This is a genomic window from Sellimonas caecigallum, from assembly GCF_019754295.1.
GTDB lineage: Bacteria > Bacillota > Clostridia > Lachnospirales > Lachnospiraceae > Sellimonas > Sellimonas caecigallum.
This window is the reverse complement of sequence record NZ_VIRV01000001.1, coordinates 115344-230686: the sequence shown is the minus strand read 5'-3', so window position 1 is coordinate 230686 and position 115343 is coordinate 115344. Positions and strand designations below refer to the sequence as shown.

The 115343-nt window shown below is 45.2% G+C and carries 113 protein-coding genes, 3 tRNA genes and 1 other annotated feature (2 of these 117 cut by a window edge); of the genes, 88 read left to right on the top strand and 28 right to left on the bottom strand.

The genetic code is table 11. From position 1 onward, the window contains the following. The 5 genes from FLB61_RS01135 to FLB61_RS01115 form a co-directional block, all read left to right on the top strand. Positions 1–186 carry the 3' portion of a helix-turn-helix transcriptional regulator gene (locus tag FLB61_RS01135; protein ID WP_221919189.1) on the top strand. Its footprint begins 726 nt before the window's first position, so 186 of the gene's 912 nt are visible here — the last part of the coding sequence; its start codon lies off the left edge, out of view; the stop codon is at positions 184–186. Positions 187–228: 42 nt separating this feature from the next. After that, positions 229–573 (top strand): TfoX/Sxy family protein, encoded by a 345-nt coding sequence (locus tag FLB61_RS01130; RefSeq protein WP_221919188.1) that lies wholly within the window; start codon positions 229–231, stop codon positions 571–573. After that, on the top strand, positions 563–1195 hold the full coding sequence (locus FLB61_RS01125) for a GyrI-like domain-containing protein (RefSeq protein WP_221919187.1): 633 nt from the start codon (positions 563–565) through the stop codon (positions 1193–1195). Before FLB61_RS01130 ends, FLB61_RS01125 begins: the two co-directional genes overlap by 11 nt. A gap of 130 nt (positions 1196–1325) precedes the next feature. Next, on the top strand, positions 1326–2045 hold the full coding sequence (gene azlC, locus FLB61_RS01120; RefSeq protein WP_246599052.1) for an azaleucine resistance protein AzlC: 720 nt from the start codon (positions 1326–1328) through the stop codon (positions 2043–2045). Next, positions 2042–2368 carry a branched-chain amino acid transporter permease gene (locus tag FLB61_RS01115; protein ID WP_221919185.1) on the top strand — a complete coding sequence of 109 codons (327 nt, stop codon included), beginning with the start codon at positions 2042–2044 and terminating at the stop codon, positions 2366–2368. The genes azlC and FLB61_RS01115 overlap by 4 nt, the downstream gene beginning before the upstream one ends. A gap of 84 nt (positions 2369–2452) precedes the next feature. Here the strand turns inward: FLB61_RS01115 and FLB61_RS01110 are convergent, their stop codons facing one another. Further along, positions 2453–3349, bottom strand: coding sequence for a LysR family transcriptional regulator (locus FLB61_RS01110; RefSeq protein ID WP_221919184.1), 897 nt, complete (start codon positions 3347–3349; stop codon positions 2453–2455). A gap of 333 nt (positions 3350–3682) precedes the next feature. Here FLB61_RS01110 and FLB61_RS01105 point away from each other — a divergent pair, with 333 nt between their 5' ends. After that, a complete protein-coding gene (locus FLB61_RS01105) occupies positions 3683–4429 on the top strand; it encodes an alpha/beta fold hydrolase (protein WP_221919183.1) in 747 nt (248 codons plus the stop codon). Positions 4430–4480: 51 nt separating this feature from the next. Further along, positions 4481–6169, top strand: a complete 1689-nt coding sequence (locus FLB61_RS01100; protein WP_221919182.1) for a M3 family oligoendopeptidase — start codon at positions 4481–4483, stop codon at positions 6167–6169. Between the two features lie 110 nt (positions 6170–6279). Here FLB61_RS01100 and FLB61_RS01095 read toward each other — a convergent pair whose 3' ends face one another. After that, the gene (locus FLB61_RS01095; RefSeq protein ID WP_221919181.1) at positions 6280–6615 is read right to left on the bottom strand and encodes a winged helix-turn-helix transcriptional regulator; all 336 of its coding nucleotides are present in this window, start codon (positions 6613–6615) and stop codon (positions 6280–6282) included. 243 nt (positions 6616–6858) lie between these two features. Here FLB61_RS01095 and FLB61_RS01090 point away from each other — a divergent pair, with 243 nt between their 5' ends. The 20 genes from FLB61_RS01090 to FLB61_RS00995 all read left to right on the top strand — a co-directional run bounded on the left by FLB61_RS01090 (position 6859) and on the right by FLB61_RS00995 (position 22715). Next, entirely contained in the window at positions 6859–7638 is a 780-nt protein-coding gene (locus FLB61_RS01090; protein ID WP_221919180.1) for a protein-ADP-ribose hydrolase, read from the top strand. Then, positions 7583–8467 (top strand): SIR2 family NAD-dependent protein deacylase, encoded by an 885-nt coding sequence (locus FLB61_RS01085; RefSeq protein ID WP_221919179.1) that lies wholly within the window; start codon positions 7583–7585, stop codon positions 8465–8467. Before FLB61_RS01090 ends, FLB61_RS01085 begins: the two co-directional genes overlap by 56 nt. A 17-nt stretch (positions 8468–8484) precedes the next feature. Further along, entirely contained in the window at positions 8485–9375 is an 891-nt protein-coding gene (locus FLB61_RS01080) for an ABC transporter substrate-binding protein (protein ID WP_087199369.1), read from the top strand. A gap of 6 nt (positions 9376–9381) precedes the next feature. Beyond that, positions 9382–10125: an amino acid ABC transporter permease gene (locus FLB61_RS01075; protein ID WP_221919178.1), complete on the top strand. Its 744-nt coding sequence runs from the start codon at positions 9382–9384 to the stop codon at positions 10123–10125. Further along, positions 10115–10831 (top strand): amino acid ABC transporter ATP-binding protein, encoded by a 717-nt coding sequence (locus FLB61_RS01070; protein WP_221919177.1) that lies wholly within the window; start codon positions 10115–10117, stop codon positions 10829–10831. Before FLB61_RS01075 ends, FLB61_RS01070 begins: the two co-directional genes overlap by 11 nt. Next, a complete protein-coding gene (locus FLB61_RS01065) occupies positions 10828–11499 on the top strand; it encodes a 4Fe-4S binding protein (protein WP_221919176.1) in 672 nt (223 codons plus the stop codon). The genes FLB61_RS01070 and FLB61_RS01065 overlap by 4 nt, the downstream gene beginning before the upstream one ends. 264 nt (positions 11500–11763) lie before the next feature. Beyond that, positions 11764–11979, top strand: a complete 216-nt coding sequence (locus tag FLB61_RS12950) for a hypothetical protein (RefSeq protein ID WP_246599051.1) — start codon at positions 11764–11766, stop codon at positions 11977–11979. A gap of 310 nt (positions 11980–12289) precedes the next feature. After that, a complete protein-coding gene (locus FLB61_RS01055; RefSeq protein WP_221919175.1) occupies positions 12290–12718 on the top strand; it encodes an N-acetyltransferase in 429 nt (142 codons plus the stop codon). 221 nt (positions 12719–12939) lie between these two features. Continuing rightward, on the top strand, positions 12940–13938 hold the full coding sequence (locus FLB61_RS01050) for an aldo/keto reductase (protein WP_221919174.1): 999 nt from the start codon (positions 12940–12942) through the stop codon (positions 13936–13938). 35 nt (positions 13939–13973) lie between these two features. Further along, on the top strand, positions 13974–14885 hold the full coding sequence (locus FLB61_RS01045; RefSeq protein ID WP_330625469.1) for an alpha/beta hydrolase: 912 nt from the start codon (positions 13974–13976) through the stop codon (positions 14883–14885). Between the two features lie 248 nt (positions 14886–15133). Further along, complete coding sequence (locus tag FLB61_RS01040; protein ID WP_221919173.1) at positions 15134–15430, top strand: hypothetical protein; 297 nt, start codon at positions 15134–15136, stop codon at positions 15428–15430. A 297-nt stretch (positions 15431–15727) separates the two neighbouring features. Next, entirely contained in the window at positions 15728–16627 is a 900-nt protein-coding gene (locus tag FLB61_RS01035) for a LysR family transcriptional regulator (RefSeq protein WP_330620544.1), read from the top strand. Between the two features lie 31 nt (positions 16628–16658). Next, positions 16659–17525, top strand: coding sequence for an aminoglycoside phosphotransferase family protein (locus tag FLB61_RS01030; protein ID WP_221919172.1), 867 nt, complete (start codon positions 16659–16661; stop codon positions 17523–17525). A 118-nt stretch (positions 17526–17643) separates the two neighbouring features. Beyond that, the gene (locus FLB61_RS01025; RefSeq protein WP_221919171.1) at positions 17644–18813 is read left to right on the top strand and encodes an iron-containing alcohol dehydrogenase; all 1170 of its coding nucleotides are present in this window, start codon (positions 17644–17646) and stop codon (positions 18811–18813) included. 27 nt (positions 18814–18840) lie between these two features. Then, on the top strand, positions 18841–19686 hold the full coding sequence (locus FLB61_RS01020; protein WP_221919170.1) for an aldo/keto reductase: 846 nt from the start codon (positions 18841–18843) through the stop codon (positions 19684–19686). 23 nt (positions 19687–19709) lie between these two features. Next, positions 19710–20576, top strand: coding sequence for a prolyl oligopeptidase family serine peptidase (locus FLB61_RS01015; RefSeq protein WP_221919169.1), 867 nt, complete (start codon positions 19710–19712; stop codon positions 20574–20576). Between the two features lie 53 nt (positions 20577–20629). Further along, a complete protein-coding gene (locus tag FLB61_RS01010; protein ID WP_221919168.1) occupies positions 20630–21298 on the top strand; it encodes a flavodoxin in 669 nt (222 codons plus the stop codon). 19 nt (positions 21299–21317) lie between these two features. Beyond that, the gene (locus tag FLB61_RS01005) at positions 21318–21407 is read left to right on the top strand and encodes an LPXTG cell wall anchor domain-containing protein (protein WP_221919167.1); all 90 of its coding nucleotides are present in this window, start codon (positions 21318–21320) and stop codon (positions 21405–21407) included. A gap of 18 nt (positions 21408–21425) precedes the next feature. After that, complete coding sequence (locus FLB61_RS01000) at positions 21426–21647, top strand: hypothetical protein (protein ID WP_221919166.1); 222 nt, start codon at positions 21426–21428, stop codon at positions 21645–21647. Positions 21648–21848: 201 nt separating this feature from the next. Next, positions 21849–22715 (top strand): EamA family transporter, encoded by an 867-nt coding sequence (locus FLB61_RS00995; RefSeq protein ID WP_221919165.1) that lies wholly within the window; start codon positions 21849–21851, stop codon positions 22713–22715. Between the two features lie 70 nt (positions 22716–22785). Here FLB61_RS00995 and FLB61_RS00990 read toward each other — a convergent pair whose 3' ends face one another. Next, complete coding sequence (locus FLB61_RS00990) at positions 22786–23271, bottom strand: QueT transporter family protein (RefSeq protein ID WP_087213228.1); 486 nt, start codon at positions 23269–23271, stop codon at positions 22786–22788. A 248-nt stretch (positions 23272–23519) separates the two neighbouring features. On the opposite strand from FLB61_RS00990, the gene FLB61_RS00985 reads away from it, so the two are divergent. Further along, on the top strand, positions 23520–24863 hold the full coding sequence (locus tag FLB61_RS00985) for an MATE family efflux transporter (RefSeq protein WP_221919164.1): 1344 nt from the start codon (positions 23520–23522) through the stop codon (positions 24861–24863). Between the two features lie 81 nt (positions 24864–24944). On the opposite strand, the gene hcp is transcribed toward FLB61_RS00985, so the two are convergent. Then, positions 24945–26579, bottom strand: coding sequence for a hydroxylamine reductase (hcp, locus tag FLB61_RS00980; RefSeq protein WP_221919163.1), 1635 nt, complete (start codon positions 26577–26579; stop codon positions 24945–24947). A 140-nt stretch (positions 26580–26719) separates the two neighbouring features. On the opposite strand from hcp, the gene FLB61_RS00975 reads away from it, so the two are divergent. Genes FLB61_RS00975 through FLB61_RS00965 form a run of 3 tightly spaced genes read left to right on the top strand, consistent with a single transcriptional unit; the run spans position 26720 to position 30147 of the window. Further along, the gene (locus FLB61_RS00975; RefSeq protein WP_221919162.1) at positions 26720–27481 is read left to right on the top strand and encodes a GNAT family N-acetyltransferase; all 762 of its coding nucleotides are present in this window, start codon (positions 26720–26722) and stop codon (positions 27479–27481) included. 24 nt (positions 27482–27505) lie between these two features. After that, positions 27506–29164 (top strand): PucR family transcriptional regulator, encoded by a 1659-nt coding sequence (locus FLB61_RS00970; RefSeq protein ID WP_221919161.1) that lies wholly within the window; start codon positions 27506–27508, stop codon positions 29162–29164. After that, the gene (locus tag FLB61_RS00965) at positions 29161–30147 is read left to right on the top strand and encodes a biotin--[acetyl-CoA-carboxylase] ligase (RefSeq protein ID WP_087213240.1); all 987 of its coding nucleotides are present in this window, start codon (positions 29161–29163) and stop codon (positions 30145–30147) included. Before FLB61_RS00970 ends, FLB61_RS00965 begins: the two co-directional genes overlap by 4 nt. Here the strand turns inward: FLB61_RS00965 and FLB61_RS00960 are convergent. Beyond that, on the bottom strand, positions 30122–31024 hold the full coding sequence (locus FLB61_RS00960; RefSeq protein ID WP_087213243.1) for a helix-turn-helix transcriptional regulator: 903 nt from the start codon (positions 31022–31024) through the stop codon (positions 30122–30124). The genes FLB61_RS00965 and FLB61_RS00960 overlap by 26 nt on opposite strands. Before the next feature lie 131 nt (positions 31025–31155). On the opposite strand from FLB61_RS00960, the gene FLB61_RS00955 reads away from it, so the two are divergent. Both FLB61_RS00955 and galT read left to right on the top strand, forming a co-directional pair. After that, complete coding sequence (locus FLB61_RS00955) at positions 31156–32322, top strand: galactokinase (RefSeq protein ID WP_221919160.1); 1167 nt, start codon at positions 31156–31158, stop codon at positions 32320–32322. Between the two features lie 15 nt (positions 32323–32337). Continuing rightward, positions 32338–33828, top strand: a complete 1491-nt coding sequence (galT, locus tag FLB61_RS00950; RefSeq protein WP_221919159.1) for a UDP-glucose--hexose-1-phosphate uridylyltransferase — start codon at positions 32338–32340, stop codon at positions 33826–33828. A 67-nt stretch (positions 33829–33895) separates the two neighbouring features. On the opposite strand, the gene FLB61_RS00945 is transcribed toward galT, so the two are convergent. Further along, positions 33896–35638, bottom strand: a complete 1743-nt coding sequence (locus tag FLB61_RS00945) for an Rqc2 family fibronectin-binding protein (RefSeq protein ID WP_221919158.1) — start codon at positions 35636–35638, stop codon at positions 33896–33898. 125 nt (positions 35639–35763) lie between these two features. Between FLB61_RS00945 and FLB61_RS00940 the strand changes: the two genes are divergently transcribed. From FLB61_RS00940 to FLB61_RS00890, 11 genes are all read left to right on the top strand, one after another. Then, a complete protein-coding gene (locus FLB61_RS00940) occupies positions 35764–36642 on the top strand; it encodes a YicC/YloC family endoribonuclease (protein ID WP_087212734.1) in 879 nt (292 codons plus the stop codon). A gap of 22 nt (positions 36643–36664) precedes the next feature. After that, positions 36665–37285: a guanylate kinase gene (gene gmk, locus FLB61_RS00935; protein ID WP_087212737.1), complete on the top strand. Its 621-nt coding sequence runs from the start codon at positions 36665–36667 to the stop codon at positions 37283–37285. A gap of 24 nt (positions 37286–37309) precedes the next feature. Further along, positions 37310–37555: a DNA-directed RNA polymerase subunit omega gene (gene rpoZ / locus FLB61_RS00930; RefSeq protein WP_087199404.1), complete on the top strand. Its 246-nt coding sequence runs from the start codon at positions 37310–37312 to the stop codon at positions 37553–37555. A gap of 71 nt (positions 37556–37626) precedes the next feature. Beyond that, positions 37627–38949: a 30S ribosomal protein S12 methylthiotransferase RimO gene (gene rimO / locus FLB61_RS00925; protein ID WP_221919157.1), complete on the top strand. Its 1323-nt coding sequence runs from the start codon at positions 37627–37629 to the stop codon at positions 38947–38949. Between the two features lies 1 nt (position 38950). Next, entirely contained in the window at positions 38951–39496 is a 546-nt protein-coding gene (gene pgsA / locus FLB61_RS00920; RefSeq protein WP_087212742.1) for a CDP-diacylglycerol--glycerol-3-phosphate 3-phosphatidyltransferase, read from the top strand. 1 nt (position 39497) lies between these two features. Beyond that, a complete protein-coding gene (locus FLB61_RS00915) occupies positions 39498–40760 on the top strand; it encodes a competence/damage-inducible protein A (protein ID WP_087199410.1) in 1263 nt (420 codons plus the stop codon). A 140-nt stretch (positions 40761–40900) separates the two neighbouring features. After that, positions 40901–41593: an iron-sulfur cluster assembly scaffold protein gene (locus FLB61_RS00910; protein ID WP_048622003.1), complete on the top strand. Its 693-nt coding sequence runs from the start codon at positions 40901–40903 to the stop codon at positions 41591–41593. 20 nt (positions 41594–41613) lie between these two features. Further along, positions 41614–42624 carry a GGGtGRT protein gene (locus tag FLB61_RS00905; RefSeq protein WP_087199413.1) on the top strand — a complete coding sequence of 337 codons (1011 nt, stop codon included), beginning with the start codon at positions 41614–41616 and terminating at the stop codon, positions 42622–42624. A gap of 273 nt (positions 42625–42897) precedes the next feature. Next, positions 42898–43086 carry a type II toxin-antitoxin system HicA family toxin gene (locus FLB61_RS00900; protein WP_221919156.1) on the top strand — a complete coding sequence of 63 codons (189 nt, stop codon included), beginning with the start codon at positions 42898–42900 and terminating at the stop codon, positions 43084–43086. Positions 43087–43122: 36 nt separating this feature from the next. Further along, the gene (locus tag FLB61_RS00895; RefSeq protein WP_087212750.1) at positions 43123–43521 is read left to right on the top strand and encodes a type II toxin-antitoxin system HicB family antitoxin; all 399 of its coding nucleotides are present in this window, start codon (positions 43123–43125) and stop codon (positions 43519–43521) included. 134 nt (positions 43522–43655) lie between these two features. Next, entirely contained in the window at positions 43656–44930 is a 1275-nt protein-coding gene (locus tag FLB61_RS00890) for a CapA family protein (RefSeq protein WP_221919155.1), read from the top strand. Between the two features lie 64 nt (positions 44931–44994). Here FLB61_RS00890 and FLB61_RS00885 read toward each other — a convergent pair whose 3' ends face one another. Continuing rightward, positions 44995–45600, bottom strand: coding sequence for a TetR/AcrR family transcriptional regulator (locus tag FLB61_RS00885; RefSeq protein ID WP_221919154.1), 606 nt, complete (start codon positions 45598–45600; stop codon positions 44995–44997). A 231-nt stretch (positions 45601–45831) separates the two neighbouring features. Between FLB61_RS00885 and dnaK the strand changes: the two genes are divergently transcribed. The 9 genes from dnaK to FLB61_RS00840 all read left to right on the top strand — a co-directional run bounded on the left by dnaK (position 45832) and on the right by FLB61_RS00840 (position 57579). After that, on the top strand, positions 45832–47595 hold the full coding sequence (gene dnaK, locus FLB61_RS00880) for a molecular chaperone DnaK (protein WP_221919153.1): 1764 nt from the start codon (positions 45832–45834) through the stop codon (positions 47593–47595). 15 nt (positions 47596–47610) lie between these two features. Continuing rightward, the gene (locus tag FLB61_RS00875) at positions 47611–51186 is read left to right on the top strand and encodes an ABC transporter ATP-binding protein/permease (protein ID WP_221919152.1); all 3576 of its coding nucleotides are present in this window, start codon (positions 47611–47613) and stop codon (positions 51184–51186) included. Between the two features lie 108 nt (positions 51187–51294). Then, the gene (locus FLB61_RS00870) at positions 51295–52239 is read left to right on the top strand and encodes an AAA family ATPase (RefSeq protein ID WP_221919151.1); all 945 of its coding nucleotides are present in this window, start codon (positions 51295–51297) and stop codon (positions 52237–52239) included. A 12-nt stretch (positions 52240–52251) separates the two neighbouring features. Then, entirely contained in the window at positions 52252–53304 is a 1053-nt protein-coding gene (locus FLB61_RS00865; protein ID WP_221919150.1) for a DUF58 domain-containing protein, read from the top strand. A gap of 13 nt (positions 53305–53317) precedes the next feature. Continuing rightward, positions 53318–54739 carry a hypothetical protein gene (locus FLB61_RS00860; RefSeq protein WP_087212766.1) on the top strand — a complete coding sequence of 474 codons (1422 nt, stop codon included), beginning with the start codon at positions 53318–53320 and terminating at the stop codon, positions 54737–54739. Continuing rightward, positions 54663–55085: a transglutaminase-like domain-containing protein gene (locus tag FLB61_RS00855; protein ID WP_221919149.1), complete on the top strand. Its 423-nt coding sequence runs from the start codon at positions 54663–54665 to the stop codon at positions 55083–55085. Before FLB61_RS00860 ends, FLB61_RS00855 begins: the two co-directional genes overlap by 77 nt. Before the next feature lie 58 nt (positions 55086–55143). Further along, positions 55144–55677, top strand: coding sequence for a nitroreductase family protein (locus tag FLB61_RS00850; protein WP_087212813.1), 534 nt, complete (start codon positions 55144–55146; stop codon positions 55675–55677). 380 nt (positions 55678–56057) lie between these two features. Beyond that, on the top strand, positions 56058–56261 hold the full coding sequence (locus FLB61_RS00845) for a hypothetical protein (RefSeq protein WP_087199446.1): 204 nt from the start codon (positions 56058–56060) through the stop codon (positions 56259–56261). Between the two features lie 4 nt (positions 56262–56265). Continuing rightward, the gene (locus FLB61_RS00840; RefSeq protein WP_221919148.1) at positions 56266–57579 is read left to right on the top strand and encodes a replication-associated recombination protein A; all 1314 of its coding nucleotides are present in this window, start codon (positions 56266–56268) and stop codon (positions 57577–57579) included. A 28-nt stretch (positions 57580–57607) separates the two neighbouring features. On the opposite strand, the gene FLB61_RS00835 is transcribed toward FLB61_RS00840, so the two are convergent. Next, complete coding sequence (locus tag FLB61_RS00835; protein ID WP_221919147.1) at positions 57608–58612, bottom strand: helix-turn-helix transcriptional regulator; 1005 nt, start codon at positions 58610–58612, stop codon at positions 57608–57610. A gap of 156 nt (positions 58613–58768) precedes the next feature. Here FLB61_RS00835 and FLB61_RS00830 point away from each other — a divergent pair, with 156 nt between their 5' ends. From FLB61_RS00830 to FLB61_RS00815, 4 genes are read left to right on the top strand one after another with little or no spacing between them, the layout of a single operon-like run. Continuing rightward, positions 58769–59719 carry an ABC transporter substrate-binding protein gene (locus tag FLB61_RS00830; RefSeq protein ID WP_330625465.1) on the top strand — a complete coding sequence of 317 codons (951 nt, stop codon included), beginning with the start codon at positions 58769–58771 and terminating at the stop codon, positions 59717–59719. A 3-nt stretch (positions 59720–59722) separates the two neighbouring features. Next, a complete protein-coding gene (locus FLB61_RS00825) occupies positions 59723–60706 on the top strand; it encodes a FecCD family ABC transporter permease (protein WP_087199452.1) in 984 nt (327 codons plus the stop codon). Beyond that, positions 60707–61714, top strand: coding sequence for a FecCD family ABC transporter permease (locus FLB61_RS00820; RefSeq protein ID WP_087212790.1), 1008 nt, complete (start codon positions 60707–60709; stop codon positions 61712–61714). 13 nt (positions 61715–61727) lie between these two features. Then, complete coding sequence (locus FLB61_RS00815) at positions 61728–62531, top strand: ABC transporter ATP-binding protein (RefSeq protein WP_221919146.1); 804 nt, start codon at positions 61728–61730, stop codon at positions 62529–62531. Positions 62532–62557: 26 nt separating this feature from the next. On the opposite strand, the gene FLB61_RS00810 is transcribed toward FLB61_RS00815, so the two are convergent. Then, positions 62558–62628: transfer RNA gene (locus FLB61_RS00810), tRNA-Gly, on the bottom strand. Positions 62629–62814: 186 nt separating this feature from the next. Beyond that, positions 62815–64158, bottom strand: coding sequence for a uracil-xanthine permease family protein (locus FLB61_RS00805; RefSeq protein ID WP_087199459.1), 1344 nt, complete (start codon positions 64156–64158; stop codon positions 62815–62817). 193 nt (positions 64159–64351) lie between these two features. On the opposite strand from FLB61_RS00805, the gene FLB61_RS00800 reads away from it, so the two are divergent. Further along, positions 64352–65215 (top strand): radical SAM protein, encoded by an 864-nt coding sequence (locus tag FLB61_RS00800; RefSeq protein WP_221919145.1) that lies wholly within the window; start codon positions 64352–64354, stop codon positions 65213–65215. Positions 65216–65282: 67 nt separating this feature from the next. Here the strand turns inward: FLB61_RS00800 and FLB61_RS00795 are convergent, their stop codons facing one another. Both FLB61_RS00795 and FLB61_RS00790 read right to left on the bottom strand, forming a co-directional pair. Beyond that, positions 65283–67346: a glycogen debranching protein gene (locus tag FLB61_RS00795; RefSeq protein WP_221919304.1), complete on the bottom strand. Its 2064-nt coding sequence runs from the start codon at positions 67344–67346 to the stop codon at positions 65283–65285. Between the two features lie 120 nt (positions 67347–67466). Beyond that, positions 67467–67763, bottom strand: a complete 297-nt coding sequence (locus tag FLB61_RS00790; protein WP_246599050.1) for a hypothetical protein — start codon at positions 67761–67763, stop codon at positions 67467–67469. Positions 67764–67969: 206 nt separating this feature from the next. Here FLB61_RS00790 and cls point away from each other — a divergent pair, with 206 nt between their 5' ends. Together cls and FLB61_RS00780 are read left to right on the top strand one after the other, a co-directional pair. Then, the gene (gene cls / locus FLB61_RS00785; RefSeq protein ID WP_221919144.1) at positions 67970–69529 is read left to right on the top strand and encodes a cardiolipin synthase; all 1560 of its coding nucleotides are present in this window, start codon (positions 67970–67972) and stop codon (positions 69527–69529) included. A gap of 153 nt (positions 69530–69682) precedes the next feature. Continuing rightward, complete coding sequence (locus FLB61_RS00780) at positions 69683–70957, top strand: adenylosuccinate synthase (protein WP_221919143.1); 1275 nt, start codon at positions 69683–69685, stop codon at positions 70955–70957. Positions 70958–71041: 84 nt separating this feature from the next. Here FLB61_RS00780 and asnA read toward each other — a convergent pair whose 3' ends face one another. Next, positions 71042–72052, bottom strand: coding sequence for an aspartate--ammonia ligase (gene asnA / locus FLB61_RS00775; protein WP_087199470.1), 1011 nt, complete (start codon positions 72050–72052; stop codon positions 71042–71044). Positions 72053–72256: 204 nt separating this feature from the next. Between asnA and FLB61_RS00770 the strand changes: the two genes are divergently transcribed. Next, entirely contained in the window at positions 72257–72403 is a 147-nt protein-coding gene (locus FLB61_RS00770) for a hypothetical protein (protein WP_158095374.1), read from the top strand. On the opposite strand, the gene FLB61_RS00765 is transcribed toward FLB61_RS00770, so the two are convergent. After that, positions 72400–72630: a hypothetical protein gene (locus tag FLB61_RS00765; RefSeq protein ID WP_221919142.1), complete on the bottom strand. Its 231-nt coding sequence runs from the start codon at positions 72628–72630 to the stop codon at positions 72400–72402. The two genes, FLB61_RS00770 and FLB61_RS00765, sit on opposite strands and share 4 nt — an antisense overlap. Positions 72631–72784: 154 nt before the next feature. Between FLB61_RS00765 and FLB61_RS00760 the strand changes: the two genes are divergently transcribed. The 5 genes from FLB61_RS00760 (at position 72785) to FLB61_RS00740 (ending at position 77537) form a co-directional block, all read left to right on the top strand. Further along, positions 72785–73294, top strand: coding sequence for an SEC-C metal-binding domain-containing protein (locus tag FLB61_RS00760; RefSeq protein WP_087199476.1), 510 nt, complete (start codon positions 72785–72787; stop codon positions 73292–73294). After that, on the top strand, positions 73294–74043 hold the full coding sequence (locus tag FLB61_RS00755; RefSeq protein ID WP_246599049.1) for a YdcF family protein: 750 nt from the start codon (positions 73294–73296) through the stop codon (positions 74041–74043). Before FLB61_RS00760 ends, FLB61_RS00755 begins: the two co-directional genes overlap by 1 nt. Before the next feature lie 35 nt (positions 74044–74078). Beyond that, positions 74079–74289, top strand: a binding site (T-box leader). 61 nt (positions 74290–74350) lie between these two features. Then, on the top strand, positions 74351–75208 hold the full coding sequence (locus FLB61_RS00750) for an aldo/keto reductase (RefSeq protein ID WP_221919141.1): 858 nt from the start codon (positions 74351–74353) through the stop codon (positions 75206–75208). A 33-nt stretch (positions 75209–75241) separates the two neighbouring features. Further along, positions 75242–77167, top strand: coding sequence for a threonine--tRNA ligase (gene thrS, locus FLB61_RS00745; protein ID WP_221919140.1), 1926 nt, complete (start codon positions 75242–75244; stop codon positions 77165–77167). A gap of 55 nt (positions 77168–77222) precedes the next feature. Continuing rightward, on the top strand, positions 77223–77537 hold the full coding sequence (locus tag FLB61_RS00740) for a DUF1540 domain-containing protein (RefSeq protein ID WP_087213192.1): 315 nt from the start codon (positions 77223–77225) through the stop codon (positions 77535–77537). Positions 77538–77623: 86 nt separating this feature from the next. Here FLB61_RS00740 and metA read toward each other — a convergent pair whose 3' ends face one another. The 3 genes from metA to aroE form a co-directional block, all read right to left on the bottom strand. Then, positions 77624–78544 carry a homoserine O-acetyltransferase MetA gene (gene metA / locus FLB61_RS00735; RefSeq protein ID WP_087199485.1) on the bottom strand — a complete coding sequence of 307 codons (921 nt, stop codon included), beginning with the start codon at positions 78542–78544 and terminating at the stop codon, positions 77624–77626. Positions 78545–78546: 2 nt separating this feature from the next. Then, positions 78547–79884 carry an AI-2E family transporter gene (locus tag FLB61_RS00730; RefSeq protein WP_221919139.1) on the bottom strand — a complete coding sequence of 446 codons (1338 nt, stop codon included), beginning with the start codon at positions 79882–79884 and terminating at the stop codon, positions 78547–78549. 75 nt (positions 79885–79959) lie between these two features. Then, on the bottom strand, positions 79960–80823 hold the full coding sequence (gene aroE / locus FLB61_RS00725) for a shikimate dehydrogenase (protein WP_221919138.1): 864 nt from the start codon (positions 80821–80823) through the stop codon (positions 79960–79962). Between the two features lie 109 nt (positions 80824–80932). Between aroE and FLB61_RS00720 the strand changes: the two genes are divergently transcribed. The 6 genes from FLB61_RS00720 (at position 80933) to FLB61_RS00695 (ending at position 86646) form a co-directional block, all read left to right on the top strand. Further along, entirely contained in the window at positions 80933–81442 is a 510-nt protein-coding gene (locus FLB61_RS00720) for a shikimate kinase (protein ID WP_330625462.1), read from the top strand. A 533-nt stretch (positions 81443–81975) separates the two neighbouring features. Further along, positions 81976–82989, top strand: a complete 1014-nt coding sequence (locus FLB61_RS00715) for an ABC transporter substrate-binding protein (RefSeq protein WP_221919137.1) — start codon at positions 81976–81978, stop codon at positions 82987–82989. A 19-nt stretch (positions 82990–83008) separates the two neighbouring features. After that, on the top strand, positions 83009–83890 hold the full coding sequence (locus FLB61_RS00710; protein ID WP_087199494.1) for an ABC transporter permease: 882 nt from the start codon (positions 83009–83011) through the stop codon (positions 83888–83890). Then, positions 83883–84656 carry an ABC transporter ATP-binding protein gene (locus tag FLB61_RS00705; protein WP_087199495.1) on the top strand — a complete coding sequence of 258 codons (774 nt, stop codon included), beginning with the start codon at positions 83883–83885 and terminating at the stop codon, positions 84654–84656. The genes FLB61_RS00710 and FLB61_RS00705 overlap by 8 nt, the downstream gene beginning before the upstream one ends. A 180-nt stretch (positions 84657–84836) precedes the next feature. Continuing rightward, on the top strand, positions 84837–85340 hold the full coding sequence (locus FLB61_RS00700) for a dCTP deaminase/dUTPase family protein (protein WP_204244031.1): 504 nt from the start codon (positions 84837–84839) through the stop codon (positions 85338–85340). Between the two features lie 64 nt (positions 85341–85404). Continuing rightward, positions 85405–86646, top strand: a complete 1242-nt coding sequence (locus FLB61_RS00695; protein ID WP_275952189.1) for a serine hydroxymethyltransferase — start codon at positions 85405–85407, stop codon at positions 86644–86646. Positions 86647–86729: 83 nt separating this feature from the next. Here FLB61_RS00695 and FLB61_RS00690 read toward each other — a convergent pair whose 3' ends face one another. The 3 genes from FLB61_RS00690 to FLB61_RS00680 form a co-directional block, all read right to left on the bottom strand. Beyond that, the gene (locus FLB61_RS00690; protein ID WP_087199499.1) at positions 86730–87593 is read right to left on the bottom strand and encodes a DegV family protein; all 864 of its coding nucleotides are present in this window, start codon (positions 87591–87593) and stop codon (positions 86730–86732) included. 113 nt (positions 87594–87706) lie between these two features. Next, positions 87707–89071 (bottom strand): spore germination protein, encoded by a 1365-nt coding sequence (locus FLB61_RS00685; protein WP_087213180.1) that lies wholly within the window; start codon positions 89069–89071, stop codon positions 87707–87709. 100 nt (positions 89072–89171) lie between these two features. Next, a complete protein-coding gene (locus FLB61_RS00680; protein ID WP_087199503.1) occupies positions 89172–90506 on the bottom strand; it encodes a sodium-dependent transporter in 1335 nt (444 codons plus the stop codon). Positions 90507–90898: 392 nt separating this feature from the next. Here FLB61_RS00680 and infC point away from each other — a divergent pair, with 392 nt between their 5' ends. From infC to rplT, 3 genes are read left to right on the top strand one after another with little or no spacing between them, the layout of a single operon-like run. Continuing rightward, positions 90899–91393: a translation initiation factor IF-3 gene (gene infC, locus FLB61_RS00675; RefSeq protein WP_087199504.1), complete on the top strand. Its 495-nt coding sequence runs from the start codon at positions 90899–90901 to the stop codon at positions 91391–91393. Between the two features lie 38 nt (positions 91394–91431). Continuing rightward, positions 91432–91629 carry a 50S ribosomal protein L35 gene (gene rpmI / locus FLB61_RS00670; RefSeq protein WP_087199506.1) on the top strand — a complete coding sequence of 66 codons (198 nt, stop codon included), beginning with the start codon at positions 91432–91434 and terminating at the stop codon, positions 91627–91629. A gap of 30 nt (positions 91630–91659) precedes the next feature. Then, positions 91660–92016, top strand: a complete 357-nt coding sequence (gene rplT / locus FLB61_RS00665; protein ID WP_087199508.1) for a 50S ribosomal protein L20 — start codon at positions 91660–91662, stop codon at positions 92014–92016. Between the two features lie 134 nt (positions 92017–92150). Here the strand turns inward: rplT and FLB61_RS00660 are convergent. Further along, positions 92151–92235: transfer RNA gene (locus FLB61_RS00660), tRNA-Leu, on the bottom strand. A 236-nt stretch (positions 92236–92471) separates the two neighbouring features. After that, positions 92472–92556 (bottom strand) — tRNA-Leu (locus FLB61_RS00655). A 105-nt stretch (positions 92557–92661) separates the two neighbouring features. Here FLB61_RS00655 and pap point away from each other — a divergent pair. From pap to FLB61_RS00625, 6 genes are all read left to right on the top strand, one after another. Next, positions 92662–94140 carry a polyphosphate:AMP phosphotransferase gene (gene pap, locus FLB61_RS00650; RefSeq protein ID WP_221919136.1) on the top strand — a complete coding sequence of 493 codons (1479 nt, stop codon included), beginning with the start codon at positions 92662–92664 and terminating at the stop codon, positions 94138–94140. 124 nt (positions 94141–94264) lie between these two features. Further along, entirely contained in the window at positions 94265–96037 is a 1773-nt protein-coding gene (gene dnaG / locus FLB61_RS00645; RefSeq protein ID WP_221919300.1) for a DNA primase, read from the top strand. A 42-nt stretch (positions 96038–96079) separates the two neighbouring features. Beyond that, a complete protein-coding gene (gene rpoD / locus FLB61_RS00640; protein WP_087211107.1) occupies positions 96080–97198 on the top strand; it encodes an RNA polymerase sigma factor RpoD in 1119 nt (372 codons plus the stop codon). A 9-nt stretch (positions 97199–97207) separates the two neighbouring features. Next, positions 97208–97930 (top strand): tRNA (adenine(22)-N(1))-methyltransferase, encoded by a 723-nt coding sequence (locus FLB61_RS00635; protein ID WP_221919135.1) that lies wholly within the window; start codon positions 97208–97210, stop codon positions 97928–97930. A 14-nt stretch (positions 97931–97944) separates the two neighbouring features. Next, a complete protein-coding gene (locus FLB61_RS00630; protein WP_087199516.1) occupies positions 97945–98727 on the top strand; it encodes a Nif3-like dinuclear metal center hexameric protein in 783 nt (260 codons plus the stop codon). 19 nt (positions 98728–98746) lie between these two features. After that, positions 98747–100414 (top strand): nucleoside kinase, encoded by a 1668-nt coding sequence (locus FLB61_RS00625; protein ID WP_221919134.1) that lies wholly within the window; start codon positions 98747–98749, stop codon positions 100412–100414. Here FLB61_RS00625 and FLB61_RS00620 read toward each other — a convergent pair. The 6 genes from FLB61_RS00620 to aroC form a co-directional block, all read right to left on the bottom strand. Then, positions 100386–101312 (bottom strand): RluA family pseudouridine synthase, encoded by a 927-nt coding sequence (locus FLB61_RS00620; protein WP_221919133.1) that lies wholly within the window; start codon positions 101310–101312, stop codon positions 100386–100388. The two genes, FLB61_RS00625 and FLB61_RS00620, sit on opposite strands and share 29 nt — an antisense overlap. An 18-nt stretch (positions 101313–101330) precedes the next feature. Then, a complete protein-coding gene (locus tag FLB61_RS00615) occupies positions 101331–103211 on the bottom strand; it encodes an extracellular solute-binding protein (protein WP_221919132.1) in 1881 nt (626 codons plus the stop codon). Continuing rightward, complete coding sequence (locus tag FLB61_RS00610; protein ID WP_087199528.1) at positions 103212–104027, bottom strand: ABC transporter permease; 816 nt, start codon at positions 104025–104027, stop codon at positions 103212–103214. Further along, entirely contained in the window at positions 104020–105093 is a 1074-nt protein-coding gene (gene potA, locus FLB61_RS00605) for a spermidine/putrescine ABC transporter ATP-binding protein (protein ID WP_221919131.1), read from the bottom strand. The genes FLB61_RS00610 and potA overlap by 8 nt, the downstream gene beginning before the upstream one ends. A 23-nt stretch (positions 105094–105116) precedes the next feature. After that, on the bottom strand, positions 105117–105656 hold the full coding sequence (locus FLB61_RS00600) for a helix-turn-helix domain-containing protein (RefSeq protein WP_087199532.1): 540 nt from the start codon (positions 105654–105656) through the stop codon (positions 105117–105119). 170 nt (positions 105657–105826) lie between these two features. Further along, positions 105827–106924, bottom strand: a complete 1098-nt coding sequence (gene aroC, locus FLB61_RS00595; protein WP_221919130.1) for a chorismate synthase — start codon at positions 106922–106924, stop codon at positions 105827–105829. Between the two features lie 213 nt (positions 106925–107137). On the opposite strand from aroC, the gene FLB61_RS00590 reads away from it, so the two are divergent. The 7 genes from FLB61_RS00590 to serC all read left to right on the top strand — a co-directional run. Beyond that, positions 107138–108664, top strand: coding sequence for a L,D-transpeptidase family protein (locus FLB61_RS00590; RefSeq protein WP_221919129.1), 1527 nt, complete (start codon positions 107138–107140; stop codon positions 108662–108664). Positions 108665–108688: 24 nt separating this feature from the next. Further along, complete coding sequence (tgt, locus tag FLB61_RS00585; RefSeq protein WP_087199538.1) at positions 108689–109825, top strand: tRNA guanosine(34) transglycosylase Tgt; 1137 nt, start codon at positions 108689–108691, stop codon at positions 109823–109825. A 140-nt stretch (positions 109826–109965) separates the two neighbouring features. After that, entirely contained in the window at positions 109966–110232 is a 267-nt protein-coding gene (gene yajC / locus FLB61_RS00580) for a preprotein translocase subunit YajC (RefSeq protein WP_087199738.1), read from the top strand. Positions 110233–110373: 141 nt separating this feature from the next. Continuing rightward, a complete protein-coding gene (leuB, locus tag FLB61_RS00575; RefSeq protein WP_087199540.1) occupies positions 110374–111459 on the top strand; it encodes a 3-isopropylmalate dehydrogenase in 1086 nt (361 codons plus the stop codon). Positions 111460–111514: 55 nt separating this feature from the next. Next, a complete protein-coding gene (ilvD, locus tag FLB61_RS00570; protein ID WP_221919128.1) occupies positions 111515–113188 on the top strand; it encodes a dihydroxy-acid dehydratase in 1674 nt (557 codons plus the stop codon). A 19-nt stretch (positions 113189–113207) separates the two neighbouring features. After that, positions 113208–114890 carry a biosynthetic-type acetolactate synthase large subunit gene (ilvB, locus tag FLB61_RS00565; RefSeq protein ID WP_221919127.1) on the top strand — a complete coding sequence of 561 codons (1683 nt, stop codon included), beginning with the start codon at positions 113208–113210 and terminating at the stop codon, positions 114888–114890. A gap of 59 nt (positions 114891–114949) precedes the next feature. Then, positions 114950–115343, top strand: the 5' end (the start) of a protein-coding gene (gene serC / locus FLB61_RS00560) for a 3-phosphoserine/phosphohydroxythreonine transaminase (RefSeq protein ID WP_087199546.1). The gene runs 695 nt beyond the window's last position; only the first 394 of its 1089 coding nucleotides appear in the window; it begins with the start codon at positions 114950–114952; its stop codon lies beyond the right edge, outside the window.

Below are 115343 nucleotides of genomic sequence, written 5' to 3'. Positions count from 1 at the left end.
CCTCAGTGCTTTGAAAAGCAGGAGGATGGAAGGCTTCTGTTCCAGATGGATTACACAGATGAAGATACGCTGCTTGGCTGGCTGCTGACCTTTGGTGCAAAGGCAGAGGTATTGGAGCCGAAAACTGTAAAAGAAAAACTCCTGGAAACGGCGGAAAAAGTCATAGCATTCTATAAAAAAGAATGATTAATCCGGGACAAAAAGCAATATGGGGAAGGAGGAAGAGTGATGGCACAAAAAGAACTGGCGCTTTATGTAGCGGAACAGCTTGCTCCTCTGGGAGAAATCCGTTACATTCCCATGATGGGAGGATGGCTGTTTTATTACAGGGACAAATTGATCGGGGGCATTTACGGAGACGGGTTTGCGGTAAAGGATACGGAAAGTGCAAGAAGATTTATGCCTGATTGCCGGGAAGAAGTATGGGAGGATACTCCCGCGGCCCTGCTTCCCTGTACGATTCTGGAGGACAGGGAGGCATTGTGTGAAATGGTAAGAGCAATGTATCCCGAACTTCCGGAACCGAAGAAAAAGAAACCAGGGAAAAGGAGAAAAGCGAAGGATGGCATTTGACTATAAGAAAGAATACAAAGAATTTTACCTGCCAGGCAGGCGGCCTCAGATTGTAGAGATTCCGGAGATGAATTTTATTGCAGTCCGGGGAAAGGGAGATCCAAACGAAGAAGGAGGAGAGTATAAAGCTTCCATCGGCCTCTTATATGGAATTGCCTTTACGATCAAGATGAGCAAGAAAGGCAGACATGAAATCCAGGGATATTTTGATTATGTTGTTCCGCCTCTGGAAGGGTTCTGGTGGCAGGACGGTACGGAAGGGATCGATTACGGGAGAAAGGAAGCATTTCAGTGGATCTCAGTGATCCGTCTGCCTGATTTTGTACAGAAAGCAGATTTTGACTGGGCGATAGCAGAGGCGGAGAAAAAGAAAAAACAGGATTTTTCAAAAGTGGAGTTTCTAACAGTAAAGGAAGGTGTGTGTGTACAGTGTATGCATATCGGAGCCTTTGATGATGAACCGGAAACGATTAAGCTTATGGAGCAGTTTGCCCGGGAAAAAGGATATGTGAGTGATTTTTCAAATGAACGGATGCATCATGAGATTTATCTTTCGGATGCCAGACGTGTCCCTGTGGAAAAGTGGAGGACGGTAATCCGGCATCCGGTAAGAAAGGCATAATGGGGAGTTTTCCCAACTCTTCTTCCATTTGTATCCATTTTAAGTCCAAAAAGGGTGCCGCAGATGTTATAATGATTACAATCGGCAGATATTTTAGACAGAATGGGTAAAAGGAATGGAGGGACTTACTTTGCAGGTAGCTAAAACGAAAACAAAATATTTGCGGGCATTAAAAGCTGCTTTCCCGCATACAATTCCGATCTTTGCCGGGTTTTGGTTTCTTGGACTGACCTATGGTATCTACATGAATGCGTCAGGGTTCAGCTTTTGGTATCCTATGCTGATGAGCTTGACTATCTTTGCTGGCTCTGTGGAGTTTGTAGCAGTAAATATGCTGCTTGGTTCATTTAATCCATTACAGGCTCTTGCCATGACCTTGATGCTTAACGCAAGACATTTGTTTTATGGGATTTCTATGCTGGATAAATATAAAGGAACTGGCTGGAAAAAAATTTATCTTATTTTCGGAATGTGCGATGAGAGTTTTTCAATCAATTACACCGCAAATATTCCAAAAGATGTAGATAACGGATGGTTTATGTTCTTTGTCACTTTATTGAATCATTTTTATTGGTTTTCCGGTGCGACGCTGGGAGGTATCTTCGGTTCTTTCATTCATTTTAATACGGAGGGACTGGATTTTGTAATGACAGCCATGTTCGTGGTAATTTATATGGAACAATGGTTCAAGGATAAAAGGCATGCCAGCGCCCTTTTAGGTCTTGGAATTTCGCTCCTTTGCCTAATTGCTTTTGGAGCAGACAATTTTATTATTCCTGCAATGATCGCGATTCTTGGAGTGCTTACACTGCTAAAGAAGCCGATGGAAAAAGGTGGTGAAACAGAATGACATTCACACAGCAGGTTATTACAATTTTGATGGTTGTTGTCGGAACTATGGCAACTCGTTTCCTTCCCTTTTTATTGTTTCCAGCAGGCAAGTCCACACCGAAGTACATACAGTATCTTGGAAAGGTATTGCCTGCGGCGGTATTTGGTTTGCTTGTCATTTATTGCTTGAAAGATGTGAGTATTTTCAGCGGCAGTCACGGTTTGCCGGAATTGATTGCGATTGTGGTGGTCATTGCATTGCACTGCTGGAAACGGCAAATGATGTTATCCATCGCAGGCGGAGCCGTATGTTATATGCTGTTAGTGCAGCTGCTTTTTTGATTTTCTAAAGAAGTATCTTAATTTTATCAAAAGGGGTCAATCTTCCTTGTGAGGATTGCCCCTTTTTTCTGAGAGAGTATTTGTTCAAATGAGGCCCTCCAGCTCGGCCCGCAGCATATTTAAATATTTTTCAGCGGCTTTGGAGAAAACCTGATATTTCTTCCAGACAATATATACACCAAGTTTCAGGGAAGGGGAAAACGGGCGGAAACAGAGACAGCTATCGCCGCTGGTATTGATGATTTTGTCCAGACAGAGGGCGTAGCCCATTCCTTCTTCTACCATGAGAGAACCGTTATACAGCAGGCTGTAAGTCGCAGCTATATTGAGTTCAGTCAAATCTCGTTTCAGCCATGAAGAAAGCAAGGCGCTGGAGTATGCCTGACGGGATATGATAAGGGGCACATCCCACAGATCTTCCGGTGCAATTACTGCCTTTTCTGCCAGAGGTGCATCTTTACGCATCAGTACGCCCCATGTCTCTTTGACTGGAATTTCGATCATTTCATATTTGGTAATATCCACATGCTGCAGTAAAAGACCAAAATCAATCAGGCCTTTATCAAGGTTTTCCAGCACATCTTTTCCATCTCCGCTGGAAATATGAAAGTGCACATGAGGATACTGGGTCTGAACTTTTTGGGCAACCCGGGTAAGAAGGCGGATCCCGTCTGTTTCTCCGGCACCGATATAGACGTCCCCGGCAATCGACTGATCAGAAAGGGCAATCTCACTGGTGGTTCTGTTTACGAGAGACAGGATTTCTTCTGCGCGTTTTCTCAGAATCATCCCTTCTTCGGTCAGGATCACTTTTCGGGAACCGGGAGTTCCACGTATCAGAAGCTGTTTACCCAACTCTTCTTCCATCGCTTTGATCTGAGTGGAAAGTGTTGGCTGAGATAAGTGCAAAGCCTGGGCGGCTCCGGAAATGCTTTGTTCTCTTGCTACGGCAAGGAAATATTGAAGGACACGTAATTCCATAAAAATTGCCTCCTTTTTTGTTTATCGTCAGTATATCAAATCAAAATATAGTTTTCAATTATGAAAGTCAATCCTTATTAGGCAGAGCCTATTAAGAAGCGAACAGAAAAGAAACGCAGTATGCAGGAACACCGCATGGGTATAGCATACGGTCTAATCATAAGATTTTTCGAAATTGTCTGAAACATTTCCGGTTCTGTGCTATACTAAAACTATCTTAAGATCGGAGGTAACATATATGGGAATCTGGACATTGAAGTAATCAAAGCAGGGCAGAAGAAAATGCCTTGCTGATCTGTTACTGAAAACGGGTAGTGATTAGGAGGCATAAGGATGTCATATTTTACTTATCAGTCAAAAAAGATTTATTATTCTGAAAGAGGAGAAGGAAAACCGGTTGTTTTTCTGCATGGAGATACCGCATCATCTAAAATGTTTGAGCCGCTTCTTCCGTTATATGAGGAACATTTCAAAGTGATCTTGGTGGATTTTCTTGGCAATGGAAAATCGGATCGGGTGGAGAAGTTTCAGGAAGATTTATGGCAGGATGAGGCGAAGCAAACCGTTGCTTTGCTGGAGCATCTGGATCTTGGAAAAGCAAGCATTGTAGGCTGCAGCGGAGGTGCTTGGGCCGCCATAAATGCGGGTCTTCTGAGACGTGACTTAGTGGAAAAGATTGTGGCAGATAGTTTTGACGGAAGGACTTTGGCAGATGATTTTGCCGCGAACCTGCTAAAGGAACGTGCAGATGCCAAGAAGGATGAGCAGGCAGCAGGATTTTATCAATGGTGCCAGGGAGACGACTGGGAACAGGTTGTGGATCAAAATACCGAGGCGCTTGTGCAGTGTGCAAAGAAGAGGATACCGTTGTTCATAAAACCTCTGACAGAATTGCAGCTTCCCCTTTTGTTGATCGGAAGTTTGGGAGATACTATGACAAGAAAGGATCTCAGACAGGAATATGAAGCAGTGGCAGAAGAAACGGGAGCGGAAATCTGTATGTTTTCGGAAGGAAACCATCCGGCCATGTATTCCAATGCGGAGGCTGTGGCTGAAGTGATCCGGGAATTTCTAAAATGATACCGTGCGATGTAAGGTATTCAGATTTAGCATGCTATATGGAGGACAAAAATGAAATTCAGTGAATTTACTTACAAAAGAATCGACTTGGAAGAAGCAAAGAAGAAAATCAGGGAAATCACAGAGACAGTAAAAAATGCCTCATCTGCTGAAGAACAGATAGAGGCAGTCTATAGAATGAATGAGGTGGAGAAAGAACTTTCCACAGCAAGTTCTCTTGTATATATCCGTTATACGGTAAATACGAAAGATGAGTTCTATGCAAAGGAGCGGGAATATAACAATCGTATTTCTCCGATATTGGAAGAAGAAATGCAGAAATACAATGAAGCGCTGCTCCAGTCGCCCTTCCGAACCGAACTGGAAGAAAAATTCGGGAAAGTGCTTTTTCTGAATCTGGAACTGGCTATGAAAGGCTTTTCGCCTGAGATTACAGAACTTCTTCAGGAAGAAAGCGCGCTGCAGACACAGTATCAGTCTTTGCTTGCCGGGGCTCAGATCGAATTTCAAGGAGAGTTGTACAATCTTTCACAGTTGGGATTGCTTATGCAGAGCCAGGATCGGGAGATCCGAAGGGCAGCGTATGAGGCATACGGAAAATTTTTTGACGACAATCAGGAAGAATTGGACGAGATTTTCGATAAACTTGTGAAGAATCGTACCGAACAGGCACACCGACTTGGCATGAAAAATTTTGTTGAGCTTGGATATGTGCGGCGTCAAAGAAACTGTTATGCGCCGGAAGCGATTTCAGATTTCCGTGATCAGGTTGTAAGAGATCTTGTGCCGGTTGTATGCGAAAACAAGAAAACGCAGGCGGAGTGCATTGGCGTGGACAATCTGAAAATCTATGATGATTCTTTCCGCTTTCTGGATGGGAATCCGGTTCCGCAGGGAACATATGAAGAAATCATGGAAGCAGGGCGCAGAATGTATACGGAAATGTCTCCGGAGACAGCAGACTTTATCAACATGATGTTTGAAAGAGAACTGTTTGATGTGGTGGCAAAACCGGGAAAAGCAACAGGCGGTTACTGCTGTGATATACCAGGGTACGGCTGTCCGTTTATTTTTTCAAATTTCAACGGCACGGCAGGAGATGTGGATGTTCTGACACATGAAGCGGGACATGCATTTGCAGATTATATGGCAGAAAAACATATCGATCTGGTTTCCAACCGCCTTCCGTCCATGGAAGCGGCGGAGACCCATTCCATGTCGATGGAGTTTTTCGCAACGCCATGGTATGAGCTGTTCTTCAAGCATCAGACCCGGAAGTATGAAGTCTCTCATCTGGAGGGAACATTGAATTTTATCCCATATGGCTGTCTGGTTGATCATTTCCAGCAGGTTGTGTATGAACATCCGGAGATGACGCCCCAGGAGAGGAATGAAGCGTGGCTGAATCTGGAAAAACGGTATCGTCCGTATCTCGATCTTGAAGGGATTCCGTTTTATGAACGAGGAGCTGGATGGCAGAGACAGAACCATATCTATGCGACACCGTTTTATTATATTGATTACTGCCTTGCACAGACAGTGGCGCTCCAGTTCTGGCTCGAGATAGAAAAAGACTGGGACAAGGCGTGGGAGAAATACAGAGAGTTTGTAAAACGGGGCGGTACCGACACCTTCCTTGGTCTTGTGGAAGGTGCAGGCCTGACATCGCCGATAGAGGATGGATGTATCCGTGAGATCGCAGGTTATGCAAGCGAATGGTTGAAAAATCACAGAATATAAGCTGATAAAATTGGCGGATCCAATCAGAAAAGTAATTTAGCCTGACAAGAAAGAGGCTGCAACAGTAATATGCTTTGTTAAGCATAGATGTTGCAGCCTTTTTGTGTTGCTTATATATTTCTTGCTTTATATTCCTCTCCCCAGTTCCACATGGCATCGAGTATAGGCTTTAAGCTTTGACCCAATTCGGTCAGGGAATATTCTACTCGAGGAGGAACTTCCGGATATACTTTACGATTTACGAGAGCGTTCTTTTCCATATCTCGAAGCTGAGCGGTCAGTACCTTTTGCGAAACGCTTCCGATAGATTTTTTCAGTTCTCCAAAACGTTTTGTGCCAGGGAGCAGATCCCGGAGAATCAGCACTTTCCATTTGTCCCCAATCAGTGTGAGCGTCGTTTCCACCGGACACGCCGGAAGCTCTTTTTTTGCTATTTGCTCTGGCATATGACTTCCTCCTTTAAAGTAATCTTTATAGCTTTCCATAAGAAACCAGACTGCATATATATACCTGGTTTACATTTGGTATGTACAGAAATCTTATAACAGAAGAGGGAAAAAATCAATACAGAAATACTGGGAAAGATTATAAATCATAATAGTTACCAACTGGTAACTATGGCACATTATTGTGCTTACTTTACGATTCTCCATCACGGAGATAAGATAAATTACAGGAGGTGTATCTACATGACACAAACAGAAAAACGACTCTATTTGATCAGGGAATTAATGAAAGAAGATCCCAAGTATGGCGAGATGAAAATTCCTGATGACGAGCAGAGCCAGAAAAATATGCTTCGGGCGCTGTTTAATCTCCGGATGCCAGAAGCCGCTGACAAAGAATTTTTATTGATACAGGATGCATATTTACAGGAAGAAATAAGGCGGAAAGGTATTACGGATTTGGCTGATCTGAAACCAGCACAACAAGATCTTTATCTTTGGAAGGGAGATATTACGACACTTAAATGTGATGCGATTGTGAATGCAGCAAACAGTCAGATGCTTGGCTGCTTTCTCCCCTGCCATGGCTGTATTGATAATGCTATTCATACATACGCAGGGGTACAGCTTCGGCAGGCATGTGCCCGGATCATGGAGCAGCAGGATCAGGAGGAAGAAACGGGTAAAGCGAAAATTACTTCTGCTTTTAACCTTCCAAGTAAATACATTTTGCACACGGTAGGTCCCATCATCCGTGGACGTCTTAGAGAAGAAGACAAAACGCTGCTGGAAAGCTGCTACAGATCCTGTCTGGAGCTGGCCGAAAGCTATCAGCTGAAGAGCATTGCTTTCTGCTGTATTTCAACTGGAGAGTTCCATTTCCCAAACAGTATAGCAGCAGAAATCGCAGTTAGCACGGTAAAAGAGTATAAAGGTAAAACTGGAAGCAAGATGGAGGTGATATTCAATGTTTTTAAAGAAGAAGACTACCGCATTTACGAAAGATTACTCCGAACAGATTGAAAAATTGAAACAGGAAATAGATACGGCAGAAGCAATTGTTGTAGGTGCAGGAGCGGGAATTTCAACCTCAGCAGGAATGGACTACGGTGGAGAGCGTTTTGAAAAATATTTTTCGGATTTTCGTAAGAAATACGGAATTACAGATATGTATTCCGGAGGTTTTTATCCGTACGATACGCTTGAAGAATACTGGGCGTGGTGGAGCCGGCACATTTTGATCAACAGATATGAAGCTAGTATTGGGAAACCTTTCAAAGATTTATTAGAAATTTTGAAGGGGAAAGACTATTTTGTTCTGACTACCAATGTAGACCATCAGTTTCAGCTGGCAGGATTTGACAAAAAACGACTGTTTTACACACAGGGAGATTATGGGCTGTGGCAGTGCTCCAGACCTTGTCATGATAAAACCTATGACAATGAAGCTGCAGTCCGTCAGATGGCAGAAGAACAAAAGGATATGAAGATTCCAATGAAATTAATACCAAAATGTCCTGTATGCGGTACGCCTATGACAATGAATCTTCGCTGTGATATGACTTTTGTGCAGGACGAGGGCTGGTATAAAGCTTCCGACAGATATAAAGAGTTTTTGCAGAGAAATCGAGGACTTTATATTCTGTTCCTTGAGCTGGGGGTGGGAGCCAACACCCCGGGAATCATCAAATACCCGTTCTGGCAGATGACATGGAAGGAGCCTAAGGCAGTATATGCCTGCATCAATTACGGGGAAGCTTTTTGCCCGCAGGAAATTGAAAACAGAGCGGTCTGCATCAATGCAGATATCGGGCAGATTTTAGAGAAAATTGCAGATCAGAAGAATAATTAAATTCAGGAGGAGATCATATGAAAAAGAAATGGAACAGTATGAAGAAAAAAGCAGGAGTACTTATGGCGGCAGTTTTGATGCTGGGAGTGTTGGGAGGATGTGCCTCCTCTTCTGAGGAGAGCGGCCGGAATCCGCAGGAAAGAGAACCATTGAAAGTTGCCATGGATCTGAAATTCCCTCCATTTACCGGGACTGATGAAAATGGAGATCCAGAAGGACTTGAGGTAGATATCGCGTATGCTCTTGGGGAATACCTGGACAGAGACATCGAAATCGTGAATACAGACTTTTCCATGCTGATCACATCTCTTGAGACGGGAGAAGCAGATGTCGTCATTTCAGATATGAGTATAAAGGAAGAGAGAAAAGAAAAAGTAGATTTTTCAGAACCGTATCTGTATGGAAGGACGCTGGCTCTTGTAGATAAGGATTTTGCAGAAAAAAATCATGTTACGAATGATATGACACCGGAAGAATTTTTCAGTATTGAAGGGGAACGGGTTGTAGGTCTTGCCGGGACAATATCAGTATCTGTACCGCAGTCATACGGCGTGGAGGTAGAAGAAGTGACAGAAATCGCGAGCGCGCTGATGGAAATCAATCAGAATACGGCAGACGTGCTGGTGGGAGCGAATACGATTCTCGGGGATCACGCAGCTAACAAGGATACAACCATCGTGTATGAAGGGATCAAAGAATACAGCCAGTCTGCCATGGCGGTAAAGAAGGGAAATACGGAACTGCTGGAACAGCTGAATTCATTCATAAAATCCATGTATGAAGATGGAGGATTTTACATGGAAGCAGGAGAAAAGTACGATGAAGCTATCGGAGAGTACCTTCAGGATGAGAGTAAAGGTCTGGAATACAGAATCTATCCGCCGGAAGGCGGAGTGCCGGAGGTGTAGTGAGAAATGCGGGCAAAAACGAAATGGCTCCAGAATTTCGCGGCTTTTGCGATCTTTGCGGCAGTGATTGTATATGTTCTGCTTTGTACTACGGATAACCCGCGATATCATTTGATTTTGGATGAGAAGACCATGCTTCTGGAAGCACTCTGGACGACTTTGTATATCAGCATGATCTCTTTGGTGCTGTGCATGGTATCGGGTTTTCTGTTCTATCTGATGCTGAAAAGCAGAGTGCAGTTTATCCGGGCCGCTGCAGTTATATTCCGGGAAATCATCATGGGAACGCCGATGCTTGTCATGGTTTTTCTGATGGTGTATGTGTTTGGAAATATGCTTGGCATATCCAATAAACTCGTACTGGGAATAGCTGCCATGACATTCTACACCATGCCGTATGTGGCGAACTCTTATGAAAGTGCGGCAGCGGTAATTGACCAGGATCAGTACGTGGTAATGAACCTGTATCATTTTACAGGAGTACAGAGATATCTGTATATCATCTTTCCGCAGATGGTAAAGCCGATGCTGCCGGCTCTTATTAACCATCTGTCAGGAATCATCAAAGGCACCGCTCTTTTGAAGATTGTTTCCGTGCCGGAAATCTCGTATGTACTCACGGTTATCTCTTCCAAAAACTGGGCGTCTGTAGAAGGATATCTGGTAATGTGGATGATGTATCTGATGATCACGATACCACTGTCTGTGCTGGCGCAATATATCGGAAGGAGGCTGGAAAATGGAAATTAAATTAGAGCACGTATCCAAGTATTATGACAGAAAGATTCTGGATGAACTGTCACTGGAGCTTAAAGACATACACGCTCTGGGGATCATAGGAGAATCCGGATGTGGAAAATCCACACTTCTCCGGCTTCTTGCAGGCATGGAAAAGCCGGAGAAAGGAAAGATATGGATTAACGGGACGCTGCTCCACGGAAAGTCCATAAAGGAGTATCAAAAAGAGATCGGCTATGTGTTCCAGAAACATAACTTGTTTCCGCATCTGTCCGTGAAAGAAAATATAGTGCTTATATTAAACAAAATCAAGAAAATGTCCAGGGCAGACGCAGAGAAACGGGCAGAAGACATGCTGAAAAAAGTAAGGATGGAAGCGGAGATGGATAAAAAGCCTGATGCCGTATCTGGAGGACAGGCTCAGAGGGCATCTATCGCAAGAGCATTGGCAACAGATCCGCAGCTGGTATTTCTGGATGAGCCGACAGCAGCTCTGGATCCAATTCTGACAGCCGAGGTGCTGAGAGTGATTCAGGAACTGAAAGACAGCGGAAAAGAATTTATTTTCGTAACCCATGAGCTGAAATTTTTAAAAAACTTTGCTGATTATATTCTTTTTATGGATAAAGGAAAAATTGTAGAGAAAGGATCTGTGGATTGTCTGAATGATCCACAGACAGAGCTTTTGAAAAAATTCGTTGAAGGAGAGAAATTATGATGACAATTAAAGAAATTTATGAAAAATTTGACAAAATCGGATGTACAACATTTTCAACAATACATGATGGCAGAGCAGAATCCAGAATCGCACATTTTTTCGCATGGGATGAGGATGGAATTTACTTCCGGACAATGATAGTAAAGCCTTTTTATAAGCAGGTAAAAGAAGCCGGAAATATTACGGTTTGCGGCATGTATCCGAATAGCCAGGTAATGCATGATGAGAATAATCTTCCTTCTTTTGTCCCTGGATATTCTGTGCGCCTTACCGGCGATGTCCGTGAGCTTTCTATGAAAGAAGTAGAGGAGAAAGCTGCACATAACCGTGACTTTAATGTGGCAGTATACGATATAAAAAAGTATCCAGCTACAAGAATTTTTCTTATTTATCGTGCAAAAGGCGAATGTTATGATTTTGATTATGGAAAAGAACATCGGGATCATAAATTGGAAAGGGAACGGTTTTCCTACGGGGGAATGGAAGTGGAGCCGGCAGGTCTTACAATTACAGACAAATGTATTGGATGCGGGAAATGCCAGACTGTCTGTTCTTTTGACGCGATAGTGTCGGGAACACCTTATCGTATCAGGGGAAATCGCTGTGATGAATGCGGAAACTGCTATGTGAATTGCCCTGCCGGAGCCATCGTAAGCAAAGGGCTGTAGATGGGATTTTTGAGATAAAAGGAGGATAAACAGTAACCAACACTATTCCAATAAAAAAACTATTGACTTATGTACGAAATCGGATATAATGAATAATGTACGAAATCGGACAGGATAGTAAAGATATACACCGATTGAAAAAAGACAACATACCTATTTTAAGGGAGGTGGCTTGATGTTGGCAGCAGCATGCTAGGGGACTTATCGTACTTGATATTGTCCCTTATTTGAAAAAACATTTTGAAAATGAGAGGACAATTTAATATGGAAAAAATACAAAAGTGGAAATCACAGTTTATCACTGTTGCATTGGGACAGGCAATTTCCATGTTGGGAAGTCACGGTGTTCAGTTTGCATTGATTTGGTGGCTTGCTGAAAAAACATCTTCGCCTTTAATGCTTGGAATATCAGGGGTTGTCGCCTATTTTCTTTTATCGGTTTATTTGGAATGGGTGTTACGTCACTTATCTGCGGTGTAATACCACCGACTTATATTGGATGGCTTTTCTTTGCGGCAAGCTGTATCTGTTTAGGTGCTTCTGGAAATGTTCATACCATTCCGCTGACTGCTTATATACAGGGAACAGTTGCCCCTGAAAAAATGGGGCGGGCATTTTCGGTACTTACTTTGATTTCTTCCGTCACAATGCCCATTGGGTTACTTTTCAGCAGTCCGATCGCAGAAAAAGTGGGTGTGAATGTCTGGTTTTTCATTTCCGGACTATGTATGATTACGCTTACCGCCCTTGTTTTAATTCGATATGCGGCAAAACACAGGAGGAAAGAAAGATGATTCGAGAATTTCATACATCAGATACAGAACAGGTTATGAAGCTATGGCTTGCAGGAAATGAGGACGCACACTCTTTTATACCAAAAGAATACTGGCGGTCCCATTTTGCAGAGGTACAGGAAGATTTGTTGAAGGCAAAAGTTTTTGTTTGCGATACAGATGGGAAAATACAGGGATTTATCGGTATGGTAAACGAATATATCGCTGGAATTTTCGTGGATAAAAACTGTCGTTCCTGTGGAATTGGCAAGCAGCTTTTGATATCTGCAAAGCAAAAACATGATACTCTTTCACTGAGCGTGTATCAGAAAAATACACGGGCAGTGGCATTTTATCTCAGAGAGGGCTTTTCTATACTGTCAGAAGCAGTTGATGAAGCCACAGGAGAAACCGAATATACAATGTTCTGGAAAAAGACAATATAGAAAAAGCACACTATTTACGAAAAGGTTTATACTGCAAAACGAAACGAGTCTTCTATGGAAGGCTCGTTTTTCTTATAATGAAATCGATCGCAGACGTTCAGCCGGACGCTGATGTCAGCGAAGAGGGATTAAATATTTCCAGAAATGATGTGACAGACGCAGAAAATAAGGTGCGTTCCTGGGCAGAAGGATTAGAATTCTAAATTGGGAGGTAGAAGAAGATGAAAACACGCGTATTGGGAAAAGATCTGGAAGTATCTGCCATCGGACTTGGATGTATGGGGATGAGCCATGCCTATGGACCGGCGGCGGATAAAAAAGAAATGACAGAACTGCTTTGTAAGGCTGTCGAGAAAGGGTATACCTTTTTTGACACGGCGGAGCTTTACGGAACTTGTGAGAATCCACATGACAACGAGGAACTTCTTGGGGAAGCATTGAAACCATATCGGAACAGGATTGTTTTGGCATCCAAGTGTGGGATCCGGTTTGACGAGAGTTCTTCAGAAGTCAATAAACCTCTGATACCGGACGGCAGACCGGAGACGATCAAAGCATCGGTCGATGGTTCTCTAAGGAGGCTTCAGACAGATCATCTCGATCTGTATTATATCCACCGGATTGATCCAAAAGTGCCTGTAGAAGAGGCTGCAGGGGCGATGAAAGAGTTGATTGATGCAGGTAAGATTACCCATTTCGGAATTTCAGAAGCGGATGAACATACGTTGAGACGTGCTCATGCAGTCTGCCCGGTAACAGCTGTGCAGAACAGATATTCCATGATGTACCGCGACTATGAAGCGATATTTCCGGTTCTGGAAGAGCTTCAGATTGGTTTTGTGGCGTTCTCTCCGTTGGCGAACGGTTTTCTGAGCGCTCAATACAATAAAGAATCAAAGTTTGAGAAAGGCACGGATTATCGAAGTGTAATGCCGCAGTTCACTCCGGAAGCCATAGATAAAAATGAGGAAATGCTCCGCTATCTGAAAGGGATGGCAGACAGAAAGAACGCAACGCCTGCACAGATATCGCTGGCCTGGATGATGGCAAAAAAACCGTGGATCGTGCCGATCCCAGGAACTCGGAAATATGGACGACTCATCGAAAATGCGCAGGCGGCAGATGTCGAACTGACAGAACAGGAAGTAAAAGAGCTGGACAATATGCTGGAGTCTGTTCCAATGTCAGAAGTATTTGGCGGATCCAAGATAAAAAAGTAAACAGATAAATATCCTCAAAAAGAAGGCCAGACGCTATGAAAATGTTCAGATATGCGATGAGAAATAAAAAGTTTCAGGAATTTTTGATCCTGACCGTCGTTTCTTGTTTGGTATTTTCAGGATGCAGCAGAAAAGAAGACAGGAATTCAAGGGAAGAAAGCGGACAAGGAGGGAGTACTGTTGGAAACGGCAGTGCTTACACGCTGGATACAAAGGTCGCAGATGTCATCAGTGATCCGGCGTTTGATGGCTATGGCAGGCTGATTTTTCCAGTGGATCGGGCGATCGATGAGGATCTCAGACTCCAGGATGTAGAAGAAATCCTAATCTGGTACAACAATGTGAATCCGGATCGGACTGTGGAGATTGCAAACTATCTGAAAGACCACGCGTCTTCAGGAGAAAAGATTTTTTATGACATCTATACCGAGGAAGAAAAAGAAGAAGACCCGGCAAAAGAAGATACAGGATTGTTTTTCTTCCGGGGGGAGCCTGGAGCAAAGACGGCGATCGTCAATGCGGGCGGCGGATTTTCCTATGTTGCAGCTATGCATGACAGTTTTCCTCAGGCGTTGGAGCTGTCCAAAATGGGTTACAATGCGTTTGCTCTGATTTACCGTCCTGGTGCCCAGACCGCGTGTGAGGATCTGGCAAGAGCAATTGCATTCCTGCATGAAAATAGGGAGGAACTTCAGATTGATACTGAGGACTATTCCCTGTGGGGAGGATCGGCAGGAGCACGTATGGCTGCCTGGCTCGGTTCTTATGGAACATCGGCTTTTGGAGAAGATGAGTACCCTGCACCGGCTGCGGTTATCATGCAGTATACAGGACTGTCTGATGTTACAGGAAATGAACCGCCCACTTATGCCTGTGTAGGTACCAGTGACGGGATTGCGCCATGGATTCGGTTTGGGAGAAGGTACCGCTGCAGAAGGATGGATTGATCGTGCAGCTGATTTTTGGGAAAGGAATACAGGAGAGTAAGAAAGGGGCAATAGAGTGTTTACAAAGATACAAAAACTGAAAATTTTGACAGATATACTTCTGACTGCAGCACTTTTGTTTCTCATGCCTTATGAAATGATCGGAGATGGGCTGCACGAGTGGATCGGAGTGGGCATGTTTCTGCTCTTTATCCTTCACCATATCCTGAATCGCCCATATGACCTGCGCTTATTGGGACTTTGTGCTGATGTCCTTACATCTGGGAATCCACTTGAGAGGGATGATGGGGATGGCGGGGAAAATATTTCCGGGATCATCCCGAGTGCGGCACCGGATTGTGCAGACGGCAGGAGCGGCGATTGCAGCTTATGGATTGTATGCTTTTATCAAAAGAGATATTGGAAGTTATATGCTGATGCAGGTTCATTTTGTATTCTTCGATTATTCAGAACCGGTAATCTTCTTTCTCTTTGATTACATGGCAGCAATGGGGATGTTTGTGTTTATCGGACATTATTTCTGTAAAGCTATCAGAAACAATTAGGATTTTACTGTAAAAATATTCTGCTAAGAAAAGACCGTATTTGTCAAGAAGACAATGCGGTCTTTTCACATAAGTTTTTCTTATTTTGGTTGACGGCGGTGCAACTTCCAGCTATTTTTACGGACCATTGAAACCGCGGGCATAAACAGAAGAGGAATTGGAAAATAGACGACAATTCTTCCCGGAATTATCAGTGAGGCAGCCTTGACGCAGGAAAAAGCCGCAGATATAATAAAAATGAAAAAGTGATGTGGGGCGGATGATGAGAAGAGACAGATATGAAGGAGAGATGCCCGTATGATGTATAATCCCCAACTGGAAACTTTTATATGTGTCGTGGATTCTGGCAGCTTCAGCAAAGCTGCAGAAAAACTGTATATTACTTCTCCGGCAGTAATCAAGCAGATCAATTCTCTGGAAGACAGCCTGAACCTGCAGCTGTTTGAGCGGACACACCGGGGGCTGATTGTGACAAAAGCCGGAAAATCCCTTTACAAAGATGCAAAATACGTCATCCAGTACTGTAAGGAATCCATGGAAAGGGCGGAAAGTGCGATGAATGATACGGAGGAAGTGATTCGCATAGGCGCTTCTCCAATGACACCGCCGCAGGTATTTATGACATTGTGGCCTAAAATTCAGAAATATTGCCCGGAGCTAAAATTCAAGTTGATTCCTTTTGAAAATACTCCGGAAAATGCAAGGGAGATACTGGCCAATCTTGGCCAAAATATCGATGTGGTCGCAGGAATCTTTGATGATGCGATGCTGAATCTGAGAAAATGCAGCGGTATAGAGATATCCAAGGAACCTTTTTGTTGTGGGGTGTCACTTCATCACAGACTGGCAGAGAAGGAAAGCCTGACACTGGAAGATCTGCACGGGGAGAATCTGCTTTTGATACGCAGGGGATGGAGCAAGTATGTGGACATACTGCGCGATGATCTTTGGAAGAATCATCCGGAAATTCAGGTAATCGATTTTGAATTTTACGATACTGAGATTTTCAACCGTTGTGAAAACAGCGACGATATCCTTTTGGCAATCCCAAATTGGGAAAGTGTACATCCGCTTATAAAGATTCTTCCAGTAAAATGGAAATATGAAATCCCATTTGGACTTTTGTACGCGAACGAGCCATCCAAAAAAGTAAAAAGGTTGTTATCGGCAGTCCGGAAAGTAGTTGGAGACAGATGAACAATGAAAATCTGAAAGGTTTATAAGAATTATGGAAATCACAACAGAACTAGTGGAAAAGTTAGTAAAAGGACAATTTCCGCAATGGCAGAATTTAAAAGTTTATCCGGTATCCAAAAGTGGACATGATAACCGCACCTTTCATTTGGGGGACAAAATGGCGGTTCGCCTTCCCAGTGGAAAAGATTATGCCGCCCAAGCGGCAAAAGAAATCAGATGGCTGCCATATTTACAGGAACACCTTGATTACCCGATTTCAAAGCCGATTGCAGCAGGGAAACCGGTAAGTGTCTATCCATTCCCATGGTCGGTCAATCAGTGGATAGAAGGTCATACGTTATTGGAACGCCCTGATATCGATCAAAAAGAATTTGCAAAGGAACTGGCAGCGGCGTTAAAAAAATTGCAGGCCATCGATTGCAGTAATGGACCGAAAGCAGGGCAGCATAATTTTTATCGAGGCGGCGATTTGAGAGTTTACCATATGGAAACTTTGGACGCATTAAAAACGTTGGAAGATCGTTTGCCGGTAAAGAGGCTTCGTGCTATATGGGATCAGTGTATTTCCCAAATATATACCGGAAAAAATGTTTGGGTGCATGGCGACGTCGCACCTGGAAATATCTTGCTTCAAAACAATAAGTTTTATGGTATGATCGATTTCGGAATATTGGGTACAGGAGATCCATCCTGTGATTATGCCATGGCCTGGACGTATTTTGATTCTGAATCCAGGAAGATTTTTTTGGCGGATCTGCCTTGCGATATGGTTGATCGAGCAAGAGGATGGGCTTTATGGAAAGCGTTGATCACTTATGACGATATAAATACAGAGGTTAGACAAAATGCTCGATCTACTGTTGATGCGATTCTGAAAGAAGACACACAGCGCTGCTGACAAATATTATGAAATGTCAAAAGAGATAACCAACAGGTTTATACTGGATAACAAAACGAGACTTCTTATGAAGTCTTGTTTTTTTTATAATAAAAGCAAGAAAGGGATGATAAATGAGATGAACAATTTTATTTATGAAAATAGCACAAAAGTCTATTTTGGAAAAGGTTGTGTAAAAGAATATCTGTCCTGCCTTGTGGAAAAATACGGGAAACGGATTTTGTTAGCTTACGGTGGAGGTTCCATCAAGAAGAACGGAATCTATCAGGAAGTGATGGATATACTGGAAAAGGCTGGAGCTGAAGTCGCAGAGTTTTCAGGAATCATGGCAAATCCGACATATCAAAAAGTTCTGGAAGGGGCGGAACTTGCTAGGGTACATCAATCTGACTGGATCCTTGGCATTGGAGGCGGATCTGTGATGGATTGCTGTAAAGCGGTATCCATGGCAGCGGTCAGTACAAAAGATATCTGGGAGAATTATTGGGAGAAGATGGGAATCATCGATTTTGAACCGCTTCCTCTTGGAGTGATCGTCACGGTGGCAGGTACCGGAAGCGAATGCAATGGCGGAGCCGTGATTACCAATGAAGAGCGCAAGATTAAGACAGGAAGAGATTATCCTCAGTGTAATCCAAAGTTTGCACTGATGGATCCGACATATACGTACAGTGTCCCGGTAAAACAGATGGTTTCCGGAGGGTTTGACATTCTGTCACATATTATGGAGACGTATTTTAGCGAGCCGGATACGGACAATGTCTCCGATGATATCTCCGAGGCTCTGATGAGAAGTACGATCCGCAACCTGAGAGCTGCCGTTCAAAATCCGAAAGACTATACGGCAAGGAGCAACCTGTTATGGGCATCCACTATGGCAGAAAACCGTATCACTAAACTGGGAAAGAAATGTGATTTTGAATGCCACCAAATGGAACATCAGCTCGGCGCTTATACCGACTGCAACCACGGCTGCGGCCTGGCTGTTCTTCATCCGGTTTATTACCGGCATATTTATAAAGACGGTCTGGCAAAGTTTGTACGCTTTGCGGAAAATGTCTGGGAGATACCAAGAGGAGATAAAACCGATGAGGAGATGGCAAGGGAAGGAGTAGAGGCATTGGCAGACTTTATCCGGGAAATCGGTCTTCCTGCCACTTTGCGTGAGCTTGGCGTAACAGAACACACGCCTCTTAAAGAAATTGCGGATTCCTGCAATCTGTCTCCTGGAAGTTACAGAAAAATGAGTCATGAAGAAATTTTGGAAATATATCAGGAATGTTATTGATAGACAAGAAGAATGGAGGAAGTTGCTATGATGTATGTGACATTGAAAAATGGAGTAAAAATGCCTATGGCGGGAATCGGAACTTTTCTGCTGCAGCCGGATGAGGCGGAAGCTGCCGTATTAAGCGCGCTTCAGGGAGGCTGCCGTTTGATCGATACGGCAAACGCATATGTAAATGAAAAGGCGGTAGGGCGCGCTATGAAGAAATCAGGCATTGCAAGAGAAGAGATCTTTCTTGAGACAAAATTGTGGCCATCTTTCTATGAGCAGGAAGATGCGGTAGAGAAGACGCTCGAAAGATTAGACACGGACTATATCGACTTGCTGTTGATCCATCAGCCGGCCGGCAACTATCTTGCAGGATACCGATTGATGGAGAAAGCCTTCAAAGAAGGGAAAGTACGGGCTATCGGACTTTCAAATTTTACACAGAGTCAGATAGAGGAGATTTTGAATGTATGTGAAGTTGAGCCGACAGTCCTTCAGACAGAGGTACATCCATATGCGCAGGAAAAAGAGCTGAAAAGATTTTTGGAAAAAGAAGGAATGGTTATCCAGGCATGGTATCCGCTGGGACATGGAGACGCCGCACTTTTGCAGGAACCTTTGTTTGAAAAGCTGGCGGAAAAATACAAAAAAACCACTGCCCAGATCATTTTGCGCTGGCATATTCAAGAAGGCAATATCGTCATCCCGGGATCAAAAAATCCGGAACATATCAAAGAAAATTTTGATATTTTTGATTTTTCCCTTACGGATGAGGAAGTAAAAGAGATTGCCGATTTGAATGAAGATAAAAGGTACTATATAAGCACACCGGAAATGCTGAAAAAGTACGCCGAGATGGTTCCGCCGGTAGATCAGCAAAAATAGATAAATTGGCCGAGGAGCTTTAAATGAAAAAAATTGTCGCAGCAGGATGTATCCTCGCGATGTCTCTGATGCTGACGGGGTGTGAAGAACAGACCAGATCCAAAGAAGCAGTCTTTGACCAAACGCAGGAGTCCAATCAGGATTACAGTGTCTCTGATGAGGAAGTGACGGAAGGAACTGAGGAATACAGAAGATTTCTTTTGGATAATGTTTTCCATTCACAGACAGAAGGAGATATCCATTATAATGTTTATATCCCGGAAAGTTACGATGGCAGTAAACCGTATGCGCTGTTTTTTACACTGCCGGGATATCAGGGACTGTATTTCCAGGGAGTGGGGGTAAATCTCCAGACAGAAGATTTCGGATTTACTGCCCAGGAATACAATCCGGAGATGATCATCGTGGCCCCGCAGCTGGAAGACTGGGGAGAGACTTCTGCCCGTCAGACGATAGCCCTCGCAGAGTATTTTCTTGCCAATTATAATATTGATCCCGATAAGGTATACGGGGAAGGGTATTCCGGAGGGGGAGAAACGATGTCGCTCGCCATGGGTATGCGCCCGGATCTTTTTACAGCTTATCTTCACGGAAGTTCCAAGTGGGACGGCGCTTACGAGTCGGTAGCAGAGAACAGAACACCGGTTTATCTGGCAATCGGCGAAGAGGACGAATACTATGGATCAGAACCGACAAAAGAAACATACAGGCGGCTCCATGATCTGTATGAACAGCAAGGACTTACCGAAGCTGAGATTGACCAGATTTTAGTGTTAGATATCAAAGATGATTCCTATTTTGAAGAAGGAGGCGTCACAAACCAGCACGGCGGCGGAGGAGCTCTGTTTCCACATGATGATGAAATGATGGGATGGTTGTTTGAGAAGTAAAAGACAGTGATACAAAAATAAGATGTATGTAGAGAAAAGGAGCAGTGATCTTAATGAAATTGAAAAAATTACTTTCTATGATTTTAATCGGTGCGGCAACAGTCAGCCTGCTGGCAGGATGTGGATCTTCCACAGACAGCGGCGAAGGCAATAAACAGCAGACAGAACAGCAGGATGAAACCAGTGACAAAACGAAGGACTCCTCCGAAGACACAGACAGTACGCAGGGAGAAAATACGGGCAATACTCTGGTTGTATATTATTCTGCGACAGGGAACACGGAAAGTGTGGCAAATGTCATCGCATCTGCCACAGGCGGGGATCTTTTTGAACTGGAACCGGCAGAGCCATATACAGATGAGGATCTGGACTGGACGGATGACAACAGCCGTGTCACAAAAGAATACGAAGATGAGAGTCTTAGAGATGTGGAGCTGGTGTCCGAGACGATTGAAAATTGGGAGTCTTACGATACAGTATTTATCGGCTATCCGATCTGGTGGGGCATTGCAGCGTGGCCTGTAGATACCTTCGTGGAAGCAAACGACTTTACAGGGAAGACAGTTATCCCATTTGCAACATCCGCTTCCTCCGGTATGGGAGACAGCGGAGATCTCTTGGCAGAGATGGCAGGAACAGGTAACTGGCAGGAAGGCGAACGATTCCGGTCAGGAGCTGACGAGTCAGATGTAGAGGAATGGGTTGAAAGTTTAAACTTATAATAGCAAAAGAGAATCAAGGTTGACAGAACGGGCAGGGAAAATGGCAATCATCGCAGGAATCGCAGCCGTTGTGGGAGCTGCTGCAGTTATCATTAAAAAGAGAAAATAAAAAGGGAGGGGTGTGATTATGGCAAAATTGAAACTCGCAGAGAAAAATGAAAAGATAGCTGAAAAAGTTGTGGGAGGTTATAAAAAGATTGAGAAAACCGTGGTTGGCGGCTATAAGAAAATGGAAGAAGGTGCAGTAAACAGTTTTACGAAAATGACAGATTCCTTTGTAGAAGAGTTCCTGACAAAAGACGGGGAAACCGTTGAAGAAGCAAAGAAGAGAATGAGAAAAGAAGCATAGCAGCGATAAGAAAGACCGTAAATTTTATGCAGAACAGTCGTCCGGAGTATCATCCGGCGGCTGTTTTGTTTTTGTCTCAGGAAAGGAGAAACAGAAAAATGAAGATGCCTAAACGGTAACCGTGCATATTAATCAAAAACGGTCTGGAAAAGAGAGAATATCTGCGTTATGATTAAATGGTTAGGAAAGAAGGGGTAAAATATGTGGCTTTTATATGCGGCTGGAGCTGCTTTCTTTTCAGGGATCACTGCGATTCTTGCAAAGTGCGGAATCCGAAAAACGGATACAACTGTAGCGACGGCAGTGAGAACAGTGGTTGTTCTGCTGTTTTCCTGGGAAATCGTGTGGATTGTGGGATCGGGCAGCAAGATTTCGGAAATCACGGGGAAGACATTCATGTTTTTGATCCTGTTAGGTGCGGCGACAGGCGCTTCCTGGTTATGCTATTTTCGGGCGCTGCAGATCGGGGACATTAATAAAGTAGTTCCCATTGACAAGTCCAGTACAGTGCTTACCATTATACTTGCTCTGATTTTTTTAGGAGAGGGTGTCAGCATTCCGAAGGCTGTAGCAGCAGCCGTAATTGCAGTGGGAATTTTTCTAATGATTGAGCAAAAAGAAGTGAAAGATGACAAGAAAGATATAAAAACCGGATGGATGCTGTATGCGGCAGGATCAGCATTTTTTGCAAGTCTGACTGCGATTTTTGGGAAAATCGGAATCTCTGAGGTGGAATCTAATCTGGGAACCGCGATCCGCACAGCTGTGGTGCTTGTTCTTGCGTGGGGGATGGTATTTGTGACTGGGAAGCAGCAAGAGATAAAGAGGAGCGACCGGAAAGAACTCTTCTTTATCTGTCTTTCCGGCATTGCTACAGGTGTGTCGTGGCTGTGCTATTACCGTGCACTGCAGGAAGGTCCGGCAAGTGTGGTCGCCCCGGTGGATAAATTGAGCGTTCTTGTGACTGTCGTGTTCTCGTACTTGGTGTTTGGAGAAAAGCTGAAGAGAAAAGAGCTGACAGGATTGATACTCTTGACGGCCGGGACAGTTGCACTGGCAATCATGTGATTGCCAGATGGTATAAAGAAACGATGCAAGACATTGATTACGCCCGGTTTCGATCTGTGTCCGATAATCGCTAGAATCGAAAAAGGGTGTGGCGGTATTTGGAAAGTGCATTGTAGAGAAGCATTCCCAGCACTCCGCAGCTTAAGATTTCTCCGATTCCGATAGAAAGCATCAAAAAAGGAATCGGAAGATTGACCCCGTAGCCAAAGCGAAGGATAAAAGGAATGATCAGACTGTTGGATAATACAGGGGCAAGAGGCAGGACATATTTGTTTTTCCTGCGCAAGAGGAAGACAAAAACAGCACCGATCAATGTGGCAAGGCTTCCGAAAATGATATCAGGCAGTATGGCGCCTCCTAAAATATTTCCAATCAGACACCCGATAAAAAGTCCTGGGATTGCTGCGGAAGTAAAAGCCGGAAGAATCGTAAGGGCTTCCGCCACACGAACCTGGATTTCGCCAAAACCAAAAGGGGCGAATATACTTGTAAGGATCACATAGATGGCAGCGATCATAGCTGCATAGGCGATAAAAAGTGTTTTTTTATATTTCATGATTGAATTCTCCGATTTTGAATGGATTTGCAACGTGGGATAGTATAGCACGCCATAGGAGGAAAATGCAAGAAAAGCCTGCAAAACACTTGTTTTTGACAAAATCTTGTGTTATTATACTTTGGCAAATAAATATGACAAAGACACGTCTTTGCCGCCGGGTAAAGAGTTAAGCGTCAGATTTCCTATCGACAGGCCTTTGCAGATAGGGAATCTGGCGTTGTTTTTTGTGAAAGAGGAGGAATTTGATGGACGTAAAGGCTTACAGAAAACAATTTGCCCGCTTTGCTTCTTTAAGCGTACTCGGGACTCTCGGGGTATCCTGCTACATTCTGGCGGACACCTTTTTTGTCGCCAAAGGGCTCGGCACCAATGGTTTGGCAGCATTGAATATTGCTATTCCAGTCTATAATTTCATTCACGGATGTGGATTGATGTTTGGGATGGGAGGAGCAACAAAGTTTTCCATATGTAAAAGCGGAGGCGCCAAAAAACAGACCAATGAGATATTTACGAACACCGTTTATTTGGGAATCCTTTTCGGGGTGCTGTTTGCGCTTGTCGGAGCGTTTTTCTCGCGGCCGCTGGCACAGTTTTTAGGTGCAGATCCGGCAATCCTTTCCATGACGGATACCTACCTGAAATGGCTGCTTTTGTTTGCACCGGCCTTTATCATGAACGATATTTTGCTGTGTTTTGTTAGAAATGACAACAATCCATTGCTGGCAACAAATGCTATGCTTGTAGGAAGTTTTTCCAACATCATCTTGGACTATGTATTCATTTTCCCAATGAAGATGGGAATTTTCGGAGCAATTTTTGCCACAGGACTTTCTCCGATCATCAGTATGCTGATCATGTCACTTCACTGGATAAAAAAAGAAAACGGATTCGGACTTGTGCGTTCAAGAGTAAACTGGGGTATTATAAAGACGGACTTTTCCCTTGGATTTCCATCCCTTATCGGACAGTTGGCTTCCGGAATCGCGATGATTATTTTTAACATGCTGATCCTGAATCTGGAAGGAAATGTAGGGGTTGCAGCATACGGTGTGACTGCAAATATTTCTCTCGTGGTTGTTGGTGTCTATACGGGAATCGCCCAGGGCGTACAGCCTCTGATCAGTGATGCCTATGGAAGCGGCGACAGAAAGGCTATCCATCTGGGACTGAGATATGCGATGACGACTATGGCAGTATTGTCAATTTTGATTTATCTGGTTTTATATGTATTTGCAGATCCGATTACCGGAATCTTTAACAGTGAAAATGATCCAAAACTGCAGCAGATTTCCGTGATAGGAATGAAGATTTACTTCACATCTGTGCTGGCTGTCGGGTTTAATACGATCATTGCTGTCTATTTTACTTCTATCGAGAAGGCGCTCCCAGCACATATTTTATCTTTGCTGCGGGGGCTTGTGCTGATCGCACCGATTGCCTTTTTGCTGTCTGCTCTTTGGGACATGACGGGAATATGGCTGACTTACCCAGTCACGGAAGGGGTTGTGGCAGTTCTTGGATATGTGGTATACAGGAAAACGAGGATATCCCCAAATCATATCGTGTCGGCATCAGATCAAGATTCATAATAGAGATATTTATAAAATTAAGAAACATTCCTGGCCGGAATCATGGTGTGTGCCACCATGATTCTGAAGCCAGGATTCTTTTTAATGGAAGAAAGTATGGATGTCTTCCTGGACAGTTTTGATACCTGCGATACCGAAGTTTTCAATTAGGATCTTTGCCACATTCGGAGAGAGGAAGGCAGGGAGTGTTGGTCCAAGATGAATGTTCTTTACGCCCAGGTAAAGAAGAGAAAGAAGAACGATGACTGCTTTCTGCTCATACCAGGAGATGTTGTAAATGATCGGCAGATCATTGATATCTGAAAGTTCAAAGACTTCTTGCAGTTTCAAGGCGATGAGTGCGAGAGAATAGGAGTCATTGCACTGTCCGGCATCAAGGACGCGTGGGATTCCATTGATATCTCCGAGATTTAGTTTGTTATACTTATATTTTGCGCATCCTGCTGTCAAGATCACAGTGTCCTTTGGGAGAGCCTGGGCAAAATCGGTATAATAGTCACGGGATTTGGCCCGTCCGTCGCAGCCTGCCATGACGACAAACTTTTTGATGGCGCCGGATTTCACAGCTTCCACGATATTGTCCGCAAGGGAGAGCACTTGGCTGTGGGCAAATCCGCCGATGATCTCTCCGGTCTCCAGTTCTTCCGGTGCAGCGCACTGTCTGGCATGTTCGATGATAACGGAGAAATCCTTTCCATTTTTTCCGTCGTCCGGAATATGGACGCAACCAGGATATCCCGAAGCTCCTGTCGTGTAAAGACGGTCTTTATAGCTGTCCTTTGGAGGGACGATACAGTTGGTTGTCATGAGAATCGGACCGTGGAATTTTTCGAATTCTTCCTTTTGTTTCCACCATGCATTCCCATAGTTTCCAATAAAATTCGGATATTTTTTGAAGGCCGGATAGTAGTGTGCCGGGAGCATCTCAGAGTGGGTATAGACATCTATGCCCGTCCCCTGTGTCTGTTCCAGCAGAAGTTCCAGATCACGGAGATCATGGCCGGATACGAGGATACCCGGACGGCTTCTGACTCCGATATTGACCTTTGAAATTTCCGGATTGCCGTAGGCTGATGTGTTGGCTGCATCGAGAAGAGCCATCCCCTGGACTCCGTATTTTCCAGTCTCCATAGCGAGTGCGACAAGTTCTTCTGCAGAGAGAGAATCATTAAGTGTGGCGGCAAGTGCTTTCTGGAGGAAGCTATCGATTTCTTCTTCCTGCTTTCCAAGGACGGATGCATGGTAAAGATATGCGCACAGTCCTTTGATACCATATGTGATCAGTTCCCGGAGGCTGCGGATATCCTCCTGTTCGGTGGAAAGAATACCAACTTTCGCCGCCTTTTCAGAGAAAGTTTCCTCAGCGCCATTCCACAAGGCAGCATCTGGAAGACCTTCTTTCGACGGAAGATTTGCAAGAAGGGATTCTTTTTCTATCAGTGTTTGGCGGATTCGCTCCACGATCGCATCTTCATCAAAATTTGCATTGGTAATAGTAGCAAAAAGGTTTTCGCTAATATGTTTGTTGACAGACGAGGCCACGGGAATTCCCAGCTCACGAAGGCGGGAAGTTACCGCGCAAAGCCCCTTGGTTACATATACGAGAAGATCCTGCATGGCGGCTGTCCTGGGAGTCTTCCCACAGACTCCAGTTATGGTACAGCCTTTGCAGCCGGCCGTTTCCTGACATTGATAACAAAACATTTTATTTTCCATTTTGATTTTCCTCCTGTCTGTTCGTTGTTGACTTTTCTCTGAGAGTATAATATAGTTTTTACAATAAATATGTTGTGATTACAACGTAAGAGAAAGAGAACAAAGACTTCCAGAAAATGGAAGAAATAGGGAGGAGAAAGATGATAGTAAAACTGCAAGATCCATGTGCTGCGGAAAAATTGTTCGAAGGTTGGAATGAGACAGTCATCTGGTCCTGTCTGGATAGAGTTATGGGATGCATGTACGCGGACTCAAAGGAACATCCGGTCACTGCCGCTGCGTGTCTTGGAGATTTCTGCTTTTTAGCAGGAGAACCGAGTGAAGAGCTGCTCCAGGAGTGTGCCGGGCAATCAGAAAGAGAAATGTTGATTCTGGTAGGACGGGAGGAACGGTGGAACACGCTGATCGAAAAGTGCTTTCCAGAAAAGATCCGAAAGTTTACAAGGTATGCATTTCGGAAGGATCCGGCTTCCTTTGATGAAGAAAATCTGAGGGCAGAGGCGGCGAAACTTCCGGAGGAATTTGAAATCCGTTTGATGGACGAAACACTTTACGGACGGTGCAGACAGGAAGAGTGGAGCAAAGATCTGGCAGGACAGTTCCGTGATTATACGCACTTTGACCAGTATGCTGTCGGGATAGTGGCTGTAAAAGGAGACGAAATTGTGGCCGGAGCTTCCGCATATTCTGCCTACAAAGGTGGAATCGAAGTGGAGATTGACACGAAGGAAGCATACCGGAGAAGAGGGCTTGCCACGGCATGCGGTGCCAGGCTTATCCTGGAATGCAAAAAGAGAGGACTATACCCAAGCTGGGATGCCCATAATCTGCAGTCCAAAAGACTGGCGCAGAAACTGGGATATCAGTTTGATTATGAGTATACGTCGTATGAACTATTCTGACAGAACAGAATCGGAGGTAAAACAGTGATAGTAAAAGATTTGCTGGAAAAAGAAAAATTCCAATATCTGCGTGTGCTGAATCAAAATGCGGACCTGAACAGGACCATCTCCACGGTGGAATCTACGGAGAGTCCGGATGTATCCGCCTATATATCCAGAAATACACTGCTTGTCATGACAGGTATGGCATTTCAGGATGAGCCTCTTTTGATGTGTAGTTTTCTGGAAGAGCTGGATAAGAGGGAATGCGCCGGGGTAGCTATCAAGCTTGGGCGATTTCTGGATTATCTGGATGACTGTGTCCTCGAGACGGCAGACCGGCTTGGAATACCTCTTCTTCAGATCCCCATGGATGTCACGCTCGGAAAAGTGTACCATGAAATCCTGTCTTATATATGGAACAATCAGAATGATCAGCTTTTGAATGCGCTCAATGCACAGCAAAAGATCACAACGCTGATCCTGCACGGAAGCTCTCTGAAAAGCATCATCAACAACATGACCGCCATATTGGGGACGCCCGTCATGATCGTCGATATGTGGGGAAAGGTGCAGGATTACGGATACAGCTACAGTCAGGCAGATCGGGAGAAAACACTTTGCCTTGTGGAGAAACTTCTGAAAGAGGACCAGCTCGAAAGCGATGCGGCATACACATGTGAGGAGCAGGAAATTTGCTGCTGTATCTACCCTATTAAAGGATTGGGGCGCAATACAAATTACATGGTCATCAAAGACTTTGATCCTGGCAAGGCAGAAGACCAGATGCTCGTCATGGAGCAGGTCATCATGGCCCTGGAGATCTATTTTTACCGTGAGCTGTATATGAAATACAATCAGATAAAATCGAGAGAAGAGTTCCTAACGATTCTTCTGGAACAGATAGATGAGCGAAGCTGGGATGAAAGGCAGGTACTCGCAATCGGAAAAGGACATGGAATCAGGAGTATGCCGGAATACAGGGTCGTTCTTTTGGAACTGGATAAAGAGGAGAGACAGCCATTTCAGCCAAACCGGTTTTCCAGCCGGGAAGAGTACTTCATCCTTGCGTACGAATGGATACGGGAATTTCTTGAGGAGAAGGACGACAGGAGTATCCTTATCTTTCCGGAGGAATCCCAGTTTCGGTATGTTCTTTTGATCCAGGGAGAACAGGAGGGCATGGAGGATATCTACGAGAAAATCTACCGTTATCTCAGAGATCGTTTCAAAAAAGAGATACGGATCGCGCAAGGTGGGATTTTCTCCGATATTCTCAAGATACGCGGTTCTTACAGGGAAGCGCAGAGCAGTCTGTTCGATGGCCAGCCAAATGAGAAGTATCCTTATCTGTACAGCTATCGGCCGAAAAATTTTAAGGAGCTGTTCAAATTTATACCGGAGAGAGAGAAGGAAGAAATGTGCACTTATATGCTGAAAGAACTTGCCTTTCCGGAGAATCTGATGCAGGAGGAGCTTCGGAAGACACTTTATACATATCTGTTCTGTGGGAAGAATATTGCTCAGACGGCAGAAACCTTGTCTCTCCACAGAAATACCATCAAATACAGAGTGAAAAAATGCGAGGATATACTGGGAGTGCAGCTTTCCGATGATATGGACAGTTTCCGGATCCAGCTCGCACTTGTTCTGGCCGAAGAAGCAAAGGAGACAGAAGAAAGGATGGAAAGAAATCAGTCATGACGGGAAAAGACAGAGTACTTGCCCTACTCTTGGAGGCAGATGGGGAAGCCATTTCAGGACAAGAGATGGCTGAGAAACTTCAGATTTCCAGGAGCGCTGTGTGGAAATCGGTCAAGGCGCTTCAGAAGGAAGGATACCGTATTCAGGGTGTTACGAACAAAGGATATGTTCTTCTGAGCGAAAGTGAGAAGCTTTCCGAAGCGGCGATACGCAAGTATTTGGGAAAGAAATATGAAGACTGCCGTCTCTGCATTTACGGGGAAGTTGCCTCTACAAACCGTACGCTCAGGGAATTGGCAGATGAAGGGGCCAAAGAAGGAACCGTCGTGCTTGCCAAATGCCAGACGGAGGGAAGAGGAAGACGGGGAAGGGAGTTTTATTCCCCGGCGGACACGGGACTATATATGAGTATCCTTCTGAGACCACAGATGGAGATATCTGATCTCATGATGGTCACAGCGGCTTCGGCGGCAGCCACAGCGGAGGCGGTGGAGGCCATTACAGGGACGGAAACGGCCATCAAATGGGTCAATGACGTGTATGCAAAAGGAAAGAAAGTCAGCGGGATCCTCACGGAAGCCTCATTTTCTTTGGAGAACGGTTCGATCGATTTTCTCATCGTAGGGATCGGGGTCAACGTGCTGGAGCCGGAGGGAGGATTCCCGGAATCCATTCAGGAAAAAGCCGGGGCAGTCTGCCAGAGAGATCAATGTCCGGAAGGAATCCGAAACGTTCTGGCGGCAGAGATCATCAAACGCGTCCTCTCATACTACCGTACTTTGCCAGAACGGACATTTTATCCTTCCTACAAAGAGAAGATGCTGTGGATGGGAGAAAAAATATTTGTGCACACGGCGGACAAAAAGAAGCCTGCCATTGCCGTGGGAATTGACGACAGGTGCTCTCTTCGCGTTCGATACGAGGACGGCACGGAGGAAATCTTAAGGACCGGGGAGATCAGTGTGAGCCATCCGGATCGATAAAACTGTTCTGATACTGCTTGGGTGTACAGTGCATTTCTCTCCGGAAAATTTTGCTGTAATAACAGGCGCTGGAAAATCCACTCAACTCTGCCGCTTTTGCGATCGTACATTGTCCTTCCTTTAGAAGAGGAAGACTTTGTTGAATGCGGTAATAGAGAAGATAGTCGAAAAGTGTCATATGCATATGCTTCTTGAAGAAACGGCAGCATTCGCTTTTGGAAAGGTGCGCTTGTTCGGCGATCTCTTCCAGGGTAAGGGGCTGACGATAGGAAGTGTGGATATATTCCAGTATGTCTTTCAGTCTTCCGATATAGGCTGCTCCTCCGGACTCTGGACAGGAGACAAGGAGAAAGCGTTGGTAAAGTGAAAACCAGATTTCAGACAGGATGAGATGGAGCCGAAATTCCATGTCTTTATCCTGTTTGCAGTAGAGATCAAAGATCTCCCACAGAAGGGAGAGGACATGATCCTGGGATTCTTCCCCGCGGCAAAAAACAGAGGAAGAAAAATAACCGGTATTTAGGATTGGCTGGACATATTTTGTCTGGAGGACACTGTTTTCAAACCCATAGATAAATTTTGGATGAAAAGTTACAGAAAAATACTGGCAGTCAGATGATCCCACCCGGTATCCGGAATGGAGTACATTGCTGTTGCAGAAAATCCCATCCCCTTCTTTCAACAGGTAATGTTCTCCATTTACATGGTAGTCGATACAGCCTTTTCGGATCAAAGTCAGCTCGATTTCAGAGTGCCAGTGCCACATAAAGGAACCTCCTTCGTAGCGGGAAAGCATTTCTTCGCTGAGACGGACAGGGAACGTATAGTCCCCGTGCTGTTTCAGCTCTTTTTTTTCTTCATCAGTGCGGATCTGCATAAAACACCTCAATATCGTTATAAATTTCAGCAAGATACTTGTTGTTTGAAATCAATATAAGCATTATAATTTTAATATAGCGAGACGAAAACAGCAAGCGGTTTTCAAACTAAAAAAGGAAGGATAAGATTATGCAGAACAAGTTGATGGAAACATTCAAAAAACTTTACGGCGGGGAAGGAGAGATTCATTCCTATTTTTCTCCGGGGCGTGTCAATCTGATCGGTGAACATACAGACTACAATGGAGGACACGTATTTCCGTGTGCTCTGACTCTCGGAACATACGGTATTGCGCGGAAAAGAGAAGACAGAAAGCTTCGCTTTTACTCTATGAATTTTGAAAAACTCGGCATCGTAGAGACAAGTCTCGACGACCTTGTGCCGTCTGATAAGGCAGGATGGACGAACTATCCGAAGGGAGTCATCTGGGCGTTCCAGAAGAAAGGATTTGAGATCAGCCAGGGGATGGACGTACTGATCTATGGAACAATCCCGAATGGTTCCGGACTTTCTTCTTCAGCATCACTGGAAGTACTGATTGGAGTGATGTTAAAAGACCTGTTTGGAATCGAGATCTCCATGCCGGAAATCGCCTTGATCGGACAGTATTCCGAAAACAATTATAATGGATGCAACTGCGGAATCATGGATCAGTTTGCGGTGGCTATGGGAAAGAAAGACTGTGCGATTTTCCTTGATACAAATACGCTGAAATACGAATATGCATCTGTAAAACTTCCGGATGCGAAAATCGTGATCACAAACAGCAAGGTAAAACACAGCCTCGTGGATTCAGCCTACAATGACAGAAGAAACGAAAGTGAAAAAGCGCTCAAAGATCTCCAGAAAGTGGCAGACATTGACACACTTGGGGATCTCACAGAAGAAGAGTTTGAGGCTCATAAAGATGCGATCTCTGATGAAATCTGCCGGAAACGTGCAAAACATGCAGTCTATGAAAATCAGAGGACGATCCGTGCGGTAAAAGCTCTGAAAGAGAATAATATCACAGAATTCGGGAAACTGATGAATGCATCCCATGTTTCTCTGAGAGACGACTATGAAGTATCCTGTGAGGAAATCGATATCCTTGTAGATCTGGCATGGGAGATTGACGGAGTAATAGGATCCCGTATTACTGGAGGCGGATTCGGAGGATGTACGGTCAGCATCGTAAAAAATGATGCAGTCGATATGTTTATCGAAAAGGTCGGACAAGGATACAAAGAAAAGACAGGACACGAGGCAGAATTCTACGTAGTGGAAATCGGAGATGGCGCCGGAGTCGTAGAGTAAGGAGTGTGTAAAGAAATGCTGAATGAAAGTATAAAGAAGCTGATACAATACGGGGTAGAGACAGGTCTGCTCCCAGAGTGTGAAAAAATTTATGCGAGAAATCTTCTTTTGGATCTGTTTCATGAGGATAGCTATGAAGAGCCTCAGGAAGAATACAAAGATGTGAATCTGGAGGAAGTGTTAAAAGATCTCCTCGATGAAGCTGTAAAAAGAGAGTTGATTGAGGATAGCATCGGTTACCGTGATCTTTTTGATACGAAAATCATGAACTGCCTTGTCCCACGGCCGGCTCAGGTGCAGAGGGAATTCTTTGAAAAGTATGAAGAATCGCCGGAATCGGCTACAGAGTATTTCTACAAGCTGAGCCAGGACAGCGATTACATCAGAAGGTATCGCGTGAAAAAAGATAAAAAATGGAAAGTGGACAGCCCGTACGGCGAGATCGATATCACGATCAATCTTTCCAAACCGGAAAAAGACCCGAAAGCCATCGCTGCGGCAAAAAATGCCAAGACAACAAGTTATCCAAGCTGTCAGCTTTGTGTGGAAAATGAAGGATATGCAGGACGCCTGGATCATCCGGCGCGTGAAAACCACCGGATCATCCCGATCACAATCAATGATTCTCAGTGGGGATTCCAGTATTCTCCGTACGTATATTACAATGAACACTGTATCGTATTTAACGGTAAACATGTGCCAATGAAGATTGACAGGGCAGCATTTACAAAACTGTTCGATTTCGTAAAACAGTTCCCGCACTATTTCCTTGGATCCAATGCAGATCTCCCGATCGTAGGAGGATCGATCCTCAGCCACGATCATTTCCAGGGCGGACACTATACTTTCGCCATGGCAAAGGCTCCGATCGAAAAGGAAGTTGTCATACCGGGATATGAAGATGTGGAATCCGGAATCGTCAAGTGGCCGCTCTCTGTTCTGCGCATCCGCCACAAAGATGAGAAGAGACTGATCGATCTTGCAGACCACGTACTGCAGGCATGGAGAAGCTACACAGACGAGGAGGCATTTATCTATGCTGAGACAGACGGGGAACCACACAATACGATCACGCCGATCGCACGAAGAAAAGACGGAATGTACGAGCTCGACTTGACACTTCGCAATAATATTACGACGAGCGAACACCCGCTTGGCGTGTACCACCCGCACGCGGAGTATCACCATATCAAAAAAGAAAACATCGGTCTGATCGAGGTTATGGGACTTGCAGTACTTCCGGCTCGACTGAAAGAGGAGATGGAGCTTTTAAAAGAGTATATTCTGAATGGAAAAGATATCCGGAGCTGTGAAAAGATTGAAAAACATGCAGACTGGGTAGAAGGGTTCCTGCCAAAATATGAGCAGATCAACGAAAAGAACATCGAAGAAATCCTGGAGCAGGAGATCGGAAGTGTGTTTGTAAAAGTGTTGGAAGACGCGGGAGTGTACAAATGTACAGAAGAAGGAAGAAATTCCTTCCTTCGGTTTATCAAAACACTGTAATCAAAAAGGGGCACAAGAAATTGTGCCTCTTTTTTCACAGTTTTGAAATGTTCGCGGTAAATACCTTTTATTTTTCCGGTATCTCTTTTAACATGCTGATATCGGTGTCCGCTATCAGGGAGTAGTTTGTGTGATAGATGACAAATCCAGGTTTTTGTCCCTTTACTTTTTTGATGTGTTTTTTCTCAATATAGTCTACTTCCACTTTTTTGCTTCCGGCGTTTTTGGAGTAGTGGGCGGCAAGTTTTCCGGCCTCCTCAAAGACCCGGTCCGGCATTTCAACGCCCTGGGATTTTACGATCACGTGGGAGCCTGGTACCTGTTTTGCGTGAAACCACCAGTCGTTTCCGTTGGCAAATGAGAAAGTCAGTTCTTCGTTCTGGAGATTGTTTTTGCCGACATACATGTCGTATCCGTCGCTGGAGAGGTAATGCAGGGGCACACTCTTGAATTTGACTTTTTTCTTTGAAAATTTTCGGCGGACATATCCGCTTTCTGAAAGCTCTTCTTTGATCTGCGCCAGATCATCTTCTGTCCGGGCAAAATCAAGGGCACTGCTGACGGATTCCAGGTAACGCACCTCGTCCTGTGTCTCCTTGATCAGCTCTGACAGGGCCTCAAAAGTCCGCTTCTGTTTATTGTATTTCTCAAAGTAGCGCTTGGCATTTTCCTGTGGTGTCTTCGTCTCATCCAGAGGGATCGTGATCATCTCGTTTGTGTAATAATTGAGAGCAGTAAGCTCCTTGGCTCCTGGTTCCAGGCTGTACCCGTATGTGTGAAGAAGTTCTCCGTAAACTTTGTATCGATCCCTTTTTTCCGTTCCTTTCAGCTGTTTTGTCTGCAAGTCAAATTTTTTCCGATTCCGCTCAAGAGCTGTCTGGACGACATGGCGAAGGTCAGAAGATTTCTGCCGGATCCGTGTGATCCGGTTTTTGACTGCATAGTAAGAAGAAAGCACTTGTGAGATCGTGTCAAAAGGCCGGCATTCGCAGTCCGTAAGGTGGGTTAGAGGCACAGCAGAAAACTCCTGCGGTTCGTTTCCACGGTAATAAATACACGGGGAGAAGATGCCTTCCCGTATCCGATCCATAAAGAAGGAAAACTGCCGGAAAAGATGGATCAGATAATCCTCGGACAATTCACTAGGAGGGAGGGAAGAATCGATACCGGAGAGATAGCAGATCTCTTCCGCGGCAACAGGGCTAAGGCCTGTGAACCCGGTGTATAAAGCTTTGGAAAGAGGCATCGGTTTGTTGCGGAGTATATCTGCAAACCCGTCCTCAGACGTGCGAAGAGGATCAGCTTTGTGCATCGTATCCGGAATAAAATATTTTCTTCCAGGCAGTACTTCCCGGACAGAACTCATCTGGGCCGGGACGTGTTTGATGCTGTCGATGATCTGGTCATCAGAGTCACAGAAAATAATATTGCTGTGTTTCCCCATGATCTCCACGATCAGTTTTTTTCTGCACAAGTCTCCAAGTTCATTTAGATGCTCGATTTCAAAAATGATGATCCGCTCCAGGGAAGGCTGGGTAATGGAGACGATCCGGCCGTTTGCGATATGCTTTCTGAGGAGCATACAGAAGTTTGGGGCGGTAAATGGGCTTGGTTTGTTCTCATCTGTCAGATATATGAGCGGAAGGGAGGCACTGGCGGAGATGTAGAGCCGCCTTTGTCCGTCCGGTTTCTTTATAGTAAGCAGAAGCTCGTCCGCTTCCGGCTGGGCGATCTTGGAGATTCGCCCGTCCAGAAGGGAAGTCTTCAGGTCTTTTACAATATTTGCAATGGTAATTCCGTCAAATGCCATATTTGTCTCTCCTTTTTTCTGGTCTGTTTTACAGTATAACACAGTTGACGCAAAATTTTAAATGACTTATAATGAAAAATAATGAGCTGTAAGCCAAAAAAGAAGAATAAGACGAGGAAAGTACAATGATCAAAAGTATGACAGGCTTTGGCAGAGCTGAGATCCAGGATAAAGAAAAGAAAATCACGGTGGAGATGAAGGGTGTGAACCACCGGTATCTGGATGTGAATATACGCATGCCAAAGAAGCTTAATTTTTTTGAGACATCCATTCGAAACCTTTTGAAAGAATATGTAAGCAGGGGGAAGGTAGATATTTTTATCTCTTACGAAGATCTTTCCGAAAGTCAGGTATCGCTGAAGTACAATGAGGCGCTGGCTTCTGAATATTTGGGATATCTCAGACAGATGGAAGAAAAATTCGGGCTGGAAAATGATATCCGTGTCTCCACGCTGTCACGGTATCCGGAAATTTTGACGATGGAAGAACAGGCTGTGGATGAGGAGGCTCTGTGGAGCAGTCTCAGACAGGCGCTCAGTGCAGCATGCAGCCGTTTTGTGGAGACAAGAGAGGTGGAAGGCAGAAAACTTCAGGAGGATCTGATCGGAAAACTGGACGGTATGAGGCAGGTCGTTTCCAAAGTAGAGGAGCGCTCTCCACAGATTCTCGCAGAATACAGAGAAAAGCTGGAAGAAAAGGTAAAAGAACTGCTTGGCGATGCACAGATGGAGGAAGGAAGGATCGCTGCGGAAGTTGTACTTTTTGCAGATAAGATTTGCACGGATGAGGAAGTTGTCCGCCTGAAAAGCCATATCGACCACATGAAGGCAACACTTGTATCCGGGGAAGGAATCGGCAGGAAGCTGGATTTTATCGCCCAGGAGATGAATCGCGAGGCTAACACGATCCTTTCGAAAGCCAACGATCTAGAAGTATCGAATCTGGCTATCGAGCTGAAGACTGAGATTGAAAAAGTACGCGAACAGATACAGAATATAGAATAAGAGAGATGAGAGGAAGAAGACTATGGATCAGAAGGGGATTTTGATCGTATTGTCCGGATTTTCCGGAGCTGGCAAAGGAACTGTGATGAAAAGGCTTATGGAAAAATATGACAATTACGCTCTTTCCATTTCTGCTACTACGAGAAAGCCAAGAGAAGGCGAGCAGGACGGAAGAGAATATTTTTTCAAAGAAACAGAAGAATTTGAAAAAATGATTGCACAAGACGAGTTAATAGAGTATGCTAGATATGTTGACAATTATTATGGGACACCGCGCTCTTATGTGGAGGAGCAGTTGGCCGCCGGAAAAGATGTGATACTGGAGATTGAGATCCAGGGCGCTTTGAAAGTAAAAGAAAAATTTCCGGAGACACTTCTGATTTTTATCACGCCTCCGAATGCAGCGGAGCTGAAACGCAGACTTGTTGGAAGAGGGACCGAGACGATGGATGTCATCGAAGGCAGACTTTCCAGAGCTAAAGAAGAGGCGGATGGAATCGAGGCTTACGATTACTTTATCGTCAATGACGAGCTGGAGACATGTGTGGATGATCTGCACGCAGTGATCCAGAGCGAGAAGAAGAAGACAGTGAGAAATGCGGAGTCCATAGAAAGAATACGAAAAGAACTCGGAGAACTTTAAGGAATTTGAAAGGAGAACGATGTTATGCTGCATCCATCTTACACAGATTTAATGAAGGTAGTAAATCAGGACGTTGAAGAAGGCGAGACAAAGATCGTCAACAGCCGTTACTCTATCGTGCTGGCTACAGCAAAACGGGCAAGACAGCTGATCGATCACGCAGATCCGCTCGTGCCGGCGAAAGACGGAGAAAAGCCGCTTTCCATCGCGATCGATGAGATGAACAATGCCAAATTGAAAATACTCGGAGAAGATTCCGAAGAAGAATAAGAAACAAATGGAAAAAGAGGCAGGTGCTTTTTGGTTAAGTATCTGCCTCATGAAATGTCAGGAGAGAGTACATGAATATCTTATTTGTATCACTTGGATGTGATAAAAACCTTGCAGACTCTGAAGTGATGATCGGGATGCTGGCATCCAGAGGGTATCAGATGGTGGAGGAAGAAGACAAGGCAGATATCATTATTGTGAATACTTGCTGTTTTATCCACGATGCGAAGGAAGAAAGCGTGGAGACAATCCTGCAGATGGCAGAATACAAACATTCCGGCACGTTGAAGGCGCTGATCGTTACCGGATGTATGGCAGAGCGCTATAAAGAAGAGATCATCACGGAGATCCCGGAAGTAGATGCTGTCCTTGGAACAGCTTCTTACGATCACATTCTGGATGCTGTGGATGAGGCGCTGAAAGGGCATTCCTATTTGAAGATGGAGTCGCTGGATGCTCTGCCGGAGGTAGATACCCACAGACTTGTGACGACAGGAGGTCACTACGCGTACCTGAAGATTGCGGAGGGATGTGACAAACACTGTACGTACTGCATCATTCCGAAGATCAGAGGGAACTTCCGGAGTGTTCCGATGGAGCGCCTCCTAAAAGAGGCACGGCAGCTGGCGGAGGACGGGGTCAAAGAGCTCATCCTTGTGGCCCAGGAGACGACGCTTTACGGAAAAGACATCTACGGAGAGAAAAAACTGCCGGAACTTCTTCGGAATCTGTGCAAGATCAGCGGTATCCGCTGGATCCGGATCCTTTACTGTTATCCGGAAGAAATCACGGAAGAGCTGATCCAGGTTATCAAAGAAGAACAGAAGATCTGCCACTATCTGGATCTTCCGATCCAGCATGCAAGTGACGGTATCTTAAAGCGGATGGGCAGAAGAACGTCGAAGGAGGAGCTGATTCAGATCATCGAAAGGCTCAGAAAAGAGATCCCTGATATCGCGATCCGGACGACGCTTATCACAGGGTTCCCGGGCGAGACACAGGATCAGCATGAAGAACTGATGGACTTTGTCGACGAGATGGAATTTGACCGCCTGGGAGTCTTTACTTATTCGCCGGAAGAAGACACTCCTGCAGCTGTTATGCCAGACCAGATCGAGGAAAGTGTCAAGGAGGACAGGCAGGCAGAGCTGATGGAACTTCAGCAGGAAATCGCTTTTGAACAGGCAGAGAGTATGATCGGAAAAGAAATGCTCGTCATGATCGAGGGAAAAGTAGCAGATGAAAATGCTTATGTAGGGAGAACTTACAAAGATGCACCGAATGTGGACGGACTGATTTTTGTCAATACAGATGAAGAACTGATGTCCGGAGATTTTGCGAAAGTGAAAGTGACAGGTGCATGTGAATACGATTTGATAGGAGAGTTGATGTAAAATGAATCTGCCAAACAAACTGACGGTGCTGCGTGTGATCATGATTCCGTTTTTCGTCGTTTTCATGCTGACGGACATTGGAGGAGATTACAGCAACTACATTGCGCTTGCAATTTTCTGTGTGGCAAGTCTTACCGATATGTTGGACGGAAAGATTGCCAGAAAATACAATCTTGTAACAAATTTTGGGAAATTTATGGATCCATTGGCGGACAAGCTCCTTGTCGGATCTGCCATGATCTGCCTGATCCCGATGGACAAACTGCCGGCATGGATCGTCATCGTGATCATCAGCCGGGAATTCATCATCAGCGGATTCCGCCTTGTGGCATCCGATAATGGTATTGTGATCGCGGCAAGCTACTGGGGAAAATTTAAGACTGTATCCCAGATGTTCATGATCATTTTCCTGATCCTGGATCTTCCTGGTGGCGTGGCTCAGACAATCGAGACAGTGCTGATATACCTGGCGCTGATTCTTACAGTCGTATCATTGATCGATTATATCGCAAAGAACAAAGAAGTGTTGACAAAGGGAGGTATGTAACATGGTTGCAGAGCTGATTTCTGTAGGGACCGAAATCCTGCTCGGCAATATCGTGAATACCAATGCAGCTTACCTGGCAGAGAAATGTGCTCTGCTGGGTTTGTCTTTATATTACCAGAATTCGGTAGGGGACAACGAAGAACGCATGGAAGAGACGATACGCCGCGCACTTGGACGTTCGGATGTGGTAATCCTTACAGGAGGACTTGGGCCTACAAAGGATGACTTGACAAAAGAAGTGACGGCAAAGGTGTTTGGGAAAAAACTTTACGAAGACCTTCATACGAAAGAACGGATCATGGATTTCTTTCAGAAGAATCATTCTGGTCACAAGATCACGGAGAATAACTGGAAGCAGGCCCTTGTCCCGGAGGGGGCAAAAGTGGTGGAAAATGCCAACGGCACAGCGCCGGGGCTTATCATTACCGGGGAGGAAGGGACAGAGTATGCCGGAAAGATGGCGATTCTGATACCAGGACCGCCGAACGAGTGCATACCGATGTTTGACAGGCAGATTGCTCCTTACCTGGGCAAACTACAGCCGGATGGGATCTATTCGTGTATGGTAAAAGTCTGCTCCATAGGGGAAAGCCGGGCGGAGACAATGGTGGCTGATCTGATGGACGCCCAGTCCAACCCAACACTTGCACCGTATGCAAAGACAGGAGAAGTCCACTTCCGCGTGACCGCAAAGGCAAAAGATGAGAAGACAGCACAGGAACTTATGCGTCCATTGGTCGATGAACTTCTGCGCAGATTCGGAGATCATGTCTATACGACAAAAGAAGAAGTGACACTGGAGCAGGCTGTTGTGCAGCTGCTAAAAGAAAAGAAGATGACAGTTACGACGGCAGAATCTTGTACAGGAGGACTTTTGTCCGGCCGTATCATCAATGTGCCGGGAGCGTCCGAAGTGTTAAACGAGGCGCATGTCACATACTCAAACGAAGCAAAAGAAAAGATTCTCGGAGTGCCGCACGGGATACTGAAAGCACACGGTGCAGTCAGCCGGGAGACAGCGGAAGCCATGGCAAGAGGCGCCTGTCAGGCGACAGGGGCAGATGCATCTATTGCAGTCACGGGTATCGCAGGTCCGGACGGAGGAACAGAAGAAAAACCGGTAGGACTCGTCTATATCGGATGCTGTGTCCGGGGAAACACAGTTGTCGAAAAATACCAGTTTACCGGAAACAGAGAGAAGAACAGAGAGTATGCCGTAGCGCGCGGATTGATCCTTCTCAGGGAAGCACTTCTGCATGCATAAACCTGTCGAAAAAGCCGTTTTTTGTGTAAGTAGCTAATTGACGGGAAGAGAGATTTGTGAGAAAATTAACGTGAATACGGGCTGACGCAGGAAGACAGTCCGTAGGAAAGAATACACATAGTTGAAAGGAGTCCTTTAAGATGATTTATTCACACGAAGTAGAAATGATGTGCCCGGTTGCTCAGGGCGCAAATCACGGACCAGCGCCGATCCCAGAAGAAGCAAAATGGGTACAGGCAAAAGAAATCAAAGATATTTCCGGTTTGACACATGGTGTAGGCTGGTGTGCTCCGCAGCAGGGAACATGTAAACTTACACTGAATGTAAAAGACGGAATCATTCAGGAAGCACTGGTAGAAACGATCGGATGCTCCGGTATGACACATTCAGCAGCTATGGCTTCTGAAATCCTTCCGGGAAAAACAATTCTCGAAGCATTAAATACAGACCTTGTATGTGATGCTATCAACACAGCGATGAGAGAATTATTCCTTCAGATCGTTTACGGACGTACACAGAGTGCATTCTCTGAAGATGGACTTCCGATTGGAGCAGGTCTGGAAGATTTAGGAAAAGGTCTTCGTTCTCAGGTTGGAACTATGTACGGAACACTTGCAAAAGGACCACGTTACCTGGAAATGGCAGAAGGATACGTTACAGGAATCGCACTGGATGAAAACAATGAAATCATTGGCTACAAGTTCGTAAGCCTCGGAAAATTCACAGATTTCATCAAGAAAGGCGATACACCGAACGAAGCATGGGAAAAAGCACAGGGACAGTATGGCCGTGTGGATGATGCAGTGAAGATCATCGACCCAAGACAGGAATAGGCGAGAGGAGGACTTTAGAAATGGCTTTATTTGAATCATATGAAAGACGAATTGATAAAATCAATGCTGTATTAAACAGCTATGGAATCGCTTCCATCGAAGAAGCAGAAAAGATCACAAAAGATGCCGGTCTGGACGTTTACAACCAGGTAAAAGGCATTCAGCCGATCTGTTTTGAAAATGCTTGCTGGGCTTACATCGTAGGTGCAGCGATCGCAATCAAAAAAGGATGCAAAAGAGCAGCAGATGCAGCGGCAGCGATCGGTGAAGGACTTCAGGCTTTCTGTATTCCGGGATCTGTAGCAGATCAGAGAAAAGTAGGTCTTGGACATGGTAACCTCGGAAAAATGCTTCTGGAAGAAGAGACAGACTGTTTCGCATTCCTTGCAGGACATGAGTCTTTTGCAGCGGCAGAAGGTGCTATCGGTATTGCAGAAAAAGCAAACAAAGTACGTAAAAAACCGCTTCGTGTTATCCTGAACGGTCTTGGAAAAGATGCTGCAAAGATCATTTCCAGAATCAATGGATTCACATACGTACAGACTGAATATGATTATTACACAGGCGAACTCAAAGAAGTATCCCGTACATCTTACTCAAATGGACTTCGTTCCAAAGTAAACTGCTACGGAGCAAACGATGTTCGTGAAGGTGTTGCCATCATGTGGAAAGAAGGAGTAGACGTATCCATCACAGGTAACTCTACAAACCCGACACGTTTCCAGCATCCAGTTGCAGGTACATACAAAAAAGAATGCGTAGAAGCAGGAAAGAAATACTTCTCTGTAGCATCCGGCGGCGGTACAGGACGTACTCTTCACCCGGACAACATGGCAGCAGGACCGGCTTCCTACGGTATGACAGACACACTTGGACGTATGCATTCTGACGCACAGTTTGCAGGATCCTCTTCCGTACCGGCTCACGTAGAAATGATGGGTCTCATCGGAGCAGGAAACAACCCGATGGTTGGTATGACAGTAGCTGTTGCAGTTGCCATTGAGGAAGCTGCTAAAGAAGGAAAGTTCTAATAAATGCCGTATTTTCGGGATTTATAGAAGTAGTTAAAATTAACAAAGAGTAGAAAATACTAGTACATTTGTATACTATTTGTACATTATTTGTTAATAGTCATTTGTTAATCTTAAGCGGTACTTTGTAAAAACAGAGTGCCGCTTATTTTAATTTTTCCATTCATTAAGCAGTCTGGAAAGGCAAGATAATACGTAAAATTACGTAAAATATTGACATACGTAAGAATACGTGATATTATAGAAACATGATAAGGAAAGGAGATACAAAAGATGCCAATGACGCCGAAAGAGATGATCAAACATCTCAAGAAAAGCGGATTTGAGGAAGTGAGTCAGAATGGTTCACATGTAAAGCTGAAAAATTCCGCAACAGGAAGAACGGTAATCGTTCCTTATCACTCCAAAGCCATGAAAAAAGGGCTGGAGCAGGCAATACTGAAACAGGCAGGGCTGAAATAGGCCCTGTGCCTAAGATATGTAGTGGAGGTATCACGTATGAATAAGTTATTTTATCCAGCAGTATTTCATAAAGCAGAAGAGGGTGGATTTTGGGTAACTTTTCCTGATTTCCCGGAATGCTTCACAGAAGGAGACGATATGCCACAGGCTTACGAAATGGCCGTGGAGGCAATGGGGCTTGCGTTGAAAAGCAGGAAGAAGGAAGGAGAAGTTATTCCACAACCGACTGAAATTGACAAAATATGCCTAGATGATGGAACATTAGTAATCGTGGAATTTGATATGCTGGAGTATCAGAAGAAGCATAATTCCAGGGCGGTAAAAAAGACACTTAGTATTCCGGAATGGCTGAATGAAGAAGCAACTGCTATGGGAGTGAATTTTTCACAGGTTCTTCAGGAGGCATTGATGAATAAATTGAATATCAGTAAATAAGAAGGAAAAAGAGAATCTGGTTTCAGGTTCTCTTTTTAGATAGTGCCTATTTGCCGCGAATATGATATACTGGTTTGTAAGATATGTACGGATAAATGTAAAAAATTTACAGAAGAGAAAAGAGGGAATTTGCTGTGGATGAGAAAGAACGCAGGAAGAGAAAGCAGATGCTTGCAAAAAAGCGGAAAAAACAGGTTATGAGGCAAAGACTTATGCTGGCTGCAGCCGCAATCGTGATCATATTGATCATTGTGATCTTTGCATCTGTAAGATCCTGTCAGAACAAGGCGGCGGAAACGGCGGCAAGGGAAAAAGCGGAACAGGAAAAAAAGCAGGCTGCGGAAGAAAAGGAAAATAATACACTTCGTCTCATGGCGGTGGGGGATAATCTGTACCATGATACGGTCCTTGCCCAGGGGAAACTGGAAAATGGCGGATGGAATTATGATTTTCTTTATGAAAATGTAAAGAAAGAAATAGAGAAAGCAGATATAGCCATTGTCAATCAGGAGGTGCCTCTTGTAGACGACGATGAGGACACGAGCGGGTATCCGACTTTTGGCACGCCGCTGGAAGCAGGAGATGCTCTTGTGAATGCTGGATTTGATGTTGTAACCATGGCGACGAACCACTCGTACGACAAGGGAAGCAAAGGAATTTCAGAGTCGCTTAGTTTCTGGAGGGATAGTCATCCGGATATTCCAGTTCTTGGCATACATGACAGCCAGGAAGATCAGGATAAGAACAGGGTTCAGATCATCAAAGAGAAGAACTTTAAGATTGCTATGATCAACTACACCACGTTGATCAATATCGGTGCAATGGTACCGGAAAATGAGTCCTATGCGGTAGATGTCTACGATGAAGAAACAGTAAAGGCAGATGTGGCGAAAGCAAAAGAGGAAGCCGATGTAGTCATCGTTTTCCTTCACACTGGTGTAGAGTACAAAAATGATGTAGACAATGCGACCCAGCAGAGGATCGATTTTCTCGCAGAACAAGGCGTGGATATTACGATCTGTGCACATCCTCATGTGATTCGCCCTTACGGCACAGTAGCCCGTCCGGACGGAAAAAATATGCTTGTGTACTATTCACTGGGCAATTTTGTTTCCGGACAGGAAGGAGTATCCCAGCTTTTGGAAGGCATGGCAGATATTACCCTTCAGAAGGACAAAGATACGGGGGAAGTGTCTGTGACAGCATGCTCTATGGTTCCCCTCGTCATGCACTATGAAGATGAATGGAAAAACTGCGGTGTATATCGGCTGGACGATTACACGGAAGAACTGGCAGCAAAACATGGCGTACATGGATTCTCGCAGGAAGAATTTACGATGGACAGTATCAATCAGTATTTTGAACCGTTTTTACAGATTCAACAGCAGGAGACGGAGAATATGGAATAAAAAACAGGGTGCTTCTTTTCAAAAGAAGTACCCTGTTTTGGAAGGAATGGGGAAGTTCAGTATTTTATGAGTCATGAGAACACAGAGAACAAAACGAACGTACAAGAGAAGAAAGTTCGGCGATGACTTCCTCTTTGTCTACCACATCTCTGTGAGTATACCACCAGCGGGAAACTTGGAAAAGCGCTCCGGAAAAGAGCTGCGCCAATATTTCCGGGGAAGCGGGAAGAGGCTGACCGGCTTTTTTGCGTTCCGTAAGATGATGTTCGAGGCTCGAAGTCAGTTCATCCTGATCCAGTACCATGAGAAGATTAAGGATACCTCCAGATTCCAGTGCCCTTGCAAGGTGACACGCGTTTTCTTCCATGAAATCGAAAGCAGAGCGGATAGCGCTGATGTAAAATGTACATGGATCGTTGGGATCTGCCGTCTGTGCGGCGCGCATCATACTGGAATGCTGCAGCTCTTTGAGAAAAAATGTAAAAAAGTCAAATTTGTCGGAAAAGTGTTTATAAAAAGTGGCACGCCGGATCATGGCAAGTTCACACAGCTCGTTGACTGTGATATCCTCCAGCTTTTTTTCTGAAAGCAAGGCAGCGAATGCCCGGAACAGAGATTGGTATGTTTTTGTAACACGCAGATCGAGATTTTTTTCCATATGATTTTTCATTTGTTTTGATCCTCCTTGCAGGAAATGAAATAGGACGAGAGATTAAAAAAGTATAAAAACTGTGAATTTTCTGTCAACTCATACATAAATAAAAGACAAAATAAATAATTATGTCAATTAATTATCAAAAAGGAAAGGGCTGTTCTCTTGACCCTTTTTTTGGAGCATATTATAATGCAAAGCGTAACAAATGTCAATTTACTGAAAAATGAGAATAGAGGAATTAACAGAATGAGCAAAGTGATAGGTATTGATCTTGGAACGACAAACAGCTGTGTTTCGGTTGTAGAGAACCAGACTCCGGTTATCATCCCGTGCAGTACCGGGGGACAGACTACACCGAGCGTTGTGGCATTTGCAAAGAATGGAGAGCGGATGGTAGGCGCCCAGGCCAGAAGACAGGCAGTCACAAATCCGGACAGAACGATCAGCTCCGTGAAGCGTCATATGGGAACAGCCTGGGAAATAAGGATCGACGGGAAATCCTACAATCCTCAGATGATCAGTGCAATGATACTCATGCAGTTGAAAAAAGATGCGGAAGCATTTATCGGGGAACCAGTAACGGAAGCGGTCATTACTGTGCCGGCCTATTTTAATGATATCCAGCGGCAGGCAACGAAAGACGCAGGCCGCATTGCAGGCCTTGAGGTCAAACGGATTGTCAATGAACCGACAAGCGCAGCACTGTCTTATGGGCTGGATCACGGAGAGCCGCAGAAAGTCATGGTATATGACCTGGGAGGCGGGACGTTTGATGTGTCTGTTATCGAGATCGGAGAAGGTGTCATAGAAGTGTTGTCCACAGCAGGGGACAATCATCTCGGAGGCGATGATTTTGACGAGCGTATCACAGAATGGATCGTACAGAATTTCAAATCGGAACATCGAATCGATCTGAAGAAAGACTTTGCAGCCATGCAGCGTATCCGGGAAGCAGCAGAACAGGCTAAAAAAGAACTCTCATCCGCTTTTAGTACCGAGATAACCCTGCCTTATCTGACACAGGCAAAAGGGGAACCTGTCCATCTGGATATGACACTTACCCGTACCAAGTTCGACGAACTGACCCAGGATCTTCTGGAGCGGACAAAAGAACCGGTGTACAGTGCGCTCCGCGACGCGGGAATAGCTGCGGGACAGCTTGGGAAAGTATTGCTTGTAGGCGGATCCACACGGATCCCTGCGGTTCAGGAACTGGTGCGTTCCCTGACAGGAAAGGAACCGTCAAAGCAGATCAATCCTGATGAATGTGTGGCAAAAGGTGCGGCGATCCTTGGAAGCACCCTTCAGGGAAATGGGTTGGTAGCTGCAGGAACCGAGAAGAATCTCCTTCTTTTGGATGTGACGCCGATGACGCTGTCCATTGAGACGGTAGGAGGTGTGGCAACCAGTCTGATCGACAGAAATACAACGCTCCCTACAAGGTATTCCAGAATCTTCAGTACCGCGGCGCCATTTCAGAGCAGTGTGGAAATCCATGTGCTGCAAGGAGAAAGACCGATGGCAAGGGACAATAAGACCATCGGAAAATTCCGGTTAAAAGGGATTCAGAAAGCGCCTGCAGGTGTGCCGCAGATCGAAGTGACATTTGACATTGATGCAAATGGAATACTGAAGGTTTCAGCGGTAGATTTAAATACCGGAAAGAAACAGTCTATCACGATCACGGCCAATGACAGGATGTCGGACGAAGAGATCGAGGCAGCAATCCGAGATGCAAGGGAATATGCGGGACAGGATCAGATGAGAAGGCAAGCCCTGGATCTTTGCGGGGATGCAAGAAGGATTGCAGGACAGGCGAATCAGCTTATCAGAGAAAATGGGAAATCCATGGAAAAGACGAAGAAAAAGCAGCTGAAAAAAGATTTGTCTGTGCTGGAGAAACAGTTGATGCGGTTTAAAGTAGACAAAGTATCCCAAAATGAAATGAACAATATGAAAGAAGCCATGGATGCTTTGGAACGATCTATGAAAGAAAGCGGGATGCAGTAAAGGAAAGGAGAACAAATGCTTCAAATCAAACATATCCGCAAGGAGTACCGGACGGGAAAGCTTGTACAAAAAGCTCTGGATAATGTGAGCCTGAATCTTCGGGACAATGAGTTTGTAGCTATTTTGGGACCGAGCGGGTCCGGGAAGACAACATTTTTAAATATCATCGGAGGACTGGATCGTTATGACAGCGGAGATTTGATCATCAACGGTATATCCACCAAACAATACAAAGACAGAGACTGGAATTCCTACCGGAATCACACGATCGGTTTTGTTTTCCAAAGCTATAATCTGATCCCGCATCAGACGATACTTTCCAATGTAGAGCTGGCTCTTACCATTTCCGGGGTCGATAAAAGTGAGAGGAAGGAGCGGGCCAAAAAAGCGCTGGAGCAAGTAGGACTTGGAGAGCAGGTACATAAAAAGCCAAACCAGCTCTCAGGCGGTCAGATGCAGAGAGTAGCTATTGCAAGAGCACTTGTGAACGACCCGGACATTCTCCTGGCTGACGAACCGACAGGAGCTCTTGACAGTGACACAAGTGTGCAGGTTATGGAACTTTTGCGGGAAGTGGCCAAGGATCGCCTTGTAGTAATGGTAACGCACAATCCGGAACTGGCAGATGAGTATGCCACGCGGATTGTAAGGATCCAGGATGGTAAGATTCAGGCCGACTCGGATCCGTTTGAAGTGGAAGAAGCTTCCCTTGAAAAACCATCTCATAAAAATATGGGGAAAGCCTCCATGACATTTTTAACGGCGTTGTCGTTAAGCTTTAACAATCTAAAGACAAAGAAAGCGAGGACGCTTTTGACTTCTTTTGCAGGATCTATTGGGATTATCGGGATTGCTTTGATCCTGTCACTCTCCACAGGAGTCAATGACTATATCCGGTCTGTCGAGGAGGAGACGCTCTCTGAATATCCGCTTCAGATTCAAAGCACAGGACTGGATTTCAGTTCTATGCTGGGAGGCGAAAACGGCGCGCAAGAGGAAAAGAGCGGGGATGTGAACGTAGTACAGATGGTTACCGACATGTTTTCCACTATGAACTCCAACGATCTGGAATCTCTCAAGTCTTACTTTGACAGCGGCAAGAGCAGGATAGAGGATTACACAAATGCAGTAGAGTACTCATACAATGCGGTCCCGCAGATTTACCGGCAGGACAAAGATGGGGTCCGACAAGTCAATCCGGACAAATCTTTTGATGCACTGGGCTTTGGGTCTGCAGCCGGCGCCAACAGCATGATGTCCTCCATGATGAGTACAGACATGTTTTATGAGATGCCGGAAAATGAAAATCTGTATAAAGATCAGTATGAAGTGGCGGCAGGGCGCTGGCCGGAGAAATATAACGAATGTGTGGTCGTCCTGACTTCCGGAGGAAGTATCAGCGATTTTATGCTTTACACACTGGGGCTTAGAGATTCTGTAGAGCTGGATGAAATGATCCGTCAGTTTATCAACGAAGAGGACATTCAGGCTCCGGATGACATGGGGTCTTATTCTTACGAAGATATTCTTGGTATTCAGTTCAAGCTTGTAAACAGTGCGGATTACTATGAATATGACAGTCAATATCATGTCTGGAAAGATAAGACAGACAATGAGGCATATATTGAATCCCTTGTGGATGCGGGAGAAGATATTACTGTTGTAGGTATCGTAAAGCCGGCGGAAGACGCGAATGTGGTCTCTCTTACTCCGGGTATCGGATACCCTTCCTCTTTGACCAAACATGTGATAAAGCAGGCAGAAAAAAGCAATATCGTAAAGCAGCAGATGGAAAATCCGGAAACGGATGTGTTCACAAATGAGGCTTTTGGTTCAGAGGAAAGCGAAAATGAACTGGATATGAATTCGCTTTTTACAGTCGATACGCAGGCCATCCAAAATGCGTTTGGATTTGATGAGAAAGCTATTTCTCAGGGAATGGCCGGAGCACTCGATATGTCGGATGTTTTCGCGGACAGCGGAAGCTCGATGGACTTGTCGGGATTTCTTGACTTAAGCAAGATTCAGATCGACCTCCCAGGTTCAGCAGACATGAATATGGGAGACATGATGGGAGAGATAAAGATACCGATATCGGAAGATGGTATGGAGCAGATGGCGTCCGGGCTTTTGGCGGGATACGAAGAGTATATAAAGACACATCCGGATGAGGACTATTCTAAACTGGGAGAATATTTTCAGGCATATCTAGCGACACCGGAAGCACAGGAAATCCTGAAATCTGCAATGGCAGATATCATCAAGGACAATGGGAATGTGACTGCTTCAAAAGAACAGCTTCAGGCAATGATGAAGGAACTGCTGGAAGGATATGCCGAGTATGCGGCGGACAATGGGTATACGGATCCAGATAAATTTGATGACTATCTGCTTGAATACCTGCAGACAGAAGAAGCCGGCAAAATCCTGGATAAATGGGGCGGAGAAATTTTCCACATCAGCCAGGATGTAACCATCACATCGGAACAGATGAAGGAGCTTACCGATAAACTGATGGCTGGATATATGGAATATGCTGCTGCCAACGACCTTCCGGATCCAGGCTCCATCAATGCATCTTTTATCCAGTATCTCAATACGCCGGAAGGAAAGATGGCACTCAGTGCGGGAATTGCAGGGATGATCGATATGGAAAGTATGGAGCAGCAGATAAGTTCGTCCATTGAAAGCTATATGCAGACCGCCATGGGAAGCTATACAGAGACAGTTTCTCAGACTCTTGGGACACAGGTGGCATCTGCCATGCAGCAAGCCGTAGGACAGATGGCAGAAAGTATGCAGCAGGCTATGGAGCAGGCGATGCAGAATGTTGGGACCACTCTGGAGAAAACCATGGGAGACGCCATGCAGATCGATGCGGACGCATTTTCCGATGCGTTCCAGATGAATATGTCGGAAGAAGATTTGATGGAGCTGATGATGTCGTTCGGATCCAAAGAAGATGCGTCATATGACAGCAATCTTCAGAGGCTTGGCTACGCAGATTTTGACAGCCCTTCCGCTATCGATATTTATCCGACAGATTTTGAAAGCAAAGAGCAGGTAGTAAAGATCCTGGATGATTACAACAGTCAGATGGAAAAAGAGGGGAAGGAAGAACAGGTTATCACATATACGGATATGGTAGGGACGTTGATGTCTTCTGTGACGGATATCATTGACACGATCAGCTATGTGCTGATCGCATTCGTAGCGATTTCTCTCATCGTATCATCCATTATGATAGGGGTTATCACATATATCAGTGTGTTGGAACGAAAAAAAGAGATTGGTATCCTGCGTGCTATCGGAGCATCCAAAGGCAATATCTCTCAGGTGTTCAACGCAGAGACTGTCATCATTGGATTTTGTGCTGGTCTGATCGGTATCGTGATCACGCTGCTCCTCTTGATTCCGGGCAATGCGCTGATCCATCATCTGTCCGGCTCTGATGAGATCAATGCGGTGCTGCCGATTATTCCGGCGGTAATTCTTGTATTTCTAAGTGTAGGACTCACTGTCCTGGGAGGCCTGATCCCATCAAAGAAAGCCGCAAAGAGTGACCCTGTGACGGCGCTTCGGACAGAATAAAATTATGTTATATCAGACAGAGGGGATATATCAAGATCTGAATGAACTTGAAATATTTTCTCTGTCTGTTTTAAAATAAAATAGAAAGAATTGTGAGGAGGAGTGTCCATGTCTGTGAAAAAAGTAAACGATGTGATAGAGCAGATCAACAAAATCATACTTGGAAAAGAGAAGATTGTACGGGAAGTAATGCTGGCCTTTCTCGCCAACGGGCATATCCTTCTGGAAGATATCCCGGGAGTTGGGAAGACGACGATGGCACTTGCTTTTTCGAAATCTATGGATCTTCAGTACAAGAGGATCCAGTTTACTCCGGATGTCCTTCCATCTGATCTGACTGGGTTTTCCATTTATATGAGGGGAGAAGAACAGTTTGTGTATCAGGCGGGAAGCGTGTTCTGCAACCTGCTTTTGGCTGATGAGATTAACCGGACATCGCCTAAGACGCAGTCGGCTCTTCTGGAGGTAATGGAGGAAAGAAGTGTTACAGTAGAGGGAGTTACCCGTGAAGTGCCGCTTCCTTTTCTCGTAATTGCCACCCAAAATCCTTTCGGAAGTGTGGGAACACAGATGCTCCCGGAAGCGCAGGTGGACCGTTTTATGGTTAGCATGTCTGTAGGATATCCGGATTTTGAAAGCGAGCTTGCCATGGCTATGGAAATAGAAGAAAAGAGCCGTATGGATACTCTGAAAAAGATCATGGATGCCGAGACGCTGTTGGAAATACAGCGTGAGACAGCGGGGATATATATTCACGAGTCTGTTTATCGCTATATTGTCGAGCTTGTGCGGAAGACACGGCAGCATGAGCTGCTGGAACGAGGAGGGAGTCCGCGAGCCACGATCGCGCTTGTCAAGATGGCTCGGGCTGCTGCTTGGATGGATGGCCGTTCGTTTGTTGTTCCGGGGGATGTGGAGGAACAGTTCCCATATATTATGAAACACAGAGTTTCGCTAAGCGGAAGCGCCAGAACACAGAACAGGACAAAAGAGTCAATTTTACAGGAAATCAGCGCATCGGTCAGGAAGCCGGCGCTTGGGGCGGAAAAATGAAAAATAGTTTTTATGCTGTTGATTGTTATCACATGGTATGTAGGAGGAATGTACCACGTTCCTGCATTTCTTCTTCTTGCGGCGGCCGAAATTCTCGTATTTATCCTGATGTTTCTCACTGCCCTGTATCTGAAGGCAAAGGTAGGAGTGCAGTTTCCCAAAAGTCTGGAAGAAATCCGCAAAAATGAACAGAAAGGAAGTTCCCTTTGTCTTGTGAACAAAGGATCCATACCGGCAAGCAGAGTCTGGGTACAAATGAGATATAATTATGACAGAGAACGCAGAAAAAAGAAGCTGCTGTACAAAGGATATGTAGGGAAAAAAGAGAAGCAGGAGTTCTCATATTTCATAGAGGCACCACACTGTGGAATCATAAAGACAGAAATCCGAAAGGTAGAGATTGCGGACTATTTCGGACTGTTTCGGAAGAAGAAGAAAGAAAATCTGAGTCAGGAAATCGCAGTATTTCCACCGGAGAGGTATATGAAGATTTGCTTTGCGGAACAGACTTGGGATGATGGGGAGAGGAGCGCGCAAGGTGCAGCAGTGCCATTCTCACATAGCCAGAATGATCATTATCAGATCCGAGAGTATGTGCAAGGTGATCAGAAACGACGGATCCACTGGAATCTAAGCGCCCGGACAGAAACACTTCTCGTCAAAGAGTATCCGCCGGAATCTGGAAAATGGGAGGAACTCTTTGTAGATCTGGAGAAGCCGCAGTCAGATTCAGAACAAAAAAAGGATGCTTTTTATGAACTTCTATACGCGTGTCTTCTTGGACTTTTTCGGGCTGCAGATGGGGTATGCGTAAAGTGGTATGAGGAAACCGGAAAAGTTTGCAGGGTACAGATCATGGGAGAGGCAGATGTAAGAGAAGTTTTGCTTCAATTGTTCCGGACAAAGGGAGAATGGATAAAGGGCACACAGACGGAGGCGGATAAAGAAAGCGGTGGATTCTGTCTCAACCGGGATCTTGGTCTGTATCACAAGGGGAAATTGGCTGTTCAGTTCACAGAAGAACAGTTTGAAAGAGAATTGGAGCAAGAGATTTGGATTGCATAAAGGGGAGCGGACGATGAAAAAAAAGGAGATAGGACAGATTAGAAAAATATGGGGAGACAGGCTCTCCTGCCTTGTATTTTTGATGTCGGGAGCATGTGGAATACTGTCCATGTTCGCACTATCAGAAAATATCCGCTGCAGTTTGGCGGTTTCCATTACTGCGGCGGCGGCCGCCGCCGTTTTTTTCTCTTTTCTTTACAAAAGGAAAAAGAGGACAATGCTTGCTGGGAGTGCGATGTTTCTGGCAGGGTTCCTGTGTGCAGCCATAGTTTTTAGAAAAGTACTTTTTCCCCAATATGAACACCTTCGCGAATGCATTGGAGGAATCGCACAAGGAGAGAAAGATGTGACTGCAGCGGTGGTGTCTTTCTGCCTTTTTGCGATCTTTTTGTTATTTGTTTTGGAAGTGCGGCAAACCAATCGCTGGATTCTCTGCCTCGTCTCCAATCTTTTACTTTTATCTGCTCCTTTTCTTGGGCTTAGGCCGGGAGTTCCTTCGGTTCTCCTGCTTGGATGTTTTCAGCTCGTATTCTGGGGAGTCCATATGCCAAAAAAGCAGACAAGAGAAGAAGACGAAAAACAGCGTGTCAAAGGCGAAATCCGCAGTCTTCTGTGGAAAGGGATGGCGGCAGTCCTTTTGATTTCCATGATTTTTACACAGTTTGGCAGTGGATGGATGTACGATGCGGCTTACAAGGCAGAAGGCTCGATCCAAAAAGCGTTCAAGAGAATCAGCGGAACAGCAGACAGACCATCGGATGGGACGATCAACCGGGGAAATCTCTATCCAGCAGGGACAAAACAGTTGGATTTGTGGGTTTCTCACAGACCCAATGAGACAATTTCTGCAATGTATTACTTTATGAATCTGGTCATGCAGTGGGAGCGATCGGAAGACAATTCCCGTTATCTTTCCATACATTATATGGGGGATCCGTTTTCTGAATGGTATGTCCCATATTTCAGCATGCCATACCACCAAGACTGGGATGAGATGAAAAAAGGATTTACGTTCACATATATGGAACAGGCAGATATTGAGACAGACTGGGATCAGATCACACAATTCCAGCAGTATAAAATCTATTATGAGCAGCTGCAGGATGAGTACGCTGCCATTGCAAAGGAGACATACACAGAAGTGCCCGAAAAGCAGATCCCGAGGCTTGCAGAATTTTGCAGTTCCCATCCAAAAGAAGGGGTTGAAGAAATTACAGCTTTTATCCTGGATACTCTGAATGAAAGCGCGTCTTACACAAGGACTCCGGGAATGAGTCCCTTTAACCGGGATCCCGTGGAATATTTTCTGTTTGACAGTCGGGAAGGTTACTGTCAGCATTTTGTCCGCTGCGGTTTTAATGTTTCGAATGTATGGAATTCCGGCCAGATATGCAGCCGGATACGCAGTTTCTCCTTCCGATTTTACGGAAAATGAGGATGGATGGCATGCGGAAGTGACCGATGAAGCGGCTCATGCCTGGCCGGAAATATTCGTGGAAAATGTGGGATGGATACCGGTAGAGGCGACACCGTCCGCCAGAGGGGAAATGACCGTGTATCCGGGAATGGATGAGGAGATTTTAAGGGCAGAACTGAATGTACAGACAGTGGTGTATATTGTGAGTAAAGCGGCGTTCAGCAGAGAAGCTGTCACAGAAGAAGAAGAACGGAATGTAAAAAAGTTCTGTCTTATTGTAACGGAAAGGGTATACGGATCACTCCCTAGGAGAAAGAGGATACTCTGTCAAATTCGAAAACTCTGGGATGGAAATCCGATTTAAAAAGGTATATACTGAAAAGAAGATAAAACAGGTTTATGAGCCGGAAAGGGAGGACGAAATGGAATTACAGACGGTTTTGGAGAAAAGAAGAAGCATCAGAGAATACCGTACCGATAAGGTGGAGGACGATAAGATCCGGGAGATCATTCGCGCCGGGATTCTGGCGCCGTCTTGGAAAAACTCACAGGTTACCCGATATTATGCTGTAAGATCAGAGGAAATGCTTGGAAAAGTAAGGGAAGCTCTGCCGGAGTTTAATCAGAAGAATACGAAGAATGCTCCGCTGCTGCTCGTCACTACGATCGTAACCAATCGCTCCGGGTTTAATCCGGATGGTACGCCATCCAATGAGCTTGGAAACGGATGGGGATATTACGACTGCGGTATGAGCAATATGAATATGATACTGAAAGCGACGGAATTAGGGTTATCCACTCTTGTCATGGGTATCAGGGACGAGAAGAAATTAAGAGATGTGCTGGAAATTCCGGAAGAAGAAGCAGTTGTAGCTGTCATCGGGGTAGGTTACAGCGATGCAGCACCGGCTATGCCAAAGCGAAAGGCAGTCGATGATATTACAAAATTTTATTAGAAAGATCAGCTGGATAGAGGTATGGCCCGCAAGCAGGATAGAAACACTGCTTGCGGGTCTTTTGCTGGCTTGGTTTTGGCATAAAAAAAGTGGCTGGGGGAGGAGCCCCAGCCGTGGAGAAAATTATGAAAAAGAAAATTTTTATTTCAACAAGTTGTTTTCCTTGTCTGATTCTATAATACACTGCATTTGTGACGAAAATATGAGAAAAAACAAAAGGAATTGTGAATATAAAGTAAAGATAGACGAAAGTCATGCCTGCCATTGATATAATTCTCCAATCTGATAAGAGCTGGATTTTGGGAACCGGCTTTTGAGAATGAAAAGAATATGCTAGAATAGAAACACAGATAAAATAGTTCCAAAGGAGGGTAAAAGCGATGGAAGACAGAGTAAAGCTTCAGCAGTACGAAAAGATGCAGAAAGCCATTCAGGAGAGGTACGAGGATGCATGTGACAAATTGGAGGAGATGAAAGAGGCAGGAAGGACAAAATCTGCTACTTACCGACAATATATGGGAAATAAGATGATGTACAAAAATATGCTGGACCTCTACGCATTATACGATCTGAAAGAAGAGTGATGATATGGAACAGATGACATTGTTTGATGACAGAAGAGAGACTGTCCCTCTGGCAGCCAGACTCAGGCCGGCAGGACTGGAAGATTTTGTGGGACAGGAACATCTCATTGGAGAGGGAAAGATACTAAGACAACTCATAGAACGGGACCAAATTTCCTCCATGATTTTCTGGGGTCCTCCGGGCGTGGGGAAAACGACGCTTGCAAGTATCATCGCAGGAAAAACGAAAGCGGAATTCGTAAATTTCAGTGCGGTCACAAGCGGGATCAAGGAGATCAAAGAAGTCATGCAGATGGCGGAACAGAGGAGAAAGATGGGGCAGCGGACCCTTCTTTTTATAGACGAAATCCATCGTTTTAATAAGGCACAGCAGGATGCATTTCTGCCGTTTGTGGAGAAAGGGAGCATTACCCTCATCGGTGCAACAACGGAGAACCCTTCTTTTGAGATTAATTCAGCTCTGTTATCTCGCTGTAAGGTATTTGTACTCAAAGCGTTGGAAGAGAAAGATCTTGTATGTCTGCTGCACCATGCGCTTGAGAAAAAAGAAGGCTTTGCGGAACAACATGTCAAAATCACAGACAGCCAGTTGGAAGCGATTGCCGCATTTGCCAATGGAGATGCCCGTACAGCGCTCAACACACTGGAGATGGCTGTGCTCAATGGCGAAATACACGCCGATGGGATCTATGTCACGGAGGAAGGAATGGAACAGTGTATCAACAGGAAATCTCTTCTGTATGATAAGACGGGGGAAGAGCATTACAATCTCATCTCTGCCCTGCATAAATCCATGCGAAACAGCGATCCCGATGCAGCTGTTTACTGGATGATGCGAATGCTGGAGGGAGGAGAGGATCCTCTTTACATTGCCAGGAGGCTGATCCGCTTCGCGAGTGAGGACGTGGGAATGGCGGACAGTCAGGCACTTCAGGTGGCGGTTGCGGCATACCAGGCTTGTCACTTTCTCGGAATGCCTGAGTGTGATGTGCACCTGACGCATGCGGTCATTTATTTATCCCTGTCGCCCAAGTCCAATGCACTTTACCGAGCGTGTGAATCCTGCAAAGCAGATGTCAGGATGAAGAGAGATGAACCGGTGCCCCTGGTACTTCGAAATGCTCCTACAAAGCTGATGAAAGAGCTGGATTACGGAAAAGGGTATCAATATGCCCATGATACAGAAGAGAAACTGACTCATATGCAGTGTATGCCGGATTCCATGAAAGAGAGAGAATACTATTTTCCTACTGAAGAAGGAAAAGAAAAAGCATACAAAGAGAGACTTGCTGCCATCAAGGAATGGAAGGAAAAATAGCAGCGCTTTTTAAACTATAAACGGTATCCTATTTTCTTTTTTCACGTTTCCTGTATTTCAGGGGAGTGCAGCTGTATGTGTCCTGGAATTTCCGTATGAAATTCGAGGTGTAGCTGTATCCTGTCTCACGGGCGATTTCCGCCACAGACTGTTCGGTGGTACAGAGCAAATTGGTAGCCAGAGACATCCGAAGAGAAGAGACGTATTCTCCGATTGTCATATGGTAGTAGTGGGAGAATCCGGCTTTTAGCTTCTGTGGCGTGATCAGAAGCTGGCGACTTAAAGAATCGATGGTAGGAGGATTGCGGAATTGCTCCGTGAGAATATCTTTGGCAGTTTGGATACAATGAAAATCATTGGCAGTCAATGCAATCTGCCGTCGATCTTTTCCCACTTCTATGGTACCGTAATCTACTTGTCGAGAGAAAGCGTTCTGCCCATCTGGCTCTCCGCTTTCGAAGATTGCGGCCATACATTCGAGGATCGCTGCCTCCAGATGCAGCGGATTTAATCTCCCGGTACGGTCCAGATAGAGCATTCGGTGCAGGACCTGCAGAATATGTGATGGCAGATGGTAATAAGTGTGATTGGGAATAAAATAATCCGAAAGGCGAAAATCAGGGTACTCTGCCTCCAGTTTTCGGACAAAATCTGGATAAATCGTGATTTCTGCGCCGTGAAAATGCTGTCCTTTTAACCATTTTTGTATACCGTGAAGTTCTTTTTCGTAGACGAGAAAGGCAGACGGTAGAAAGGCAGAAGCAGCCTGATGATCCAGCTGGAATCTTGTTGTGCCGTCATATACGATTCCGAATCTCAATAGAGGCTCACTATTGTCAAAGCGTATCGTAAAATCGTGTCCTATCGTGTAGTCAGCAATCCCGAAGTCATAAAGATTTTCTTTTTGATAAAATCGAAAAGAGCTTCCGTCCGAGTTTTGGTAATGTGTAAAATAAGTCTGTTTTTCTGTATGAAAATCGAGTTCTCGCAGCACAATATATCTGAACTGTGCCGCGTTGTCTGAAAAAAACATAACATTCCCCTTTCAAAAAATATGATAAAAGATGATAAAATAATCAAAAAAGATGTTTGTATTGATTTATGGACATGGGTTTGTTATAATGCCCTACGTAGTTAGCTAAGGCTAACAGATAATAATATATTACAACAAATAAAAGGAGAAGTATAGGTGAAAAAGAAATTTTTTGCAATTATTATGGCCGTAATGGCAACCTCTGCAATTCTGGCAGGATGCCAGGGGAAAGACACAAAAAAGCAGGAAGAAACCGGTAAAAAGGCGGAAACAGTGACAGTTCAGGATGCCAAAGGCAAGGTAGAGATACCGGCCGATCCGAAACGGATCGTGGACTTGAGTGGAAACAGTGACATCCTTTCTGTTCTTGGATATTCAGTGGTAGGTACAGCTAACTCAGATGCGTACGATTACACAAAATTTCCGTCATACCTAGAAGAAACACTGGATGGAGCCAAGATTCTCGGATACAGCATGCAGGATACAATGGATGTGGAAGGAATCCTGGAATTAAATCCGGATCTCATCATTATTTCCAATGTGCAGGAAAAGATGTACAGCCAGCTTCAGAAAATTGCACCGACGGTTATGATCGAGCTTGCACAGATCGACTGGAGGGAAGACATCAAGGCCTTTGCAAAACTGATGAATAAAGAAGAAAAGGCAGAAGAGTGGCTGAAAACATATAAAGAGAAAGCGGAAGAAACCGGGAAAGCGATTCGGGAGACATACGGGGAAGATACAACGTACCTGGCTCTCCTTGCAAGCGGTGGACAGCTCTTTGTCTTTGATGCGGCAGGGATCGGCGGTGTAATGTACGATGACATGGGACTGAAAAAACCGGAAAATATGCCGCAGCAGGAGAATATCAGCCTTCCGGTCATCAACTATGAAGGGCTTGCACAGATCGACGCAGATTATCTGTTTGTTGTCGGGACAGTGGAAGATATGGAAAGTCTGAAAGGGAACAGTATCTACAACAGTATGAGAGCCGTCAAGGACGGGCATGTGGTGGAGCTGCCATCCAGCCCATATTTCAATATCGGATACAGCTGTATCGGAAAAGAAGTGTTTCTTAAAGAGTTTTCCTCTTTGATGGAGAAATAGAAAATGAAGGATAAGTCTTGGATTTTGACAGCAGCGGGAACGCTGCTGTTGTTCGTAGGAATCATCGCATCCATTCATATAGGTGCAAAAAAAATTCCGCTTTCGGATATCTATCACGGGTTGTTTCATTATGAAGGGACGCTTCACGATCAGTTAATCAGGAATGTCAGACTTCCCCGGACAGTATGTGCAGTCTTAGCCGGAGGAATGCTGGCAATGACGGGGACTATGATGCAGGGAGTGCTTAGAAATCCTGTTGCAGAGCCGACTGTTCTGGGGGTTACCCAGGGAGCGACGCTTGCGGTGTCCATCTCTTCGGTGTCCGCTTTGGCAGGAGGCGTCTATGGGAATTTTTTCATGGCTTTGGCGGGTGCGGCCATAAGCGGAGGGATGATCCTTCTGTTTACAATGAAAAGTGCTGCAAACCAAAGTATTTCCAGAATTCTTCTGGCAGGGACTGCCTTAAGTACCTTTTTCCTTTCCCTGGCAACAGTGGCTGCGCTTCTTGGAAACCGGTCTCAGGAACTGGCCTTCTGGGTGGCTGGAGGATTTCGTCAGGCTGGATGGATCCAGGCGGCATTTCTCTTTGCTGTTGGCGGAAGCTTTAGCATCCTTGCCCTCTCATTATCAGGGAAGATCAATCTGATCAGTCTTGGGGATGAAGCTGCCACAGGGCTTGGTGTTGCCCCGGAAAAAGTAAAAAGAAAGACCGTACTTTGCATCATCCCAATATGCGCTGTCTGTGTAGCGGCGGCTGGAAATATTGGATTCGTAGGACTTTTTGTTCCTCATATCATAAGAAAATTGAACGGAAATGATTACAGAAAACTCATGCCGCTCTCTTTCCTGTACGGAAGTGTCATCCTTGTACTGGCAGATATTGCAGCGCGGACGATCCTGGCTCCGTATGAACTTCCGATCGGACTATTTACCGCATGTATCGGCGTGCCGGTATTCTTGTGGCTTGTGAGAAAGGAGAAAAAATAGATGAAGAAATCAAAATACAAAATTGCAGTGTTAGTTTGTATTGTCCTTCTCCTTTTGACAGTAATCATCTCCCTGATGGTTGGAAGCTACCAGATGACTCCAGGGGAAGTGATAGGAACTTTTCTTGGAAATGGAGACAGCATGCAGCGATTTACCATCTATGAGCTTCGTCTCCCAAGAGTCGTCCTTGCAGTTATTGTGGCATCCGCCCTTGGTGTTTCCGGCGGAGTGCTCCAGGCTGTTACCCGGAACCCGTTGTCCGAGCCGGGAATGATCGGGATCAATGCAGGTGCGGCTCTTTTTGTAGTGGTGTGGATTTCGGCTGGAACGAGCGCATACTATTCGGAGCTGGCGGCGTCAAAGGCATTTTTCATGCCGCTTCTCGCCATAATGGGGAGCCTTCTTACCGTTGCTGTTATTTATCTGTTTTCGTATAAACGGGGAATCCGGCCGGTGCGTTTTATTCTTACCGGAGTCGGGGTCAACGCAGGAATCACGGCTGTGATTTCTTTTTATCAGCTCAATATGTCAAAAGGAGACTACAATCAGGTCCTCACATGGACAAATGGAAGTCTCTGGGGGAGCAGCTGGCACTATATCATCATCACACTGCCGCTGATCCTCGTTTTGATCTTTTTCATTCTGTTCCGGAGCAAGGTACTGGATGTACTGGCTCTTGGAGATGAATTGGCTATGGGGGTAGGAGTATCCCTTCAGCGGGAAGTACTTTTCTTTCTCATTCTTTCATCCTGTCTTGCAGCCATCGCTACGTCTGTGGCCGGGAATATCGCTTTTTTAGGACTCCTGGGTCCTCAGATCGCGAAGCGTCTTGCCGGGCCATCTCACAGAAAGATGCTGCCTTTATCTGCAGGGGTCAGCGCGGTCATTCTTGTGGCGGCTGACACAGCGGCACGGAACCTGTTCTCCCCGATCGAGATACCAGTGGGAATCATCGTATCCATTGTGGGAGTTCCGTATTTTATTTATATTATGTTAAAAGGAAAATAGGAGGCGTTTATCGATGCGAATCGAAATAAAAAATCTGCAGGCTGCATATGAAGATCGCATTATCATTCCGCACGCGAATCTTGTGATACCGGAAGGAAAGATTACGATGCTGATCGGCCAGAACGGATGTGGCAAATCCACGCTTTTGAAAACAATAGCCAGGATTCTCCCGGCGAGAAAAGGAGAAGTTCTTCTGGATGGAAAGAATATAAAAAAGATGGCACAAAAGGAGATTGCAAGGAAGATGGCAGTACTACCGCAAAGTCCGATTGTTCCGGAAGGTATCTCTGTAAAAGATCTGGTAGGATACGGCAGATTCCCGTATCAGAAGCCTATGTCCGGACTTTCGCGAAAAGATCATGAGATTGTGGACTGGGCCATGGAAAAAACGGGAGTGTATGACCTGAAAGACAGAAAAGTAGAAGAACTCTCCGGAGGCCAGCGGCAGAGAGTGTGGATCGCGCTGTCACTTGCGCAGAAGACAGAAATCTTGCTTTTGGACGAACCTACTACTTATCTCGATATGGCACACCAGATAGATATTCTTGAACTACTGAAGAGGTTGAATGAAGAAGAAGGAGCGACGATCGTGATGGTTATCCATGAGCTGAATCATGCATCCAAATTTGCACACCATATCGTCGGAATGAAAGAGGGAAGGATTCTTTTTGAAGGGAAGCCTGGGGATGTGGTCACAAAAGAAAATCTCAGAGATCTCTATGAAATCGAAGCGACACTGCTTGAAGATGGCGAGAATACCTATCCTGTCTGTATCGACTATACCCGGATCGGGAAAGAAAAAAACCGGAAACACTGATCATTCAATGCCTCCGGCCTTTTGCAAGCAGATAACGGGAGTCGAACCCGCCTTTCCAGCTTGGGAAGCTAGCGTTCTACCGATGAACCATATCTGCATACATACAGTATATCACGGGGAAAATATTTTGCAATATGAAATGAGAAAATTTTACCTTTTCCTTCTCGCTCCATGATTCCTTTTTGGGATAATATGAATGGAGTCAATAGGAAAGAAAAGACTGCGGAACTGGTGCTTCTCACAGAGAACCATCCGCAGTCTTTTTACGCATATGGATACGAAATCAATGTTTGTTTTCTTCTTTTGGAAGAATGAGATTCAGGATGATTGCCGTAATTGTGGCCAGCACAACAGGAGATTTTCCAAAAATCGTAGTTACCCATTCCGGGAAAGCGGAAAGGGATGCAGGTGCCTGAGTGACGCCCATACCTAATGCGACTGCAAGACCAACAATAGCGGAATTGCGGAAGTTCATTTCCTGGCGCATGATGAGTTTGATACCAGTCATAGCGATGGAGGCAAACACGGAAATTGTGGCTCCCCCAAGGACACACTGTGGAATCGTTGTGAGAAGACCGCTGAATTTCGGAAGCAGTCCCGCGATCATCAAAATGACGGCGGCAAGTCCAAGGACACATCGGTTGACAACTTTTGTTGTTGTTACGATTCCCACGTTCTGGCTGTAAGTGGCAGTCGGGAGACCGCCGAGAAGGGCACACAGGATATTGGAACACCCATACATCATGATACCGCCCTGGAGTTCTTTATCTTTTGGCTCCCGATTCATACTTCCTACTGTAGTTGCGGAAAAGTCGCCGATGGCCTGGATTGCATTGATGGCAAAAAGTACGCCGATGGCCACGCAGGCTGAAGGTTCAAACTTGATCCCAAAATGGAGTGGCTGCGGAAGCTGGAAGATTCCGGCAGACTGAATTCCTGAAAGATCTACAAGACCAAGGCAGGCAGCAAAGATATATCCTGCGATGATGCCGATCAGGATGGAAGCAAGTTTTAAAAAGCCTTTGGCAAAGTGATTCAATGCTGTTACGACAGCCAGCGTAAAGAATGCTGCCAGCCAGTTTTTCCAGGAACCGTAGGAAGGGCTTGAAGTACCTCCGGCCATGTAGTTGATAGCAGTCGGATAAAGGGAGAGGCCGATTGTAAACACGACCGTTCCGGTAATGATCGGAGGGAAGAGTACACGGATCTTCCGGATAGAAATCCCCACGAGCAAGGCGATCACTCCGCCGACGATCTGGGCCCCGAGGATGGTACCGACATCATAACTTTCGGCAATGGCCTGCATACTAGGAACATAGGCAAAACTGATTCCCATGATGACAGGCAGGGCGGAGCCAAGCTGAAATTTTTGGGTGCGTACAAAAGGAAAGAGCTGCAGCAGTGTGGAAAGAGCCGAGGTAAAGAGAGCTGCCTGGATCAGAATGACTCGGTCTGTGTTGTTGAGACCCGCTACACCAGATACGATGATAGCAGGCGTTACACATCCTACGATCATAGCCACAACATGCTGAAGCGCCAAAGGAAACGCCTGCCCGAACTGCGGCACACCATTCAGTTCAAATACAGACGCACGCTTGCCGATAGACGGCTTGTTAGAATTAGACATGATTTCCTCCTCAGTATGTTTATACTTTTGTTAAAAAATTTACATCTACTACTTTACACAAAGTTGATGAAAAAAGCAATCCTTTTCCGAGTTTGAAAGCAAACGCTGGGATTTCCTAAAAAAGTAGTATATAATAATAGAAAGAGAAGCAAGTAAAGATAAGCTGTCATATGAAATTAAAGAAGGTGTTTCTATGAAATATGAAGGGCAGATCTGCAGAGGACCGATGGAGCGGAGTTCGTTTATGCTTCCGGTGGCCGTGGGCTGTGCATACAACAGATGTATCTTTTGTACCTTGTTCAAGCATCTCAGTTACAGGGAACTTCCGATGAAGCAGATCGAAGAAGAACTGGCACGAGTGCGGGAGGCGGGAGGCAATCCGAAGACCGTATTTTTGGGGGACGGAAATGCATTTGGGCTCTCTGCAGACCGACTTTTGGAGATCCTGGATAAAATCCATCAATATTTTCCAGGATGTGAAAGTATACATATGGATGCAACGGTAACAGATGTAGGGCGAAAGACTGACAGAGAGCTTTGCAGGCTTTATGAAGAGGGAGTCAGACATCTGTATCTGGGAATTGAAAGTGGGCTTGATGACGTTCTGCTATTTATGAAAAAAGACCACACACTTGAACAGGCGTACCGGGAAATCAGCCGGATGAAAGAAGCTGGCCTTATCTATGATGCTCACATTATGACTGGAGTGGCGGGTAAGGGACGAGGAATAGAAAATGCAGAACATACGGCTGCTTTTTTCAATAGGACGAGGCCGAGGAGAGTCATCAATTTTTCCATGTTCCTGCACGAGAGCGCGCCCCTTTTCCGGGAAATTCAAAACGGCACATTCTGTCCTGCTGATGAAAAGGAAAATCTGATGGAAGAAAGAAGGCTGTTGGAGATGATAGAGACAGACGCTCTGACATATGATGGATTTCATGATTTCATAGAATTCCGTGTAAGAGGAGAGCTCCCAAAGGATAAAGAGAAGATGCTGAGAAAGCTGGATGAGCGCATTGAAGCAGAGACAGAGGGTAAAGTTGCAATTGTGTCCTGAGAAACTTAAGATGGAATGTTTTTAGAAGAGAAGACTTCATAAAAAGACCGCGTTTACGCGGCCTTTTTTATGAAAAAATATCGTTCCGGTATGCGACAAATACGATGACGGAACGCTCTCCAAGCAAAACAGAACCTTTCGTTTTCGGCATATCAGGTTCCGGGAAGGTCTGTCGGAGTGGATCTCCTGTATTGACGGCGATGCGCCATTCAAAGCCATCTGGAAGAGGCGGAAGTGTCAGATAGACGGCTTCCCAGTACGTATTGACCGCCAGATAGACAGTATCTTCATAACCAGAAGTTTCATTTTGACCGGAGAACATGACACCTAAAACATGAGAATCGTATGCCAGATCGGGATGCCAGGGCACTGTTCCATGAAAACTGACAGAAGGGAAACCGAATCGGCTTTTTTCAAGGTCCCGGCAAATGACAGTGTGCTTTTTTCGGAAAGCAATCATGTATTTGACAAACGAAAAGAGGTTCCGATTTTTTTCCAGAAGATCCCAATTTAGCCATGAAATCAGATTATCCTGGCAATAGGGATTATTGTTCCCAAATCTTGTATCGGCAAATTCATCTCCGGAGAGAAACATCGGTGTCCCGCGGCTGCATAAAAGAACCGCGAAAGCGTTCATCATCATCCGCATCCTCAGACGGCAGACATCCGGATCATCTGTCTCTCCCTCAAAACCACAGTTCCAACTGTCGTTGGAATCTGTTCCGTCGGTGTTTCCCCACCCATTGGCTTCATTATGCTTCGTATTATATGAATACAGGTCATTCAGAGAAAAACCGTCGTGACATGTAAGAAAATTGACTGAGGCATTGCTTCCGCGCTCTTTTGGATGATAGAGATCCGGGGAACCGACAATTCTCAGTGCGGCGGAACCGATGACGCCATAGTCGCCCTTCAGGAACCGGCGCATGTCATCCCGGTATTTGCCGTTCCATTCCGCCCAGCGCCGCCATGAAGGGAAGGAACCTACCTGGTACAAACCTCCGGCATCCCATGCCTCCGCGATGAGCTTGACTTTGCCTAGGATAGAGTCAAAGGCAAGAGATTGCAAAAGAGGCGGCTGGCTCATAGGGGAACCGTCCTCGTTTCTCCCAAGGATGGAGGCAAGGTCAAAACGGAATCCATCCACATGATAATCTGTAACCCAATAGCGAAGGCAGTCAAGAATGAGGTTCTGCACCACTGGATGGTTGCAGTTCAGAGAATTTCCGCAGCCGCTGAAATTGTAATATTGTCCGTCTGGGGTAAGGAGATAGTATATGTTGTTATCAAATCCTCGGAATGAAATATATGGTCCCTCTTCATTTCCTTCAGCTGTGTGATTGAAAACGACATCAAAGATCACATCCATACCGGCCTCATGGAGTGCCTTGATCAGTTGTTTTAATTCCCAGCCTTCCTGATTATATTCGGAAGAGGAGGCGTAGCTTGTATTAGGCGCAAAAAAGCTGACCGGATTGTATCCCCAGTAATCCAAAAGCTGATTCTCATCGATGAGCCGGCAGTCCCTCATCTCATCAAACTCGAATACTGGCATTAGTTCTACTGTGTTGATCCCAAGTTCTTTGAGATAGGGGATTTTTTCCATAACGCCCCGGAAGGTGCCGGGATGATCTACACCAGAAGAAGTGTCTTTTGTAAATCCGCGAACATGAAGTTCATAGATGATCGTATCGGACATGAGAAGCGGAGTGTGTTTTTCTGCTCCCCAGTCAAAATTGTTGCGCACGACGCGCGCCCGGTAGCCATGAGAGATGTCGTTTTTGCAGCCCCATCGGCTTTGCCCGGTAACAGCCTTGGCATATGGATCAAGTAGAATCTGCCTTTTATCAAACAGAAGTCCCTTCTTTGGCTCATAAGGACCATCCAGGCGATAGGCGTACTCAAACTCTTCGATATCCAGGCCAAATACGATCATGGAGTAGACAAAACCGATACGGTAATGGTCAGGAAAGGGGAGAACTGCAAACGGTTCTTCTGCTTCGCGATGGAATAAGAGGAGTTCACACGAACTGGCTCCCCTGGACTGGATAGTAAAATTTACACCGCCTGGAATGACCGTTGTGCCCGGATAGAGAAAGAATCCGGGACGTACCTGGAAACCGGATATCATATCAAGGGGTTTTAAATGGCTGCTTGGCACTAAAGTAAGGTCAGAAAAGTTCAATTTCAAAACACCTCCTGATGTAAGAAAAGCTGTCCTCTCAACAGGACAGCATTTTTTCTTTTCGTTCTATTCTTCGTCAGATGCGGCAGTTTTCTTTTCTGTTTCTTCCGTTTTCTCTTCAGGCTTTTTTTCAGCCGCTTCGCCTTTTGCCGATTCGGAGTGGGAAGAATTGTTCAGAGGGACATATTCACGCCCGGAAGTATCGCCGAGATCATCGTCCAGATCAAAATCCAGATCTTCAAAATCGTCTGCAAATTCATCTTCCAGATCCTCATTTTCTTTCTTATTCTTCATATAAAGAATTCCTGCGGCAGCAGCACCGATCGCTGCGAGACCTACGATACCTTTTTTCCATTTACTCATAGTCAAGGGTACTCCTTTCTGTTGATTCATATACAATTATTGTAATACTTTTGGGGAAGAAAGAAAAGGGAGTTTAGCAAATTTATTTTTTATTAATAGTTATCTGACAACATGTGTAAAGTTTTCAGAGGAATGGAGTTGAGGACCATTCCGAAATATGATAGAATGTACCATGTTCAGAATAGAAAAAAAAGGGATTGGAAAAATTGCAGAGTAGTAAAAAAGAAAAAGTACAGAAGAAACTTTTTAGCGTTATTTATGGCCGTACTGCGATTCTTTTACTGTTTGTTCTTGTGCAGTTTGCGGCAATGTTTCTTGGAATTTATGCCCTTGCAGATAAATGGACGTATCTGTATGGAGTATTTATGATCATCGGATTTTTTGTCGTGATCTATATTATCAATTCGGAAGAAAATCCAGCATTCAAGATGACATGGATTTTGTGCATCATGGCACTGCCGCTCTTTGGGTCGATCTTTTATATTTATGTAAAAACCCAGCTTGGTACAAGATATATCGGAAAGCGGCTGCGTGTTCTGCGGGAAGAAAGCAGCCCGTACATGCAGCAGGATATGGGGATCATCTCAGCTATGAAGGAGAGCAAACTGGCAAATAAAAATTTGTCTTATTATCTTGGAAAACACTTGGGATTTCCGACATACGGCAATACAGATATGGAGTTCTACCCTTTGGGCGAAGATAAATTTAAGGCGCTGATCAGAGAACTGAAAAAGGCAGAGCATTTCATTTTTATGGAGTACTTCATCGTGGAAGAAAGCTATATGTGGGACGAAGTAAGGCGCATACTTGAAGACAAGGTATCCGAGGGGGTTGAAGTAAGATTTATGTATGACGGCATGTGCAGTATCAGCATGCTGCCGTATGATTATCCGAAATATCTCCGAAGCAGAGGAATTCAGTGTAAGATGTTTAACCCGATCCGCCCGATCCTGTCCACCATACAGAATAATCGGGATCACAGAAAGATTTGTGTGATCGACGGAAAGGTCGGATTTACAGGGGGGATAAACCTTGGAGATGAGTATATTAATCGAAAAGAACGGTTCGGACACTGGAAGGATACGGCGATCATGTTGTCGGGCGACGCGGTCCGGAGTCTTACTGTTATGTTTCTCAATATGTGGAATGTGGATGAGAGAAAAAGTGAAAACTATGATCGCTATGTGCGGCCGGCCAAGAAGACATTTGACGAGTCTCTTGGATATGTACTTCCATATGGGGACTGCCCGTATGACAACGAAAATGTCGGAGAAGAAGTGTATTTTCATATCCTGAATCATGCTAAGGACTATGTACACATCATGACACCGTATCTCATTCTTGATAATGAGATGCTCACAACTCTTACGAGAGTGGCAAAGAGTGGGATAGAGGTTATTATTATCATGCCCCATATTCCAGATAAGCCGTACGCATTTGCCGTGGCAAAGACGTATTACAAAGAGCTTATAGAGGCAGGAGTGGAGATTTATGAGTACACGCCTGGGTTTGTTCATGCCAAGATATTTGTGTCTGACGACGATACTGCCACAGTGGGAACGATCAATCTGGATTTCAGGAGCCTTTATCTGCACTTTGAGAATGGGGTTTTCATCTACAACAATAAAGTGGTAGCAGATATCGAGACGGATTTCCAGGAGACTTTACAGAAATGTCAGCGCGTGACATTGAAAGAAGTGCGGGAACGGAGCCTGAAGACCAAGATAGAAGGACAGATACTGCGGCTTTTCGCCCCGCTTATGTAGGCGGATGAAAAGGAAAGGCAGTCAGAACGCGAAAAACCCCATGTTTTTCGAAATCTTTCGGCAAAAAATGAAAAATCAAATGTACATTTACGAAAAAATATAGTATAATGCATAGGTGGTTGAAAAACGAATTCACATACAGGAGGATATGTTATGGTAAAAGCAGTAGTAGGTGCCAACTGGGGAGACGAGGGGAAAGGTAAGATCACGGATATGCTCGCGGAAAAAGCGGATATCATTGTTCGTTTCCAGGGAGGAGCAAATGCGGGACATACAATCATCAACGACTATGGAAAGTTTGCACTTCATACACTACCATCCGGCGTGTTCTATGATCATACAACCAGTGTTATCGGAAACGGCGTAGCTCTTGACATCCCGGTTCTGATAGGAGAAATTCAGTCCATCGTGGACAGAGATGTGCCGATGCCGAAGATCAAAGTATCTAATCGAGCACAGATGGTAATGTCTTATCACAAACTGTTCGACCAGTACGAGGAAGAAAGACTTGGAAAGAAATCTTTTGGTTCTACTAAGTCCGGGATCGCACCATTTTATTCAGATAAATATGCAAAGATCGGATTTCAGGTAAGCGAACTGTTTGATGAAGACTTATTAAAAGAAAAAGTTGTTCGTGTGGCAGAACAGAAAAATGTCCTTCTGGAACATTTATATCATAAACCGCTGATCAATCCGGATGAATTGTTTGAAGAGCTGATGGGATATAAGAAAATGATCGAGCCGTACGTGTGCGATGTATCCTTATTCCTTCACGAAGCTCTGAAAGAAGGAAAGGAAATCCTGCTGGAAGGCCAGCTTGGAACACTGAAAGATCCAGATCACGGAATTTACCCGATGGTTACATCTTCTTCTACCCTTGCTGCGTATGGAGCAATTGGAGCAGGAATTCCGCCGTACGAAATCAAAAAGGTAGTGACTGTGTGCAAGGCATATTCCAGTGCAGTAGGAGCAGGTGCTTTTGTAAGTGAGATTTTCGGGGAAGAAGCGGATGAGCTGAGACGCCGCGGAGGAGACGGCGGAGAATTCGGAGCTACGACGGGAAGGCCGAGAAGAATGGGATGGTTTGACGTAGTGGCTTCAAAATACGGATGCCGGATGCAGGGAACGACAGATGTGGCGTTTACTGTTTTGGATGTTCTGGGATATCTGGAAGAAATTCCAGTCTGTGTCGCTTACGATATCGATGGAGAGATTACAACAGAATTTCCGCCGACTTACTTGCTGGAAAAAGCAAAACCAGTCATCGAAAAGCTTCCGGGATGGAAATGTGATATCCGGGGAATTAAAAAATACGAGGATCTTCCGGAAAACTGCCGCAAATACATTGAATTTGTGGAAGAAAAGATCGGGTATCCGATCACACTTGTGTCCAATGGACCAGGAAGAGACGATATCATTTACAGATAGAAAAGCAAAAGAGAACAATAAAAACTCCCACCCTTTGCTTGAGGGGCGGGAGTTTTTGTTTTCAAGGAAAGACAGTACCGTTTTTTACAAAAGATGAATACCGCTTTCGACAGCTGCTTTTGAAATATCATCTGGCCAGATAGAGGACTGTACTTCGCCGATATGAGCTTTTCTCAAATAAAACATACAGATGCGGGACTGTCCAATTCCGCCGCCGACAGTGTATGGGAGCTCACCGTTCAAAAGAGATTTCTGAAAATCGAGATGAGCCCGGTCTTCGCATCCTGCCAAAGTAAGCTGACGCGCAAGAGACTCTTCATCCACGCGGATTCCCATCGAAGAGAGTTCCAGTGCGATATCCAGAACCGGATAGTATACGATGATATCCCCGTTCAGATCCCAGTCATCGTAGTCCGGGGCACGTCCGTCATGCTTTTTGCCGGAGGCGAGAGTTTTTCCGATCTGTTTGATAAAAATTGCCTTTTTCTTTTTGGCAAACAAATATTCCCGTTCTTTTGGGTCAGAATCCGGATACATATCTTCCAGTTCCTGGGAAGTGATAAAAGTAATCTCATCCGGAAGAATCTCATCTATGTAATTGTATCTTCTTGCCATGAAATGTTCAGTCTCTTTTAAAGCGGCGTAAACTTTTCGCACGGTGTACTCCAGTGTCTCATCGTTTCGCTCTTCCCTGGAGATTACTTTTTCCCAATCCCACTGATCCACATAGATAGAGTGCAGATTGTCGGTGTCTTCATCCCGCCGGATGGCGCTCATGTCTGTGTAGAGCCCTTCGCCTGAATGAAAGCCATAGCGTTTTAAAGCATACCGTTTCCATTTGGCAAGAGAGTGTACGATCTCTACATTGGCATCATCCTGTTCTCGGATCCCGAAAGAGACAGGACGCTCCACACCATTTAAGTTGTCGTTCAATCCGGATTCCGGTTTCACGAAAAGAGGAGCGGAAACACGGGTCAAATGAAGATTTTTGGCAAGGGAACGCTCAAAATGGTCTTTCACTTCTTTTATGGCAACCTCAGTCTCGCGGATGGAAAGGGGAGATGCATAGCCGTCTGGTATTATCAATTGCTTCATATCATTTAGTCCTCCTTTAGAAAATCAGTTTCTAGTTTAAAATAAAACTTTCGCACTGTCAAGAGATAAAGTGATGAAATAAAAACAAAAATGGTTTCGAATTTTTCCATACAATAGACACAGAAGAAGGTTATGATGGAAATGTCATAATTCCAGGAGCAGGAGCATATAATGAAGATACCGAAAAGAAAAGGAGGCAGGATCATGCAGCAGAACAGATGGACAGACACGATCGAAGTGCTGACGATAGAAGAATACTTGAGTAAACGAGAACGGATCAGAAGAGAAGAAAAAGAAGAGAGAGAGACGACAAAAGAAAGCAGGATGGTTCCCCTGCTTTGGATGAGTTAAAACTTATTTTCATCATCTTCATCTTCTCCGGAATCATGGTGTGAAAACCGGTAGAACATCGTATATGCGTAGAGAAGGAGCGGCACGAAGATCGTACAGGCGATAGATGCCTTCAAAAATCCCTGAGTTTTGGAATGATCGATCAGGGCAAAGAGAAGAGTACTGCCGTACATGGCGATCAGAAGGATGATCCCGATCCATGCGAGAATGCGCTTTGTTTTTTTCATGAATAGACCCTCCGTAAGCTTTGAAACTGTTTTTATTATATAGAAAAACAAGTGGAAAAGCAAGGCTTGGCGGAGGGTTTTGCTTGCAATCCGGACATGCGTGTTATATAATATTCCTTATCGAGGAATATAAAGGCAAAGGAGAATTCGTGAAATGAGTACGTTATTAGAACAATGGAGAGAGACAGCCTATTCCAGAGAAATGACAAAAGATCAACTGGAAAAATTCTGGGGAGCTTATTTCCAGATCGAGAAAGGGATTTATGAAAAACTGCTTTCCAATCCGGATGAGAAAGTGAAAGGTACAGTAAAAGAGCTGGCTGAAAAGTACGGCGTGGAGCTTATGACAATGGTTGGCTTTCTGGATGGTATCAATGAAAGCCTCGTACAGGAAAACCCGATCGAGACGATGGATGAGAACACAGAAGTCACATTGATTTACGATAAAGAAAAACTGTACAAAAATATGGTAGATGCGAAGGCAGACTGGCTGTACGGACTTCCGCAGTGGAATATCCTTCTTTCCGAAGAGCAGCAGAAGGCTCTTTACAAAGAAGCAAAGAAAATGCACACATTTGTGAGAGAAGGAAAGAAAATCGGAAGAAACGATCCGTGTCCGTGCGGAAGCGGAAAGAAATATAAACACTGCTGCGGCAAAAACTAATGCTGCAGACAGCAGGAGTTCTGTTCCTTCTTTACTATGCGGTCATATGTGTGTATGTGAGAAGGTGGAATGCCACATTTTCCCGGGTATGGCTTTTTTCAGGGATAGTTCTGATTTTTGCAGAAGTATGCCGGAGTCAGATACCGGAAACGATAAAGATCATTTCAGCGGCTGCAGGGACGGTGTTCTGCGCCGCTGTTTTCTTTATTTTCATTCGGATGGTGTTTCTTTTGAGAAAGCCGGAAGAAAAGAGGCTTGATTACCTGATCGTGCTGGGTGCAAAGGTAGATGGCAGGAGGATTACCATTTCCCTCCGCCTGAGACTTGAGAAAGCCTTCCGGTATCTGCAGGAAAATCCAGACACAAAGGCGATCGTGTCCGGAGGCAAAGGAAAAGGAGAAGATATCTCAGAGGCGGAGGCGATGGCGTCCTATCTGGAAGAGGCCGGTATTCTAAAAAGCCGTATCGTCCGGGAAGGAAAATCCACATCCACAGAGGAAAATATGAAGTATTCCATTGAAGAAGTTCCAGACAGTAAAAAGAAGAGGACAGGAGTCGTGACGAACAGTTTTCACATGTATCGGGCAGTCATGCTCGGAAAATATGTGGGCTATGAGAATCTTTACCCGGTCACGGCAAAGTCAGAGCCGGTGCTTTTTCTCAATTATCTGCTCCGAGAGATATTGGCTGTTCTCGTATTTCCGGTTCGGAGGATATGGAAAGCAGGCAAAATGAGCATTGACAAATAAAATAGCAGTGATTATAATGAGAACCATAGTAAAAGGCAAATGCGTTGAAGAGACGAGTAGGATGCGGAAAGGATACAGAGAGAAGGGTCTAAGGCTGGAAGCCCTTTATCACGGAACCATCTGAAAACTACCTCTGAGCGGCGGCAAAACCGCCCGGCTTGAAACCGTTATCATTCAAATGAGATGTGTGCCATGTAAAGGCACATAAGCGGGGTGGAACCGCGGGTTGAAATACTCGTCCCTTGCAGTGTGAAAGCTGCAGGGGATTTTTTATGGCAAAAAAACTCTGTTTTGAAAGGAGAGGGATATGGAACAGATCAAGGAACTTATCACTTTGAACAACGGAGTCCAAATTCCGGCTATAGGATTTGGCACATACAAAGCGGTAAAAGGAGATACGTCGGAAGTGATCAGAAAGGCGATCCGCTGTGGGTACCGGTATCTGGATACGGCCTCTTTTTATGGGACGGAGAAGTATGTCGGGGAGGCGATCCGGGAAAGTGGTATACCGAGGAAAGAATTTTTCATCGTGTCCAAAGTCTGGAAAGATGAAATGGGATACGAAAATACAAAAAAGGCTTTCACGAGGACACTGAAAAATCTCGGGACAGACTACTTGGATCTATATCTGATCCATTGGCCGAAGCCGACTCCAGACTACGATGACTGGGAGGAGCTGGATCGGGAGACGTGGAAAGCGATGGAAGAATTGTGTGAGGAAGGGAAGATAAGGGCAATCGGACTTAGCAATTTTCTTCCGCACCATATCGAAAGCCTTTTGAAAACGTGCAGGATTGTTCCGGCGGTAGATCAGCTGGAGTTTCATCCGGGATATACCCAGGAAGCAGCGGTAAGGCACTGCAAGGAAAAAGGGATTTGGGTGCAGGCGTGGAGCCCTCTTGGGAGAGCGCGTGTCATGGACGATAGGCTCATCGAGGAACTCTCTACGAAATATCAGGTTTCTCCAGCACAGATCTGCCTTCGATATGCTCTCCAGAAAGGAGTCATACCGATCCCGAAGGCATCGTCCGAGGAAAGGATGAAGAACAATAAAGATGTTTTCGGTTTTGAAATCAGTATGGAAGACATGTGCCGTCTGGACACGATGCCGCCGACGGGATGGTCGGGGGAACATCCGGACCGGGAACGCGTCATGCTGAAATAGAGAATATGAAAAAATAAGAAAAGGAGATATGAGATGAAGATTACATTGAAAGATGGTTCCGTAAAGGAATATAACGAAAGTAAGTCCGTAATTGATATTGCGGCGGATATCAGCGAAGGGCTCGCCAGAGTTGCCATGGCGGGGGAAGTAAATGGAGAAGTCGTAGATTTAAGGACAGTCCTGTCAGAAGACTGTGAGCTGAACATCCTTACATTTAACGACGAAGGAGGACGGGATACATTCCGTCATACTTCTTCCCACATCCTTGCACAGGCGGTAAAGAGACTGTATCCGGATACAAAACTGGCGATCGGACCGGCTATCGCGGATGGGTTCTATTATGACGTGGACAGAGAGACTCCGTTTACAACAGATGATCTGGAAAAAATCGAAAAAGAAATGAAAAAGATCGTAAAAGAAGCACTTCCTATCGAGTCATTTACTCTTCCGAGAGAGGAAGCTATCGCCTTGATGAAGGAAAAGGAAGAACCGTATAAAGTGGAGCTTATCGAGGATCTTCCGGAGGATGCCGTGATCAGCTTCTACAGACAGGGAGAATTCACGGACCTTTGCGCAGGACCGCACCTGATGAGCACAAAACCGGTCAAGGCGTTCAAGCTCACAAGCCTTGCGGGAGCGTACTGGAGAGGCGACGAGAAAAACAAGATGCTTACAAGAATCTACGGAACTTCCTTCACAAAGAAGGCAGATCTGGACGAATATCTGGAAAGACTGGAAGAGGCTAAAAAGCGCGATCACAGAAAGCTTGGAAAGGAACTTGGCCTCTTTATGATGAGAGAGGAAGGACCTGGATTCCCATTCTTCCTTCCGAAAGGAATGGCGCTGAAAAACGCACTTCTGGAATACTGGAGAGACATTCATACAAAACACGGGTACGTTGAGATTTCCACTCCGATCATGCTGAGCAGACATCTGTGGGAGACAAGTGGACACTGGGGACATTACAAAGAAAATATGTATACAACGGTTATCGATGAGCAGGATTTTGCAGTAAAACCAATGAACTGTCCGGGCGGTATCCTCGTATACGAATCAGAACCGCGTTCTTACCGTGATCTTCCGCTCCGTATGGGAGAACTTGGGATCGTACACCGTCATGAAAAATCCGGACAGATGCATGGACTTATGCGTGTCCGCTGCTTCACGCAGGACGATGCCCATATCTTCATGACTCCAGAGCAGATCAAAGATGAGATCCGCGGTGTGGCAGAACTGATCGATGAAGTCTACACACTGTTTGGATTTAAATACCATGTGGAACTGTCCACACGCCCGGAAGACAGCATGGGAAGCGATGAGGATTGGAACATGGCAACAGATGCCCTGAGAGAGGCACTTGACTCCCTCGGACTTCCGTACGTGGTAAACGAAGGGGATGGGGCATTCTACGGGCCAAAGATTGATTTCCATCTGGAAGATTCCATTGGACGTACTTGGCAGTGTGGAACAATCCAGCTTGATTTCCAGCTTCCGCTGCGTTTCCAGCTGGAATATACAGGAGCAGACGGAGAAAAACATCGTCCGATCATGATTCACCGGGTTGTATTCGGATCTATCGAACGATTCCTTGGTATTCTCATCGAACATTTTGCAGGGGCATTCCCTACATGGCTTGCTCCGGTGCAGGTAAAAGTGCTTCCAATCTCCGACAAATATCTGGATTATGCACAGAGTGTGTTTGAAGCATTGAAAAATGCCGGAATTCGCGTGGAGATCGACACGAGAGCTGAAAAGATCGGATACAAGATCAGGGAAGCTCAGATGCAGAAAATTCCGTATATGCTTGTGGTAGGCGCAAAAGAACAGGAAGAGGGTCTTGTGTCAGTCAGAAGCCGGTTTGCCGGAGATGAAGGACAAAGAACACTCGATGAATTTATCGGCGATATCAAAAAAGAAATTTTTGAAAAAACAAAACGTGAAGTAAAATCCGAAGAATAGACGGCAAAATATTCGGGCATACTACACTCTGAATAAAACTAAGGAGGTAGAAAACATGCCAGAATTGAAATGTACCGTGCAGAACTGTATGCACAATCAGAACTATTACTGTAACCTGGATGCGATCCATGTCGGAGGAGAACAGGCAAAACAGGCGTCCGATACATGTTGTGACAGTTTTGAAGAGAGAAAGAGCGGCACGTACAGCAACGCCACAATGGAAGCTTCCCCTGTCAGCATGATCGACTGTAAAGCGCAGGAATGCTGCTATAACGAGTCATGCAAATGCATGGCAGGAAAGATCAGCGTAGAGGGCGGAGGAGCCTGCACATGTGAAGGCACAGAGTGTGCAACATTCAAGTGCAGATAAAAGAACAATTGAATCCCTGTCAGAATATGACTGAACCAAAAAACCTCCAGACTGTCTGTCAGTTTGGAGGTTTTTGCGTGGTACATTTAAAACGGTGTCCCGACCATATCGTACGGAGTTACCTGATAAACGTAATAATTGAGCCAGTTTGTGTAAAGATTATTGGCATTAGATCTCCATGTAAGGAGTGGTTTATTTTCCGGGTTGTCATCCGGGTAGTAATTGACTGGGATATCGATCGGAAGACCTTTTGCTTTATCTCTTTTGTATTCCTGATCCAGTGTCATACGGTCATATTCCGGATGTCCCATGACGAAGATCTGTCGGCCGTCTTTTGTCATGGAAAGGAAGATGCCTGCTTCATCGGATTCGGCCAGGATTACAAGATCGCTTATGGCCCGGATTTTCTCCGGATCGATTTGAGTGTGGCGGGAATGAGGCGCGTAGAATACGTCGTCAAATCCGCGTACAAGAGGGATCTTGCGATTCAGGACACGATGCTTAAAGACACCGAAAAGCTTTTTGTCAAGCGGATATTTATCAATCCCGAAATGATAGTAATAGGCAGCTTGTGCTCCCCAGCACAGGTGGATCGTGGAGGTTACATTTGTCTTTGTCCAGTCCATGATCTCTTTCATTTCATCCCAGTAGTCGACTTCCTCAAAGCGGAGATGCTCGATAGGAGCACCGGTAATGATGAAACCGTCGAATTTTTGGTTTTTGATATCCTGAAATTTTACATAAAATTTGTTGAGATGGTTGGCGGACGTGTTTTTTGATTCATGGTTGGACACCATGACAAATGTCACATCTACCTGGAGCGGTGTGTTGGAAAAAGAGCGCAGAAGCTGTAATTCCGTATCTTCTTTGAGCGGCATCAGGTTCAAAAGGCCGATCTTTAAAGGACGGATGTCCTGATGGGTGGCGCGGTGCTCATCCATTACAAATATATTTTCCTGCTCCAGTATTTCTTTTGCAGGCAGCTCATTCTGTACACGAATCGGCATGGCTAGTCCTCTCCTTTTTTCTTATTTTCTTCTTTTATGTAGACAAAGGATCCGTCTTCCTTCATGTGGTCGACATCTCCGTATTCTGCCGTCTGACAAGGGAGTTTCTTTTTCTCCAGTTTATTTTCGATGATCATCTTGAAAATATAGTAGAGCACAGCAAATGTCGGTACCCCGGCGATCATTCCTACGAAACCGAACAATCCGCCTCCAAGAAGGATAGAAAATACGACCCAAAAAGCAGAAAGACCGGTGGAATCCCCGAGAATCTTTGGACCGATGACATTTCCGTCCAGCTGCTGGAGAAGCAAAATGAAGATGGCAAAATAAAGTCCCTTTAACGGATCGGTAAGACCGATCAGGATGATACACGGTATGGCTCCGATATACGGCCCAAAGAATGGGATGACATTCGTCACACCGACGATCACGCTTACAAGTACGACATACGGCATGTCAAGCAATGTAATTCCAAGGAAACACAGGACGCCGATGATGGCAGAGTCGATGATCTTTCCGATAATGAAACCGCCGAAGATTTCATTGCTCTTTCTCGTAATGTGAAGCGTCATGTTTGCATGGTCGGTTGTCATGACTGCGTAGATGATTTTCTTCGCCTGTGCAGCAAAGAGCTCCTTGCTAAGGAGTACGTACACAGATACGATGCATCCGATCAAAAACTGGAAAACTTCATTTAAAATGTTGATGGCTCCAGTGGTAAGATTAGTCATAATGACATTGATCTGACGCAGGAGATCTGTCTGTATCCAGTTCTGAAAGCTCTCTGTGGCATGGTTCAGCAGATTCTTGATGATCATACCGGTTGTTGATTTGTCAGACTGCAGTTCTGTGAGTTTGTCCATCCCCGCATTCATCTGGGCAGGAAGTGTTGTAATAAGATTTTCGATACTTCTTGCCAATTCCGGTATCAGCATGTTGCACAGAGCTAATATGATTGCAAAGAGAAAAACCAAGGCCAAAAGAATGCCGGTCATGCGGGAAAGCTTTTCCGCCGTCTTTTGCTTTTTCAGTTTTTTCCCAAGTATAGGAAAAAGATACTTGTCGACTGTTTTTACAATTGGATTCAGCAGATAAGCGATGGCAAATCCATAGATGATGGGCTTTAGAATACCGATGACAGTACGGACACTGTCGGCAAGGATATCTGCCCTCAAAAATGCAAAATAAAGAACAATACATGCCGCCACCACAAGAAAATATGTCATGCCTCTGCTGAAAGATTGGCGCAGCTTGGAAGGCCCTTTTTTCCCAAAACGGGGAATGATATGGGAAGTCTCATCCTTTGCTGTCTTTTCTTTGTTTTGTTCTGATTCTTTCATTTGATTCCCTCATTTCGAAACATATAAATCTATTATAGCGGCGTCGTTAAAAACCGTCAACCAAAAGAAAATATGTTACATTTCCCAAGCTTTCTTTACATCTTCCAGCGGAAGATCCTCCCCCGTATAAAGCCGGAAAGCAGCAGCACCCTGGTAGAGGAGCATGGCCAGCCCGTTGGTGTTCGGACAGCCGGCTGCGTCTGCCATTTCGAGAAGACGTGTTCTGGCCGGAGAGTAAATGATGTCCATCACAAAAAGACCCGGATGTAGGAAGGAGATGCTCGGAATCGGAGACGCATCTGTGTGAGGAGCCATGCCTACATTGGTGGCATTGATCAGAATATTCGCATCAGAAAGAACAGAACGGAGCAACGCCGTATCTTCCAGGCTGAGAAGATGAACGGCGCAGCCGGTCGCTGTTCGGATTTTTTCGATGAATGCTGTATGCTTTTGTATGCTTTTTTCCCGCACAAAAACAGAAATCTCTTTTGCGCCGTCCAGAGCGGCCTGAGCGATGAGGGCTGTGCCGGCGCCTCCTGCGCCAAGGACGACAAGATTTTTGCCGCGGACCGGGCAGCTATTTGCCTGGAGGGCCATCATGGCACCTGTGCCATCGGTATTATATCCTGTTAGGATTCCGTCATTGTTGACGATCGTGTTGACAGCGCCGCAGAGATCAGCCTCTTTGGAAATATGATCGAGATATGGGAAAACGGAGGTTTTATTAGGCATGGAGAGATTTGCCCCTCTCATACCAAGTGTTCGCATAGAGCCGATGGCATCTTTCAGCGTATCCTGGTTGATGCAAAATGCCAGATAGACACAATTGATCCCCAGTTTTTCGAATGCAGTGTTATACATGGCAGGGGATTTGGAATGTGATGCAGGGTCGGCGAAAAAACCAAGAAGTTTTGTGTGACCGTTGATTTTTATAGACATAAATTAGGAACCTCTTTCTATATAGAATGATTTATGGTAAAATTATACCGGTTCAGTGTGTTAAAGTCAATGTGAAAAAATCAGACAAAAACAGACAAGGAGACAAAAAGTGAGAAATATATTTTTGATCGGATTTATGGGTACCGGAAAGACGACGATATCGGAAGAGCTTTGCCGCATGACGGGGAGGAAGCTTCTTGACATGGATAAGGAAATCGAGAAACGTGAAAAAAGAAAAATCCCTGAAATTTTTGATACTGACGGAGAGGAATATTTCCGGAATCTGGAGACGGATTTTCTTAGAGAGATGCAGAAAGAAGAAGACGTGATCGTATCCTGTGGGGGAGGAGTGCCGCTTCGCCAGGAAAATGTAGAGGAGATGACAAAAAGCGGGACAATCGTCCTTTTGTCTGCTTCCCCGGAGACAATCTTTGAGCGGGTTCGTGACAGTCATGACAGACCAATCCTGGAAAAGAATAAGTCGGTTTCTTATATAGAAGAATTATTGGAAAGGCGCAGACCATGGTATGAAAAAGCAGCTGATGTGGAAATCGTGACAGACGGGAAAGAAATTTTCAATATTGCCAGAGAGATTCTGGAGAAATGTTCTTGTCAGTAAACATCAGAATAAAAAAGTCTGAGAAAATTTTCTCGAAAAATTGCTTGACACAAACACTTTAACATGGTAATGTATAAACATGAATTTTATATTTCATAGCATAAACCGTTGAGAAAGATGAGTAAGTTGTCATGCAAGATCACAGAGAGCGGCAGATGGTGGGATTGCCGTATGGAGCGGATAGCCGAATGGACTTTTGAGGGCTGCCTGAAAGCCGTAAGGCAAGTATGGTGTGTCGGGAACCGAACCCGTTATCAATCAGGAGTGTATGTTAGTACATGAGAAAGTGGACTTGATGTCAAGTTGAGTGGTACCGCGATAATAAAGAGATTTATTACCGTCTCAAGCAGAAATAAGCTTGAGGCGGTTTTTATATTTCATGGGAAATATTGCATGAGAAATAAAACCACTTCCTTTCTTTGACTGGCAGCAGGGTATCTGGCATATGATATCCGAAAGAGGAAACTCAAATCAGAGAGTTCTCCGTTTTCGTGCGGAGAGCGAGGTAAAAATCAGAAAAGGAGAGAAAGAAAATGAAAAGAAAAATTGCGGCAGTTTTATTGAGCACAATGATGGTTATCGGAATGACAGCAGGATGCGGCAGCAAAGAAGAAGGAGGAACATCCGGGGAGGAGCAGTATACGATAGGAATTTCCCAGTTTGCAGAACATGGTTCTCTGGACAATTGCCGGGAAGGCTTTATCCAAGGGTTGAAAGAAGAAGGACTTGAAGAAGGAAAGAATCTGAAAATAGAATACAAAAATGCGGCAGCTGATCAAAGTACGGCAAAACAGATCACAGATTCCTTTGTCTCAAACAAAGCAGATCTCATCTGCGGCATAGCGACACCGGCTGCACAGGCAGCATACAATTCCGCCATGAATGCAGGTATTCCTGTCATCTACACGGCAGTAACAGATCCAAAGCTTGCCAAACTCGCGAAAGACGATGGGACGCCGGTAGGCGAAGTGACGGGGACGAGTGATGAACTTCCGATCAAGGAACAGTTGGAATTGATACGCAGGATGCTTCCGGATGCGAAAAAGGTTGGTATTCTCTATACGACAAGCGAGGTAAATTCCATATCAGCTATCGAGACATACGAAGAACTGGCGGGGGATTACAATCTTGAGATTGTCACAAAGGGTATTTCTCAGACGGCTGATATCTCTCTTGCCACGGATGAACTGCTGGGAGAAGTAGACTGTCTTACAAATCTGACAGATAATACGGTTGTCAACTCTTTGGCAACGATTTTAAATAAAGCAAACGAGAAAAAGATCCCGGTATTCGGAAGTGAGATTGAACAGGTCAAACTTGGCTGCATAGCTGCAGAGGGACTTGACTATATCGAGCTTGGAAAGCAGACAGGAAAGATGGCGGCACAGGTATTAAAAGGAGAGAAAAAGGCGTCTGAGATGAAATATGAGACGATTTCTGAGCCGGGATTATACATCAACACGAAAGCAGCGGAAAACCTTGGCGTTGCGGTAGATGAAGCATTAAAGGGAGAAGCAGTGGAAGTGTTTGCTGAGATTTCAAAGTAGAAAGGAAATTAAAATAGAGATGAGCATTTGGATATCGATTTTAGAGCAGGGACTGATCTATGGGATCCTGGCCCTTGGAGTGTATATCACATACAAGATTCTGGATTTTCCGGATCTGACAGTAGACGGAAGTTTTCCGCTTGGAGCTGCAGTTACGGCCACAATGATTGTCAAAGGGGTAAATCCATATCTTACGATCCCTGTCTCCTTTCTTGTGGGAGCGCTTGCAGGAGTTTGTACAGGACTGATCCACGTAAAATGTAAAGTAAGAGATCTTCTTTCCGGAATTATCATGATGACGGCACTCTGGACGATCAATCTTCGCCTTGCGGGAACGGCCAATGTACCAATCTTCGGAGAAAAAAGTATTTTTGACAATGAGACAATGGACGGTATCTTCTCCGGAAATTTTGCTCAGTATAAAGTTTTGATCATCGTCTTTGTCATCGCAGTGATCAGCAAGATCCTTCTGGATTTGTACATGAAGACAAAATCGGGATTCCTTCTCCGGGCAGTAGGAGATAACGAAAATCTCGTGACATCCCTGGCGAAAGATCAGGGAAATGTGAAGATTCTCGGACTTGCCATTGCAAACGGGCTTGTGGCTCTTGCTGGATGCATTTTCTGCCAGGAACAGAGAGTGTTTGAGATTTCCAGCGGAACCGGCGCCATCGTGATCGGGCTTGCAAGCGTGATCATCGGAACGAGTCTGTTCCGAAACCTGACGTTTTTAAAAGCTACTACGGCTGTTTTGATCGGATCTGTCATCTATAAGGCTTGCGTTGCAGCAGCTTTGAAATTCTGTGAACCGCAGGATATGAAACTTATCACAGCCGTGCTGTTTTTGATCATTCTCATCATCGGGATGGAAAGGAAAAAGAAGGTAAAGAAAAATGCTTGAATTAAAAGGAATCAGTAAATATTACAACCCAGGTACGATCAACGAGATGTGCCTTTTTGACGATTTCAACCTTACAGTCAACAGAGGGGATTTCGTCTCCGTCGTAGGCAGCAACGGATCTGGAAAAACATCCATGCTGAATATTCTCTGTGGGAGCATTCCTATCGAGGCCGGCCAGATCCTGATGGATGGGGAGGATATCTCCCGGATGAAAGAATATAAAAGAAACCGCCGTATTGGAAGAGTTTACCAGAACCCGGCATTGGGAACGTGCCCTTCTATGACAATTTTGGAAAACATGTCGCTGGCGGATAATAAGGGAAAAACTTACGGACTGTCGCGCGGGATCAACAAGGGAAGAAAAGAATTCTATCGGGAGCAGCTCAAGAGCCTAAATCTTGGGCTGGAAGATAAAATGGATGTCAAAGTAGGATCTCTTTCCGGCGGACAAAGGCAGGCGATGGCGCTTCTGATGTCCACGATGACGCCTATTGACTTCCTGATTCTGGATGAGCATACAGCAGCGCTGGATCCGAAGACAGCGGAGATCATCATGGAACTGACCGATCAGATTGTAAAGGAAAAGAATCTTACAACCATCATGGTTACCCACAATCTTCGATATGCCGTAGAATATGGAAACAGGATGCTTATGATGCACCAGGGAAAATGCATCCTTGACAAAGCAGGAAAAGAAAAGGAAGAGATCACGGTAGACAGCATCCTGGATCTTTTCAATGAAATCAGTATTGAATGTGGAAATTAACCGGAAGACCCGGTGTCAGACAAAGAATAGACTTGTCCGGCACGGGTCTTTCTGCAGTTTTGGAAAGGTGTAGTACGTGAAAAAACTGCATACCAGAAAAGAGATAGATTTACAAGAAAAGCAAAATGCCGTATAATTTTAGATGAAACGACAAAAGGAAACGACAAAAGGAGTATGTACATGAAAAGAATCGCGAAATTTGAAAAGGTCAGTTTGGAGCAGTTTCTTGCAGGGACGCAGGGAATTTTGAAAGAAGACGAGGCGAAAGAAGTGTATGACAGTCTGCCGCTTCCGAAGAGGGCGACAAAAGGCTCCGCAGGCTATGATTTTTATACACCATATCCGGTTGTATTAAAACCGGGAGAAACGGTAAAAATACCGACAGGAGTTCGTGTCTGGATGGAGGAAAACTGGGTTCTGAAATGCTATCCAAGGAGTGGACTTGGTTTCAAATATCGCCTTCAGCTTAATAACACGGTAGGTATCATCGACAGTGATTACTATTATTCTGACAATGAAGGACATATTTTTGCGAAGATTACCAATGATTCCAATGAGGACAAAACTGTGGAACTGAATGCACACGAAGGTTTTATGCAGGGAATCTTTGTGGAGTATGGAATTACTATCGATGATGAGGCGGACGGAGTAAGAAATGGGGGATTCGGAAGTACGACGAGGTAAGGCGGCTTTCGTTTGAACTTAAAAAGATAAAATCTATCAAACACAAGGAGGAATTGCGATGAATCTGGTGCAGGAAGTAATGGACTATGTAAAACGTTGTGATCCCGAAGTAGGACACGGGCTGGAACTCGAGATGGCGCGGCAGAAACGAAATCTGGAGCTGATCGCTTCAGAGAATATTATAAGTCCGGCTGTTATGCTTGCGATGGCTACCGTTCCCGCCAACAAGTATGCGGAAGGGTACCCTAACAGGAGATATTACGGCGGGTGCGAAAACGTTGATCAGATTGAAACGATCGCTATCGAGAGGGCAAAAGAGCTGTTCGGTGCAGAACACGCATGTGTACAGCCTCATTCCGGAGCGCAGGCGAATATGGCTGTCTATCAGGCTTTTTTGAAACCGGGAGATACGGTCATGGGACTCAATCTTGATCATGGCGGACACCTTACTCATGGTTCCCCGGTAAATCAGTCGGGAAAACTGTATCACTTTGTGCCGTACAGTGTAAACGATCAGGGAGTGCTTGATTATGATGAGATCCGAAAGATCGCAAAAGAGTGCCAGCCGAAGATGATCGTGGCAGGTGCATCGGCATATCCAAGAAAGATTCGTTTTGATCTGTTTGCGGATATCGCGAAAGAAGTAGGTGCGTTCCTCTTTGTGGATATGGCACACATCGCAGGGCTTGTGGCGGCAGGGCTGCATCAGAATCCGGTGCCGTACGCGGATGTCGTGTCGACGACGACTCATAAGACACTTCGAGGGCCAAGGGGAGGATTGATTCTCTGTAAAGAAGAATATGGAAAAAAGATAGATAAGGCAATTTTCCCTGGGACACAGGGCGGTCCTCTGGAACATATCATTGCGGCAAAAGCAGTCTGCTTTGGAGAGGCGTTGAAACCGGAATTTAAAGAATACCAGGCCCAGATCCTGAAAAATGCAAAAGCTCTTTCCGAAGCGCTTCTGGAAGAAGGGTTCTCCCTGGTAAGCGGCGGGACGGACAATCATCTGATGCTTGTAAATCTCTCAGGAATGGCGTTAACCGGAAAAGAGATGCAGAACCGTCTCGATGAGGTTTATATTACAGTCAACAAAAATGCGGTGCCAAATGACCCGCAAAACCCAAATGTGACAAGCGGAATTCGGATAGGGACGCCGGCAGTAACAACGAGAGGTCTGAAAGAAGAAGAGATGAAAGAGATTGCGGCGCTCATAAAAATGGCTGCTGTTGATTTTGAAAACAGTGCGGATGAGATCCGAAGGAGAGTGACGGATATTTGCTGCAGATATCCGATTTACGAATAAGATTTGCTTATCAAAATGAAAATGTCAGGGGCTGGATAGTTTGTAAAACTGTCCGGCCCCTGACTATATGAAAAGAAAAGGTATTATCGTTTGTTGCCCATGCAGAAAGTTGCGACAACACCTGGACCAGTGTGACTGCCGATGACAGTGCCGATCACATTTATCAGCACCGTCTGGATTCCATACTGTTTTCTGATCAAGTCGGCAACATACTGTGCATCTTCCTCACAGTCGCCGTGCGTGACCATGGCAATCTCATTGTCCCAGCCTTTTATCTGATCTGCCATCATATCGACAATCTTATGGAGGGATTTTTTTCGACCTCTTTCTTTGCCAATAACGACAAGTTTGCCGTTGTCGTCCACGTGGATGATCGGTTTGATTTTGACCATCGAACCGAGGACAGCGGTAGCTTTGGAGATACGTCCGCCGCGGTGGAGATGATGAAGATCGTCCACTGTGACGTTGTGGCATACATGGAGTTTATTTTCTTCTGCCCATGTCACGATCTCGTCATAGGCTTTTCCTTCCTGTTTCTGTTTCAAAACATAGTAGAGCAGAAGGGCTTCCCCCAGGCAGGCGCACAGAGAGTCAATGACAGTGATACGGCAATCCGGGTAGTCTTCCATCAGCTCTTGGGCAGCGAGCTGTTCGCTCCCCACACTTCCGCTGAGTCCGGAAGAAAAGCCAATATGGATGATGTCTTTCCCATCTTTGACAATCGATTCGAAAAACTCTCTTGCCTGAGATGGGGTAACCTGGGATGTGGTAGGCATAGCACCGGCACGAATCCGGTCGAAAAATTCTTTCTTGGAAAGCCCTTCCATGTCCGGATAAGACTGTCCATCGATGGTATATGATAAGCGTAATACCGGAATATGGTGCTCTTCAAGCCACTCTTTCGGCAGATCTACGGTACTGTCTGCTGTAATAACAAATTCTTTCACTTTTGCAAGACCTCCTCATTCAGTTTCCTTAATCATACCATTTTTTACCGAATGAAGCAAAAACTTTTGAAAAAATTCCAAAAAAATCTGAATCTGTCCAGTCATGCTCCCAGTTAATTCAGACGGATATTCAGGTAGCTTCTGCCGGATACAGTACGGTTAAAGCAGACGGAGCATACAATTATGATGCAACCGACGGCAAAACCGATCCAATTGAAAAGGGCGGTCAGTGTAAGAAGAAGCAGACGCATGAACTTCAGTGCGTAACCAAGCTCAAAGTTTGGCTGTGTATAGTTGGCTACTGCCACAAAAGCCATATATAACATGACTTCTGAATTGAACCAGCCCGACTGCACAGAGAATTCGCCCATGACGATACCAGCAATAACACTGAGGGGCGTGCTGAGCATACTTGGCGTGTTCAAAGCGGCAAGGCGCAGACCGTCGATAGCCAGTTCCAGCAGAAGGAGCTGGAAGTAAAGAGGAATATTGATCGTGTTTCTTACGAGCACAAAATCAAATACATCAGGTATCCATTCGGGGTTCTGCATAAAAAGAAGAAAGAGAGGAGTCAAAAATACAGTCATAATTGTAATGATGCTGCGGGAAATCTTCAGATAGATCCCGGTCAGCGTAGGAAAGTAATAGTCATTTGCCTCCTCGATTATGTCAAAGATCGAAGTCGGAAGAATCATGACGGAAGGTGAATTGTCCACGAGGATTACAATTTTTCCCTCCATGATACATGCCGCCGCTGTATCTGGGCGTTCAGTATATTTGAACTTGGGAAAAGGATTATACCATTTCCTTTTAAACAAAAGTTCCGCCAGAGTCTGCTGGTTCATCTTGAGATCGTGCTCTCTCATCTGTTCAAATTTTTGTATAAGAAGATTCAAAAGATCTTGATTTACCCGATCAGTCATATAGCAGAGCGTAACGTCCGTTCTGGACGATTTTCCGATCTCCATCATTTTCATTGTCAAATGTGGATCCCGGATCCGTCTTCTTATCAAAGCAGTGTTAAATACGATTGTCTCCACAAATCCGTCCCGGGATCCCCTGAGTGATTTGTCCTGGGCAGGTTCGTCTACGCTTCTTGCAGGGTATGTTCTGCAGTCGATAGCAATGCAGGATTCATAGCCGTCCACAAAGAGACATGCTACTCCGGATAAAATATTTTTTATGATTCCGTCAAATTCAGAAAAGGTATCGATTTCTACATAGGAAATCATTGTCCTGGAAAGTTCTGTGGAAGTTTTTGGCATTTGTTCCGGTGTAAGCTTAAACAATGTATCCATAACTTTAGACATGACTTCATCTTTCATAAATCCATCGATAAAGAAAAAACAACTTTCCCGTCCTCCGATGATCATGTCTCTCTCTATGATATCAAAGCTTTCCTTTACTGGGAGTACTTCGTTGATATAAGCGATATTTTCCTGTATGATTTTGGAAACTTTCATTGATTGTTCCTCCATTTTTCCTGTTTCAGTATGAAGTTTTTCCAAAACGGGGAAAAGTATACAGCAAAACGGGCACAGTATCGATAGACACTGTGCCCGCAGAAAGAAGCCCGTATTATACCCAGTGGAATACAGAGCTCAACAGGATTGCAACAAGGAAGATAGGAGCGATCCACTTGATCATGACAGTAAAAAGTTTTTCACTTTTGAATGTAGGACTGCTCAGTCTTACTTCGTCGGCAATTGACTTTGGCTTGATGAAAAATCCTACGAAAATGCAAGTCAGGAATGCGACGATCGGCATCAATACGCTGTTGCTTATAAAATCCATGAAATCCAGGATGGAAAGATTTAAAATCTTAATGAAACTCAGAGGCCCAAATCCAAGGGAAGACGGAGCGCCGAGAATCAATGCACATACGGCTACAGTAAGTGCAGAACGTTTTCTTGCCCAGTGTAGTTTGTCGCAGATAATAGATACGATGGTCTCCATCAGGGAGATGGAGGAAGTAAGGGCGGCAAACAGGACAAGAAGGAAGAAAACGGCTCCGACAAAACCGCCGAGAGGCATGTTTGCAAATACTTTTGGAAGCGTAACAAACATCAGGCCCGGACCCGTCTGGAGCGCATCTTTTCCAGAGAAAACAAATACCGCAGGGATGATCATAAGACCGGCAAGGAATGCAAAACCGGTATCAAAAATTTCAATCTGCCGGACAGATGATTCCAGATTGTTGTCTTTCCGCATGTAGGAGCCGTATGTAACCATGATTCCCATGGCCAGGGACATGGAATAGAAGAGCTGCCCCATAGCGGCAAGTACAGTCTTGCTGGAGAAATCTTTCAGGTTTGGCTTTAAATAGTATATGACACCTTCTTCGGCTCCTGGAAGTGTGATGCAATATACTGCGATGCCAACTGTCAGGATGACAAGAATCGGCATCATAAATTTGCTGACTTTCTCAATCCCTTTTTCTACACCAAAGAGGACGATGATGGCCGTTGCGGCAAGGAAAAGGAAGAACCATCCCAAAGGTTCGATCGGAGAAGCGGTAAATTCGGAAAAGTACGTATCCGCAGCAGCTTCTTTACCACCGCCTGTCGCAAAAACTGCCAGATATTTTGTAACCCATCCTCCGATAACAGAATAATAAGGGAAGATAATGATCGGTACCAGGGATGCCAGAACACCGAGAAAGCCGAAACGCTTATCTAACTTCTTGAATGCTCCGATGGCACTGAGTCCAGTTTTACGTCCGATAGCAATCTCCGCAAGCATAAGGGAGAAACCGAAAGTGACAGTAAGGATCAGATAGATGAGAAGGAATGTTCCTCCTCCGTACTGGGCTGCCAGATAAGGGAAACGCCAGATATTCCCCAGTCCTACAGCAGAACCGGCCGCAGCCAACACAAAGCCGAGTCTGCTGGAAAAATTACTTCGTTCTTTCATTTGTACCCTCCTAATCTCGCAATAACTTATTTCTGTATCACTTTAAAGTAAGTGTGTATATTATGGCATAGTGGTATGCAAAAAGCAAGAAAAAAATTATATTGAAAAAAGTATTTGACATGGAAAGGAGGCTGTGATAATATAACTATTGTATGAAAAACAAAGCAGAGTATCCGCTCTCACCGCAGCACAAAAGAGTGACTGATGGTTAAATATCCAGATCCTTGTATCCGCTAGAAAGAGGGGAAAGGGAGAGATGTTTGTGGGTAGTCTGTGGCTGTCCGCTTTTTTTGTGCGTGAAACTGTCAGCAGACAAAGTTTGGCAACAGAAAACGGACAGAACAAGGAATGAGTATTTCTATTTACGGAGGTGTACTACAATTAGCGAATTAATGATTAACGAGCAGATCCGCGACAGAGAAGTGCGGGTTATCGGACAGGATGGGGAACAATTAGGAATTATGTCTGCAAAGGAAGCTCAGAAGCTTGCGCAGGATGCGGAGCTGGATCTCGTAAAGATTGCTCCGACAGCAAAGCCGCCGGTATGTAAGATCATCGATTACGGCAAGTTCAGATATGAGCAGGCAAGAAAAGAGAAAGAAGCAAGAAAGAAACAGAAAACTGTAGATGTAAAAGAAGTTCGATTATCTCCAAATATTGATACGAATGACTTGAACACAAAAGTAAACAATGCAAAGAAATTTATCCAGAAAGGAAATAAAGTAAAAGTAACACTTCGTTTCCGCGGAAGAGAGATGGCTCACGTACAGCAGAGCAAACATATCCTGGATGATTTTGCGGAACACCTGAAAGATGTAGCTGTAGTTGAGAAGGCAGCAAAGATGGAAGGCAGAAGCATGAGCATGGTTTTAACTGAAAAACGTTAAAAATAAACTTATTTTATTATTTAAGGAGGAACATTATTATGCCAAAAATCAAAACAAATAGAGCAGCTGCAAAGCGCTTTAAAAAGACAGCAACAGGACAGTTAAAGAGAAACAAAGCTTACAAGAGCCATATCTTAACAAAGAAATCCACAAAGAGAAAGAGAAACCTCAGAAAAGCGATCATCACAGATGCAACAAATGTGAAGAACATGAAAAAAGTATTACCGTACTTATAAGAGTTGGAAGAATAGAAGGAGGAGTAAGACATGGCAAGAATTAAAGGCGGAATGAACGCAAAGAAGAAACACAATAGAGTTTTGAAGTTAGCGAAAGGATACAGAGGGGCGCGCTCCAAACAGTACAGAGTGGCAAAACAGTCTGTTATGAGAGCACTCACAAGCTCATACGCTGGACGTAAACAGCGCAAGCGCCAGATGCGTCAGCTTTGGATCGCACGTATCAATGCTGCTGCAAGAATGAATGGATTATCCTACAGCAAAATGATGCACGGATTAAAGGTAGCAGGAGTAGAGATCAACAGAAAGATCCTTGCAGATATGGCTATCAACGATGCGGCTGGATTTGCAACACTTGCAGAACTTGCAAAAGCAAACCAGGCTTAATATTAGTTTAATAGTAACATGAGAAAAGACATCTCGAAGTCCAAGCGACTGGAGATGTCTTTTTTAGGCTAATTGTTTGGAACTAAAAAAACCTTCTGGTATAAATACATACCAGAAGGGTTTTTAAATCGAAATGCGGAAGATGGGACTTGAACCCACACGACTGCAATAGTCACAAGATCCTTAGTCTTGCTCGTCTGCCAGTTCCGACACTTCCGCAAGCAACCGCTTTATCGGCTGTCCGAGGTATATAATACTATAAACTGGATAGAATGTCAAGAAAAAAATAAAATTTTTTTGCAATTCTGTAAAAGGAAAAATCTTTCCTGCACCAGGCTACAATTTGTAAAATGAAAGTGCTATACTTATACAATAATTGGCATTGTAGCCGAAAGGACAGCAGCTTATAGTTTATAAAAAGAAAAAAGAGAACTTAAAAAGCTCTCTTCAAAGGATGCGGAAGATGGGACTTGAACCCACACAAGCGCAATGCTTACAAGATCCTTAGTCTTGCTCGTCTGCCAGTTCCGACACTTCCGCAAGCAACCGTTTTATCGGCTGTCCGAGGTATATAATACTATGAATCGGACAGAATGTCAACAATAAATTTAAAAAAATAAAAAAATTGGAAAAGGAGGAAACTTTATGTTGGAACAGATTGATCTGTCGAAAAAGATGGAAAAAACAAAATATAAAGAGCAGATGAAAGAGCTGACTGTAAAGCTTGGACGACTGCAGAGGGAATGCCAGAAAGCAGAAATTCCGGTCATGATTGTTTTTGAGGGATTTGATGCTGCAGGGAAAGGGCTTCAGATCGGAAAGCTGATCCAGGCTCTGGATCCAAGAGGATTCGAAGTATTCGCTGTAAAAAAAGAGACAGAAGATGAAAAGTTTTATCCTTATATGAAACGATTCTGGATGAAGACGCCGGAAAAGGGGAAGATAGCGGTCTTTGATACGAGCTGGTACAGGAGAGTACTGGAGGAGCATTTTGAGAAGCAGCTGACGAAGAAAGAATTGAATCAGACATTCCAGGCGATCTTGTCATTTGAGAAAGAACTGACAGATGACGGACAGTTGATTATAAAGCTGTTTCTTGCTATTGATCAGAAAGAACAGAAAAAACGGTTTGAGAAACTTTCCTCTATCAAGGAAACGATGTGGAGAGTGACAAAAGACGATTGGAAGAGAAACGAAGGCTATCCGGAATACCTGGCAGTCAATGAGGAGATGTTGAAGCGTTCTGATACGGAGTATGCGCCGTGGACAATCGTGGAGGCCACGGATAAACGTTATGCTACAGTTAAGATTTATAAGACGGTAATCGCAGCTATGGAGACAGCGCTGGAGAAAGGGAAAAAACCGGGGACGATAGAATGTGGAATTGATATGGATGAGGAGAGTTCTGTTCTGAACCGGGCTGATCTGACACTTGCATGCCCAAAAGAAAAGTACGAAAAGAAGAAGGCAAAACTGCAGAAAGAACTGGCACGTCTGCACGGTGAATTATATAAAAAGCGGATTCCTGTTGTGCTCGGTTTTGAAGGATGGGATGCAGGGGGGAAGGGCGGCGCCATCAAGAGACTTACTCAGGCTCTGGACCCGAGGGGATTTGTCGTGATTCCAACAGCGTCTCCTAACGATCTCGAGCGGAAACACCATTATCTCTGGAGATTTTGGTGTAAAATGCCGAAGAAAGGACATATCGCCATATTTGACCGGACGTGGTATGGGAGAGTTATGGTGGAAAGAATAGAGGGATTCTGTACATCGCAGGAATGGAAACGGGCGTATAAGGAGATCAACGAGATGGAGACACAGCTTACGGATGCGGGAGCCATCGTGCTGAAATTCTGGATGCAGATCGACAAAGATGAACAGGAGAAAAGATTCCGGGAGCGCCAGGAAAATCCGGACAAGCAGTGGAAGATCACAGAAGAAGACTGGAGAAATCGGGAAAAATGGGATCTCTACGAGAAGGCGGTAGAAGAGATGATCATCAAGACATCTACGCCGCAGGCGCCGTGGATCATTGTGGAAGGAAATGACAAATACTACGCAAGGATCAAAGTACTCGAGACAGTCGTAGATGCCATAAAAAAACGGCTGGAAAAAGAAAAATAATTGAGTTGTAGGAAAAACTAAAAAAATTTCGAAAAAACTTTGAAGTAAAAAAAGGAAATTACCACCTTTTGTCGAATATAACTTATGTAGGAGATTATGACCATATGTGAAAGAAGGGACAGACTTGTATTACTCAGAAGAACTGATCGAAGAAGTGAGGATGAAAAATGATATCGTGGATGTGATCTCATCCTACGTTAGACTTTCCAAAAAAGGAAACTCCTGGTTTGGACTTTGCCCTTTCCACAATGAAAAATCTCCATCCTTTTCTGTGAGCAGAGATAAACAGATGTATTACTGTTTTGGATGTGGAGCAGGAGGGAATGTATTTACGTTTCTTATGGAATATGAACATTATACCTTTACGGAAGCACTTCAGCATCTGGCTCAGCGTGCAGGTGTGGATCTGCCAAAAGAAGACGAGTCGCAGGAAGCAAGAAGAAGGGCAGGAATCAGAGAGACACTTCTAGCAATCAATAAGCTGGCTGCCAAATATTATTATGCCCAATTAAAATCCGAGAAAGGAAAGACGGCACATGAGTATTTGACAGGGAGAAAACTCTCGGAGGATACGATTGTACATTTCGGGCTTGGATATGCAAACAAATACAGTGATGATCTAAGCCGATATCTGAAGATGAAGGGGTATTCGGATGAGATGATCATACAGGCTGGTCTTGCAAGTGCGGATGAGAAATACGGTCTGCACGATAAGTTCTGGAATCGGGTTATGTTTCCAATTATGGATGCAAACAGCAGAGTAATCGGATTTGGCGGACGAGTGATGGGAGAGGGTAAGCCCAAGTATCTCAATTCGCCCGAAACTCCCATTTTTGATAAGAGCAGAAATCTCTATGGACTGAATCGGGCAAGACAGACAAGAAAGCCGTATTTTCTTTTGTGTGAGGGGTATATGGATGTTATCGCTCTTCATCAGGCAGGATTTACGAATGCTGTGGCATCCCTTGGGACTGCTCTCACAGCAGGACATGCCTCATTGATCAAACGGTATGTGCAGGAAGTATATCTGACATATGACAGCGATGAAGCGGGGACAAGAGCAGCGCTTCGAGCTGTTCCGATCCTGAAAGATGCCGGCATCAGTGCGAAGGTCATCCGGATGGATCCATATAAGGATCCAGATGAATTTATTAAAAATCTTGGTCCGAAGGCATTTGAAGAGCGTATTTCAAAAGCACGAAACGGATTTATGTTCAGTTTGGAAGTGTTGGAAAAGCAGTTTGATATGGCTTCTCCGGAAGGAAAGACTGAATTTATGAAAGAAGCGGCCAGAAGACTCGGGACATTCGATGAGGAGATTGAACGGAACAATTACATTGAAGCGGTAGCAAAAACATACAAAGTCTCCTTTGAGAATCTTAGAAAGCTGGTGGCGAAGATGGCCGTCGTATCAGGCCTTGCCGTTCCGGTAAAAAGGGCAAAAAAGACGGAAGGAAACAGGGAAAAAGAGGATGGGAACCTGAAGTCACAGAAAATTCTCCTTACATGGATGATCGAAGATATGTCAGTGTTTGCCCAGGTTAAGAAATATATTTCGCCGGAAGATTTCCCTGGCGTTCCGTACCGGAAAGTGGCAGAACTGCTGTATGAACAATACGAAGCAGGACGACTCAATCCGGCCCAGATCTTGAACTATTTTACGGAAGAAGAGGAGCATAAAGAAGCGGCCTCTTTATTCCACACAAAGATCAAAGAGCTGTCCACAAAGGAAGAGCAGGAAAAGGCTCTGAAAGAGACCGTGATACGGGTCAAGAATCACAGCATAGAAGAAGCTACACGGGCGTTGGATCCGACGGATATCAAAGGACTGCAGCGGCTGATGGAGGCAAAGAAGGATCTGCAGAAACTGCAACAGATACAGATTTCCATAAATTAGGATGATATGATAGAAACTAGCGATGAGAGGATGGACAAAAGCATGGAAGAAAACGTAGCGAAATTTGAAGAGAAACTTAAAGAACTGGTCGCACTCGGAAAGAAAAAGAAGAGCGTGCTGGAGATTCAGGAGATCAATGATTTTTTCGCTGACATGGAACTGGATACAGAGCACATGGAGAAGGTATACGAATATCTGGAAGCCGTCAATATCGACGTTCTTCGCATGGTAAACGACGATGACTTGGATGCAGATATTGATGATCTGATCCTTTCGGACGAAGAGGACGAAGTGGATATGGAGAAGATCGATCTCTCTGTCCCGGATGGAATCAGCATTGAAGATCCGGTGAGGATGTATTTAAAAGAGATTGGAAAGGTACCGCTTCTGAGCGCGGAGGAAGAGATCGATCTGGCAAGGAGAATGGCAGAAGGCGACGAAAGCGCTAAGAAACGTCTTGCAGAGGCAAACTTACGTCTTGTGGTAAGTATCGCGAAACGTTATGTGGGGCGTGGAATGCTCTTTCTTGACCTGATTCAGGAAGGAAACCTGGGTCTTATTAAGGCAGTGGAGAAATTTGATTATCAGAAGGGATTTAAGTTCAGTACTTACGCTACATGGTGGATTCGCCAGGCGATCACGAGAGCGATCGCAGACCAGGCAAGAACGATCCGTATCCCAGTCCATATGGTGGAAACGATCAACAAATTAATCCGGGTATCCCGCCAGCTTCTTCAGGAACTGGGAAGGGAGCCGCAGCCGGAAGAGATTGCAAAAGAACTGGACATGCCGGTAGACAGGGTGCGTGAGATTCTGAAGATTTCTCAGGAACCAGTTTCCCTTGAGACACCGATCGGAGAGGAGGAAGACAGCCATCTTGGAGATTTCATCCAGGATGACAATGTTCCGGTACCAGCCGAGGCAGCAGCGTCGACCCTTCTGAAAGAGCAGCTGAGTGAAGTGCTGAACACACTTACAGACAGAGAACAGAAAGTGCTGAGACTTCGGTTTGGCATGAATGATGGCCGTGCAAGGACGCTGGAAGAGGTCGGCAAGGAGTTTGATGTCACAAGAGAGCGTATCCGTCAGATTGAGGCGAAGGCACTCAGAAAATTGCGCCACCCAAGCAGAAGCCGAAAACTGAGAGATTACCTGGATTAGGAGGAATATATGGAATTGTCAAAGAGACTGGAAGCGGTTGCGTCTCTCGTGACGAAAGGGATGCGTCTTGCGGACGTCGGAACAGATCATGGCTATATTCCGATCTTCCTTGTAGAGAAGGGAGTAATTCCATCCGCAATCGCGATGGATATCAACGATGGGCCCCTTATGCGGGCCCGGGAACATATTCAGGAACACGGACTTTGCAGCAAAATAAAGACAAGAAAGTCGGACGGTCTGAAAGAACTGGATGTGAAAGAAACAGAGAGTATGGTCGCCGCCGGAATGGGCGGCGCTCTTATTATAAAGATATTGTCAGACAGCCCTGAAGTAGCGGCATCTTTGAAAGAGTGTATTCTTCAACCTCAGTCTGAGATTGGAAAGGTGCGAAGATTTCTGATCAAAAACGGATTTTTTATCGATGAGGAGAATATGGTATATGAAGATGGCAAATATTATCCTATGCTGAGGGCGATACCAGGAAAGAAGGAGACGCAGCCGTATCGGGAGGAGGAGTATCTGTTCGGAAGATGCCTTCTGGAGAAGAAAGATCAGGTGCTTTGGTCTTTCCTGGAACGGGAGTGGGCGAAAAAGACACGGATTCGCGAGGAATTGTTTGAGATAGCAGAAAAACCGGATAGGATACGGGAAAGGATCCGTAATCTGGAAGAAGAGATCACGATACTTGAGAAAGCAAAGTCCGCCTTTTCCGCAAAAGGAACCAGGGAATAAACGGAGGAAATGATATGAATGCAGGAGAGATCAGAAGAATACTAACTGGTCTGGCGCCGGAAGAATACGCCATGGACTGGGACAACAGCGGATTTCTGCTGGGAAGAGAAGAAAAAGAAGTAAAAAAGGTCCTCATTACTGTGGATGTGGATGATGAGACAGTGGAAACTGCAGTAAAACAAAGTGTGGATCTGATCATTTCCCACCATCCACTTTTGTTTAGCGCTGTAAAGCGGATTACTGATGGAGATTTCATCGGAAAAAGGATTTTAACACTACTTGGGAAGGATATTGCATATTATGCAATGCATACCAATTACGATGTGTGCAGGATGGGCTTGCTTGCAGCGGATAGACTGGAACTGACAGGCGCTCTTCCTCTGGAAGTGACAGGAGAGAAAGATGGCCGGGCAGTCGGCATTGGATGTATCGGAACACTGAGTACAGAAGTGTCTGTGACCGAGTTCGCGGAACGGGTTCGGAAACGGTTTGGTCTGTGCGGTCTGCGCTGTTTTGGAGGGGAGAAAAAGATTCAGAAGGTGGCAGTATGCCCAGGAGCGGGCAGCAGTGTCATTCCTGAGGCTCTGAAAAAGGGGGCGGATGTGCTTGTAACAGGCGACATTGGGCACCATACAGGAATCGACGCGGCGGCTCAGGGGCTTTCGATCATCGATGCCGGACACTATGGGCTGGAATATTTGTTTATAGAAGATGTGAAGGAGCTTCTGGAAGAACAGTTCAAAGGAGAAGTATGTCTCCTCTCCATGCCAAAAAAAATACCTTTTTCTATAGTCTGATCCGAAAGGAGAGTTGGAAATGCAGAAAGTTTATACCGTCACATTTCCGGACGGAGAAAAGAAATGCTACCCGGATGGAACGACCTATCTGGAAATCGCCAAAGAGCGCCAGAGCATGTATGAAAATGACATTGTTCTAGTTGTTGATAATGGAAAACTGAAAGAGCTTTTCAAAGAAGTGGAACACGACTGCGAGCTTGTCTTCGTGACGACAGGGGACAACGCTGGGCATAAGACATATAAGAGAAGCATGAGCTTTCTGCTTGTAAAGGCGGTGTATGATGCTTTAGGGCATGAACACGTCGACAAGGTACGGATCCATTATTCTGTGGATCAGGGACTATACTGTATTATCGAAGGAAATAGGAAAGTCGATGAAGAGATACTGGAAAAAATTGAAAACCGAATGATCGAGATCATCAGAGAGGATATGCCGTTCTGCAAACGGAGCATTCAGACGGATGAGGCTGTCGATCTTTTTCATAAGTATGGGATGTACGATAAAGAAGAGCTCTTCCGGTATAGAAGAAGTTCCAGAGTCAATATTTATCGGATGAACGGATTTGAGGATTACAATTATGGATACATGGTGCCAAGCGCCGGATATCTCCGGTATTTTTCCCTGCATCTGTATGACGAGGGATTTGTGATCCAAATGCCGACTTTGCAGGATCCTAGAATTGTTCCTCCTTTTCGGCCGCAGAAAAAATTATTTGACGTGCTGAAGGAGTCTACAAAATGGGGAGATATGCTTGGGATTGAGACAGTCGGGGCGTTGAATTCTGAAATTACGAGGGCCGGGGCACAGAATATGGTGCTTGTGCAGGAAGCACAGCAGGAGAAGAAGATCGCCGAGATTGCCGAGATGATCAAAAACCGGAAAAATATCAAATTTATTCTTATTGCGGGACCGTCCTCCTCCGGAAAGACAACGTTCTCGCACAGGCTGTCCATTCAGCTTCGGGTAAATGGGATGAGGCCGCATCCACTGGCTGTGGATAATTATTTCGTGGACAGAGAGCATACGCCCAAGGATGAGAAAGGGAATTATGACTTTGAATGTCTCGAAGCTATTGATATAAAGCAGTTTAACGAAGATTTGCGGGGGCTTTTGGAAGGCAGGGAAGTGGAGATCCCTACCTTTGATTTCGTGACCGGACAGCGCAAATATAACGGTCACAGAATCCGGATGGAAGAGAATGACATCCTTGTGATAGAGGGGATCCATTGTCTGAATCCAGAGCTTACAAAGATGCTTCCGGGGGAAAACAAATTCCGCATTTACATCAGTGCTCTGACACAGCTGAATGTTGATGAACATAACCGAATCCCGACAACAGACGGACGTCTTATACGGAGGATTGTGAGAGATGCAAGGACGAGAGGAACGCCGGCAGACAGGACTATCGCCATGTGGTATTCCGTGAGAAGAGGGGAGGAGAGAAATATTTTCCCGTACCAGGAAGAGGCGGATATCATGTTCAATTCCGCCCTGATCTATGAGCTGGCTGTGCTAAAGCAATACGTGGAGCCGCTGTTGTTTGGCATCTGCCCTGACACTCCGGCATATCCGGAAGCTAAGAGACTTTTGAAATTTCTGGATTATTTTCTGGGAATCGGTTCAGATAACATCCCCGCAAATTCCCTTTTGAGGGAATTTATCGGAGGGGGATGTTTTGAAGTGTAAAGAAAGCACGCATATCGTCAGGGAGCGGAGCCGTAAAGGAAAGCGCTTCCTTTGTAATGGGATGCAGAAAAGAGAGACGGTAGGAATGAAGAGCCTGCCGTCTTATTTTTGTGTAATCCGGACAGTATAGAAAGTCTCCGGGCAGAGGATGGCCGATATAGTTCATATGCACCCGGATTTGATGTGTGCGTCCCGTGTCCAGTGAGAGAGATAGCAGGGAGTATCCTCCCTCACAGTACAGCCGCCGATATATAGTCCGAGCATAGTCTCCATGCTCAAAATCTACCTGGCGTTCGATCGTAGAGCCTTCCTTCCTGCCGATAGGGGCTTCCACAACACCGGACAGTTCGGTTTTGCCCTTGACAACAGCCAGATATTCACGGTGGATATCTCGGTTTGCCACCATTTGGGATAGAAGGGAGGCGCTGTAAGAATGTTTTGCCAGAATAAGAAGGCCCGTTGTATCACGGTCCAGACGGTTGATGCACCTGTAGATAAAAGGCTCCTTTTTCTGTTGATAGTAGTAAGCGGCTGCATTTGCCAGCGTGTTGTCATAGTTTCCCTGTGAAGGATGGATCGGCATTCCGGACGGTTTGTTGATGACAAGCAGATCAGCATCTTCGTAAACAACAGGAAAAGGCAGAGGGATGGGGACAATGTTGGCGGAGGAGAGCGTCTCCTCAATACGGATTTGAAGAGTGTCCGACGCGTGAAGTACATCTCCGGTTCTTGCCCAGACTCCGTTTTTTACGATGCCTTGCGGCGTGCGTTTCAGAGAAACAATGACAGAATGAGAATATCCAAGGCTTTTTAAAAAGCCTTGGATCGTAAGAAGTGCGCCAGAAGGCGCTTTCTGTATATCCTGTTCTGTGATATGGTAAGTGAATTCTCGGATCATATTTAGCAGATTCCTTTTTTATTTTGATTTAACCTGTCTCCAAAGTTCGTTATAGATGCGGTCATTTTTATCTCCCAGGAACTTAAATGTCTCGCAGCCTTCCAACTCGGAAGCATCCGGGAATGCAATCCGGCTGTTGCGGATTGCCGGATCTTCGATCAGTTCCCTGGCTGCCGTATTTGGAGTGGAGTAAGTAATGAATTCGAAATTCATCAGCGCGATATCCGGGCGGCAGAGGAAATTGATGAATTTTTCTGCGTTTTCTTTGTGCTGGGCATTTTTCGGGATAACCCAGGAATCGATCCAGATATTGGAACCTTCTTTCGGGATCACGTACTCAAGATCCGGATTTTCTTGCTGACAGTAGATTGCTTCCCCGGAATAGATCACGCCGATGGCAGCTTCATTGTTGATCATTTTGTCACGGACCTGGTCGATGACATATGCTTGAACGAGAGGTTTCTGCTCTATAAGAAGCTCCTGCGCTTCATAAAGTTCATCACGGTCTGTGGAATTCAGGGAGTATCCAAGATATTTTAATGTGACACCGAATGCATCCCGGACGCTGTCCTGCATGAGAATGCTGTCTTTGTAGTCTTCATCCCAGAGGACAGACCAGCTTTCAATCGGCTCTTTTACCATCTTCTTATTGTAGAGGATCCCTACAGTTCCCCAGCAGTAAGGGACGGAATATTCATTGTTCGCGTCAAATTGACGGGACTGTTCCATGTATGTCTGTCCGATATTTTTGATATTTGGGATGTTGTCAAAGTTGATTTTTGCAAGGAGATCATTGTCTATCATCCGCTGGATCATATAGTCGGACGGACAGATGACATCGTACGCGATGGCGCCGGACTCGACCTTCGGATACATGATCTCATTTGTCTCGTATTCTTCGTAGACGACATCGATACCGGTCTCTTCCTCAAACATGGTAATGGCTTCCGGATCCAGGTATTCCCCCCAATTGTACACGATAACGCGGTTGCTGCCATTTGCAAAATTTTGTTTGGAGTTGTAGAAAAATCCTCCGGCAACAATGACGATCACGAGCATTGCTGGGACTACTTTGCGGAAAATCGTTCGGCTGATCCGCACGGCTTTACGTTGTTTTTGACGCTCTTCTTTTGTCAGCTTCTTTGGCGGAGCTGTGTTGATGAGAACGAGCAGGAAAAGCACAGTCACAAACATCAGGGTAGAGAGCGCGTACATTTCCGGCTTGATCCCCTTTCGGACTTCACTGTAGATCTTTGTGGACAGGGTATCTACCCCAGGTCCTTTTGTAAAGTGTGTGATGATGAAATCGTCCAGGGACATGGTAAATGCCATGAGAAACCCGGAGAGTACTCCCGGCAGGATATCAGGGAATACTACTTTGAAAAAGGCATACAGCGGGGAAGCACCCAAGTCCTGCGCAGCCTCGTAAGTGTGTATATCCGTTTGTTTCAGCTTCGGAAGTACGCTCAGCATTACATACGGGATGTTAAACGTAATGTGTGCCAAAAGGATCGTAGTAAATCCAAGGGTCATTCTGAAAGCCAAAAACAAAAGCATAAGGGAAATCCCTGTTACGATCTCCGCATTCAGCATTGGAATATTTGCGATGGTCAGAAACACGGAACGTAATTTCTTTTTCGTTGCCTGCAGTCCGATGGCAGCCATCGTCCCAAGGATAGTTGCAAACAAGGCGGAAAGGAATGCTATGATCAGTGTCGTGTAGAGAGCGTTCATGATCGATTCATTCTGAAAGAGGGCAACATACCACTCTCCGGTAAAGCCGCCCCACTTTGAACGGGTCTTTGATGCGTTGAAGGAGAGCACCACAAGAGTGAGGATCGGCGCATACAAAAGGATCAGGATCAAAGCAAGATAGATTTTCTGTAATGTCTTTTTCATTTAGAATGCCGCCCCCTTTCCTTCTTTATCGTATTTTGCCACGAGGATCATACTTGCCACGATGAAAATCGTAAGGACAAGCGACAATCCGCTTCCTGTGTGCCAGTCGCTTCCCTGAGTAAAGGTCTGATCGATGACATTTCCGATCAGAAGGACTTTGCTTCCGCCCAGGAGGTCGGAGATGACAAAGGTTGTCAGAGATGGCACAAAGACCATGGTAATCCCGCTGATTACACCCGGAAGACTCAGCGGAAAGATGATCTTTAGAAAAGTTTGGAAACTGTTGGCGCCCAGATCTCTGGCGGCAGAGATCACGTTCTGATCAATTTTCGACAGTACGTTGTAGATCGGGAGCACCATAAATGGCAGAAAATCATACACCATTCCAAGTACGATGGCGTACGGCGTATTGATGATATCAATGGTGGGCAGATTTAAAAACCGAAGTAAGGTATTGATGACGCCGTTGTTTTCCAGCAGATTCTGCCAGGCAAGTGTCCGAAGCAGAAAATTTACCCACATCGGAAGGATGAACATCAGCACAATAAAGCTGCTTTTTCCAACTTTCATATTTGTGAGGATCATGGCCAGCGGGTAAGCCAAAAGCAGGCAAACCGTGGTACTGATGACAGACAAAAGGAGGGAAAGTCCAAGTGCCTTTAAATTTTCCGGAGTTGCCATGGCAGCAAGATTTTTCAAGGTAAAATCTCCGTTATCATTTGTGAGACCGTAGTAGATGACCATAAAAAGCGGGATGATGATAAAGGAGACGGACCAGAACAGATATGGCCCTGCAAGGAGTTTTCTCTTATTCATCAGCAGCCGCAGCCTCCTCATCTTCAGATTCCGGTTTTTTCATGATCTGGATATCGAATGGATCCACCTTGATGCCAACCTTCGTTCCGACAGGAAACATGTCGGTACTGTGTACGAGCCATTCGAAATTGTGGGCCGTTACCTCCATTTCGTAGTGGACACCTTTGAAGATCAGATGCGTCACAACACCCTCCATGATGCCATCTTCCGGTTTCACAAGATCGATATCCTCCGGGCGGATGACTGCGTCTACCGGCTCGTTTTTCCCGAATCCTGTATCTACACAAGGGAAATTTGTGCCGAGTATCTGGACGAGTTTGTCCTGCACCATGATGGCAGGAAGGATGTTGCTCTCCCCGATGAAATCGGCCACAAAAGCGTTCTGCGGCTCGTTGTAAATATCTTCCGGTGTTCCGATCTGCTGGATATAGCCCTGGTTCATGACAACGATGGTGTCAGACATGGTAAGTGCTTCCTCCTGGTCGTGCGTTACATAGATGAAAGTAATGCCAAGTTCATTTTTCAGACGAATAAGCTCGTACTGCATATCCTGGCGGAGTTTCAGATCCAAAGCCCCAAGCGGTTCATCAAGAAGAAGTACTTTAGGTTCATTTACGATCGCCCGGGCAATGGCGATACGCTGTTGTTGTCCGCCGCTTAGAGAGTCCGGATATCGGTTTTCAAAGCCGTCCAGATTGACAAGTTTTAGAGCGTAGCGGATCTTGTCCTGGATATAAGATTTCGATTTCTTTTTGATCTTCAGACCAAACGCAATATTTTCCGCGATAGTCATATGGGTAAAAAGAGCATATTTCTGAAATACGGTATTGAGCTGACGTTTGTTCGGGGCCAGGTCGGTAATATCTTTGCCCTGAAAAAGAATGCGTCCTTGATCTGGCTTTTCAAAACCTCCAAGGATTCTGAGAAGAGTCGTCTTTCCGCATCCGCTTGGCCCAAGCAGCGTAAGAAACTCGTTTTCCCGGATATAAAGATTAAGATCATCCAGGACAAGATTGTCATCGAATGATTTGGAAATGTTTTTGATATCGATCAGTTTGTTTGGCATCGCATTATCCTCCGAAATTCATTTTAAAAACTGGGTGGTGTACTAACCCAGATAAACTTCGCCCCTGTCTTCCCATTTGCTGTAATATAGTGGGAGGCATGGGGAGTAAAGTAAAAAGATTCTCCTTTTTTGGCTTTATAGATCTTGGGTCCGACGTGAATCTGAATGCTGCCGGACAAGACATAACCGAACTCTTCGCCCTCGTGGGGGACATCCGGATATGTGGATCCGCCTGGCTCGATGGTCACTCTGACAGGCTCCATCATATTTTTCTGCGCGTTTGGGATGATCCATTCGATTTTTAGTTTCTGCTCCGAATCCGTCTTTTCAAAATAGTCTTCTTCCCCAAAGACGATCTGTTCTTCGGTTTCTTCCGAAAAAAAGCCCGGGAGATCGGTCCCTAGACACTGCAGTATATCTACAAGTGTGGCAATGGAAGGAGACGTCAGATCCCGCTCCAGTTGGGAGATGAACCCTTTGGAAAGTTCGCAGCGGTCCGCAAGTTCCTCTTGAGTTAGACCTTTCGCGATACGAAGCTCTTTGATTTTTGCACCTATGTTCATTTTGCTTCTCCTGATTTTACAGAAACAGTATCTGTGTCATATAAAAATAAACAAAAAGTTTAGTATTGCTTAACAAGCGCACCGGATACTATTATACATAAAAAAAAGAAAAGTGCAATCTTTTTTACAAAAGAAAGTAAAAAAGACTGCACTCTATCGTATTTTTCAGATCAGAGGTAAAAACGGCGGACACCGTCCATGCTGGAATGCATATTCTGAAGAAGAAGATCAGCGACTGTGACGGCAGCCATGGATTCCACGACTACAACAGCACGCGGTACAATGACCGGGTCATGACGGCCGTGGATAGAAATCTGTGTATCTTCCAAACCTGAAGTGACGGTATGCTGCATGGAGGAGATGGATGGAGTAGGCTTGATGGCCACGCGGAATAAAACAGGACTTCCGTCGCTCATGCCGCCCAGGACTCCGCCGGCATGGTTTGTTTTTTTAACGATCTTGCCTTCATCCATGAAAAAAGCATCGTTGTTCAGACTTCCTTTTGAGCGGGAAGCGGAAAATCCACTGCCGATTTCAAAACCTTTCACGGAGCCGATGGACAGCATCGCGTGGGCAAGAAGCGCATCCAGTTTTTGAAAGACAGGTTCGCCTATACCTGCGGGCATTCCTTCGATAATGCATTCGATGATTCCACCTGAGGAGTCTTTCTTTTCCATACATTCTTTCAGATATGCTTCTGCCTTTTTGGAATAACCAAGATGCGGCATGAAAAGAGGACTGCTGGAAATGGCGGAGAGATCGTATTCCTCCGTAGGAATTTCATACGGACCGATTGCTTTCGTGTAAGCTGTCACGGTAATGCCGAGCTCTTTCAGAAGAGCTGAAGCTACAGCGCCTCCGGCTACCCTGCCGATGGTTTCACGGCCGGAGGAGCGGCCGCCGCCCCGATAGTCCCGAAATCCGTACTTGACATCGAAGGTATAGTCGGCATGCCCAGGACGATAACACTCTTTGATCTGGCTATAGTCGTGGGAACGCTGATCTGTATTTCGAACAAGGATGGAAATCGGAGTGCCGGTTGTACGTCCCTCAAAGACACCTGACAAGATTTCTGCCTCATCGGCTTCCTTGCGGGCGGTCGTATATGCGTTTTGTCCCGGCTTCCTGCGATTCAGATATTTCTGTATGTCAGACGCACAAAGAGAAAGCCCGGATGGACATCCGTCGATGACAACTCCGATGCCCGGACCATGGGATTCACCCCATGTGCTGATTTGAAATTCTTTCCCAAAAGATGAACCTGCCATAATATTTCCTCCTGTTTTCGTTTAATGTAAAATCTGTCTTGTTATTGCTTTATTATATATAAAGGAAGAAGCCCCTGCAATGATAAATTTGTTGAAAAAGAAAGAAAAGTATTTATTTCTTCCGACAATCTTCAACAAATTTTCACTGTACTTTTCTATATATACATATTATAATATTCCATGTATGAGTTAAGAGTAAGGGAGTAAAGGTAAATGAATAAAAGAAAGGAACAGATTGATATAGAAGAAACAAAAAAGAAAGAACGAATCAAGCACAAACGAGGTCCAAGGAAAAGAGGACAAAATCAGAATCCAAAGTCAGAGGTTCGGAAACAAAAAAGAAAAGGTATTGGTAAGAAGGTTGCTATTGCAGCAGGCAGCATCATCGGTGTCGCAGCAGTAGTATACCTTGGGGGAGCATTCTATTTCAACAGCCACTTTTATCTTGGAACAACAGTAAACGGAAATGATTTTTCAGGGAAGAGCGTCAAGGCTGCGGAGACATACATGGGAAAACAGGTGGACAGTTATGTGCTTACGCTGAATGAAGTCGATGGAGGTACGGAGACGATCTCAGGACAGGACATCGACCTTACGTACAAACCAGGAGATGATCTGGAGAAAGTCAAAGATCAGCAGAATCCGTTCCTTTGGCCGGTATGTCTGTGGTCAAAGAGCGAACTGACCGCATCTGTGGGAGTGGAATACGATGCCGGGAAATTGGAGACTGTGATCAATTCCCTGGACTGTATGAAGGAAGAAAATCAGACACCGTCGCAGAACGCACAGCCAAAATACGACGGAAATCAATTTGTGGTCCAGCCAGAAGTAGTAGGTACGGCGATCAACGTGGAAAATTTCAAAAAGGCAGTGGATTCGTACATCAGCGGATTTCAGCCGCAAATGGATATGAAAGAAGAAAACTGCTATACGCTTCCGAAATATGTGTCTGATTCACAGGAAGTGAGCGATGCAGTGACAAAGATGAATCAGTACCTGGGCAGCAAGATTACCTACGATCTTTCGCCAAAGACAGAGGTGGTAGATAAGACACTCATTTCTCAGTGGCTCACAGTCGACGAAAATATGCAGGTCACTTTCGACAGTGAAAAGATCACGGCATATATAAAGGGGCTGGCATCGAAGTATAATACAGTCGGTACAACAAGACAGTTTGTGAGCGGACGGGGCGATACGGTCAATGTATCCGGAGGAGATTTTGGATGGAGTATGAACCAGAAAGATGAATATGCTGCACTGGTAGCCAATATAGAGAGTGGAAAAGAAGTGACACGTGAACCAAAATGGTCGAGGCGCGGTGCCGATCACGGTGATATGAACGACTACGGAAACACTTACGCGGAGGTAGATCTTACCACTCAGAAATTCTGGTTTTTCCAGGACGGAAAGGCTATCATGAACTGTGATATCGTAACAGGAAAACCGAATGGAAGTGATGATACACCTCAGGGAAGCTACGATCTTACGTACAAAACCAAAAATGCGGTTCTGAGAGGAGAAAAGCTGGCAAATGGAGAATACTCATATGAATCTCCGGTAGCATTCTGGATGCCGTTTAACAGAGATATCGGTTTTCATGATGCATCGTGGCAGACACGCTTCGGAGGAGACTGGTATAAGACACATGGCTCTCACGGCTGTATCAATATGAAATATGATGATGCACAGAAACTGTATGATCTGATCAATGAATCTACGCCGATCATCTGCCATTTTTAACAAATACGAAACGGAGAATAAAGAATGTATGAATTGATAAAGCGTGACGGCCTCGCCAAAAGAGGCCGGTTCACAACGGTACACGGGGTCATTGAGACCCCTGTATTTATGAATGTGGGTACAGCAGCAGCCATTAAAGGCGCCGTGTCCACAGAGGATTTGAATCGAATCGGGACACAGGTGGAGCTGTCCAACACGTACCACCTCCATGTGCGGCCTGGAGATGAGGTTGTGAAAAAACTTGGAGGACTTCACAAATTCATGGTGTGGGACAAGCCGATCCTGACGGATTCCGGAGGATTTCAGGTGTTTTCCCTGGCAGGACTCAGAAAGATCAAAGAAGAGGGTGTGCACTTTCAGTCACATATTGACGGCCGAAAGATCTTTATGGGGCCGGAAGAAAGTATGCGCATTCAGTCCAATCTGGCGTCTACGATCGCCATGGCGTTCGATGAATGTCCGGCCAGCACAAAAGACCGGGATTACATCGAAAAATCTGTGGCAAGAACAACCAGATGGCTCAGGCGGTGCAAGACAGAGATGGAGAGGCTCAATTCGCTGCCGGATACGATCAACCCTGATCAAATGCTTTTTGGGATCAATCAGGGAGGGATTCTCGAGGATGTCAGAATTGCCCACGCGCAGGCGATATCCGAGCTGGATCTGCCGGGCTATGCTATCGGAGGACTTGCAGTAGGCGAATCACATGAAGAGATGTACCGGATCCTGGATGCGGTTGTGCCACACCTTCCGCTTCACAAACCGACATATCTGATGGGAGTCGGTACGCCGGCCAATATCCTGGAAGCGGTAGAAAGAGGAGTGGATTTCTTTGACTGCGTTTACCCGACAAGAAACGGAAGGCACGGGCATGTGTATACGAATCAGGGAAAGCTGAATTTGTTTAATGCCAAATATGAGCTTGATGACCGGCCGATCGAAGAGGGATGTCAGTGTCCGGTATGCCAAAAATATTCCAGAGCATATATCAGACATCTGCTGAAAGCAAAAGAAATGCTTGGCATGCGGTTCTGCGTACTCCATAATCTGTATTTTTACAATACCATGATGGAAGAAATCAGACAGGCCATCGAAGAAGGACGATTCAAAGAGTACAAAAAGCAGAAGCTGGCTGGCATGGAACAGACAAAGAATGTATAAATTGCAAAAAAGAACTTGATGAAACAGAAAAAATTGTGTATGATAGCAATAGTGTTTATCTGAAATAGGAGGAAGAAACGATGGAATACACAGTATTATCACAGTCAAGCAGCGGAGGATTATTTGCAAATCCGTTGTTCATGATCCTTTTTTATGTAGTGATCCTGGGCGGACTTTGGTTCCTGCTTATGAGACCACAGAAAAAAGAACAGAAAAGAATCCAGGCGATGATTGCTGATATGGAAGTTGGCGATACAGTTTTGACGACAAGCGGCTTTTATGGGGTTGTGATCGATATCACAGAAGAAGACGTGATCGTAGAGTTCGGCAACAACAAGAACTGCCGTATCCCGATGCAGAAAGCAGCCATCATGCAGGTGGAAAAACCGGGTGCAGAGACAAAATAAGAAGCAATGTAAAAAGAGGAATTCCTTTGATAGGAGGACCTCTTTTTTTCTATGTAAAACACTTTTGCAAGGTAAAGGGTTGAAACGAACGGGAAAATATTATATTATATTCTGTAACAGATTTTCTGGGAGGTAGATGACATGAATTTTAAAGTCGGAGTGATCAGAGGGGACGGGATCGGACCTGAGATCGTAGAAGAAGCAGTGAAAGTTTTAAATAAAGCAGGGGAAGCATTTGGACATACTTTCTCTTATGAGGAACTCCTTCTTGGGGGAGCATCCATCGATGCCCACGGGATTCCGCTCACAGAGGAGACTGTGGCGCGGGCAAGAGAATGTGATGCCATTTTGATGGGATCGATTGGAGGCGATGCCAAGACATCCCCATGGTATCAGTTGGAACCTTCCAAAAGACCGGAGGCAGGACTTCTGAAAATCCGAAAGGAGCTGAATCTTTTTGCCAATCTTCGTCCGGCTGTCCTCTACGAGGAATTGGAGGGGGCATGTCCACTGAAGCCGGAGCTTACCCAGGGAGGTTTTGACTTTATGATCATGAGGGAGCTCACGGGGGGACTCTACTTTGGAGAGAGAAAAACAGTGGAGGAAAACGGCGTTCTTACCGCGTACGATTCCCTTACATACAATGAAAAAGAGATCCGGCGCATCGCTGTGAGAGCATTTGATATTGCAAGAAAACGCAGGAAAAAAGTAACGAGTGTAGACAAGGCAAATGTGCTGGATTCCTCCAGACTCTGGAGAAAAGTAGTAGAGGAAGTGGCGAAAGAATATCCGGATGTGGAGATGGAACATATGCTGGTAGACAATTGCGCCATGCAGATTGTCAAAAACCCAAAGCAGTTCGATGTGGTACTTACGGAAAACATGTTCGGCGACATCTTGTCTGATGAGGCAAGCATGGTAACCGGTTCTATCGGAATGCTGGCAAGCGCCAGCCTCAATGATACAAAATTTGGCCTCTATGAGCCAAGCGGCGGATCAGCTCCGGATATCGCAGGAAAGGGGATCGCTAATCCCATCGCAACCATTTTGTCGGCAGCTATGATGCTCCGGTTTTCCTTTGATCTTGACAAAGAGGCGGACGCCATCGAAAATGCCGTTGCCAAAGTGCTGAAAGAAGGATACCGCACGATCGACATCATGTCGGAAGGATGTACCCAGATCGGAACAAAAGAGATGGGTGACAAGATCTGTGAAAGAATGCAGTAGAATAAGGCGGAAAAAGAGGCATATAGAGAAAAAAAGCAGCTAGGAGGAAGAATTAATGAGAAGTGATACAGTAACAAAAGGGACGCAGCAGGCACCGCACCGATCTCTGATGAATGCGCTTGGTCTCACAAAAGAAGAGATGGAAAAACCACTTGTGGGGATTGTAAGCTCTTACAATGAGATCGTTCCGGGGCATATGAATCTTGACAAAATCGTAGAAGCAGTAAAAATGGGGGTTGCAATGGCAGGCGGGACGCCGATCGTATTTCCAGCAATTGCTGTGTGTGACGGCATTGCGATGGGACATATCGGGATGAAATATTCTCTCGTAACGCGTGATCTTATCGCTGACTCTACGGAAGCGATGGCGATGGCACATCAGTTTGATGCCCTTGTCATGGTTCCAAACTGTGATAAGAATGTGCCGGGACTTTTGATGGCAGCAGCAAGAATCAATGTCCCGACGATCTTTGTGAGCGGCGGCCCGATGCTGGCAGGACATGTGAAAGGAGAAAAGAGAAGTCTTTCCAGTATGTTCGAGGCAGTCGGTGCCTATGCTGCCGGAAAAATCGACGAAAATGAATTAAACGAATTTGAGTGCAAGACATGTCCGACATGCGGATCCTGTTCCGGGATGTATACAGCCAACAGTATGAACTGTCTGACAGAAGTGCTCGGTATGGGACTTAGGGGAAACGGAACAATTCCGGCAGTCTACTCCGAACGGATCCGTCTGGCAAAGCATGCCGGAATGCAGGTTATGGAGCTTTGGAGAAAGAATATCTGTCCGAGAGATATCATGACGAAAGAGGCTATTTTAAATGCACTGACTGTCGATATGGCACTCGGGTGTTCCACAAACAGCATGCTCCATCTTCCGGCTATCGCACACGAGATCGGCATGGACTTCGAAATTGATTTTGCCAATGGAATCAGTGAAAAGACACCGAATCTTTGTCATCTGGCGCCGGCCGGACCGACATATATCGAGGATCTCAACGAGGCGGGAGGCGTCTATGCTGTCATGAATGAGCTTGACAAAAAAGGCCTTCTGCACACAGACTGTATGACAGTGACAGGAAAGACAGTAAAAGAAAATATAGCTGGATGCGAAAACTTAAATTCTGAAGTCATAAGACCGATCGACCATCCATATAGTGAAACGGGTGGCCTTGCGGTTCTCAAAGGCAATCTTGCTCCGGACGGAAGCGTTGTAAAGCGTTCCGCTGTAGTGGAAGAGATGATGGTACACGAGGGGCCGGCAAGAGTCTTCGAATGCGAAGAAGATGCCATTGAGGCGATCAAAGGAGGAAAGATCCGCCCAGGCGATGTGGTAGTGATCCGTTATGTAGGACCGAAAGGCGGACCAGGCATGCCGGAAATGCTGAATCCGACCTCTGCCATTGCCGGCATGGGACTTGGGTCCAGTGTCGCGCTTATCACAGACGGACGGTTCTCAGGGGCGTCCAGAGGGGCATCCATCGGACATGTATCCCCGGAAGCGGCAGTGGGAGGCCCGATCGCGCTTGTGGAAGAGGGGGATATCATCAAAATCGATATTCCTGGCCTTACCATCACACTGGATGTCCCGGAAGAAGAACTGGAACAGAGAAAAGCAAACTGGAAACCAGTTCCTCCGAAGGTAACAACAGGTTATCTTGCCCGCTATGCAGCTATGGTTACCAGCGGCAACAGGGGAGCAATTCTGCAGTCCCCGGAATATAAATAAACGGTAAAGGAGAAAGCATATGCAGCTTACAGGAGCAGAAATTGTAATCGAATGTTTAAAAGAGCAGGGCGTGGATACCGTTTTTGGATATCCGGGCGGAGCGATCCTGAATGTATATGATGCGTTGTATAAACATAAAAATGAGATCACACATATTCTAACATCCCATGAGCAGGGGGCAGCCCATGCTGCGGACGGATATGCGAGAGCAACCGGAAAAGTGGGGGTCTGTTTTGCTACAAGCGGTCCCGGAGCAACAAACCTTGTGACGGGGATTGCCACGGCATATATGGACTCTATCCCAGTGGTTGCCATTACGTGCAACGTGGGTGTATCGCTGCTCGGAAAAGACAGTTTTCAGGAAATTGATATTGCAGGGATCACGATGCCGATCACAAAGCACAATTATATCGTAAAAGATGTCAATGATCTGGCAAAAACGATCCGGAGAGCATTTATCATTGCGAAAAGAGGAAGGCCAGGACCGGTTCTCATCGATATCCCGAAAGATGTAACGGCAAATCTGGCTGAATATGAGCCGAAGATGATCGTGCCGCCTGAGAAAAAAGAGGATGTGTGCGAGAATGACCTGAAAATTGCGGCAGCGATGATTCAGGAAGCAAAGAAACCTTATATATTCATTGGAGGCGGAGCAGTTCTTTCCGGCGCAAGCGAAGAAATTTTTGAATTCGTCAAAAAGATAGATGCTCCGGTTACGGATTCTCTTATGGGAAAAGGGGCATTTCCGGGGACGGATCCGTATTATACCGGAATGCTCGGAATGCATGGTACAAAGACAGCCAACCACGGTGTAAGTGAATGCGATCTGCTTGTTGTTCTTGGAGCTCGTTTCAGTGACCGTGTAACTGGAAATGCTTCCAAGTTTGCGTCAAACGCTAAAATCCTGCAGATCGACGTTGATCCTGCAGAAATGAACAAAAACGTTGTTATTACGCACGGAGTGACCGGAGATCTCAGTATCGTGCTGAAAAAGCTGAATGCCATGATCAGCCAGCAGAATCACGCGGAATGGATTCGGACGATTGAAGCGTACAAAGAAAAATATCCGCTCAAATACCATCCGGATGTGTTGACAGGACCGTTTGTTGTGGAAGAGATTTACCGTCAGACAGAAGGAGATGCTATTATTGTCACGGAAGTCGGTCAGCACCAGATGTGGGCGGCGCAGTATTATAAATATAAAGAGCCGCGTACATTTCTTACATCCGGCGGACTTGGGACAATGGGATATGGTCTTGGTGCGTCTCTCGGAGCCAAGATGGGGCGCCCGGACAAATGTGTAGTCAATATTGCAGGGGACGGATGTTTCCGTATGAATATGAATGAAATCGCCACAGCAGTGAGACATCAGATTCCGATTATCCAGGTTGTGATCAACAATCATGTACTTGGCATGGTACGTCAGTGGCAGAATCTGTTTTACGGTCAGCGTTATTCCGCAACCGTGCTCAATGATAAAGTCGATTTTGTAAAGCTGGCGGAAGCGATGGGGGCAAAAGCATTCCGCGCTCAAACAAAAGAAGAATTCCAAGATGCATTTCAGAAAGCAAGAAGTCTGGGCGAGCCGGTTGTCATTGATTGCCAGATCGATTGTGACGACAAAGTGTGGCCGATGGTTGCACCTGGGGATGCTATAGACAAAGTTTTTGACGAAGAGGATCTTAAGAAAAAGATGCAATAGAATAAATCAAATAAAAGCCGGGCGAATGGGGAATGTTTGGCGGATATTCAGGAGGGAAAATGAAGAGAGTATATAATTTTTCAGCTGGTCCGGCCGTATTGCCGGAAGAAGTCTTAAAAGAAGCGGCGGCGGAGATGCTTGATTACAGGGGGACGGGAATGTCTGTTATGGAAATGAGCCATCGTTCGAAAACATTCGCCGGAATCATACAGACGGCTGAGCAGGATCTCAGGGATCTGCTTGCCATTCCGGATAATTACAAAGTCCTGTTTTTGCAGGGCGGAGCATCCACGCAGTTTGCCATGATACCGATGAACCTTATGAGGCGCAAGAAGGCGGACTATATCATTACGGGACAGTGGGCAAAAAAAGCCTGGCAAGAGGCGCAGAAGTATGGAAAAGCCAATGTGGCGGCATCTTCCGAGGACAAGACATTCTCCTATATTCCCGATC

Excerpts from the sequence above, each read along its gene's own strand:
- FLB61_RS00625 (WP_221919134.1), top strand. The coding sequence starts at position 98,747 with ATGCAGAAAGTTTATACCGTCACATTTCCGGACGGAGAAAAGAAATGC.
- FLB61_RS00680 (WP_087199503.1), bottom strand. The coding sequence starts at position 90,506 with ATGAAAGAACGAAGTAATTTTTCCAGCAGACTCGGCTTTGTGTTGGCT.
- FLB61_RS00910 (WP_048622003.1), top strand. The coding sequence starts at position 40,901 with ATGATTTATTCACACGAAGTAGAAATGATGTGCCCGGTTGCTCAGGGC.
- FLB61_RS01115 (WP_221919185.1), top strand. The coding sequence starts at position 2,042 with ATGACATTCACACAGCAGGTTATTACAATTTTGATGGTTGTTGTCGGA.
- FLB61_RS00755 (WP_246599049.1), top strand. The coding sequence starts at position 73,294 with ATGCTGCAGACAGCAGGAGTTCTGTTCCTTCTTTACTATGCGGTCATA.
- rimO (WP_221919157.1), top strand. The coding sequence starts at position 37,627 with ATGAATATCTTATTTGTATCACTTGGATGTGATAAAAACCTTGCAGAC.
- FLB61_RS00985 (WP_221919164.1), top strand. The coding sequence starts at position 23,520 with ATGGACGTAAAGGCTTACAGAAAACAATTTGCCCGCTTTGCTTCTTTA.
- FLB61_RS01090 (WP_221919180.1), top strand. The coding sequence starts at position 6,859 with ATGACACAAACAGAAAAACGACTCTATTTGATCAGGGAATTAATGAAA.
- FLB61_RS00795 (WP_221919304.1), bottom strand. The coding sequence starts at position 67,346 with ATGATATCCGGTTTCCAGGTACGTCCCGGATTCTTTCTCTATCCGGGC.
- FLB61_RS00845 (WP_087199446.1), top strand. The coding sequence starts at position 56,058 with ATGGAAGACAGAGTAAAGCTTCAGCAGTACGAAAAGATGCAGAAAGCC.
- FLB61_RS00610 (WP_087199528.1), bottom strand. The coding sequence starts at position 104,027 with ATGAATAAGAGAAAACTCCTTGCAGGGCCATATCTGTTCTGGTCCGTC.
- FLB61_RS00715 (WP_221919137.1), top strand. The coding sequence starts at position 81,976 with ATGAAAAGAAAAATTGCGGCAGTTTTATTGAGCACAATGATGGTTATC.
- hcp (WP_221919163.1), bottom strand. The coding sequence starts at position 26,579 with ATGGAAAATAAAATGTTTTGTTATCAATGTCAGGAAACGGCCGGCTGC.
- metA (WP_087199485.1), bottom strand. The coding sequence starts at position 78,544 with ATGCCGATTCGTGTACAGAATGAGCTGCCTGCAAAAGAAATACTGGAG.
- FLB61_RS00805 (WP_087199459.1), bottom strand. The coding sequence starts at position 64,158 with ATGTCTAATTCTAACAAGCCGTCTATCGGCAAGCGTGCGTCTGTATTT.
- FLB61_RS00710 (WP_087199494.1), top strand. The coding sequence starts at position 83,009 with ATGAGCATTTGGATATCGATTTTAGAGCAGGGACTGATCTATGGGATC.
- FLB61_RS00600 (WP_087199532.1), bottom strand. The coding sequence starts at position 105,656 with ATGAACATAGGTGCAAAAATCAAAGAGCTTCGTATCGCGAAAGGTCTA.
- infC (WP_087199504.1), top strand. The coding sequence starts at position 90,899 with ATGATTAACGAGCAGATCCGCGACAGAGAAGTGCGGGTTATCGGACAG.
- FLB61_RS00620 (WP_221919133.1), bottom strand. The coding sequence starts at position 101,312 with ATGATCCGAGAATTCACTTACCATATCACAGAACAGGATATACAGAAA.
- FLB61_RS00685 (WP_087213180.1), bottom strand. The coding sequence starts at position 89,071 with ATGGAGGAACAATCAATGAAAGTTTCCAAAATCATACAGGAAAATATC.
- FLB61_RS01095 (WP_221919181.1), bottom strand. The coding sequence starts at position 6,615 with ATGCCAGAGCAAATAGCAAAAAAAGAGCTTCCGGCGTGTCCGGTGGAA.
- FLB61_RS00965 (WP_087213240.1), top strand. The coding sequence starts at position 29,161 with ATGACGGGAAAAGACAGAGTACTTGCCCTACTCTTGGAGGCAGATGGG.
- FLB61_RS00705 (WP_087199495.1), top strand. The coding sequence starts at position 83,883 with ATGCTTGAATTAAAAGGAATCAGTAAATATTACAACCCAGGTACGATC.
- FLB61_RS01110 (WP_221919184.1), bottom strand. The coding sequence starts at position 3,349 with ATGGAATTACGTGTCCTTCAATATTTCCTTGCCGTAGCAAGAGAACAA.
- tgt (WP_087199538.1), top strand. The coding sequence starts at position 108,689 with ATGTATGAATTGATAAAGCGTGACGGCCTCGCCAAAAGAGGCCGGTTC.
- FLB61_RS01070 (WP_221919177.1), top strand. The coding sequence starts at position 10,115 with ATGGAAATTAAATTAGAGCACGTATCCAAGTATTATGACAGAAAGATT.
- FLB61_RS01080 (WP_087199369.1), top strand. The coding sequence starts at position 8,485 with ATGAAAAAGAAATGGAACAGTATGAAGAAAAAAGCAGGAGTACTTATG.
- FLB61_RS00770 (WP_158095374.1), top strand. The coding sequence starts at position 72,257 with ATGCAGCAGAACAGATGGACAGACACGATCGAAGTGCTGACGATAGAA.
- rplT (WP_087199508.1), top strand. The coding sequence starts at position 91,660 with ATGGCAAGAATTAAAGGCGGAATGAACGCAAAGAAGAAACACAATAGA.
- FLB61_RS00955 (WP_221919160.1), top strand. The coding sequence starts at position 31,156 with ATGCAGAACAAGTTGATGGAAACATTCAAAAAACTTTACGGCGGGGAA.
- FLB61_RS01065 (WP_221919176.1), top strand. The coding sequence starts at position 10,828 with ATGATGACAATTAAAGAAATTTATGAAAAATTTGACAAAATCGGATGT.
- rpoD (WP_087211107.1), top strand. The coding sequence starts at position 96,080 with ATGGAAGAAAACGTAGCGAAATTTGAAGAGAAACTTAAAGAACTGGTC.
- ilvB (WP_221919127.1), top strand. The coding sequence starts at position 113,208 with ATGCAGCTTACAGGAGCAGAAATTGTAATCGAATGTTTAAAAGAGCAG.
- FLB61_RS00855 (WP_221919149.1), top strand. The coding sequence starts at position 54,663 with ATGTTTCGAATGTATGGAATTCCGGCCAGATATGCAGCCGGATACGCA.
- FLB61_RS00635 (WP_221919135.1), top strand. The coding sequence starts at position 97,208 with ATGGAATTGTCAAAGAGACTGGAAGCGGTTGCGTCTCTCGTGACGAAA.
- FLB61_RS01045 (WP_330625469.1), top strand. The coding sequence starts at position 13,974 with ATGAAAATGTTCAGATATGCGATGAGAAATAAAAAGTTTCAGGAATTT.
- FLB61_RS01035 (WP_330620544.1), top strand. The coding sequence starts at position 15,728 with ATGATGTATAATCCCCAACTGGAAACTTTTATATGTGTCGTGGATTCT.
- FLB61_RS00820 (WP_087212790.1), top strand. The coding sequence starts at position 60,707 with ATGAAGAAATCAAAATACAAAATTGCAGTGTTAGTTTGTATTGTCCTT.
- FLB61_RS00840 (WP_221919148.1), top strand. The coding sequence starts at position 56,266 with ATGGAACAGATGACATTGTTTGATGACAGAAGAGAGACTGTCCCTCTG.
- FLB61_RS01020 (WP_221919170.1), top strand. The coding sequence starts at position 18,841 with ATGATGTATGTGACATTGAAAAATGGAGTAAAAATGCCTATGGCGGGA.
- FLB61_RS00615 (WP_221919132.1), bottom strand. The coding sequence starts at position 103,211 with ATGAAAAAGACATTACAGAAAATCTATCTTGCTTTGATCCTGATCCTT.
- rpoZ (WP_087199404.1), top strand. The coding sequence starts at position 37,310 with ATGCTGCATCCATCTTACACAGATTTAATGAAGGTAGTAAATCAGGAC.
- FLB61_RS00850 (WP_087212813.1), top strand. The coding sequence starts at position 55,144 with ATGGAATTACAGACGGTTTTGGAGAAAAGAAGAAGCATCAGAGAATAC.
- pgsA (WP_087212742.1), top strand. The coding sequence starts at position 38,951 with ATGAATCTGCCAAACAAACTGACGGTGCTGCGTGTGATCATGATTCCG.
- FLB61_RS00960 (WP_087213243.1), bottom strand. The coding sequence starts at position 31,024 with ATGCAGATCCGCACTGATGAAGAAAAAAAAGAGCTGAAACAGCACGGG.
- FLB61_RS01000 (WP_221919166.1), top strand. The coding sequence starts at position 21,426 with ATGGCAAAATTGAAACTCGCAGAGAAAAATGAAAAGATAGCTGAAAAA.
- FLB61_RS00945 (WP_221919158.1), bottom strand. The coding sequence starts at position 35,638 with ATGGCATTTGACGGAATTACCATTGCAAATATTGTAAAAGACCTGAAG.
- FLB61_RS00885 (WP_221919154.1), bottom strand. The coding sequence starts at position 45,600 with ATGAAAAATCATATGGAAAAAAATCTCGATCTGCGTGTTACAAAAACA.
- FLB61_RS01055 (WP_221919175.1), top strand. The coding sequence starts at position 12,290 with ATGATTCGAGAATTTCATACATCAGATACAGAACAGGTTATGAAGCTA.
- FLB61_RS00870 (WP_221919151.1), top strand. The coding sequence starts at position 51,295 with ATGTCTGTGAAAAAAGTAAACGATGTGATAGAGCAGATCAACAAAATC.
- FLB61_RS00995 (WP_221919165.1), top strand. The coding sequence starts at position 21,849 with ATGTGGCTTTTATATGCGGCTGGAGCTGCTTTCTTTTCAGGGATCACT.
- FLB61_RS01100 (WP_221919182.1), top strand. The coding sequence starts at position 4,481 with ATGAAATTCAGTGAATTTACTTACAAAAGAATCGACTTGGAAGAAGCA.
- FLB61_RS00765 (WP_221919142.1), bottom strand. The coding sequence starts at position 72,630 with ATGAAAAAAACAAAGCGCATTCTCGCATGGATCGGGATCATCCTTCTG.
- FLB61_RS00895 (WP_087212750.1), top strand. The coding sequence starts at position 43,123 with ATGAATAAGTTATTTTATCCAGCAGTATTTCATAAAGCAGAAGAGGGT.
- asnA (WP_087199470.1), bottom strand. The coding sequence starts at position 72,052 with ATGAAGCAATTGATAATACCAGACGGCTATGCATCTCCCCTTTCCATC.
- FLB61_RS01050 (WP_221919174.1), top strand. The coding sequence starts at position 12,940 with ATGAAAACACGCGTATTGGGAAAAGATCTGGAAGTATCTGCCATCGGA.
- FLB61_RS00815 (WP_221919146.1), top strand. The coding sequence starts at position 61,728 with ATGCGAATCGAAATAAAAAATCTGCAGGCTGCATATGAAGATCGCATT.
- FLB61_RS01125 (WP_221919187.1), top strand. The coding sequence starts at position 563 with ATGGCATTTGACTATAAGAAAGAATACAAAGAATTTTACCTGCCAGGC.
- FLB61_RS00860 (WP_087212766.1), top strand. The coding sequence starts at position 53,318 with ATGAAAAAAAAGGAGATAGGACAGATTAGAAAAATATGGGGAGACAGG.
- FLB61_RS00740 (WP_087213192.1), top strand. The coding sequence starts at position 77,223 with ATGCCAGAATTGAAATGTACCGTGCAGAACTGTATGCACAATCAGAAC.
- leuB (WP_087199540.1), top strand. The coding sequence starts at position 110,374 with ATGAATTTTAAAGTCGGAGTGATCAGAGGGGACGGGATCGGACCTGAG.
- FLB61_RS00590 (WP_221919129.1), top strand. The coding sequence starts at position 107,138 with ATGAATAAAAGAAAGGAACAGATTGATATAGAAGAAACAAAAAAGAAA.
- pap (WP_221919136.1), top strand. The coding sequence starts at position 92,662 with ATGTTGGAACAGATTGATCTGTCGAAAAAGATGGAAAAAACAAAATAT.
- FLB61_RS01040 (WP_221919173.1), top strand. The coding sequence starts at position 15,134 with ATGTCCTTACATCTGGGAATCCACTTGAGAGGGATGATGGGGATGGCG.
- gmk (WP_087212737.1), top strand. The coding sequence starts at position 36,665 with ATGGATCAGAAGGGGATTTTGATCGTATTGTCCGGATTTTCCGGAGCT.
- dnaK (WP_221919153.1), top strand. The coding sequence starts at position 45,832 with ATGAGCAAAGTGATAGGTATTGATCTTGGAACGACAAACAGCTGTGTT.
- FLB61_RS00875 (WP_221919152.1), top strand. The coding sequence starts at position 47,611 with ATGCTTCAAATCAAACATATCCGCAAGGAGTACCGGACGGGAAAGCTT.
- FLB61_RS01105 (WP_221919183.1), top strand. The coding sequence starts at position 3,683 with ATGTCATATTTTACTTATCAGTCAAAAAAGATTTATTATTCTGAAAGA.
- FLB61_RS01085 (WP_221919179.1), top strand. The coding sequence starts at position 7,583 with ATGTTTTTAAAGAAGAAGACTACCGCATTTACGAAAGATTACTCCGAA.
- FLB61_RS00915 (WP_087199410.1), top strand. The coding sequence starts at position 39,498 with ATGGTTGCAGAGCTGATTTCTGTAGGGACCGAAATCCTGCTCGGCAAT.
- FLB61_RS00865 (WP_221919150.1), top strand. The coding sequence starts at position 52,252 with ATGCTGTTGATTGTTATCACATGGTATGTAGGAGGAATGTACCACGTT.
- potA (WP_221919131.1), bottom strand. The coding sequence starts at position 105,093 with ATGCCAAACAAACTGATCGATATCAAAAACATTTCCAAATCATTCGAT.
- FLB61_RS00975 (WP_221919162.1), top strand. The coding sequence starts at position 26,720 with ATGATAGTAAAACTGCAAGATCCATGTGCTGCGGAAAAATTGTTCGAA.
- FLB61_RS01130 (WP_221919188.1), top strand. The coding sequence starts at position 229 with ATGGCACAAAAAGAACTGGCGCTTTATGTAGCGGAACAGCTTGCTCCT.
- galT (WP_221919159.1), top strand. The coding sequence starts at position 32,338 with ATGCTGAATGAAAGTATAAAGAAGCTGATACAATACGGGGTAGAGACA.
- FLB61_RS00630 (WP_087199516.1), top strand. The coding sequence starts at position 97,945 with ATGAATGCAGGAGAGATCAGAAGAATACTAACTGGTCTGGCGCCGGAA.
- FLB61_RS01010 (WP_221919168.1), top strand. The coding sequence starts at position 20,630 with ATGAAATTGAAAAAATTACTTTCTATGATTTTAATCGGTGCGGCAACA.
- FLB61_RS00760 (WP_087199476.1), top strand. The coding sequence starts at position 72,785 with ATGAGTACGTTATTAGAACAATGGAGAGAGACAGCCTATTCCAGAGAA.
- FLB61_RS00835 (WP_221919147.1), bottom strand. The coding sequence starts at position 58,612 with ATGTTTTTTTCAGACAACGCGGCACAGTTCAGATATATTGTGCTGCGA.
- FLB61_RS00700 (WP_204244031.1), top strand. The coding sequence starts at position 84,837 with ATGAAAAGAATCGCGAAATTTGAAAAGGTCAGTTTGGAGCAGTTTCTT.
- FLB61_RS00900 (WP_221919156.1), top strand. The coding sequence starts at position 42,898 with ATGCCAATGACGCCGAAAGAGATGATCAAACATCTCAAGAAAAGCGGA.
- yajC (WP_087199738.1), top strand. The coding sequence starts at position 109,966 with ATGATCCTTTTTTATGTAGTGATCCTGGGCGGACTTTGGTTCCTGCTT.
- FLB61_RS01030 (WP_221919172.1), top strand. The coding sequence starts at position 16,659 with ATGGAAATCACAACAGAACTAGTGGAAAAGTTAGTAAAAGGACAATTT.
- aroC (WP_221919130.1), bottom strand. The coding sequence starts at position 106,924 with ATGGCAGGTTCATCTTTTGGGAAAGAATTTCAAATCAGCACATGGGGT.
- FLB61_RS00730 (WP_221919139.1), bottom strand. The coding sequence starts at position 79,884 with ATGAAAGAATCAGAACAAAACAAAGAAAAGACAGCAAAGGATGAGACT.
- FLB61_RS00780 (WP_221919143.1), top strand. The coding sequence starts at position 69,683 with ATGGTAAAAGCAGTAGTAGGTGCCAACTGGGGAGACGAGGGGAAAGGT.
- FLB61_RS12950 (WP_246599051.1), top strand. The coding sequence starts at position 11,764 with ATGGAAAAAATACAAAAGTGGAAATCACAGTTTATCACTGTTGCATTG.
- FLB61_RS00790 (WP_246599050.1), bottom strand. The coding sequence starts at position 67,763 with ATGAGTAAATGGAAAAAAGGTATCGTAGGTCTCGCAGCGATCGGTGCT.
- thrS (WP_221919140.1), top strand. The coding sequence starts at position 75,242 with ATGAAGATTACATTGAAAGATGGTTCCGTAAAGGAATATAACGAAAGT.
- FLB61_RS01015 (WP_221919169.1), top strand. The coding sequence starts at position 19,710 with ATGAAAAAAATTGTCGCAGCAGGATGTATCCTCGCGATGTCTCTGATG.
- FLB61_RS00940 (WP_087212734.1), top strand. The coding sequence starts at position 35,764 with ATGATCAAAAGTATGACAGGCTTTGGCAGAGCTGAGATCCAGGATAAA.
- FLB61_RS01075 (WP_221919178.1), top strand. The coding sequence starts at position 9,382 with ATGCGGGCAAAAACGAAATGGCTCCAGAATTTCGCGGCTTTTGCGATC.
- FLB61_RS00990 (WP_087213228.1), bottom strand. The coding sequence starts at position 23,271 with ATGAAATATAAAAAAACACTTTTTATCGCCTATGCAGCTATGATCGCT.
- FLB61_RS00750 (WP_221919141.1), top strand. The coding sequence starts at position 74,351 with ATGGAACAGATCAAGGAACTTATCACTTTGAACAACGGAGTCCAAATT.
- FLB61_RS00825 (WP_087199452.1), top strand. The coding sequence starts at position 59,723 with ATGAAGGATAAGTCTTGGATTTTGACAGCAGCGGGAACGCTGCTGTTG.
- ilvD (WP_221919128.1), top strand. The coding sequence starts at position 111,515 with ATGAGAAGTGATACAGTAACAAAAGGGACGCAGCAGGCACCGCACCGA.
- aroE (WP_221919138.1), bottom strand. The coding sequence starts at position 80,823 with ATGTCTATAAAAATCAACGGTCACACAAAACTTCTTGGTTTTTTCGCC.
- rpmI (WP_087199506.1), top strand. The coding sequence starts at position 91,432 with ATGCCAAAAATCAAAACAAATAGAGCAGCTGCAAAGCGCTTTAAAAAG.
- FLB61_RS00905 (WP_087199413.1), top strand. The coding sequence starts at position 41,614 with ATGGCTTTATTTGAATCATATGAAAGACGAATTGATAAAATCAATGCT.
- FLB61_RS00800 (WP_221919145.1), top strand. The coding sequence starts at position 64,352 with ATGAAATATGAAGGGCAGATCTGCAGAGGACCGATGGAGCGGAGTTCG.
- FLB61_RS01025 (WP_221919171.1), top strand. The coding sequence starts at position 17,644 with ATGAACAATTTTATTTATGAAAATAGCACAAAAGTCTATTTTGGAAAA.